Origin of the sequence: Pseudomonas sp. 8209 (assembly GCF_028682105.1) — a bacterium.
Classification (GTDB): Bacteria; Pseudomonadota; Gammaproteobacteria; order Pseudomonadales; family Pseudomonadaceae; genus Aquipseudomonas; species Aquipseudomonas palmensis.
Window position 1 is genome coordinate 224,781 of sequence record NZ_JANIAH010000001.1, and the last position, 115,343, is coordinate 340,123.

At 63.9% G+C, this 115,343-nt stretch carries 85 protein-coding genes and 5 pseudogenes (2 of these 90 cut by a window edge); 37 read left to right on the forward strand and 53 right to left on the reverse strand.

Translation table 11 applies throughout. From position 1 onward, the window contains the following. The 4 genes in view from NP552_RS01025 to qhpG are tightly spaced (at most 5 nt apart) and all read left to right on the forward strand, a layout consistent with a single transcriptional unit that may run on beyond the window. Nucleotides 1-592 carry the 3' end of a sigma-54-dependent Fis family transcriptional regulator gene (locus NP552_RS01025; RefSeq protein WP_088515045.1) on the forward strand. 1,322 nt of this gene lie to the left of the window's left edge, so only the last 592 of its 1,914 coding nucleotides appear in the window; its start codon lies beyond the left edge, outside the window; it ends in the stop codon at nt 590-592. A 5-nt stretch (nt 593-597) separates the two neighbouring features. Beyond that, on the forward strand, nt 598-2,331 hold the full coding sequence (locus NP552_RS01030; RefSeq protein ID WP_116055342.1) for an ABC transporter ATP-binding protein: 1,734 nt from the start codon (nt 598-600) through the stop codon (nt 2,329-2,331). Beyond that, on the forward strand, nt 2,321-3,001 hold the full coding sequence (qhpE, locus tag NP552_RS01035; protein ID WP_274096295.1) for a subtilisin-like serine protease QhpE: 681 nt from the start codon (nt 2,321-2,323) through the stop codon (nt 2,999-3,001). The genes NP552_RS01030 and qhpE overlap by 11 nt, the downstream gene beginning before the upstream one ends. After that, complete coding sequence (qhpG, locus tag NP552_RS01040) at nt 2,994-4,298, forward strand: flavin-dependent monooxygenase QhpG (RefSeq protein ID WP_213607427.1); 1,305 nt, start codon at nt 2,994-2,996, stop codon at nt 4,296-4,298. Before qhpE ends, qhpG begins: the two co-directional genes overlap by 8 nt. A gap of 4 nt (nt 4,299-4,302) precedes the next feature. Here qhpG and NP552_RS01045 read toward each other — a convergent pair whose 3' ends face one another. Further along, a complete protein-coding gene (locus NP552_RS01045; RefSeq protein WP_054914478.1) occupies nt 4,303-5,622 on the reverse strand; it encodes a hypothetical protein in 1,320 nt (439 codons plus the stop codon). Between the two features lie 303 nt (nt 5,623-5,925). Here NP552_RS01045 and ccsA point away from each other — a divergent pair, with 303 nt between their 5' ends. From ccsA to NP552_RS01075, 6 genes are all read left to right on the forward strand, one after another. Further along, the gene (gene ccsA / locus NP552_RS01050) at nt 5,926-8,112 is read left to right on the forward strand and encodes a cytochrome c biogenesis protein CcsA (protein ID WP_274096296.1); all 2,187 of its coding nucleotides are present in this window, start codon (nt 5,926-5,928) and stop codon (nt 8,110-8,112) included. A 192-nt stretch (nt 8,113-8,304) separates the two neighbouring features. Beyond that, nucleotides 8,305-9,870 carry a quinohemoprotein amine dehydrogenase subunit alpha gene (gene peaA, locus NP552_RS01055; protein ID WP_274096297.1) on the forward strand — a complete coding sequence of 522 codons (1,566 nt, stop codon included), beginning with the start codon at nt 8,305-8,307 and terminating at the stop codon, nt 9,868-9,870. 72 nt (nt 9,871-9,942) lie between these two features. Further along, nucleotides 9,943-11,373, forward strand: coding sequence for a quinohemoprotein amine dehydrogenase maturation protein (gene peaB / locus NP552_RS01060; RefSeq protein ID WP_274096298.1), 1,431 nt, complete (start codon nt 9,943-9,945; stop codon nt 11,371-11,373). Between the two features lies 1 nt (nt 11,374). Continuing rightward, the gene (gene qhpC / locus NP552_RS01065) at nt 11,375-11,698 is read left to right on the forward strand and encodes a quinohemoprotein amine dehydrogenase subunit gamma (protein ID WP_054914481.1); all 324 of its coding nucleotides are present in this window, start codon (nt 11,375-11,377) and stop codon (nt 11,696-11,698) included. 31 nt (nt 11,699-11,729) lie between these two features. Continuing rightward, nucleotides 11,730-12,887 carry a quinohemoprotein amine dehydrogenase subunit beta gene (gene peaD, locus NP552_RS01070; protein WP_274096299.1) on the forward strand — a complete coding sequence of 386 codons (1,158 nt, stop codon included), beginning with the start codon at nt 11,730-11,732 and terminating at the stop codon, nt 12,885-12,887. Nucleotides 12,888-12,943: 56 nt separating this feature from the next. Further along, nucleotides 12,944-14,644, forward strand: a complete 1,701-nt coding sequence (locus NP552_RS01075; protein ID WP_100632739.1) for an AMP-binding protein — start codon at nt 12,944-12,946, stop codon at nt 14,642-14,644. Nucleotides 14,645-14,700: 56 nt separating this feature from the next. Here NP552_RS01075 and NP552_RS01080 read toward each other — a convergent pair whose 3' ends face one another. The 8 genes and pseudogenes from NP552_RS01080 to NP552_RS01110 all read right to left on the reverse strand — a co-directional run bounded on the left by NP552_RS01080 (nt 14,701) and on the right by NP552_RS01110 (nt 24,487). Then, nucleotides 14,701-16,698: a peptidase U32 family protein gene (locus NP552_RS01080; RefSeq protein WP_043861235.1), complete on the reverse strand. Its 1,998-nt coding sequence runs from the start codon at nt 16,696-16,698 to the stop codon at nt 14,701-14,703. A 139-nt stretch (nt 16,699-16,837) separates the two neighbouring features. After that, on the reverse strand, nt 16,838-20,695 hold the full coding sequence (locus tag NP552_RS01085) for a putative Ig domain-containing protein (protein ID WP_274096300.1): 3,858 nt from the start codon (nt 20,693-20,695) through the stop codon (nt 16,838-16,840). Between the two features lie 42 nt (nt 20,696-20,737). Then, nucleotides 20,738-20,953, reverse strand: a pseudogene (locus tag NP552_RS25970) (Ig-like domain-containing protein); the annotation flags it as partial. Between the two features lie 46 nt (nt 20,954-20,999). Further along, a pseudogene (locus tag NP552_RS01090) lies at nt 21,000-22,112 on the reverse strand (IPT/TIG domain-containing protein); the annotation flags it as partial. A 120-nt stretch (nt 22,113-22,232) separates the two neighbouring features. After that, on the reverse strand, nt 22,233-22,778 hold the full coding sequence (locus NP552_RS01095) for a GNAT family N-acetyltransferase (RefSeq protein ID WP_058540207.1): 546 nt from the start codon (nt 22,776-22,778) through the stop codon (nt 22,233-22,235). Continuing rightward, nucleotides 22,771-23,310 carry a phage tail protein gene (locus NP552_RS01100; protein ID WP_043861237.1) on the reverse strand — a complete coding sequence of 180 codons (540 nt, stop codon included), beginning with the start codon at nt 23,308-23,310 and terminating at the stop codon, nt 22,771-22,773. Before NP552_RS01100 ends, NP552_RS01095 begins: the two co-directional genes overlap by 8 nt. Before the next feature lie 35 nt (nt 23,311-23,345). Beyond that, the gene (locus NP552_RS01105) at nt 23,346-23,903 is read right to left on the reverse strand and encodes a phage tail protein (RefSeq protein ID WP_058540206.1); all 558 of its coding nucleotides are present in this window, start codon (nt 23,901-23,903) and stop codon (nt 23,346-23,348) included. Nucleotides 23,904-23,932: 29 nt separating this feature from the next. Beyond that, nucleotides 23,933-24,487, reverse strand: coding sequence for a phage tail protein (locus NP552_RS01110; protein WP_054914486.1), 555 nt, complete (start codon nt 24,485-24,487; stop codon nt 23,933-23,935). 433 nt (nt 24,488-24,920) lie between these two features. On the opposite strand from NP552_RS01110, the gene NP552_RS01115 reads away from it, so the two are divergent. Continuing rightward, nucleotides 24,921-25,694, forward strand: a complete 774-nt coding sequence (locus tag NP552_RS01115; protein WP_274096302.1) for an ABC transporter ATP-binding protein — start codon at nt 24,921-24,923, stop codon at nt 25,692-25,694. Between the two features lie 30 nt (nt 25,695-25,724). On the opposite strand, the gene NP552_RS01120 is transcribed toward NP552_RS01115, so the two are convergent. Then, nucleotides 25,725-26,651 carry a class I SAM-dependent methyltransferase gene (locus NP552_RS01120; RefSeq protein WP_231390587.1) on the reverse strand — a complete coding sequence of 309 codons (927 nt, stop codon included), beginning with the start codon at nt 26,649-26,651 and terminating at the stop codon, nt 25,725-25,727. A 258-nt stretch (nt 26,652-26,909) separates the two neighbouring features. Here NP552_RS01120 and NP552_RS01125 point away from each other — a divergent pair, with 258 nt between their 5' ends. From NP552_RS01125 to betI, 8 genes are all read left to right on the forward strand, one after another. After that, nucleotides 26,910-28,250, forward strand: coding sequence for a diguanylate cyclase (locus tag NP552_RS01125; RefSeq protein WP_173925049.1), 1,341 nt, complete (start codon nt 26,910-26,912; stop codon nt 28,248-28,250). Nucleotides 28,251-28,308: 58 nt separating this feature from the next. Next, a complete protein-coding gene (locus NP552_RS01130) occupies nt 28,309-29,385 on the forward strand; it encodes a hypothetical protein (protein ID WP_196932212.1) in 1,077 nt (358 codons plus the stop codon). 188 nt (nt 29,386-29,573) lie between these two features. Next, the gene (locus NP552_RS01135) at nt 29,574-30,473 is read left to right on the forward strand and encodes a proline iminopeptidase-family hydrolase (protein WP_054914489.1); all 900 of its coding nucleotides are present in this window, start codon (nt 29,574-29,576) and stop codon (nt 30,471-30,473) included. Between the two features lie 269 nt (nt 30,474-30,742). After that, the gene (locus NP552_RS01140; protein ID WP_043861243.1) at nt 30,743-32,110 is read left to right on the forward strand and encodes an APC family permease; all 1,368 of its coding nucleotides are present in this window, start codon (nt 30,743-30,745) and stop codon (nt 32,108-32,110) included. A 157-nt stretch (nt 32,111-32,267) separates the two neighbouring features. After that, nucleotides 32,268-33,764: an aldehyde dehydrogenase family protein gene (locus NP552_RS01145; protein ID WP_274096303.1), complete on the forward strand. Its 1,497-nt coding sequence runs from the start codon at nt 32,268-32,270 to the stop codon at nt 33,762-33,764. Nucleotides 33,765-33,774: 10 nt separating this feature from the next. After that, on the forward strand, nt 33,775-34,959 hold the full coding sequence (locus NP552_RS01150; RefSeq protein WP_054914492.1) for an iron-containing alcohol dehydrogenase: 1,185 nt from the start codon (nt 33,775-33,777) through the stop codon (nt 34,957-34,959). 60 nt (nt 34,960-35,019) lie between these two features. Continuing rightward, a complete protein-coding gene (locus NP552_RS01155; protein ID WP_043861246.1) occupies nt 35,020-36,462 on the forward strand; it encodes a purine-cytosine permease family protein in 1,443 nt (480 codons plus the stop codon). A 166-nt stretch (nt 36,463-36,628) separates the two neighbouring features. Next, nucleotides 36,629-37,276, forward strand: coding sequence for a transcriptional regulator BetI (gene betI, locus NP552_RS01160; RefSeq protein ID WP_052504246.1), 648 nt, complete (start codon nt 36,629-36,631; stop codon nt 37,274-37,276). A gap of 4 nt (nt 37,277-37,280) precedes the next feature. On the opposite strand, the gene NP552_RS01165 is transcribed toward betI, so the two are convergent. The 3 genes from NP552_RS01165 to NP552_RS01175 all read right to left on the reverse strand — a co-directional run bounded on the left by NP552_RS01165 (nt 37,281) and on the right by NP552_RS01175 (nt 39,068). Further along, complete coding sequence (locus tag NP552_RS01165; RefSeq protein WP_173925048.1) at nt 37,281-37,451, reverse strand: hypothetical protein; 171 nt, start codon at nt 37,449-37,451, stop codon at nt 37,281-37,283. Nucleotides 37,452-37,591: 140 nt separating this feature from the next. Next, complete coding sequence (locus NP552_RS01170) at nt 37,592-38,278, reverse strand: hypothetical protein (protein ID WP_274096304.1); 687 nt, start codon at nt 38,276-38,278, stop codon at nt 37,592-37,594. Between the two features lie 67 nt (nt 38,279-38,345). Then, nucleotides 38,346-39,068 carry a DMP19 family protein gene (locus tag NP552_RS01175; RefSeq protein WP_274096305.1) on the reverse strand — a complete coding sequence of 241 codons (723 nt, stop codon included), beginning with the start codon at nt 39,066-39,068 and terminating at the stop codon, nt 38,346-38,348. Between the two features lie 88 nt (nt 39,069-39,156). Here NP552_RS01175 and NP552_RS01180 point away from each other — a divergent pair, with 88 nt between their 5' ends. Continuing rightward, entirely contained in the window at nt 39,157-39,789 is a 633-nt protein-coding gene (locus NP552_RS01180; RefSeq protein ID WP_274096306.1) for a dTMP kinase, read from the forward strand. Between the two features lie 25 nt (nt 39,790-39,814). Here NP552_RS01180 and NP552_RS01185 read toward each other — a convergent pair whose 3' ends face one another. After that, nucleotides 39,815-40,030, reverse strand: a complete 216-nt coding sequence (locus tag NP552_RS01185; protein WP_054914496.1) for a TIGR02450 family Trp-rich protein — start codon at nt 40,028-40,030, stop codon at nt 39,815-39,817. Between the two features lie 133 nt (nt 40,031-40,163). Then, nucleotides 40,164-41,474 (reverse strand): MFS transporter, encoded by a 1,311-nt coding sequence (locus NP552_RS01190; protein WP_104572466.1) that lies wholly within the window; start codon nt 41,472-41,474, stop codon nt 40,164-40,166. Between the two features lie 260 nt (nt 41,475-41,734). Between NP552_RS01190 and NP552_RS01195 the strand changes: the two are divergent. Next, a pseudogene (locus NP552_RS01195) lies at nt 41,735-42,698 on the forward strand (GNAT family N-acetyltransferase). Nucleotides 42,699-42,724: 26 nt separating this feature from the next. Here the strand turns inward: NP552_RS01195 and NP552_RS01200 are convergent. Next, entirely contained in the window at nt 42,725-43,045 is a 321-nt protein-coding gene (locus tag NP552_RS01200) for a hypothetical protein (protein ID WP_274096441.1), read from the reverse strand. Here NP552_RS01200 and NP552_RS01205 point away from each other — a divergent pair. Both NP552_RS01205 and NP552_RS01210 read left to right on the forward strand, forming a co-directional pair. Then, the gene (locus NP552_RS01205; RefSeq protein WP_443201020.1) at nt 43,027-43,236 is read left to right on the forward strand and encodes an oxidoreductase; all 210 of its coding nucleotides are present in this window, start codon (nt 43,027-43,029) and stop codon (nt 43,234-43,236) included. The genes NP552_RS01200 and NP552_RS01205 overlap by 19 nt on opposite strands. Nucleotides 43,237-44,130: 894 nt before the next feature. Further along, nucleotides 44,131-44,298, forward strand: a complete 168-nt coding sequence (locus NP552_RS01210; protein ID WP_274096307.1) for a hypothetical protein — start codon at nt 44,131-44,133, stop codon at nt 44,296-44,298. 727 nt (nt 44,299-45,025) lie between these two features. Here NP552_RS01210 and NP552_RS01215 read toward each other — a convergent pair. The 3 genes from NP552_RS01215 to NP552_RS01225 all read right to left on the reverse strand — a co-directional run bounded on the left by NP552_RS01215 (nt 45,026) and on the right by NP552_RS01225 (nt 50,029). Next, complete coding sequence (locus NP552_RS01215; protein WP_274096436.1) at nt 45,026-46,072, reverse strand: hypothetical protein; 1,047 nt, start codon at nt 46,070-46,072, stop codon at nt 45,026-45,028. Nucleotides 46,073-46,409: 337 nt separating this feature from the next. Then, nucleotides 46,410-48,272 (reverse strand): chemotaxis protein, encoded by a 1,863-nt coding sequence (locus tag NP552_RS01220; protein ID WP_274096308.1) that lies wholly within the window; start codon nt 48,270-48,272, stop codon nt 46,410-46,412. Next, nucleotides 48,269-50,029, reverse strand: coding sequence for a hypothetical protein (locus tag NP552_RS01225; RefSeq protein WP_274096309.1), 1,761 nt, complete (start codon nt 50,027-50,029; stop codon nt 48,269-48,271). Before NP552_RS01225 ends, NP552_RS01220 begins: the two co-directional genes overlap by 4 nt. 448 nt (nt 50,030-50,477) lie before the next feature. Between NP552_RS01225 and NP552_RS01230 the strand changes: the two genes are divergently transcribed. Next, a complete protein-coding gene (locus NP552_RS01230; RefSeq protein ID WP_274096310.1) occupies nt 50,478-51,221 on the forward strand; it encodes a hypothetical protein in 744 nt (247 codons plus the stop codon). Between the two features lie 33 nt (nt 51,222-51,254). Here NP552_RS01230 and NP552_RS01235 read toward each other — a convergent pair whose 3' ends face one another. After that, on the reverse strand, nt 51,255-51,824 hold the full coding sequence (locus tag NP552_RS01235) for a hypothetical protein (protein WP_274096311.1): 570 nt from the start codon (nt 51,822-51,824) through the stop codon (nt 51,255-51,257). Nucleotides 51,825-51,929: 105 nt separating this feature from the next. On the opposite strand from NP552_RS01235, the gene NP552_RS01240 reads away from it, so the two are divergent. After that, nucleotides 51,930-52,400: a hypothetical protein gene (locus NP552_RS01240; RefSeq protein ID WP_274096312.1), complete on the forward strand. Its 471-nt coding sequence runs from the start codon at nt 51,930-51,932 to the stop codon at nt 52,398-52,400. 221 nt (nt 52,401-52,621) lie between these two features. Here NP552_RS01240 and NP552_RS01245 read toward each other — a convergent pair whose 3' ends face one another. Next, nucleotides 52,622-56,587: a DUF4365 domain-containing protein gene (locus NP552_RS01245; protein ID WP_274096313.1), complete on the reverse strand. Its 3,966-nt coding sequence runs from the start codon at nt 56,585-56,587 to the stop codon at nt 52,622-52,624. Between the two features lie 275 nt (nt 56,588-56,862). Between NP552_RS01245 and NP552_RS01250 the strand changes: the two are divergent. Next, nucleotides 56,863-57,177: pseudogene (locus tag NP552_RS01250) on the forward strand (AAA family ATPase); the annotation flags it as partial. Here the strand turns inward: NP552_RS01250 and NP552_RS25915 are convergent. Further along, nucleotides 57,178-57,396: pseudogene (locus tag NP552_RS25915) on the reverse strand (site-specific integrase); the annotation flags it as partial. Nucleotides 57,397-57,683: 287 nt separating this feature from the next. Here NP552_RS25915 and NP552_RS01255 point away from each other — a divergent pair. Beyond that, complete coding sequence (locus NP552_RS01255; RefSeq protein ID WP_210014428.1) at nt 57,684-58,115, forward strand: N-acetyltransferase; 432 nt, start codon at nt 57,684-57,686, stop codon at nt 58,113-58,115. 53 nt (nt 58,116-58,168) lie between these two features. Then, nucleotides 58,169-58,669: a DUF4019 domain-containing protein gene (locus NP552_RS01260; protein ID WP_058540192.1), complete on the forward strand. Its 501-nt coding sequence runs from the start codon at nt 58,169-58,171 to the stop codon at nt 58,667-58,669. A gap of 174 nt (nt 58,670-58,843) precedes the next feature. Here the strand turns inward: NP552_RS01260 and NP552_RS01265 are convergent, their stop codons facing one another. From NP552_RS01265 to ydiJ, 3 genes are all read right to left on the reverse strand, one after another. Continuing rightward, nucleotides 58,844-59,248: a DUF2251 domain-containing protein gene (locus NP552_RS01265; protein WP_274096315.1), complete on the reverse strand. Its 405-nt coding sequence runs from the start codon at nt 59,246-59,248 to the stop codon at nt 58,844-58,846. A gap of 78 nt (nt 59,249-59,326) precedes the next feature. Further along, nucleotides 59,327-60,046: a TraX family protein gene (locus tag NP552_RS01270; RefSeq protein ID WP_054914505.1), complete on the reverse strand. Its 720-nt coding sequence runs from the start codon at nt 60,044-60,046 to the stop codon at nt 59,327-59,329. A gap of 37 nt (nt 60,047-60,083) precedes the next feature. Beyond that, complete coding sequence (ydiJ, locus tag NP552_RS01275) at nt 60,084-63,122, reverse strand: D-2-hydroxyglutarate dehydrogenase YdiJ (RefSeq protein ID WP_274096316.1); 3,039 nt, start codon at nt 63,120-63,122, stop codon at nt 60,084-60,086. A 159-nt stretch (nt 63,123-63,281) separates the two neighbouring features. Here ydiJ and NP552_RS01280 point away from each other — a divergent pair, with 159 nt between their 5' ends. From NP552_RS01280 to NP552_RS01290, 3 genes are all read left to right on the forward strand, one after another. Continuing rightward, complete coding sequence (locus tag NP552_RS01280) at nt 63,282-64,178, forward strand: LysR substrate-binding domain-containing protein (protein WP_078480977.1); 897 nt, start codon at nt 63,282-63,284, stop codon at nt 64,176-64,178. 212 nt (nt 64,179-64,390) lie between these two features. Further along, nucleotides 64,391-72,982, forward strand: coding sequence for a glycoside hydrolase family 94 protein (locus tag NP552_RS01285; RefSeq protein ID WP_274096317.1), 8,592 nt, complete (start codon nt 64,391-64,393; stop codon nt 72,980-72,982). A 26-nt stretch (nt 72,983-73,008) separates the two neighbouring features. Further along, nucleotides 73,009-73,731: a Crp/Fnr family transcriptional regulator gene (locus NP552_RS01290; protein WP_043862791.1), complete on the forward strand. Its 723-nt coding sequence runs from the start codon at nt 73,009-73,011 to the stop codon at nt 73,729-73,731. 18 nt (nt 73,732-73,749) lie between these two features. Here NP552_RS01290 and NP552_RS01295 read toward each other — a convergent pair whose 3' ends face one another. The 3 genes from NP552_RS01295 to NP552_RS01305 are packed head-to-tail and all read right to left on the reverse strand — an operon-like array spanning nt 73,750 to nt 81,390. Continuing rightward, nucleotides 73,750-78,822: an RHS repeat-associated core domain-containing protein gene (locus NP552_RS01295; protein WP_274096318.1), complete on the reverse strand. Its 5,073-nt coding sequence runs from the start codon at nt 78,820-78,822 to the stop codon at nt 73,750-73,752. Beyond that, nucleotides 78,809-80,854 carry a hypothetical protein gene (locus tag NP552_RS01300; protein ID WP_123752682.1) on the reverse strand — a complete coding sequence of 682 codons (2,046 nt, stop codon included), beginning with the start codon at nt 80,852-80,854 and terminating at the stop codon, nt 78,809-78,811. The genes NP552_RS01295 and NP552_RS01300 overlap by 14 nt, the downstream gene beginning before the upstream one ends. A 47-nt stretch (nt 80,855-80,901) precedes the next feature. After that, nucleotides 80,902-81,390, reverse strand: coding sequence for a hypothetical protein (locus NP552_RS01305; RefSeq protein ID WP_146095014.1), 489 nt, complete (start codon nt 81,388-81,390; stop codon nt 80,902-80,904). Nucleotides 81,391-81,948: 558 nt separating this feature from the next. On the opposite strand from NP552_RS01305, the gene NP552_RS01310 reads away from it, so the two are divergent. Continuing rightward, nucleotides 81,949-82,656, forward strand: coding sequence for an MgtC/SapB family protein (locus tag NP552_RS01310; protein ID WP_043862787.1), 708 nt, complete (start codon nt 81,949-81,951; stop codon nt 82,654-82,656). Between the two features lie 6 nt (nt 82,657-82,662). Here NP552_RS01310 and NP552_RS01315 read toward each other — a convergent pair whose 3' ends face one another. The 4 genes from NP552_RS01315 to NP552_RS01330 all read right to left on the reverse strand — a co-directional run bounded on the left by NP552_RS01315 (nt 82,663) and on the right by NP552_RS01330 (nt 84,917). Then, nucleotides 82,663-83,580 (reverse strand): pyridoxal-phosphate dependent enzyme, encoded by a 918-nt coding sequence (locus tag NP552_RS01315; RefSeq protein ID WP_054914512.1) that lies wholly within the window; start codon nt 83,578-83,580, stop codon nt 82,663-82,665. A 52-nt stretch (nt 83,581-83,632) separates the two neighbouring features. Further along, entirely contained in the window at nt 83,633-84,319 is a 687-nt protein-coding gene (locus NP552_RS01320) for a helix-turn-helix transcriptional regulator (protein WP_054914513.1), read from the reverse strand. Between the two features lie 95 nt (nt 84,320-84,414). Beyond that, nucleotides 84,415-84,684 carry a hypothetical protein gene (locus tag NP552_RS01325; RefSeq protein WP_043862785.1) on the reverse strand — a complete coding sequence of 90 codons (270 nt, stop codon included), beginning with the start codon at nt 84,682-84,684 and terminating at the stop codon, nt 84,415-84,417. A 23-nt stretch (nt 84,685-84,707) separates the two neighbouring features. Beyond that, nucleotides 84,708-84,917: a hypothetical protein gene (locus NP552_RS01330; RefSeq protein ID WP_210015177.1), complete on the reverse strand. Its 210-nt coding sequence runs from the start codon at nt 84,915-84,917 to the stop codon at nt 84,708-84,710. A gap of 220 nt (nt 84,918-85,137) precedes the next feature. Between NP552_RS01330 and NP552_RS01335 the strand changes: the two genes are divergently transcribed. After that, a complete protein-coding gene (locus tag NP552_RS01335) occupies nt 85,138-86,049 on the forward strand; it encodes a LysR substrate-binding domain-containing protein (protein ID WP_043862783.1) in 912 nt (303 codons plus the stop codon). A gap of 102 nt (nt 86,050-86,151) precedes the next feature. Here NP552_RS01335 and NP552_RS01340 read toward each other — a convergent pair whose 3' ends face one another. The 7 genes from NP552_RS01340 to NP552_RS01370 all read right to left on the reverse strand — a co-directional run bounded on the left by NP552_RS01340 (nt 86,152) and on the right by NP552_RS01370 (nt 92,991). Then, nucleotides 86,152-87,423, reverse strand: a complete 1,272-nt coding sequence (locus NP552_RS01340; RefSeq protein WP_123752679.1) for a DUF2599 domain-containing protein — start codon at nt 87,421-87,423, stop codon at nt 86,152-86,154. 36 nt (nt 87,424-87,459) lie between these two features. Beyond that, nucleotides 87,460-87,954: a DUF2599 domain-containing protein gene (locus NP552_RS01345; protein WP_123752678.1), complete on the reverse strand. Its 495-nt coding sequence runs from the start codon at nt 87,952-87,954 to the stop codon at nt 87,460-87,462. A 283-nt stretch (nt 87,955-88,237) separates the two neighbouring features. Continuing rightward, nucleotides 88,238-89,278 (reverse strand): ABC transporter substrate-binding protein, encoded by a 1,041-nt coding sequence (locus NP552_RS01350; RefSeq protein WP_043862780.1) that lies wholly within the window; start codon nt 89,276-89,278, stop codon nt 88,238-88,240. Nucleotides 89,279-89,411: 133 nt separating this feature from the next. Next, on the reverse strand, nt 89,412-90,572 hold the full coding sequence (gene argE / locus NP552_RS01355) for an acetylornithine deacetylase (protein WP_210015176.1): 1,161 nt from the start codon (nt 90,570-90,572) through the stop codon (nt 89,412-89,414). Beyond that, entirely contained in the window at nt 90,565-91,239 is a 675-nt protein-coding gene (locus tag NP552_RS01360; RefSeq protein WP_210015175.1) for a DUF1028 domain-containing protein, read from the reverse strand. Before NP552_RS01360 ends, argE begins: the two co-directional genes overlap by 8 nt. Before the next feature lie 10 nt (nt 91,240-91,249). Next, nucleotides 91,250-91,660 carry a RidA family protein gene (locus NP552_RS01365; protein WP_003182257.1) on the reverse strand — a complete coding sequence of 137 codons (411 nt, stop codon included), beginning with the start codon at nt 91,658-91,660 and terminating at the stop codon, nt 91,250-91,252. Next, entirely contained in the window at nt 91,660-92,991 is a 1,332-nt protein-coding gene (locus tag NP552_RS01370; RefSeq protein ID WP_236066318.1) for a flavin-containing monooxygenase, read from the reverse strand. Before NP552_RS01370 ends, NP552_RS01365 begins: the two co-directional genes overlap by 1 nt. A gap of 166 nt (nt 92,992-93,157) precedes the next feature. Between NP552_RS01370 and NP552_RS01375 the strand changes: the two genes are divergently transcribed. Continuing rightward, nucleotides 93,158-93,673 (forward strand): GNAT family N-acetyltransferase, encoded by a 516-nt coding sequence (locus tag NP552_RS01375; RefSeq protein ID WP_210015174.1) that lies wholly within the window; start codon nt 93,158-93,160, stop codon nt 93,671-93,673. A 61-nt stretch (nt 93,674-93,734) separates the two neighbouring features. Here the strand turns inward: NP552_RS01375 and NP552_RS01380 are convergent, their stop codons facing one another. Then, nucleotides 93,735-94,757, reverse strand: coding sequence for a DNA-binding protein (locus NP552_RS01380; RefSeq protein ID WP_116054003.1), 1,023 nt, complete (start codon nt 94,755-94,757; stop codon nt 93,735-93,737). A 177-nt stretch (nt 94,758-94,934) separates the two neighbouring features. Between NP552_RS01380 and NP552_RS01385 the strand changes: the two genes are divergently transcribed. Continuing rightward, nucleotides 94,935-95,885 (forward strand): site-specific integrase, encoded by a 951-nt coding sequence (locus tag NP552_RS01385; protein ID WP_116054006.1) that lies wholly within the window; start codon nt 94,935-94,937, stop codon nt 95,883-95,885. A gap of 43 nt (nt 95,886-95,928) precedes the next feature. Here the strand turns inward: NP552_RS01385 and NP552_RS01390 are convergent, their stop codons facing one another. After that, nucleotides 95,929-96,144, reverse strand: a complete 216-nt coding sequence (locus NP552_RS01390) for a TOBE domain-containing protein (RefSeq protein WP_043862773.1) — start codon at nt 96,142-96,144, stop codon at nt 95,929-95,931. Between the two features lie 241 nt (nt 96,145-96,385). Between NP552_RS01390 and NP552_RS01395 the strand changes: the two genes are divergently transcribed. Both NP552_RS01395 and NP552_RS01400 read left to right on the forward strand, forming a co-directional pair. Further along, nucleotides 96,386-97,561, forward strand: coding sequence for an acyl-CoA dehydrogenase family protein (locus tag NP552_RS01395; protein WP_213086009.1), 1,176 nt, complete (start codon nt 96,386-96,388; stop codon nt 97,559-97,561). Nucleotides 97,562-97,571: 10 nt separating this feature from the next. After that, on the forward strand, nt 97,572-98,672 hold the full coding sequence (locus NP552_RS01400) for a sigma-54 interaction domain-containing protein (RefSeq protein WP_274096319.1): 1,101 nt from the start codon (nt 97,572-97,574) through the stop codon (nt 98,670-98,672). Here the strand turns inward: NP552_RS01400 and NP552_RS01405 are convergent, their stop codons facing one another. The 12 genes from NP552_RS01405 to NP552_RS01460 all read right to left on the reverse strand — a co-directional run. Continuing rightward, entirely contained in the window at nt 98,673-100,082 is a 1,410-nt protein-coding gene (locus NP552_RS01405) for an MFS transporter (protein ID WP_236066317.1), read from the reverse strand. A 6-nt stretch (nt 100,083-100,088) separates the two neighbouring features. After that, complete coding sequence (locus NP552_RS01410; RefSeq protein ID WP_274096320.1) at nt 100,089-101,309, reverse strand: acyl-CoA dehydrogenase family protein; 1,221 nt, start codon at nt 101,307-101,309, stop codon at nt 100,089-100,091. Between the two features lie 28 nt (nt 101,310-101,337). Beyond that, nucleotides 101,338-103,176, reverse strand: coding sequence for an ABC transporter ATP-binding protein (locus tag NP552_RS01415; protein ID WP_210015173.1), 1,839 nt, complete (start codon nt 103,174-103,176; stop codon nt 101,338-101,340). A 3-nt stretch (nt 103,177-103,179) separates the two neighbouring features. Further along, a complete protein-coding gene (locus tag NP552_RS01420) occupies nt 103,180-104,829 on the reverse strand; it encodes a dipeptide ABC transporter ATP-binding protein (RefSeq protein WP_274096321.1) in 1,650 nt (549 codons plus the stop codon). Further along, nucleotides 104,826-105,716: an ABC transporter permease gene (locus NP552_RS01425; protein WP_063611979.1), complete on the reverse strand. Its 891-nt coding sequence runs from the start codon at nt 105,714-105,716 to the stop codon at nt 104,826-104,828. Before NP552_RS01425 ends, NP552_RS01420 begins: the two co-directional genes overlap by 4 nt. A gap of 29 nt (nt 105,717-105,745) precedes the next feature. Beyond that, nucleotides 105,746-106,798 carry an NADP(H)-dependent aldo-keto reductase gene (locus NP552_RS01430; protein WP_210015171.1) on the reverse strand — a complete coding sequence of 351 codons (1,053 nt, stop codon included), beginning with the start codon at nt 106,796-106,798 and terminating at the stop codon, nt 105,746-105,748. Between the two features lie 22 nt (nt 106,799-106,820). Beyond that, nucleotides 106,821-108,164 carry an LLM class flavin-dependent oxidoreductase gene (locus NP552_RS01435; RefSeq protein ID WP_054914522.1) on the reverse strand — a complete coding sequence of 448 codons (1,344 nt, stop codon included), beginning with the start codon at nt 108,162-108,164 and terminating at the stop codon, nt 106,821-106,823. Nucleotides 108,165-108,189: 25 nt separating this feature from the next. Next, nucleotides 108,190-109,425, reverse strand: a complete 1,236-nt coding sequence (locus tag NP552_RS01440; protein ID WP_058540179.1) for an acyl-CoA dehydrogenase family protein — start codon at nt 109,423-109,425, stop codon at nt 108,190-108,192. Nucleotides 109,426-109,450: 25 nt separating this feature from the next. Next, nucleotides 109,451-110,383: an ABC transporter permease gene (locus NP552_RS01445; RefSeq protein ID WP_054914524.1), complete on the reverse strand. Its 933-nt coding sequence runs from the start codon at nt 110,381-110,383 to the stop codon at nt 109,451-109,453. Next, the gene (locus tag NP552_RS01450) at nt 110,380-112,095 is read right to left on the reverse strand and encodes an ABC transporter substrate-binding protein (RefSeq protein WP_058540178.1); all 1,716 of its coding nucleotides are present in this window, start codon (nt 112,093-112,095) and stop codon (nt 110,380-110,382) included. The genes NP552_RS01445 and NP552_RS01450 overlap by 4 nt, the downstream gene beginning before the upstream one ends. 55 nt (nt 112,096-112,150) lie before the next feature. Next, nucleotides 112,151-114,280 (reverse strand): TonB-dependent receptor family protein, encoded by a 2,130-nt coding sequence (locus NP552_RS01455; protein WP_229590261.1) that lies wholly within the window; start codon nt 114,278-114,280, stop codon nt 112,151-112,153. A gap of 297 nt (nt 114,281-114,577) precedes the next feature. Then, nucleotides 114,578-115,343: the 3' portion of a glycerate kinase gene (locus tag NP552_RS01460; RefSeq protein WP_054914526.1), read on the reverse strand. It continues 374 nt past the right edge of the window; only the last 766 of its 1,140 coding nucleotides appear in the window; its start codon lies off the right edge, out of view; it ends in the stop codon at nt 114,578-114,580.

Consider the following 115,343-nt stretch of genomic DNA (forward strand, 5'->3'; position numbering starts at 1 on the left):
CGACATGCCGCTGGCCCTGCAGGCACGCCTGCTGCGGGTATTGCAGGAGCGCCGGGTGGCGCCGCTGGGCGCCGGCGAAGAGCAGGACATCGACGTGGCGGTGATCTGCGCCACCCACCGCGACCTCAAGCGCCACGTGCTTGAGCAGCAGTTTCGCGAAGACCTCTACTACCGAATCAACGGCGTGAGTCTGCGCCTGCCGGCACTGCGCGAGCGCGACGACCTGGGCACCCTGATCGACAGCCTGCTGCACAAGTTCGGCGCCCACGGCGTGCGCCTGAGCAAGGAGCTGGCCGCGTTGCTGAACAACTACGACTGGCCCGGCAACATCCGCCAGCTGGAGATGGTGCTGCGCTCGGCGGTGGCCATGCGCGAGCCGGGCGAGCCACTGCTGGGCCTGGAACACCTGACCGACTGCCTGCTTGAAGACCTCAGGGGCAGCACCCAGCAGCCGGGCAGCATCCGCGAAAACGAGGAGGAGCTGATCCGTGGCGCCCTGGCGCGTCATCACGGCAACATCACCGCGGCAGCCGATGCCCTGGGCATCAGCCGCGCCACGCTGTACCGCAAGATCAAGCAGCTGCGCAGTTGAACCGCCTGGGTCGAGTGCTGCTGCGCCTGGTCAATACCGACGACCCGCAGCTGATGCGCCGGGCGCTGGCCTGGCTGTACGGCTTCGTGCGGCCCCACGGGCGGGCGATCGGCGTGCTGCTGGGGTTGTCGCTGGGCGCCTCGCTGCTGGTGCTGGCCCAGCCCTGGCTGGTCAAGACCCTGATCGACGAGGGCCTGCTGGCCAAGGACTTCGAGGTGCTGTGGCACATGGCGGCGATCATGGTTGGCGTGGGGCTGGCGAGCACCGTGCTGTCGGGGGTCAACCGCTACCTGCACACGCGCCTGTCGGGGCGCATCCTGTTCGCCCTGCGCGACGACCTGTATGGCCACCTGCAGCAGCTGTCGCCCAGCTTCTACGGGCGCAAGCGGCTGGGCGACATCCTTTCGCGGCTCGATGGCGACGTCGCGGAAATCCAGCGTTTTGCGGTGGATTCGCTGTTTTCGGCGGTTTCCAGCCTGATCGGCCTGGTGGGCGCAGTGAGCCTGATGCTGATGCTGTCGTGGCAGCTGACCCTGCTGCTGGCGGTGCTGATTCCCATCGAGGTGCTGTGGCTGCGCTGGATGCGGCGCAAGGTCGAGCGCGAGGTGCGCCAGCTGCGCGAACGCTCGGCCGATGTCTCGTCGTTTCTGGTCGAGACCCTGCCGGCGATGAAGTTCATCCAGGCCGCGGGCCAGCAGCAGCGCGAAGCCGGGCGCCTGGGGCGACTGGGCCAGGGCTACATGGGGCAACTGCTCAAGGTGCAGGTGACCGAGTTCCTGACCCAGGCGGTGCCGGGCACCCTGACCTCGCTGTGCCGCGCCGCGGCGTTTCTGGTGGGCGGCTATTGGGTGATCCAGGGCACCTGGCAACTGGGCGCGCTGATCGCCTTTTCCACTTATCTGGGCATGGCGGTGGGGCCGGTGCAGAGCCTGTTGGGCCTGTACGTGGCGGTCCAGCGCATGGCCGTGAGCCTGGGCCGGGTGATGGAGTTGCAGCAGGAGCCGGTCAGCGTGACCCAGCCGGCCGCGCCGCAGCCGATGCGTGACGGCGGCGGCGAGCTGCGCCTTGAAGGAGTGTGCTTTGCCCATGAGCAGCGTCGTGGCGCGGTGCTGCAGGATGCCCGGGTGTGCATCGGCGCCGGGCTCAAGGTTGCCATCAGCGGCGCTTCGGGGGTTGGCAAGTCGACCCTGATCGACCTGCTGCAACGCTTCTACGACCCGGACCAGGGGCGCATCCTGCTCGACGGCCAGGACCTGCGCGACCTCGATCTGCTGGCACTGCGCCGGCGCATTGCGGTGGTCAGCCAGGACATCGTGCTGTTTCGCGGCACCCTGGCGCAGAACCTGGCCTACTGCCGGCCCGACGCGAGCCGTGCAGAACTGGAACAGGTGGTGGGCCTGGCGCGCCTGGACAGCCTGGTGCACAGCCTGCCCCTGGGCCTGGACGGGCCGCTGGGTGAACGTGGGCAGCAGTTGTCCGGTGGGCAGAAACAACGCATCGCGATTGCCCGCGCCCTGTTGCAGCAGCCATCGATCCTGGTGCTCGACGAAGCCACCTCGGCGGTCGACGAGGCCACCGAGCGCGAGGTGATCGCGGCCATCGACCAGCTGTTCGCCGGGCGCACGCGCATCCTGATCAGCCACCGGCCGTCCACCCTGGACGGCGCGGACCTTCACCTGCACCTCGAGGACGGGCAACTGCGCTGTGTACAGCCGCAGCCCGTGCGGCATGGGCACTAGCCTGCGTGTCGGGGTGATCGACAGCGGGTGCTCGGCGCATCAGGCCGGGCCTATCGCCGGTGGCCGGCGTTTCTGGCTGGAGCACGGCGAGTTGCGCGAGGGGCAGGTGCAGGCCGATGTCCTGGGGCATGGCAGCCGGGTACTCGACTGCCTGCTGGCCCAGGGCGGTGCCGGCGAGGTGCTGGTGGCGCAGGTGTTCGACCGCCACTGGCAGACCTCGGCATTGCAGGTGGCGGCGGCGCTGCTGTGGCTGGTGGAGCAGGGCGCGATGCTGGTCAACCTGAGCCTGGGCCTGCAGCAGGACCGCAATGTACTGCGTGCGGCCTGCGCCGTGGCCGTCGAGGCCGGGGTGCTGCTGTGCGCATCGAGCCCGGCGCGCGGTGCGCCGGTGTACCCGGCGCGTTATCCGGGGGTGATTCGGGTAACCGGCGATGCCCGCTGCGCGCCGGGCCAATGGTCGTGGCTCGACACGCCCCAGGCCGATTTCGGCGCTGCGGTCGATCCGGCTAGCGGCGTGGCGGGGGCGAGCCTGGCCAGTGCGGCGCTGTGCGGCCAGGTGCGCGCACTGTTGACGGCGCAGCCGAACGCGGGTCGCGAACAGGTACTGGCCCATCTGCGCCAACAGGCCGCCTTCATTGGCGCAGAACGCCGTGGGGGCGTGCATGGCTGAGCCGCGCATCCTGATACTGGGCGCCGGGCCCGCAGGCGCGGCGTGCGCCATGGGGTTGCAGCGCCTGGGCTACACGGTCGAGCTGGTGTGTGACTGGCGCCGGTTCGAGGCGGTGGAGGGTGTGTCCCAACGGGTGCTCGACGGCCTGCGCCATGCCGGCCTAGGCAGCGCACTGGAACAGGCAGCCATGCCCGCGCGCCGCCAGGTGCACTGGAATGGCCAGCAGCAATGGCTGAACCAGGAATGCCTGCTGGACCGCCGCCGTTTCGATGCCGCCCTGCGCGATGACCTGCGCCGGGCCGGCGTGGGCTTGATCGAAGCACGGGTGAGCAAGCTGCACAGCACGGCGCACGCGCACCAGGTGCAGCTTAACGATGGCCGGGTGCTGCATGCCGATTTTCTGGTGGAGGCACGCGGGCGCCAGGCCCCGTTGACGGCGAGCCGCCTGCGCGGCCCCGAAAGTGTCAGCCTGCTCAGTGTGTGGCAGGGCGCGCCGGCCGAGCCGGTGTCGGCGGTGCAGAGCCTGGCCGACGGCTGGGCCTGGATGGCGCGCCTGGCCGATGGCCGCTGCTATTGGCAGATCAGCCTGGACAGCAGCGCCGGCGGTCTGCCGGGCAAGGCGCACCTGCCTGAGTACTGTGCCCGGCGTCGGGGCGAATCGGCACTGGTGGCCGAGGTATTCGGCGCGGCGGCCGGGCAGGCGGTGCCGGTGCATGCGCGCAGCAGCACGGCGATCCTGGCAGGCGCATGCGCGGGGCACAACTGGCTGCGCATCGGCGACGCCGCCATGGCGGTGGACCCGCTGTCGGGCAACGGCATCTTCCAGTCGCTTTCCTCGGCCCTGCAGGCGCCCGCAGTGATCAACACCCTGCTGCGCCGCCCCGGGCAGCAGGCGCTGGCCCTGCGCTTTCATCAGGAACGTATCGAGCAGCTGTTCCTGCGCTTCGCCCGCATTGGCCGGGATTTCTATGCCCAGGAGGCAGACAAGGCCGGGCAAGCGTTCTGGGGCCCGCGCCAGGTGTGGCCGGATGCGCAACCACTGCACCTGGCCGGGGACTTCCGCCAATGGCAGGTGCAGCAGCGCCCGGTGGTGAGCCACGGCTTCATCGAACAGGCCGAGGTGGTGGTGGGGCCCGACCAGCCGCTGGGTATCTGGCACCTCGACGGCGTGCCGCTGGCCCCGTTGGTACGTGGGGTTCAGGCCGGTCAGCCATTGCAGTGGCTGCTGCACGGCAGGCCGGCGCCGGAACAGGCCAGGCTGCGCGGCTGGCTGGCCGCGCAGGGGTATCCAGTGTGACACCTCAGAAAAAGGTGCCCACCAGCAGTTGCAGGTAGGTGCTGGTGTCGCTGCTGCCCAGCTGCAGGCCGCCGTTGTCGGCACTGCGATCAGGCTTGTAGAAACCCAGCAGCGGGCTGATCAGCAGGTGCTCGTTGACCATCCACTCCACGTACAGGTCCAGCTCGCGGCCACCCAGGTTGCCACGCGCCTTGTCCAGGGTATCGAAGTCGAAGTACAGCGCGCCAAGGGTCAGGTTCTCCCGTGGCGTGGCCTTGAGGCCCACGTGATGCACCTGGCTGTTGCTGTTGAACGGGCCGGCATAGTTGGCCGCGACCTCGCCCTGGAACCAGGTGCCGTAGCCGCGGCTGGCCCCGTAGAACAGCGGGTCGAAGGCATTCGAGAAGCGGCTGTAGCGGTAGGTGGCGGTCGGGCTCCAGGGCACCTCGGAGAAGGTCCAGGCGCCTTCCAGGTACCAGGCGTTCTCGCGCCCGCTGCGCTTGTCCTGGGTCACGTATTCGGCGGCCACCTCCAGGTCCTTGACCCCCAGGCTGCCGCGCCCACGCAGGCTGACAGTATCCATGCCATCGCGCTCCTGCAGGCCCAGGATCGACGCATAGCGCCGGTCGACATCCAGGCCGCGAATCCATGAAATGCCCAGGGTGCCGGCTTCGCCCACCTGTTCTAGGTTGGCGATGGCAAGCTCGGTATCGGCCTGGTAATGGTTGTCCGACTTCAGCCACATCAGGTCGCCGCGCAGGCCCTCGCTGCCGCCCAGGCGCAGTACGGCCGTGCGGTCGAAGGCCTTGCGCGCGGCCAGGTAATAGGCGCCGCCGCGGTTGAAGTTCGCGCCCAGGTCGACCTTGCCAAGGTTGACCGGATCACCCTGGATCAGAAAGCCGTCGCCCAGGGTCAGCGTCTGGCGGCCGGCGGAAACGTCCACGCCGTCCTTGCCCAGCGCCGGGAACAGGTCGCCGGAGCGCCAGCCCAGGTAGGCATCCTCGACGCCGGTGCGCCGTTCGCTGCCCAGGGTCAGGCCGGCGGCGTCGCCGTCGCCCCAGGTACCGGAGCTGACCAGGTTGAACGCGCCGTAGGCCGTGCCCGCGGCGCCCAGTGCCTGGCTCGCACTCAGCCCATACTTGATATAGCCCTCGCGCCAGGCACTGCTGCCGGGCTGACGGTTGCCGCCCACCGCGTAGCTTTCGTCACTGTGAAATACGCCGAACAGGGCCTCGAGGTCGGCGTTCAGCACGCGGCCCTCGTTGTTGTACAGCTCGTGGGCCTGGGCGCTGCAGGCCATGAGGGCAAGCGTCAGCGCCAAGGGCGTGCGGGCGGCTCGAATCATCGGTGTGCTCCTTTCTTGTTGTTATCGAAGGTGTGCAGCGAGCTGCACCGGCCCAAGCAACTACTGCGCCATGCCTGCACGACGCGTGCAACCCGATGAAATGTCGGCGATTTGTCTCCCAGCCCGGCGAGATCGAGGCGGGCCGTACTGTCTCAGCCGCCCATCGACTGTCTCAGAACGGCACACACGCACGCACTCCCAGGATGCCTTGAAACCGGCCAAGCTGCTGTTCTGGCAGGTGAAACCTGGCCTGGCGCAGTACTTGTATGGCCGCTTGCACAACAACAAGAAGGAGTGGGCGTCGTGAGCGATCTGCGATGGGATACGTGCTGGCCACCGGCCCTGGGGCTGCTGCTGTGCTGCGCGCTGCTGTGGTGGCTGCCCCAGGTGGGCAACCTGCTGCTGGTGCTGATTGCCGGGCTGGTGGTACTGGGCGCCGTGCGCGCCCGGCTGCGCCAGATACTCTGGCGGCTGGCGCTGGTGGGGCTGTGTGCGGCGTGCCTGAGCCTGGTGATGCACCTGCTGGCCGACCATTTCCAGCTGCGCTACATCTGGCTGTACAGCAGCGCCACGCTGCCGGCCTACCTCAAGGTCGCCAACCTGTGGGGCGGCGATGAAGGCACCGTGCTGCTGCTGGCAACCCTGTGCATGGGCATCGGCGTGCGCAATGCCGCGCTGCCGGGCTGGGCCGGGCGCGCCAATGCGCTGGTGGCGGCCTGGTACACCCTCACTGCCGCCGGGTTGGGGCCGTTCACGGCAACGCCGGCCGACTGGCTGGCGGCCCAGGCGAGCCAGGGCATGAACGCACACCTGCAGACGATCTGGATGGCGTTTCACGCGCCGCTGATTATCGCCGCCTATGCCTGGGCCATCGCCCCGGCCGGTGCTGCGCTGGATGCACTGGCACGTACCGGCGACGCCTACGGTGCGCTGGCATGTACCTACGGCAGGCGCGCCTGGCTGGTACTGACCGCCGGCATCGGCATGGGCATGGTGTGGGCGCTCGAAGACTTCACCTTCGGCCAGCTATGGCACTGGGACCCGGTGCAGACAGCCGCCTTCGCGGTGTGGGCGATGCTCGGCGCGGTACTGCACGGGGCACGGCGCTGGCGGCCGCAGGGCCGCCACTGGCGCGCGCTGCCGCTGTTCAGCCTGCTGACTGCCGCGCTGGCCTGCATCGCCATGTCGGTGACGCGCAGCGAGGTGCTGGCCAGTTCACACCGCTATATCGGTACCACTTCATGGCTGGGGCACCTGGCGCTGGCGGGGGGCATCCTCGGCCTGATGCTGTGGTTTACCTGGCGAGCGTTCAGGCGGCCGGCGGCGAAGGCCCGCCCAGTGCGCCGGTCGGCTTCGGACTGGGGGCTGGACCTGTCGATGTGGCTGTTCGCCGTGGCCGCATTGCTGGCGGTGGGCCAACTGCTCGGCGCTCATGTCGGTCAGTGGCTGGCGCTGGAGAAGGCCTCGGAGCTCAAGCCGTTCTTCGAGACCCTGGCCGTGTGGGCCAGTGCCGAGGAGCTGGCCGGTCTGCGCCGGGCCTTCGATCACTGGGACGTGGACGGCCATGCCCTGGGCAAGTGGCTGATGCCCGTCATCGGCTTGCTCGGGCTGCTCGGCGGGTGGGTGTTCCTGCGGCGCAGCCTGCCGGCGCGCTATGCCGGCCTGATTACCCTGGGCATGGCGCTGTGGGTAGCGCTGACGGCCTGGCGCGGTGCCTGGCTGACCTCGCGCTACACCGGCGAAGGGGTGCTGTCCCAGCGCATCGTGCAGGTGCTGCCGTGGCTGGATGCGGCCCTGCTGGCCGGAATGTTCCTGCTGCTGGCGTGCCTGGCCTGGGGCATGCGGGTACTGTGGCGCAGCCGCCGGCTCGGCACCCTGCGTCATACGGCGCCGTTGGCGCTGATTCACGGTGGGGCGATGGTGGCGCTGGCCGGTGGCCTGCTGGCCACGGCACTCAATACCTACATGCCCATCAATATTGCCCCGGCTTCATCACCGCAGGCGTGGCACCGGGTGGCCGATCAGTTGCAGGTGCGCGTGCTGCCGGTAAGCAGCCAGCAGAACTTCTCGGGCTACCAGGCGGTGGCGCAGGTGCAGTTGCGCAGCGACGACCAGGTCATCGCCGGGCACGCGCTGTTCCAGGACCGGCGCGCATTGCCGCCGGCCTATCAGGGCCCGGTGCGACAGCTGTGCGAAATCCTCGACTACCGTTATGCACGCCATGTGGGCGACCCGGGCTATGTGCTGCACCCCTTCATCGTGCGCGGCTGGGCCCAGGACCTGCAGGTATGGGTACCGGCCTCGCCACGCCTGATGACGGCCGCCGGCACGCTGGACGGTGGCGACGCGATCCAGGGGGTGATCGTGGTACGGCGCTATCCGTTCGTGTCGCTGGTGTGGCTGGGGTTGCTGGCGATGGTGCTGGGTATGCTGGTGCTGCCGGGCCAGGCTCACCCGGCCAGGCAGTGGTCTCAGCTGTCTCAGAGTTAGACAGTCATCGCGAAATTGCACGCCCGGGCAGCGCTTGAATCAATGTTGTTTATCATGAGTATCCAGTAACTAGTTGTTAAACAAGGAATTGATTTTGTTGGCATGCACTCTGCTTGGTGTGAGTCAGATGTGCAGTACAGCCCCTCGCCGGGCGCGGACGATTTATAAAAACAATACCGTGGAGGCCTGACCTTGAAGACAACACGACTCTGGCATTACCTGAGTGCCGGCACCCTGGCCATGCTGGCCTGTGCTGTTCTGCCCCCCGCCGTGGCCGAAGATGGCAAGGCGATTCTCAATGCCAAGTGCATGGCCTGCCATACCCCCGAGGGCAACGACGCCCTGAGCCGCATCAGCCACCAGCGCAAGACACCCGAAGGCTGGCTGATGAGCATTGCGCGCATGCAGTTGATGTACGGCGTGAAGATCAGCGATGAAGACCGTCGCTCGGTGGTCAAGTACCTGGCCGACAGGCAGGGGCTGGCACCCAGCGAAACCGATGGCATGCGCTACGCGATGGAGCGGCGCCTGAACACCGTGGAGAAGTTCGACGAACCCCTCAACCAGATGTGTGCCCGCTGTCACTCCGGCGCGCGGGTGGCGCTGCAGCGTCGGCCGCTGCAGGAATGGGAACGCCTGGTGGAGTTCCACCTGGGGCGCTGGCCGTCGCTGGAATACCAGATGATGTCCCGCGACCGCGACTGGCTGGGGTTGGCGCGCAACGAAGTGGCGCCCCAGCTGGCCAAGGACTACCCGCTTGAGAGTCAGGCCTGGAGCGACTGGCAGAAGAGCAAGCCGGGCGCCGACGCACTGCCGGGGCAGTGGAGCTTCAGCGGCCACATGATGACCAGGGGCGATGTGCGCGGCGTGATGAGCGTGACCCACGACAGCGGCGACACCTTCAACATCGAGGTCAAGGGTCAGTATGCCGACGGCACGCCGTTCAATGGCAGCGGCTCGGCCATCGTATACAACGGCTACGAATGGCGCGGCAACCTGAAGATCGGCGATGTGCGCATGCATCAGGTATTCGCGGCCCTGAACGGCGAGATGAAAGGGCGCATGTTCGAGACCGAGCACGACGAGCGCGGCCTGGACTTCAGCGCGGCCAGGCAGGACAGCCCCCGCCTGCTGGCGGTACAGCCGGCGTTCATCCGCGCCGGCAACGAGGCCGAGCTGACCCTGGTGGGCAGCGGCCTGTCCGGCACCCCGGACCTGGGCGCAGGCGTTGAGGTGGTCAAGGTGCTGGAAAGCACCCCGCAGCTGTTGCGGGTCAAGGTCAAGGCGGCAGCCGATGCCGCGCCGGGGCTGCGCAACGTGGCCCTGGGTGCGCTCAAGGGCGTGGACCTTGCGGTGTACACCGAGGTCGCCGAGGTCAAGGTGGTGCCGGCGTATTCGGTGGCGCGCATCGGCGAGAACGGCGGCACCACGCCCAAGGTGCAGGGCCGCTTCGAGGCCGAGGCGTGGGGCAAGGGCGCCGATGGCCAGCCTTACCGCATCGGCTACCTGCCGGCCAAATGGACGGTGGAGCCGTTCAACGAGCAGGCCAGGGACGACGAGGACGTGAAGTTCGCCGGCACCATGCAGCGCGACGGGGTGTTCCTGCCTGCCGGCGCCGGGCCGAACCCGCAGCGCAGGATGATGGCCAACAACGTCGGCAACCTGAAGGTGATCGCCCAGCTGGAGGAGGGTGGCCTGCAAGGCGAAGGGCAACTGATCGTCACGGTGCAGCGCTGGAACAGCCCGCCGCTGCCCTGACCGCGAAGGCGGTGGGCGAGCGCGTCTCGCCCGGCTTTGCCACGACGAATCGTCACATTTGCGGAGGTCACCATGGGTGCATTATTGAATCTGGTCGAACGCAACCTGCACGAAGTGCGGGTGGACGACGACCGCATGCTGTTCCACATCCCCAGCAGCTCGCTGTTCGCCACCGATGACGTTACCGGCGGCATCATCGACGCCCTGCGCGTGCAGAGCTGCACCAGCGAAGACCTGGTGCTGCGTCTGGCCGGACGCTTCGCCGGGCATGACGTCAACGAGACCCTGCGCGAGCTGATCGCGCTGGAAGTGGTCAACGACGGCTCGCCGCTGACCCCGGAGCTGGGCATCAGCCGGGTCGAGCGCACAGCGCTCAACACCGTGGTGCTGAACGTCAACACCGGCTGCAACCTCAGTTGCACCTACTGCTACAAGGAGGACCTGGACAAACCCTCGGCCGGCAAGAAGATGGGCGCCGACACCGCCGAGGCCTCGGTGGAGATGCTGCTGCGCGAGTCGCCCGACGAGGAGCGCTACAGCGTGGTGTTCTTCGGCGGCGAGCCGTTGTCCAACCGCCCACTGATCGAGCACATGGTCAACTACTGCGAGCGCCGCTTTGCCGAGGCCGGCAAGCAGGTGGAATTCATCATGACCACCAACGCCACGCTGCTCACCGAAGAGATCGTCGACTACCTCAATGCCCATCGCTTCGGGCTGTCGGTGAGCATCGACGGGCCCAAGACCGTGCACGACCGCAACCGCATCACGGTGGGCGGGCAGGGCACCTACGACGTGGTGCGGCGCAAGGTCGACCTGCTGCTGTCGCGTTACCGCAGCCGCCCGGTGGGCGCGCGGGTGACGCTGACCCGTGGCATCACCGACGTGGAGACCATCTGGAACCACCTGTTCAACGAGCTGGGCTTTGCCGAGGTCGGCTTTGCGCCGGTCACCTCGGGCGACATGTCCGACTTCAACCTCACCGGCGACGAACTGGTGGAGGTGTTCGCCAACATGAAGGCCCTGGGCCGGCGCTACCTGGAGGCGGCGCTGGAGCACCGCAACATCGGTTTTTCCAACCTGCACCAGCTGGTCACCGACATCCACGAAGGCCACAAGAAGGCGCTGCCCTGTGGGGCCGGGCTGAAAATGCTGGCGGTCGACCACAAGGGCGAGCTCAACCTGTGCCACCGTTTCACCGGCTCCAGCCTGCCGACCTTCGGCAACGTGCACGGCGAGGTCAAGCAGGCCGAGCTCAACGACTTCCTGTCCCAGCGCCTGGACCGCAGCGGTACCGGCTGCGACACCTGCCACATTCGCAACCTGTGTTCCGGCGGCTGCTACCACGAAAGCTACGCCCGCTATGGCGACCCCACCCATCCCACCTACCACTACTGCGAACTGATGCGCGACTGGGTGGACTTCGGCATCGAGGTCTACAGCCGCATCATGGCCGCCAACCCGGCCTTCATCAGCAGTTACATCACCCCGCGGAAGGCGCACTGACATGAAACATCTGAAGCCGCTGAACAACAAGGCACTGATTCTGGAACAGGCCGCCGCCGAAGACCGTCTCGAGGAAGTGGTGGCAATGAGCAGCGTGGCCGGGTGCACCGCCACCACCGACCCGGGCTGGGAGGTGGACGTGTTCGGGGGGGTGGCGTCGTTGTGCCAGCCGATGGAGGCAGACCTCTATGGCTGCTCCGACCCGTGCTGGTGGCCGGCCCAGGTGCCGGACATGATGAGCACCTTCCCCGACTGGAACAAGGACGCGCAAAGCTCCGACGAGGGCTGGCGCAATCTCACCACCGTGTTCCCGAACGACAAGTGACCTGACGACAAGAATAAAAAAGGATACCGCTATGAAGCTTCAGTTCATCGGCCGCATGGCCGCGACGAGCTTGGGTCTGTTTGCCATCTGCACCGCTGCCGGTGTCGGCCTGGCCTTCGCCGCCAGCGACGTACCCGCCAACGCGTCGGGGCCTGCGCTCAAGCCGGGCAAGGAATACCTGCTGGCCACCAACTACCCCAACAACCTGCACCTGATCGACGTGGCCAGCGACACGCTGTACAAGACCTGCCAGATGCCCGACGCCTTCGGCCCGGGCGCGGCGCAGGTGGCGCCGGACAAGAAGGTCGCCTACGTGCTCAACAACCACTACGGCGATATCTACGGCATCGAGCTGGACACCTGCAAGACGGTGTTCCATGCGCGCCTGGCGTTCAAGCCGGGCGAGCAGGCCAAGTCGATGCTGTCGCTCGCCGTCAGCCCGGACGGCAAGGAACTGTACAGCGTGGCCAACCCCACGCAGATTCTCAACGACCACTATGCGGTGCAGGCGCCGCGCCTGCAGGTGTACGCCACCGACGCCGGGTTGAACGCCCAGCCGCTGCGCACCTTCGAGGTACCGAGGCAGATCTCGATCATGCAGGCCGCGGACGACGGCAGCCTGTACATGGCCGGGCGCGACATCTACAAGCTGGACGTGAAGACCGGCCAGTACAGCGTGGCCTTGCCCACCGGCAGCTGGAAGCGCCCGCAATACAGCCCGCCGGACCTGCTCTACATCTGGTCTCACCAGACCGCCCGACGTGATTTCTCGTTGCTCTACACCGCCGCCAAGTACAAGGACGAGAAACAGGATGCTGACACCGCCGACTTCGTCTACGGCTACGTCAGCGTCGACCTGACCACCGGCAAGACCCAGGTTCAGGACTTTGCCCCGGTCACCGAGGTGTACTTCACCGGCATGCGCTCGCCCAAGGACCCCAACCAGATGTTCGGCGTACTCAACCGCCTGGCCAAGTACGACATCAAGCAGCAGAAGCTGATCAAGGCCGCGAACCTGGCGCATTCGTACTACTGCATCAGCTTCGACAAGGCCGGCAGCAAGCTGTACCTGACCGGCACCTTCAACGACGTGGCGGTGTACGACCCGGACAGCCTGGAGCTGGTGGCGAACATCAAGCTGCCAGGCGGCGACATGGCCACCGGTACCGCACAGGTATTCACCCGCTGACTCAACGCAGGCGGGCAACCGCCTGCGCCGGCCCATAACAATCACAAGGGGCAACCATGAATCAACCGAGCTATACCCAGGGGCGTCAGGACAAGGACCTGCTCGCCATGACCATCGGCGCGGCGTTCGACGCCACCGCGGCCAGGTTCGCCGCGCGTGAAGCGCTGGTGGTGCGCCACCAGGGCCTGCGCTACAGCTGGCAGCAACTGGCCGAGGAGGTCGAGCGCCACGCCCGGGCCCTGCTGGCCCTGGGGCTGCAGCGCGGCGATCGCCTGGGCATCTGGGCGCCCAACTGCGCGCAGTGGTGCATCACCCAGTTCGCCAGCGCCAAGGTCGGCGTGATCCTGGTCAACATCAACCCGGCCTATCGCAGCAGCGAGCTGGAATACGCGCTCAAGCAGTCCGGCTGCAACTGGGTTATCTGCGCCGACGCGTTCAAGACCAGCGACTACCACGCGATGCTCCTCGGCCTGGTGCCGGAGCTGGCCAGCGTCGCCCCCGGCAGCCTGAACTGCCAGCGCCTGCCGGCCCTGCGCGGCGTGGTGAGCCTGGCCGAGCAACCACCCCCAGGCTTTCTGCCCTGGGCGGGCCTGCAAGGCATGGCCGAGGCGGTGACCGTGCAGGCCCTGGCCGAGCGCCAGGCCGGCCTGCACTGGCACGACCCGATCAATATCCAGTACACCTCCGGCACCACGGGTTTCCCCAAGGGGGCGACCCTCAGCCACCACAACATCCTCAACAACGGCTACATGGTCGGCGAGAGCCTGGGCCTGACCGAGCACGACCGGCTGGTGATCCCGGTGCCGCTGTACCACTGCTTCGGCATGGTCATGGGCAACCTGGGCTGCCTGACCCATGGCTCGACCATGATCTACCCCGGGGATGCCTTCGACCCGCTGAGCACCCTGCGCGCCGTTGCCGAGGAGCGCGCCACCGCGCTCTACGGTGTGCCGACCATGTTCATCGCCGAACTGGACCACCCGCAGCGGCATGAATTCGACCTGTCGAGCCTGCGCACCGGGATCATGGCCGGCGCTACCTGCCCGATCGAGGTGATGCGCCGGGTGATCGACGAGATGCACATGAGCGAGGTGCAGATCGCCTATGGCATGACCGAGACCAGCCCGGTGTCGCTGCAGACCGCCGCCGAGGACGACCTGGAGCTGCGCGTCACCTCCGTGGGGCGTACTCAGCCGTGCCTGGAGAGCAAGCTGGTGGACAGCGACGGGCTCACGGTACCCCGCGGGCAGATCGGCGAGCTGTGCACCCGTGGCTACAGTGTCATGCTCGGCTACTGGGAAAACCCCGAGGCCACCACCGCGAGCATCGACCACGAGGGCTGGATGCACACCGGCGACCTGGCGGTGATGGACGAGCAGGGCTATGTGCGCATCGTCGGGCGCAGCAAGGACATGATCATTCGCGGGGGCGAGAACATCTACCCGCGGGAGCTGGAGGAGTTCTTCTTCACCCACCCGGCCATCGCCGACGTACAGGTGATCGGCATTCCGTGCAGCCGTTATGGCGAGGAGATCGTGGCCTGGGTCAAGTTCCACCCCGGACACAGTGCCAGCGAAGACGAACTGCGCGAATGGGCCAGGGCGCAGATCGCCCACTTCAAGGTGCCGCGGCACTTTCGCCTGGTGGACGAGTTCCCCATGACGGTCACCGGCAAGGTGCAGAAGTTTCGCATGCGCGAGATCAGCATCGAGGAACTGACCCTGGCCAGGCAAGGCCAGCTGGCGGCCAGGGGGTAGGCCTGCGCCGCCGGGTGCGGGCGGTCATGCAGGGCGCATGACCGCCCGGGCGGCACTCAGTGCGTGCCGCGCGGCACGGTCTTGAGCAGGTCTTCGGGGCTGATATGGCCCACGATGTGCTTCACGCTGCCCGGTTGCGGCAGGTCGAGGATGTGCCCCTTCATCTTGCCGATCACGTGCATCTCGCACGGCTTGCAGTCGAACTTCAGGGTCAGTACCTCGTCACCGTGAATCAGCTGCATGGGCGCAACCTTGGTGCGCACGCCGGTGACGCCCTTGGCCTGTTTGGGGCACAGGTTGAACGAGAAGCGCAGGCAGTGCTTGGTGATCATCACCGGCACTTCGCCGGGCTCTTCGTGGGCCTCGTAGGCCGCATCGATCAGCTTGACCCCGTGGCGGTGGTAGAAGTCGCGGGCCTTCTGGTTGTACACGTTGGCCAGGAACGACAGGTGCGACTCGGGGTATACCGGCGCCGGCACCGTCTCGGCCTTGCGGCTGCCGCGCGGGTGCGCGGCAACGCGGGCGGCGGTGAGGCTCTCGATCACGTCGCGGCGCAGCGCCTTGAGCTGGGAGTTGGGAATGAAGTACGCCTGCGGCGCATCCAGGCGAATGCCGGTGGCGTGGTACTGGGTGGTGCCCAGCTGGCCGAGCAGGTCGTGCAGTTGCTCCAGCGCCTGCTCCGGCTTGTTGGCCGGGCCGAACGGGCCGGGCAGGGTGGCACTGGCGCTGATGCCTTCCTCGCTGGTGGCGGTCAGCTCAAGGCCGTGTTCACGCAACTGCGCGACCCAGCCCAGGCCGATACGGCGTTCGGCCGACGTCTTCTGCAGCGCCTGCTGCCAGTTGTGGTCCAGGTTGCGGCTCAGCGGATGGTTGGGGCGCAGCTGGTGCAGGCCCTTGGGCATCTCGTTGGGCTCTACGCGGTAGCGGTAGCGCTTTTCGCCGTCTTCGTCGAACTCGCCCCTGGCCTCGGCGATGTTGGCACGAAAGCCGACCACCTCACGCTTGACCAGCACGTTGAGGCCGTCGCCGTTGGACAGCGGTGCATGGGTGACCACCTGCAGGTCGCGCTTGCCGACCTTTTCCACCACACCCACCGGCAGGCCGGTGAAGGTGGGCGAATCGAACGCGCCGATGTCGATCTTGCGCTCGCTCACGAAGTAGTCGGTGCTGCCGCGGTGGAAGGTCTTGTCCGGGTCGGGCACGAAGAAGTGCGCGGTATGGCCGCTGGAGGCGCGGGCCAGGTCGGTGCGGTCTTCGAGCACTTCGTCCAGGCGCTGGCGGTAGTAGGCGGTGATGTTCTTCACGTAGCCCATGTCCTTGTAGCGGCCCTCGATCTTGAACGAACGCACGCCAGCCTCTACCAGGGCGCGGATGTTGGCGCTCTGGTTGTTGTCCTTCATCGACAGCAGGTGCTTCTCGTAGGCGATCACGCCGCCTTTTTCGTCCTTGAGGGTGTAGGGCAGGCGACAGGCCTGGGAACAGTCGCCACGGTTGGCACTGCGTCCGGTCTGGGCGTGGGAGATGTTGCACTGCCCGGAGAACGCCACGCACAGCGCGCCATGAATGAAGAACTCGATGGCCGCGTCGGTTTCGTCGGCGATGGCGCGGATTTCCTGCAGGTTCAGCTCGCGGGCCAGCACCAGCTGCGAGAAGCCGGCCTGGTCGAGGAATTTGGCCCGTGCCAGGGTGCGGATGTCGGTCTGGGTGCTGGCGTGCAGCTCGATGGGCGGAATGTCCAGCTCCATCACCCCCAGGTCCTGCACGATCAGCGCGTCGACGCCGGCGTCGTACAGCTGGTGGATCAGCTTGCGCGCCGGCTCCAGCTCGTTGTCGTGCAGGATGGTGTTGATGGTGGTGAACACCCGCGCGTGGTAGCGGTGGGCAAACTCCACCAGCCCGGCGATATCGCTCACCTCGTTGCAGGCGTTGTGGCGGGCACCGAAGCTCGGGCCACCCAGGTACACCGCATCGGCGCCATGCAGGATCGCCTCGCGGGCAATCGCCACGTCGCGGGCGGGGCTGAGCAATTCCAGGTGATGCTTGGGTAGGGACATGTCTTTTTAGTCTGGCTGGTCACGGTAGCCGCGCATTGTAGCCGCGCAACGCGCTGTCGGCACCTTTGCCGACAGGCGTCATGCAGATTGACCAGCCCCCTTCGCCGGTGAGGCCGGCAAAGGGGCGCCAGGGCAGGGGTCAGAAGCGCCCGTCCAGGCCGATGCGGAACATCTCGTTGCGCTCGTCGGTGGCCAGCGCGGTCTTGTACGAGAAGCCCAGGCGCCAGCTCTGGCTGAGGCTGAAGTCCAGGCCCAGGTCCAGGTCGACGAAGTTGCTGTCCATCGGGTCGGGTGACAGGCGATACAGCACGCCGTCGTTGGTCTGGTCGGTGTAGCGCATGCGGTAGTCGTCGCTGTGGCTGAAGTTGTGACCCCACGCCAGCCCGACCCGCGGCGTGAGCACGCCGGCGCCGGTCTGGATGTCGTAGCCGCTGCGCACGCCCAGGAACGAGGTGAAGGTCCGCTGGCGCTGTTGTTCGTACGACAGCCCGTAGATACCGCCGCCCCGTTCGCTGAAGTCGTCCAGCTTGGTGAAGCTGGCGTTCAGCCGTGTGTACGGCGCCAGCGACAGGGCGCCTTCGCGGTACTCGTAGCTGGCGGTCAGCGAGGCGAACAGCTGGTCGGCGTCGCGCGAGCCATGGGCATAGCCGTTGGACGGGTCGGCAGTGACGTAGCGGCGCGAGTCGAAGCGGATGCGGTTGTAGCCCAGCAGTGCATCGATGTAGATCTCCGACAGCGGGTTGACGCTCAGGTACGCCGCCAGGCCCAGGGCGTCGGCCTCGCTGCGGGTGTCCTGCTCGCCGATGTCGGCGCGGTCGTTGCCGTAGCCAAAACCGATGCCCACCACGGCCCTTGGCGACAGGCGATAGTCGACGCCGGCGCTCAGTCCGTAGGTGACGAAGCTGTTGTCCTTGGCGCCGCGTGCGCGGTTGGAACCGGTGTTGATGAAGCCATCGGTCCAGTAGGCCACGGCCTCTTCGACGCACTCGCCGGAGGTGGCGCGGGCGGTGTCGCGCTGTTTGCGACGGGTGTCGTCCGCGTCCTCGTCGTCATTGCCCTTGCCGTTGCCTTCGAGCTCGTCGCGCAGCGCCTTGCCCAGGCTGCCCAGGCCGAGGTTGTCGCGGCCATGTTGAACGTTGGCGTTGAACGCGTTGCGGTCACAGGTAGGGCGGTGCAGTTGCTCCAGGCGCCGGTTGAAGTTGTCCATCTGGGTGCTGGCAAAACGATCCGCTGCGCGCGATTGCGCGTTGAGCAGGCCGATCACTTCGGCGTCCTTGCTGGGGTCGGGACGTGCCTGCACGCTGAAGGTCACGGTGCCGGTCGCGCTGGCACCGCTGGTGCTCTCCAGGCTGAAGGTGACCACTGCTGTGCCGGCAAAGGCAGCGGCAGGCACGAAGCGCAGGTTGAAACCGGACAGGGCGGCACGCGCTGCTCGCGCAGGGGCCACCGATGTCAGGCTGGCATGCCCGGCTGACGCAGGGCTCAACGACAGCACGCGGGCGCGCAGGAACGGCCCTCCGGTGGCCCCACGGGTAAGGTCGACGCTGGCGACAGCACCGGGGCTGAGCGCCTCGCTGGATGACACCACGGTGACCACCTGGGCGGCGATCGCCAGGGTAATGCTGCGGCTGCCGGTGGCGCCGTTGGCGTCGGTGGCGGTAACGGTCAGCGTGGCGTTGGCGGCCTCGGTCGGCGTGCCGCTGATCACCCCGGTCGCCGGGTCGAGCTGCAGGCCATTGGGCAGGCTGCCGGCGCCGATGGCGTAGCTGTACGGCGCCATCCCGCCGCTGGCACCCAGGCCGAAGCTGTAGGCGCTGCCCACGGTGCCTGGCGGCAGTGGGCCGGAGGCCGGGCTCATTACCAGCGTCGGTGGGGTGATGGTGAGGCTCACCGTGGCGGCTGCCGAGGTGCCGCCCGGGCCGGTGGCGGTGTAGGTGAAGCTGTCAATGCCCGAGTAACCGGCAGTCGGGGTGTAGCTGATGCGGGTGCCACTGACCTGCGCAGTACCGTGCTGTGGGTTGCTGGCCACGGCCACGCTTGTGACCGGGGCACTGCCCAGGCTCAGGGTCAGCGGGTTGTTGCGGCTGTTGGCGGCCACACTGGCCGACACGTTGCCGACCACGGGCGCCTGTGCCACGACTGTCAGGCTCAGCGTACGGCTGCCGGTGGCACCGTTGGCATCGGTGGCGGTAACGGTCAGCGTGGCGTTGGCGGCCTCGGTCGGCGTGCCGCTGATCACCCCGGTCGAGGTGTTGAGTGTCAACCCATTGGGCAGACTGCCGCCGATGGCATAGCTGTACGGCGCCATCCCGCCGCTGGCACCCAGGCCGAAGCTGTAGGCGGTGCCCACGGTGCCTGGCGGCAGCGAGCCTGACGCTGGGCTTAGCACCAGGGTTGGCGGGGTAACGGTAACGTTCACCGTGGCAGGTGCCGAGGTGCCGCCCGGGCCGGTGGCGGTGTAGGTGAAGCTGTCAATGCCCGAGTAACCGGCAGTCGGGGTGTAGGTGATGCTGGTGCCACTGACCTGCGCAGTACCGTGCTGTGGGTTGCTGGCCACGGCCACGCTGGTGACCGGGGCACTGCCCAGGTTCAGGGTCAGCGGGTTGTTGCTGGTGTTGGCGGCCACACTGGCCGACACGTTGCCGACCACGGGCGCCTGCGCCACGACTGTCAGGCTCAGCGCCTGGCTTGCCTGGAAATTCTGGCTGTCAGTCACCCTGACGGTAAAGCTGCTGGTGCCGGGTGCGGTTGGCGTACCGGCCAGGCTGCCGGTCGGGGCCAGGGTCATGCCGGACGGCAGGGCGCCCGAAACGATGGTGTAGCTGTACGGCGCGGTTCCGCCACTGGCACTGATACTGGCCGTGTAGGGCACGTTCTGGGTGGCGTTGGCCAGTGTGGTCGTGCCGATAACCACGGTGGGTGGCGTGATGGCGAGGTTGACGGTGGCAGGCGCCGAAGTCCCTCCCGGGCCGGTGGCGGTATAGGTAAAGCTGTCGACGCCGGCATAGCCTGGGGTCGGGGTATAGGTGAAACCCGTGGCCCCGGTGATGTTGACGGTGCCATGTGCAGGGGGTGTCACCACGGCCAGGCTGGTGGTCGGCCCCCCGCTGAGGCTTGCGCTGATCGTGCTGGCGCCGCTGTTGGCTGCGAGGGTTTGGTTGATATTGGCGGCTACCGGCGCTTGCTGGCCAACCACGAAGGAATAGGGACGCACTCCGGTGAATCTGTTGGTATCACTGGCCCGCACCCCGAAAGTGAACGTACCGGCGGTAGTTGGTGTGCCACTCAGGGTGCCTGTGCTGGTAAGGCTCATTCCTGCAGGCAGCGCGCCGAAGGCGATACCGTAGTCGAAGGGTGCAACCCCACCGCTGGCGCTGATCGACGTGCTGTACCCCGTGCCCACCGTAGCTGCGGGCAAGGTAATCGGCGTGATGTCTATGAAGGGCGTGGCAATGGTGAGGGTATAGGTCTGACTGACGCTGGTGAGGTTGCTGGAGCTGTCGACCGCCGTGACGCTGAAGGTGTAAGTACCGGCTTTGGAGGGGCTTCCGGTCAGGGTACCGGTACTGGAAAGGGCGATTCCGGTCGGTAGGCTGCCACCGTTGATGCTGAAGGTGTAGGGCGCGACACCCCCACTGACGGTGAGCTGTTGGCTGTAGCTGCTGCTGTAAATGGGGGCCGGCAATGTCGCCGGGGTGATGGCCATGCTGCCGGCAACGATGGTCAGTGTATAGCTGCGCGTGCCGGTGTAGCTGAACGCGTCGGTGACCTTGGCCGTGAAGCTGAAGTTGCCGCTGCTGGTCGGCGTGCCGCTGAGCGTGCCGTTGGATGCCAGGGTCAGGCCGCTGGGCAAGGCTCCAGATGCAAGCGAAAAGGCGTAGGGCGCGTTACCCCCGCTGGCAGCCAGCGAGGTGGTGCTGTAGGCGATACCGGCAGTACCCGCAGGCAGTGATGCAGGGGCGATGCTGATGGTCGGGGAACCGACGGTAACGGTCACGGTCGCCGGGGCAGAGGTGCCTGCACTGTTGGTGGCGGTATAGGTGAAGCTGTCCGTGCCTGCATAACCGACCGTGGGTGTGTAGGTGACGCTGGTGCCGCTGGCCGTTACTGTGCCGTGGCTTGCTGAGGTACTGATGGCCACGCTGCTGGCGACGCCCCCCCGAGAGGCTGAGTGTGACAGGGTTCGCGCTGCTGTTGTGGCCGACAGAGGCGCTGACCGGGCCGGCAACCGGCGGTGCAATGTAGGTGAAGGCATTGGTCAACGACGCCGAGCCGGCGGCAGTGGTGACACTCACGTTGACCACGCCGGCGTTGCCGGCCGGGATTGTGGCGGTGATCTGGGTGGGGCTGTTGATGGTCCAGCCGGTTGCCGATACTCCGCCAAAGGTGACGCTGCTGGCGCCGGTCAGGCCGGTGCCCGTGAGGGTCACGCTGGTGCCACCGCCGATGGGGCCTGAGTTGGGGGTGACGGTGTTCAGGGTCGGCACGGCGAGGTAGGTATAGGCATTGACCGAAGTGGCACTGCCCCCCGGCGTGGTGGCCACGACATTGACGGGCCCGGCGGCATGCGCGGGCGCAATGGCGGTGATCGATGTCGAACTGTTGACGGTGAAGCTGCTTGCCGGTGTGCCGCCAAAGGTGAGGCTGGTGGTGCCGGTCAGGCCTGTGCCTGAGATAAACACTTGATTGCCGCCGGTGGTGGCGCCGGAATTGGGCGTAGCGATGGTCAGGGTCGGTACGGCGAGGTAGGTGAAACCATTGGTCAGCGTGCTCGTACCGCTTGCCGTTGTGACCGTCACGTTGACCGGGCCTGCCGTGTAGGCGGGGACGGTGGCGGTTATCGAGGTCGGGGAAACGACGATGATGTTGGTAGCGGGCACACCAGCGAATGTCACGTCGGTGACGCCGACAAAATTGGTGCCGGTCAGGGTCACAGAGGTGCCGCCGATGGCGGGGCCGCTGCCGGGCGATACGGCGGTCAGGGTCAGGGGCGGTGTTGCGCCTGTGACCTTGAGGGTGTAACGGGCCTTGCCCACGACGTCGTTGCTGTCAAGGGCCGAAATCCAGAAATCGTAGTTGCCGATGGCTGTGGGGGTGCCATGCAGGGTGGTGGTCGCACTTCCAGGCGACGTTTCCAGAACCAGACCGGGCGGCAGGCAGTTGGTCGGCATGCTGGTGTCATCCTGGTCACATTCGTACCACTCGAAGATCGGCATGGCGCCGCCGGTGGCGGTGATAGTGAAAGTGTCTATCGGTGTGTTGACCGCCACATCCGGCAGGGCGGTGCCACTGGCGGGGGAAAGGGTCGGGGCGGCACTGGCCTGGCCGCACAGCAGCAGCGAGACGAGCATCAGGCCCAGCAATGCAATGCTGCGGGCCATGCGGTGACGAAGGTCAATCAGGGATCTGTTCATGGGGCTTCCTGCCAGGTAGCGGTATTACTCGCTTGCGGCGCGGGTCAAGAGTCATCGGAACAACCCGTATGCCGTGACTGGCAGTGCGGGTTTTGCAGCGTGGAGGTAACGGCGGCGTGGTCAGGGTTCCATGGGGGCACCCTCGGCACAGGTCTGCGTCAGTGGCCGTTGCATCTGCAGGTACAAGCCCTGCTCGCTAACTACCTCGAAGCCCAGGCGCGCATACAGCCGGCGCGCCGGGTTGAACGGCTCCACACTCAGGGCACAGCGCGTGTGCTGGCCGTCGGCCAGCGCGAGCACCGCAGCCAGCAGGGTGCTGCCCAGCCCCTTGCCCTGCCAGGCAGGCAGCAAGGCGATATCGACCACCCGCACTTCGCTGGCGTCCACCTGCAGGCACAACCTGCCGATCGGTTGCCCCTGGTGCTCCAGCAACAGGAATTCGGCCGAGCGATAGTGCAGGGCGTAGTGGCGTTGCTGCAGCTCGGCTTGGGCGTGCAGAAACGCGACCCGCTGCGCGTCGGTCCACCCTGGTGCGGCACGCACCTCTTCCCAGCGGCGCGTCACGAACAGCGCCCGCAGAAACCCGTCATCCGCCTCGGCCTGCAGGCGCAGGCCGGGAACGAACGACGATGGCAGCAGGCGGGCCAGGCGCTCGAGGCTAGTCATTGCGGATCGGGTACTCCCCTTCGACGCAGATGCAGTACGCCAGCGCCAGGTAGGGTTGCATCAGGTTGCGCTCGATGTTGCCGTTGCCAGTGCCGGCGTCAGTCATGCTGCCTTCGGCCAGCGTCTGCGTGGTGCCCACAGTGTTGTACAGGTTGATGTTGCGTGGCTGGGCCAGGTAGGTGGTGGTGCTCGGGATGTCGACCCTCTGGTCCGGCTCGGTACCATCGCGCGCGGTGAACCCATGGTTGTGTGGCGGGTAGTTCAAGGAATTGAGCGCTACCTTGTCGGCGCCAGCGGTACTGGCGAAGGCTGCGTTTGGCAACCCGGTACCCTGGCCGGCTCCCATCACCACACGACCATTGAGATTGGGCAGCATGAACGTGGTCTTGCCATCGCCGCCGAATCGGTTGCCGATCACCGAAAACAGCACGCTGTACTGCTGGATCAACAACGAACGCCCGTCGCAGGGAAGAAAATTCTGCGGCACGAAACTGTAGGGCAGAAGCCTGATTTCACCATAGAAAGCGTCCATGGAATGCTCTTTCCTTGATTCAGAGAGGGGTGGGCTTACTGCTGCGACGGGTAGATCCCGGCCAGCGCGATGATGTAGTTGAGCGCCATGCTGCCCATCAGGTTGGCATGTGGTTGCCCGCCGCCTGGCGCCACCGACACTGCCGCGGAGTTCAGTGTGACGTTGGGGTTGGTGCCGCCGTTGCTGTACAGCCCCTTGGTCGAGCTTTGCGCGGTGAACACCCCGAGTGTGCGCGAGGCCGGTGCCTGGGTGTCGACCGGCGAGGCGGCATCGGCCAACTGCGTGCTGGCGTAAAAGGTATGCGAGTGAGCGGGCATGTGTTGCACGCCAATGGTGGTCTGTGCACTGCCCATTGCCTGGCCCAGGTTGCGCTGCGTGAGGCCGGGGCCTGCGCCGGCGCCTACCGGTACCCGGCCGCGCAGGTCGGGCAGGGCGAAGGTGTTGACCCCATCACCGCCATAGGTGGTGCCCAACAGCGTGAACAACACCTGGTTCTGCTGGATCGACAACAGCTGGCCATTGCACAGTGCCCAGTCCTGTGGCTCGTAGTTGCCTGCGAACAGACGGATTTCCCCGATAAAGGCTTCAGACATGGTTCATTCCTTGATGTGAAGGAGCGTGTTCACGGGCGCGGTGGGTAAACGCCAACACTGGCGATGCAGTACTGCAGCACCAGCGAAGGCTGCATGTTGTCCAGGGGCTGTTGGGGTGGCGTGGGCTGAATCGTTGCCGGGTTGAGCGCTTGCTGCTTGCTACTGTCGAACTTGACGTAGGTGCTGCGCGAAGCGACCGGTGGGGTTGCCAGGTTGGCACTGGTGGCCGGGAACGCACCGGCCGGCCCGCTGTTGCCCAGGGCATCGGATACATAGACCTCATGGGTATGCTGGGCGAGTGCGGCGGCGGGCAGTGTTTCTTTCTCGGTGCCGGCTGACTGGCCCTGGGTATGATTGCTCAGGCCGGGGTCAGGGGTGCCGGTGCTGTTCCGGGCCAGCGCGGTGCGCCCGCGCAGGTCAGGCAGGGCAAACAGGTTGTTGCCGGAGCTGCCGAACTGGGTGCCGAGCAAGGAAAACAGTGCAGCGTTGGTTTGCGTGGATAACAGGCGTCCGTCGCACGGCAGCCAACCCTTGGGCACGAAGTTGTACGGGAACAGGCGGATTTCACCCACGAAAGGTTCCATATGAACAAACCTCCATCATGTTTCTCAGGCAACAAAAAAAACCCACTTGCAGGCAAGTGAGTGACAATCACGGCAGAGCTGACTAGCTAGGTAAGGCGGTTATCGATCACGGCTTGTGGCCGTTCCAGCTTCCATCTGCGCTTCTTCATGAGCGTTCCTTCCATGGTTGCGATAACAGGCAGAGGGTCCGGCGAAGCGGCCCTCGGGAGGTGGGTTGATGCTAGGCGAGGTAGTGACGCATTGCCATCACTGAAAATGGGTATTTCGACGATTTTTTTCAAACGATTGTTTGACGCGGGGCGGCTGTCGGTAATCTGGCGCCAGACACACGTCGCGCCCGGCATTCATGGGCACCTGGCCGTGCCCTGTAGCCAGTGGCTGCGTGCTGTGGAAAGATCCGGGTTCTTTTCCGTGCCGCACTGACGAGCAAGCCATGATCGATTTCCACAATGTCACCGCCTACCAGCAGCACAACCGTGTGCTGGACGGTTTCTCCCTGCACATCGGTGCCGGCGAGAAGGTCGCCATCCTGGGCCCCAACGGGGCCGGCAAAAGCACCCTGCTCAAGCTGATCACCCGCGAGCTGTACCCGGTGGAGCGCGAAGGCAGCCACCTGAAGCTGTTCGGCAGCGACACCGTCAACCTGTGGGCACTGCGCAGTCGCCTGGGGTTCGTGTCCCAGGACCTGCAGGAAGACTACACCCCGCACACCCAGGCGCTGGATGTGGTGGCGTCGGGCTTTTTCGGCGCCATCGGTGCCCATGGCCATCTGCAGCCCGATGACGAGCAACTGGCGCAGGCGCGTGCGCTGCTGGCCGAGGTGGAAATGGCCGGGTACGAAAGCACCATGTTCCAGCGCCTGTCCACCGGGCAGAAGCGCCGCCTGCTGCTGGCCCGCGCGCTGGTTCACCGGCCCAGTGCGCTGATTCTCGACGAGCCGGCCAACGGCCTGGACATGGGGGCGAGCCTGGGCATGCTGAGGTTGCTGCGCAGCTTCTGCGCCGAGGAGCACGCCATGATCATCACCACCCACCATATCGACGAGATCATCCCGGAAATCGAGCGTGTGGTGCTGCTTAGCCAGGGGTGCATCGTGGCCGACGGGCCCAAGGCCGAGGTGCTGACCAGCGCGGCACTGTCGCAGCTGTACCAGACGCAGCTGCGCATCAGCGAACAGGATGGCTGGTACCGCTGCTGGCACGCCTGAACCGGCCTGCGTGCGGCCGGCTCGGCGGGGTCAGGGCACAGGGTTGATGAACGGGCCGCCGGTGAACTGCACGAACAGCTGGCGGTACTCTTCGTTTTCCGGGTCGATGATCAGTGCCTGACGCAGGAACTCCAGCCCCTCGCGAGCGTTGTCCAGTTGGCAGCTGAGGGCAAAGGCCAGGTACAGGTGATAGGCGTTGAAGAAGTCGAACGACAGCGCCACCTTCACCAGGTGCAGGGCGCCGGTCAGGTCCTGGGCCCGCAGGCGCGTGCCGATCTCGTGATTCAACTGGGCGCCATCCTTGATCATCAGGTTCGCCAGGCCGACCTGCTTGCGCAGTACAACCGTATGGCCGTTGCCGACCTTGGAGTCGGTCTGCTCGACGCTTTCGACCAGCCAGTGCCCCAGCCCGACGTTGTTGATCAGGTTGACGGCCCGCAGCATGCTCTGCAGGGAGAACACCAGGTGATGGCCACGCCACAGGTGCGCGTCGATCGTGCTCATGTCGACGCGCTTTTCGTAGGCGTCGATCATCTGTTCCAGGGTGGTCAGCGCGCGGATGCGGTCGGTGGGCTCGGCGTTGCGGTTGGGGAAGATGCAGAAGAACACGCCACCGTCCTTCACCACCCGGGATGACTCCACGTAGGCCGCCAGCAGGTTGGGCACATGCTCGATGACGTGGGAAGTGATCAGGTAGTCGAAGGTCTGGTCGGCAAAGGGGATATCCAGGAAGTCGCCCAGCGCGTCGACCCTGGCGGGCTCGGCGTGGTAGTTGGCCTGTTCCTGCTTGTAGTGCGTGTAGTCTTCCAGGTCCTGCGGGTACAGGAATGCCTCGCCATCGCAGGGGGCCAGGTTGATGCAGTCCGGCAGGTAGAACGCATTATGCGCGGCGGCACCGATCTCCAGGCCGCGGCCCTGACAGTATTTGCTGGCCAAGGCCATGCCTTTATGGTTCATCGACGCTTGCTTCCTCTGAAAAATGCCTTGCGCAGGCTATCGGCAGGGCCGCGCAAGTATTGAGCCGGGTATGCAGCGCTCGCGTTCAAAGACTTCCCGCGCAGCGTGCAATAGAATACCCGGCGGGCGAACCCGGTTGGTTCGTCCAGTGCCGAAGCCTCTTGTGATTCGTGTAGGCATCAGGCTTCTTGCTGAATTGAAAATAGGCCACACATGCCAAGCGTTTCCCCGGAAGTACAAGCCAAAGAATGGCACAGCATGGTTTCCCAGTACCCATGCACGCTGACCCAATCGTTGCAGGGCCTTGTCGAGCGCAACAAGGTCATGCTGGCCGCGCGGTTCTATGAACACATGCTGGCCGACCCCAATGCTTCGCTGATCCTGTCCCACGACGAGGTCAAGAGCCGCCTGGGCAGTTCGATGCAGGCCTGGCTGGTGCGGGTCTATTCGGTGTCGCCCACCGATGACTGCATGCCGCTGGTTGCCCTGCAGAAGCAGGTGGGAGAAGTGCATGCGCGCATCGACGTGCCGCTGCACCTGGTGCTCAGTGGTGCGCGGCACCTGAAGAAGTTGCTGTTCCAGCTGATTCTCGAACAGCAGTGGGCCAGCGAGGCGCAGGCATTGCGCCTGGCCAGCGAAACCATGGACCTGGCCATGGAAATCATGAGCCACGCCTATTCGCGGTCCCATGACCGCAACTCGCGCAACGAGGAAGGCTACCGGCTGTTCTCGGTGCTGCAGAACATCAGCACCGAGCGCGAGCGTCAGCGCGGCGCCTTGCTGGACTGGGAAAACAGCCTGATGTTCGACCTGGCCATGGGCTCCAACGGCGTGAACCTGCCCAGGCTCGCGGCCTCTGATTTCGGCCTGTGGTTCCGTCACAAGGGCGCCTACGCCTTCCAGAACACCAGCGAAAGCGATCAGATCCTGAAGATCATCCGTCACATGGATGACGTGTTGCTGCCCATGTTTCTTGCCTCGATGCACGAGCAGGAGACGCGCATGCGCCTGCTGCGCGACATTCGCGACCAGACCAAGAGCCTGATGTTCAACCTCGACAACCTGTTCAACACTGCCAACGAGCTGGAAAGCGGCCGCGACGTGCTCACACGCATGCTCAACCGCAAGTTCCTGCCGGTGGTGATCGGCAACGAGATCGCCATCGCGCAGAAGACCGGGCAGACGTTTTCGGTGTTCTCGGTGGATATCGACAACTTCAAGTCGATCAACGACAACTTCGGTCACGAAGCCGGCGACGCGATTCTGCAGCAGATCGCCGAGATCCTCAGCAGCCACAGCCGCGCGGGGGACTACGTGTTCCGCATGGGGGGCGAGGAGTTCCTGATGATCCTGGTGGACATCGACAGCGCCAACGCCATGAAGGTGGCGCAGAAGTTGCGGCGCAAGGTCGAAGCGGAAAAGCTGCAACTGACCGAAGGCCGCAGGCACCAGGTCACCGTGAGCATCGGCATGGCCACCTACAACGGCCACCCCGACTACCAGCACCTGCTGCGACAGGCCGACCAGGCCATGTACCAGGCCAAGCAGGGCGGCCGGAACCGGGTGGTGGCGTACGGGGAACTGACCTCGCCGGAGTGACAGGCCAAGCCTGATGGAGGCGACGATGCACACGCCAAGGCGCCTCTGGCGCAGCGTTATGTGGTTGACAGTGCTGTGGCTGACGGCCAGTGGCGCGCTCGCCGCCGAGCGCGGCCACTGCGGGCGCCAGGCCGGCCCGCAGTGCCTGCACAGCTTCGCGTTGCCGGCAGGTGCAGGCCAGATGCATTACTACGCATCGCGCGCGCCAAGGCCCGGCGACCCCCACGGCCCGCAGACGGCACTGCTGATACTGCACGGGCATCCGCGCGATGTCGGGCGCAGCTTCGAGGCCGGCTTGCAAGCGGCACGTGCTGCGGGCCGGTTGCCGCGTACCCTGGTGGTGGCGCCGCTGTATCAGGTGGCGCCGGCGCAGGCCGGGCGTTGCAGCATGCCGGACACGCCCGGCGCTCAACCGGGCGACGCGCTGTGGAGCTGTGCCGGCTGGCTGGCGGGGGCTCCCTCGCTGGGCGCCCATCCGCTTGGCGCCTTTGCGGCACTGGACGCCTTGCTGGGCGAACTGGCCCGGCAGTGGCCGAGCCTGCGCAGTGTGACCCTGGTGGGATTTTCGGCCGGTGCGCAGATGCTCCAGCACAGCATCGGTTTTGCCGCCGACCCGCCGGCGGGTGTGGCGCTGCGCTATGTGATCGCCGACCCGGGCAGCTGGCTGTACTTCGACCCGGTTCGCCCCGTGCCCCTGCGGGGCGAGCGAACGGTGCCGTGGGAGGCCTGTGGTACGGGGGGCTGCACCTGGCGCTTCGACGTGCCGGCGACGTCCCCGGCCTGTGCCTATGACCACTGGAAGTACGGCACCCAGTCGCTGCCTGGCTATCTGCCGCGTACCGGCGCGCAGGCCCGCGCACACTATGCGGCGGCCCAGGTCGATTACCTGGAAGGTGCCCTCGACAGCAGTGCCGACAAGGGTACGTTCTACCCGATTCTCGACAAATCCTGCGCGGCCATGTTGCAGGGGCCTTTCCGATTGCAGCGAGGGCTGGCGTATGCCGCCTATGAACAGGCCGTGCTCAAGCCGCGCACGCCCAGGCGCATGGTCATCGTGCCAGGTTGCGCGCATGACGTGGCCTGTGTACTGGGCGCCGATGCAGCGCGGCCCGTGCTGTTCGCGCCGCCGCCCTGAGCGTGCCGCAGCGCCACGGCAGGTCAGGAAAATAATTCAGGACCAGCCCATTTTTTTTCGCTTGTGCCAGCCCCTTCGTGCCCTAAGACTCGAGCAGGGCGACGACCGCCTGTTCCCGCGTCAGTACCGGGCTTGCGGGTTCGGGGGCGTGCGCCAACAGAATAAAAATCACAAGGTTGGAGGTGCTCGTGAGTGACTACGCTGCTGTGCCAGATGAAAGCGGCCATATCGATGTGCCGGGTGGGAAGGTCTGGTACCGGCTCAACCGCTCGGCCAACAGCGGTGCCGTACCGCTGATCGTGCTGCATGGCGGCCCCGGCAACTCCCATGACTACCTGCTGCCGCTGCTCGAACTGGTGCCTGACCGCAGCGTGGTGCTGTACGACCAGCTCGATTGCGGACGCTCGCAGCGGGTGGGCGACACACGCAACTGGACGCTGGAGCGTTTTACCGACGAGATAGATGCCGTTCGCGAGCACCTGGGCCTGGGACAGGTGCATCTGTTTGCCAGCTCGTGGGGCTGCAGCATCGCCATCAACTATGCGGCCCGGCAGCCGGCCGGGCTGTGCTCGCTGGCGCTGTCGGGGCCGTTGGTCGATGCCAAGCGCTGGATGGCGGACTGCGAGCGATTGAAGGCGCAGTTGCCCGACCACCTGCAGGCGGTGATGCGCCGGTGCGAGGCGCAGCGCGACTTCACCAGCCCCGAGTACCTGGAGGCGGTCAACGCGTTCTATGTGCGTCACCTGTGCCGCGTGCAGCCCTGGCCGCAGATCGTGGTCGACACGATGGACAATTGCGCGACCGAACTGTACGGCTACATGTGGGGCCCCACCGAGTTCTTCGGCACCGGCACACTGGCGGACCTGGACCTGACCCCGAAGCTGGCGTCGATCGAGGTGCCCACGCTGTTCATGTGCGGGGCCCACGACGAAGGCACCCCCGAATCGGGCCGGGCCTTCGCGGCGATGGTCAGGGGCGCCGAGTTCTGCTGCATACCCGAGGCCTCCCACATGCCGCATATCGAAAACCCCGAACCCTTCTTCAGGCACCTGCGCGCCTTCATTGCCAAGGCGACCCCGCGCACCTGAATGCCGTCGGGTCGATGCACAGCCAGGGCGGCACCGCTGGGGATCATTCCGCCGACGACTGATTGCATGCGCAATGGTCGCTTGTTCGCCTGGTGGCCCACTTTGATACTTGCCCCTTGCAGGAAGCAGCCCCGGTACAGCGCACGCAGCCCCGCGCGCGCTGTACCGACCCTTGAAGTCATGGATAAAACTATAAAAAACAAGTCGACCCAGGCCCCTGGCGAAGCAGGGGGTTGCGCCTCGACGATCTATTGCTTCGGAGATTGCCCATGTCGATTGCCAATGCGTCAGATACCCCCAGTACACAAGACCCGGAGCAGGCAGGGCTCAAACGGGTACTGAGCTTTTCCGATGTGCTCGCCTACGGCCTGCTGTATTTCGTGCCCATCGCCCCGGTCAGCGTGTTCGGGCTTATCTACAACACCTCCGCCGGCATGGTGGCGCTGGTGTACCTGGTGGCCGCCGTCGCGATGATCTTCAGCGCCATCAGCTACAGCCAGATGGCCAGGAAGATCCCCCTGGCCGGCTCGGTCTATTCCTATGTCACCCACGGCACCAACAGCAGCCTGGGCTTCGTGGCCGGCTGGGCGATTCTGCTCGATTACCTGCTGCTGCCGGCACTGCTGGCGGTGCTGGGGGCGGCGGCGCTGTCGGCGCAGTTCCCGCAGGTGCCGACCACGGTGTGGCTGGTCACCTTCGTTGCGGTGCCCACGGCGGTCAACCTGATGGGCATCGAGATGAATGCCAGGTTGAGCAAGGTGCTGCTGCTGATCCAGCTGGTGGTGCTGTTTCTGTTCGCCGCCTTTGCCACCTCTCGCATCATCGAACTCAAGCCGACCCTGGAGCACTTCATCGCGCCGTTCTACAACCGCTCCGACTTCTCCATGGCCATGGTGTTCGCCGCCGTACCGATTGCAGCCCTCAGCTACATCGGATTCGACGCGGTGTCGACCCTGAACGAAGAGGCCAAGGGGGGCGGGGAGACGGTCTCCAGGGCCACGATGATGCTGCTGGTGCTGGTCACGGTGCTGTTCGTGGGGCAGGTGTACCTGGCGGCAGTGTTCGTGCCGCTGGGCACGGTGTACCAGGGCGCCGCTGCCGACACTGCGTTCTATACCCTCAGTGCCGAGATCGTCGGGGCCTGGTTTCTGCCGGTGATCACCCTGACCAGCGGCATCATCGCGCTGATGGCCAACACCCTGGTGTCCCAGGCGACCACGGCGCGGGTGCTGTTCAGCATGTCGCGGGACAAGCGCCTGCCCGCGTACCTGAGCCGCATCAGTGCCCGCACCAACGTGCCTGCCAACGCCATCGTCACGGTTGCGCTGGTTTCGTTCGTGGTGGCGTTCGCCGGGGCCGGCTACCTGGATGTGATGGTGACCCTGGTCACGTTCGGCGCGCTGACCGCCTACATCCTGTTGCACGTGTCGGTGATGATCTACTTCAGGAAGATCGGCCAGGCGCAGCTGTTCAGCCATGGGGTGTCCCCGGTGCTGGGCGTGCTGCTGTTGAGCTATGCGCTGTGGAGCACCAACGTGCACGCCAAGGTGCTGGGCGCCGCCTGGATGCTCGGCGGCCTGCTGATTGCCTGGGTGATGCGCCGGCGGGGGGCGCCCTCGCTGACCTGGACGGACTGACTGCACGCTGCTGCCCATGCATCGCCTGGAACAATGCCCGCTCATGCGGGCATTTTTATTGAAAATAAATTCAGTAACGGCCTTGATCGTTATTGAAGATATTTTCAGTATCGCCTAGGATTGCCCCAGCCTGACAAGAACAAGACGGGGTATTGCAGTGACACGACTCAAAGACAGGGCCTATTGGCTCGACAAGGCAGCAACGTTGCCGCTGGAGGGCAGGGCATTCATCGACGGGCGCTATGTGGACGCGCAAGACGGGGCGACCTTCTGCACCCGCAGCCCGGTTGACGACGCCGTGCTCGCGGCGGTGGCCCAGTGCGCGAAGGCCGATGTGAACCTGGCCGTGGCTGCTGCGCGGCGCAGCTTCGAGGCCGGCGTGTGGAGCGAGCTGGCGGCCCGCGAGCGCAAGGCGGTGCTGCTGAGGTGGGCCGCACTGCTCGAGGCGCATACCGACGAGCTGGCGCTGCTGGAGACCCTGGACAGCGGCAAGCCGATTGCCGATACCATCGGTGCCGACCTGCCGGGCACGATCTACTGCCTGCGCTGGTTTGCCGAACTGATCGACAAGGTGCACGGCGAGGTGCCGGCCACCGACCCGCAATTCTTCGGCACCGTGACCCAGCAGCCGCTGGGCGTGGTGGCGGCGGTGGTGCCCTGGAACTACCCGCTGCTGATGGCCGCCTGGAAGTTCGCCCCGGCCCTGGCAGCCGGCAACAGCGTGCTGCTCAAGCCGTCGGAGAAAACCCCGTTGAGCGCCTTGCGCATCGCCGCCCTGGCGATGGAAGCGGGTGTGCCGGCGGGGGTATTCAACGTGCTCCCCGGTGATGGCGCGGTGGGGCGCGAGCTGAGCCTGCATGGCGACGTCGACTGTATCGCCTTCACCGGCTCCGGCGCGGTGGGGCGGCAGATCGCGCAGAACGCCGCCGCCTCCAATCTCAAGCGTGTATGGCTGGAGCTGGGCGGCAAGTCGGCCAACATCGTCATGGCCGATTGCGCGGATATCACCCAGGCCGCGCAATCGGCAGCGGCGGCGATCTTCGCCAACATGGGCCAGGTGTGCAGCGCCGGGTCGCGTCTGCTGGTGCAGCGCTCGGTGATCGAGCCGCTGCTGCGCGAACTGCTCGTGGCCACCGACAGCTACTACCCGGGGCACCCCCTGGACCCGGCCAGCGTCACGGGCGCGATCATCGACGCGGTGCAGTTCGAGCGCGTCCAGCGCTACATCGAAACAGGCCGGCACGAGGCGCAGTTGCTCAAGGGCGGCCAGGCGCTCTCGCCGGTGGGGGCAGGCGCCTACCTGGAGCCGACGATCTTCCTTGCCCCGGACGCAACCGCGCGTATCGCCAACGAGGAAATCTTCGGCCCGGTGCTGGTGGTGATTCCCTTCGACACCCTCGATGAGGCGATCGCCATCGCCAACCAGACCGAGTTCGGCCTGGCGGCGGCGGTGTGGTCATCCGACCTTGGGACCATTCACCGCGCCACCCGCCAGCTCAGGGCCGGCACGGTGTGGGTCAACTGCTATGACGAACTGGTGGACATGAACTTCCCGTTTGGCGGGTTCAAGGAGTCCGGCAATGGCCGGGACAATTCGGCCCATGCGCTGGGCAAGTACACCGAATTGAAATCCACCATCCTGCGCTGCCGTTGAGGTCAACCCCATGCAAAACACGCTTTCAGCCTTGAACCCGCAACAATGGACCGTGCCACTGCCCATCGAGTACGGCCCGGGTGCGCGTCATCACCTGGCCAGGCTGTGCCGGGACTTCAACATCAGCCGACCGATCATCATCACCGATCAGGGCTCGCTGCGCCTGCCCTTCGTGGATGAACTGCAGCGCAGCCTGACCGAGGCGGGGCTTGCCTGCGGCCTGTACGGCGGCATCGAGCCCAACCCCACCGACCAGTCGGTACTGGCCGGTGCCGCAGCCTATCGGGCCTGGGGCGCCGACGGCATCATCGCGCTGGGGGGCGGCAGTGGCCTAGACGGCGGCAAGGCGGTGGCCCTGGTCGCCCGTCAGCAGCGCAGCGAGCTGTGGGCCTTCGACTTCGACAAGCCGGTGCCGGCAGGTTTCAGTGCGGCGGACTTTGCGCCGGTGATCGCGATTCCCACCACCGCCGGCACCGGCGCCGAAACCGAGAGCACCGCGATGCTCACCGACACCGGGCGCGGCATCAAGGGCTGCGTGTGGCACCCACGGGCGCGCCCGGCGGCGGTGATCCTGGACCCGGAGCTGACCCAGAGCCTGCCGGCCAACCTGACCGCATGGACCGGGTGCGATGCGATCATCCATGCCCTGGAAGCCTACTTCGTGCCCAGCTTCAACCCGCTCAGCGATGGCGCCGCGTTGCAGGCATTGACGCTGCTGTGGGGCTCGATCGACACCGCCGTCGAACGCGGTCACGACCTGGAGGCGCGGGGCAACATGCTGATCGGCTCGTGCCTGGCCGGCGTGGCGTTTCTCAAGGGCCTGGGGCTGGTGCACGCACTGAGCCATATGGTGGGCGCCACCTACAACACCCACCATGGGTTGACCAACGCGGTCATCCTGCCGGTGGTGCTGCGCTACAACCAGGCGCAGATCACCCCGCGCCTGATGCCGGTGGCGCAGGCCCTGGGCTTGCCGGACGCCGAGTTCGAGACCTTCTACAACGCCGTGTGCGCCTTGCTCGACCGCCTGGAGATTCCCAGGTCGCTGGCCGAGCTCGGGGTCCGCCAGGCCGATGTCGGCGCCGTGGCACGCAAGGCCATGGGCGACCCGGCGCGGCTGACCAACCCGCGCGACAGCACCCAGGCGCAACTGGAGGCGCTGTTGACCCAGGCGATCAACCACGCCCGCGATTGATGAACTCGCTGTTTTCCGCTTAGCCGTGCAACCAGACCAATAAAAAAAGGTGCAACTGCCATGTCTGCCTCCCACTCGGCGTCCAAGGGACGCCTGAACCTTGAAACACGCTCCATCGATTACGTCCCGCTCGCAGAGCGCCACGGCAAGGCGTGGCACCTGTGGCCCATCTGGTTCTGCGGGGAAGCGCACCTGACCACCCTGGCGGTGGGCATCATCGGGGTCGGCATGGGCGCCAACCTGTTCTGGTCGGCGGTGGCGATCTTCCTGGGCTGCGCCTTCGGCACGCTGTTCATGGCCGGCCATTCCACCCAGGGCCCGCAGATGGGCCTGCCGCAACTGATCCAGTCGCGCCCGCAATTCGGCTACCTGGGCGCGTTGCTGGTGTATGTGGTGGCCATCGCCACCTACGTGGGCTACAACGCCTTCAACCAGTTGCTGGTGGGCCAGACGCTGCACGAACTGTTCGACGTTCCTGAAAACGGCTCGGCCATCGCCTTCTCGCTGCTGGCGATCGTCATGGCGATTGCCGGCTACAACACCTTCCACAAGGTGCAGCGGCTGCTGGCGTTCGTGCTGATCGCGGTGATGCTGGTGTTCACCGTGGGGCTGTTCTTCTTCGTCAAGCTGCCAGCCGATCAGCTGAGCGTCTCGGACTTCAAGGCAACGCCGTTCCTGGCGCAGTTCTTCGTGGCCGCCGCGTATCAACTGAGCTGGGCGATCTACGTGTCGGACTACTCGCGCTACCTGCCGGCCAACGTCAGCGTGCGCTCGTCGTTCTGGTGGACCTACATGGGCGCGATGATCGGCGGGGTGTGGATGATGCTGATCGGCGCCTTGGCCGCGGCACTGAGCCCGGGGCAGAACCTGGCCAAGGGCCTGGTGATGCTGGGCAACACACTGTTCGGCGGCTTCGGTGAATGCCTGCTGATCCTGGCGGTGCTGAGCCTGGTGACCAGCGCGGCGCAGAACTTCTACGGCGCCTCGATCACCTTGCTGAGTATCGCCGACACGGTGAAGACCCAGACCTCCACCTTGTTCAAGCGCATCGTTTCGATGTTGCTGGTGGGCGGGACCGCGATCGCCATCGCGATGACCGCCTCGGACAACTTCGTGAAGGACTTCGGCGACTTCCTGGCCATCCTGCTGTACCTGTTCACTCCGTGGACGGCGATCAACCTGGTGGACTTCTACAAGGTACGCCACGGCAAGTTTTCGATTACCGAGATCTTCAAGCCCAACGGGATCTACGGGCGCTGGAACTGGCGCGGCATCGGCGCCTACGTGGCAGGCTTCGTGGCCATGCTGCCGTTCTCCAGCACCGGGCTGTATACCGGCTACGTGACCACGCTGCTCGATGGCGCCGACATCAGCATGCTGGTGGGCCTGGTGGTGTCGGCGCTGGTCTATGGGTGGCTGTGCCGCACCCAGGACATCGCGGCGGAGCTGTCGCGCATCGATGAACTGGACAAGGACCTGGAGCGCGGCCTGAGCGCCAACTGAGCCTGTCGACGATTGCCCCGGCGTGCGCAACGCACGCCGGGGCAATCGCCATTTCCTGTCACTTGCCCGGGCAAAAGTTGCTAAATTGTCGCCTCGCTTGGCGACTGAGATGTAGCCGCTGTCCGGAGACCGGGGCCATGCCCCGCAGTGCACAGGTTGTTGACGTATGAGCAGTGAGCCCGAAGTAACCCAACCCAGGAAGCGTCGAACCCGCATCGACCCCGAGACGCGCCGCAAGGCCATCATCGAGGCGACGATGCAGTGCATCACCCGCTATGGCCACAGTGGCAGTACCCTGGAGCGCATCTGCGCGCAGGCCGGGGTGTCCATCGGGCTGATCGGCCATCACTTTTCCAGCAAGGAAGAGCTGATGCTGTCGACCTACCAGGAACTCACCGACCAGCTGCGCGAAGAAACCCGCAAGTACCTGGCGGTGCAGGGCGGCACCCCCGAGGACCGTCTGCTGGCGATCATCCGCTCCTCGTTTCGCGGGCAGATCTTCAACGAGTTCATCCTCACCACCTGGCTGGGGTTCTGGGGGGCGGCGGTATCGTCGGAGCAGCTGCGCGCCTTGAACAAGAAGCTCTATGCCGACTATCGCAAGGAACTGGAGTCGGTGTTCAAGGCCATCGGCAAGGCACAGGGCACGCAGATAGACGCCAAAAGCGCGGCGTTGACCATCACCGCGCTGATCGACGGCTTCTGGCTGGAATGGGCGCTCGACCACAAGGCCTTCAGTTCGAAGAAGGCCGAGAAGTGCTGCATTGTCACGGCGCAGATGTTCGTCAAGGGCGCCGAACCGCTGCAGCCTTGAACGGCTAGGCGAGAAACTCCGGCTCGGCGGGGGGCGCCTGCGGGGTGTCCTCGCGGATGCTGATGTACAGCGCCGCACCGCACACGCCCACCAGCCCCACGCTGGCGATCACGATCTCGCCCAGCAGCATTCCCACGATCAGCAACAGCAGGCTAAGCCGGCAGAACAGGGTCATGGCTGTCTCCTTGGCAGTTGGATTGTTGTGCGGCCTACCTTATACGTTCGCCATGGCTGCATGCAGCACCGGCGCGTTGCCATGGCATTGCTTCCCTGTGCTTTGGCCGAATTACCACCTGCGCCCAGGCCGGGCGAGGGCTACTTCGGGGTTGATGGGCAAGACGTGGCCGGGGTGCTAGCCGTGACCGGGCAGTGGCTCAGAAACGCCTGCAGACCTTGCTGATAGTCCTGCGCCGGCATCAGCTCGCTGTGCCTGGCAATCAGGCAGGCCATGCCCTTGGCGCGCATGTCTGCGCTCGCCACGTGGTAGAAGTCCGGCGTTTCCAGCAGGTGTACGACTTGCTCCCAGGCCAGGACCGTCTTGCCGCCCCGGGTCTTGTCCAGCGTGAAGCCCTGATCATCGAAGCTCAGCTTGTACGTGTCCTGGGCCGATTTCAGGGGTGCCCGAAGCCTGGCCTCGATCAGGCGCTGGTTGAGCCCGCGTACCGGTGCCCGGGGCTTGGCGTGGTTGGCGGCGATCCGCGCTTGCAGGTGGCCGAGCCAGCGCCCGGAAAAGCGCCACCACAGCGGGATGAACACCAGTGTGAACAGCAGCAGGGCGATGGCTTTCTCCGGGGTGATGCGTCGCTCCGGGAGATACACCGCCAGCAGGGCGCCGATCAGGCACAGGGCGAACATCAGCGGGCCGATCAGGCGGCTCTGCCACCTGGCGAAGGTGGCCAGGGCGCGGGCCTGTTGCGCGTCCTGCTTGAGCAGTTCCTGCTTCAGCGGTTCGGCGATCCAGGACTGGAGGTGGTCGGGGGTGATGCGGTAGTGCAGTTCCATGAGGGGGAATCCGAGGTCCGTCGGGGAGGGCGGCAGTCTACCGGCTTGCGCGCTGCAGGGGCGCGGCTCAGGCGGGAAACTGCGCCATGTGCCGCTCCACCCACGCGTACAGCTGCTCGTCGAGCTGCGTGCGCTGCTGGTTGAAGCGGGTTTGGCAGGCGTCGAAGAGCGGGTCCTGCTGAGTCCGTATGGCCAGCTCGACGTGGCGTTCATCGGCATGGGCCTGGCGCAGGTGCTGCTGGCGCTGATCGGCCTGCTCCAGTGTGTGCGCCAGGGCATCGAGCTGCAGGTGCCTGAGTTGGGCGATGGCCTGGGGCAGGTGAAAGTGCAGGGCACTGTCAAAGCCTTCCCATTGCTCGAAGGCCAGCCATTCGTGGATCACCATGAAGCAGCGCAGCGCCGGGGGCAGTTGATCCAGGCGCTCGAAATCCAGCCAGTACTGGCGGGGCAGCTGTTCGGCGGTTTCGATGGCCTGGGCGATCAGGTCCAGGGCGCGTGGCTTGTCCTGGTGATGGTGGCGCAGAATGCGCTGGGTCAGGGTGAAACGCGCTTCGTCCAGGGCGGTCAAGGCGCGGCTCAGGTCGTAGCCCGCACTGTGCAGGTACTGGCGGGCCTGGTGGTGTGGAAGACCGGATTTTTCCATCAGCACCTGCAGCAGTTCGGCCTTGTACAGCTCGGCGGCCTGCTGCGGGTTGCCGGCGCAGCGTTGCAGCAGGGCCCGGGCGTGGCGCAGGCCGATGGGCAGGGCGCGGCGCAGTTGCGCAAGGGCCTGGGTGAGTGTCGGGTCCATTGACGGAGGTGCCTCGGTGTCTGCTGGGGAGCGGGTGTGCAAGAATGCCGGCTCATGACTGATGGACACAACCAGAGGCGCAACAACAATGAACCGTCCGCTTTTCGTTTCTCTGGATGGCCCCAAGGGAACCGGCAAGACCACGCTGCTGGAAGCCGTGACCCAGGCACTGCGGGCGGACGGCAGAAAGGTGGTCCGGCTGTCCGAGAAAAACAGCGACCCCGGCCGGGGCGAGACGATGGCGCTCGTCAACGCACTGGTCAGAAACCCCAGCCGGTCGCTGGAGTGGGCGGTTTGCGAACGCCTTGCCGAGAGCCGGGCCTGGATTTCCCGGCAGGTGCTGACCAGGCAGCCGCCCAACAGCATCATCCTGATCGACCGCTGGTATCCATCGGATGCGGCGTTTCGCCGGATAGTGCCGTTTGCCGAGATTCTGCGGTTGAACCTCGAGCGCGAGGTGAGTGTGCCGGACCTGCACGTAGGGGTGGTTACCAGCCCGCAGATTTCGTGGGCGAGGGCGGCGGCCAGAACCCGAGGGCTGGGCAGTACCGTGATGTTCAGCCTGGAGGAGCAGGTTGCTGCCACGCAGGCATTCGAGCAGGCGGTTGCGGATAACGGGTGGGTGCTGTGCCGTAATGAAGGCACGATTGAGGAGGCGGTGAGGCAACTGGTTTGCGAGATCCATGCTGCCAGTCAAAGGATTCACAAGGCGATCGGTTGATCGTCCCATACCCAGAATGTGCCGTTCAGCACCATCCGATTTTCCAGCGCTGGCTATCCCTGAGTTCCTGCCAGTCGAGCAGTTGTTTTCGCCCGCTGTGCACGGCCTGCAGTTCGATCTGCAGGGGTGTGCCGTGCTCATCGCAAATCAACTCGGTGACCAGGAAGTGCTTTTCACGGTTGACCGGCTGGCAGGCGGTCCACTTTGACAGCCCAAGCTTTCGTGGATTGAAACGGTTCATGCGTCCTCCGGCAGTTTCGAGCAGATTGCGAGTTGCCCAAGAGGCTGTCGACTGCTGAAGCAGTGCCTCTCGACCCAAGGTGAACGCTCGATCAACGCGTTCGGGGTCTCGGGACGCTCCACTGTAGCCTCTTTCAACCAGGCTCGCAGTGTGGCGCGGGCTTGGGGGCGGCCTGGCCGTTGACCGCATCGGGCATCGGCGGGTGATCCTGCACGGCCTGCATCAGGTCTTCTGTCAGGCGCAACTCGGCACCGGTAGGCGAAAAGGTTGCCGAGGCCGTGAACGGCGCAGGATTGACCGGTACCGGGCGCTTGCCGCGACGCCAGACGAAAAACGTCACCATGCTCAGGTTGACCACCGCGAAGGCCCAGAACAGCCCGTTTTCGCCCAGCGATGTCATGACCGGCGAGATCATCAGCGGGCTCATGGCAGAGCCCAGCGAGTTGATCAGCAGCAGGCCCTGAATCATGGGTACCAGCGCCTCGGGCGACGCGCGGTCTGCTGCATGGCTGACCGCTACCGGGTAGAGCGCGAACACGCCGCCGCCCAGCAGGAACAGCAGTGCGGCCAGCAGCGTCGCGGACAGCGGCAGCAGTACCACGGCCAGCGACAGCACGCTGCATACCCCCGCCAGCACGGTCAGCACTTCCAGGCGGTCCCTGCGGTCGGACCAGCGCCCTACGGGATACTGCAGCAGCATTGCCCCGAGAATCGTCCAGGCCATCAGGCTGCCGACTTCGCCGATATCGTGGCCGATACGCTGCAGGTACAGCGGAAGCAACGAATACACGGCGGCAATGGCCACCCCTGAGCCAAAGCAACCCACCAAGCCGGTAGGCGTCACCCCCAGCAGCTGTCGTGGTTTGAGCGGCTCGACCTGGTCGAGCAGCGGCGACACCCGCGGCAGGATCACGATCGGCAGCACCGACAAGGACGCGAGCATGCCGGCGACCATGAATGGCGCCGTGTCGCCCCAACCGGTGATCTCGCCCAGGGTTGCCTGGCCCAGCACGCCAGCGCCGTACAGGGCGATCATGTAGAGCGCTAGCAGGCGCCCGCGGATCTTTGCGTCACCGGCCAGCAGCAGCCAGCTTTCAATGACCAGAAACACGCCGACGGTGGCCCAGCCGTTGATCAGGCGCAGCACGAACCAGCCCCAGGTGTCATAGAACATGCCCTGCAGCAGGATGGTGACGCCAATCAGCGAGGCGAAGCTGCTGTAGGCACGGATATGGCCGATCCGCAGGATCAGCCGGTCGTTGAACAGGGCGCCTAGCGTAAGGCCGATGAAGTAGGCCGAGGCGACGATACCGATCATCGTGGCCGATTCCCCGGCTTCGCCCAGGCGCAACGTGGTCAAGGACGACAAGGCACCATTGCCCAGGGCGATGATGAACAGGCCCAGCAGGGGCGCCAGCGCCATGGCCAGCAAACGCGGAGACATAAAAACCTCGAGTGACCTGCTGCACGGCGCCTTCGGGCAGTACGCGCGATGTATCGAACGGCAGGAAAGGGCCAGCCAGGGCAGGGCGATGCCCCCTGCAGACTGTAGAAAAGGAGGCGAGATTTTAAGCATTGCGCGGCATTTGCCAAGTCACTTTGCTGCGACGTTGGGACGCAGGCGGTGAGGGGGGAGGAAAGTGCGCAAACTGTTCGCCATTCTGGCGTTATGTCTTAAGATGGCCGGTTGCCGAAAGAACCGTCATGGCAATCGCCATGAAGGGCTTTCATCCTTTGCATATCAAGTGTGGTGAAGATGAACAGGCCTTTCATTTCGCTGTGCCCTGAAATTACCCGGGCACATGCGCTGACGTTGATGGACTGGTTGGAAGACGAACGTGTTACCTGCTATCTGAGTGATTCGCGTGATGTTTCTCGCTCCATCGAACAAGCCATCGATCGGACTCAATTGCCGATCCTGACCCATCTATTCAATCGGGGCGGCCGATTCTTCATGGCCTATGACCGGCATGACGCCCCCGTCGGCTTTGTCCGCCTCGTCAAGACTGGCTCCAACTGCGAGATCGTCCTGGTCATCGGAGACAGCGACAAGTGGGGCCGAAACCTTGGCGCCCGTACGATTCGCGAAGGCATGAAACTGGCCTTCCTCGACATGCGGGCCAAGAAGCTCATCGCCAAGATCCACCCGGACAACACGCGCTCGCTGAAAGCCTTTGTACGCAGCGGCTTTGTGCTGGAGAGCGAAACGCCGACATTGAAGTCATTTGCCATGACGATGGGGCGCTACCTCACGCTCTTGCGCGAAGGTGCCGTGGGCGACTCCACCGGGATCTACATCACAGAAATCGACAAGGCCAGGCTCGAGGGCCTGATCGCGCTAGAGGAAGGCCCGACCGTGGTGGAACTCGAGCATGAGCTCGAGCGGGCCATCGTCGTGAAGCCGCAGCAGGTGGCGCGCAATGTCGTCACGATGAACTCCAGGGCCTTGTTGCAGCTGGACGACGAGGAGATCGAAGTGGCGTTGGTCTACCCCGAAGACGCGGACAGCAGCACCGGCAAGCATTCGGTGTGTTCCGACATCGGCGCCGCCATCCTGGGCTATCAGGAGGGGGACGCCATCGACTGGCGAATCGCTGATCGAACCCGCCGGATCGAGATCCGGAAGGTGCTCTATCAGCCCGAGGCTGCGGGGCATTTCCACCTGTAGCTGCGCTTTGGGCTCGGTGTTCGCTATCACGCACGAAGATCCCCAAGCAGCGGGGCCGTGTTGATGCCGGCGCCCAGGGTAGGTTTGCGGGCCGACCACTGTAACGCTTTACAACGCGCCTCCATGTGGGGCGCATGCAGCCATAACTTTTGAATGAAATTCCATAATGTTTGGAATTTTATAGCGATTATTGGAAAAAAAAGACCAGGTATATTGGCTTTTTTCGGCGCTTCGAGGCGCTCAACTTCAGAGACCTTTATGAGTATTCTTTTTTTGTCCCAATACGCTTGCCGGTTTAACGTTGAGAAATCGTGTCGTGATGGCACCCATGACGCGTGATCGAGCATTGAACGATATTCCTGACGATCTGACTGCCCTTTATTACCGCCAGCGTGCGAGCGCCGGCCTTATCGTTAGTGAAGGCGTTCCTGTTTCTATTCAGGGCCGTGGCTACCTTTTTAATCCTGGGCTGTACAACCAAGAACAGGTTGAGGGATGGAAGCACTTACGTAAATTTTCAGTACAAAGGCAGGTATGACGTAGCGATTGCTGTAAAGAAGGTCAGCTGTTTATTCAGTAACACAGTCATTTGGACTATTGCGTCTGGTGGTTGTCTTGAAGGGTGTGTATCGCACCTTAGCCGTAGATTCGGACGCGAGGCGGTAGGGGTCTGTGAATCTACGAAGCTGCGATTCAGCTAGCTGCCATCGTGGATCCAAGCTGTGTAAGCGGACGCTAGGTTCTGCGGGATAGTCGGTAAATCTTGCTCAATTTCGGTCAAGCCTGCCGGATTCCTCACCCACTCAGTGACCCACGCAACAAGTCGCATCCTGGATGCAGGGCATGGAGCCACCTGAAGCTCAAGTTCGTCAGCTATGCGCGAAAGTCTCTCGATGCTGTCGTCCAGTACGGAAATTTGATCCATTCGTTCCACTCCTTTGAGCATTGCCATCATACCTGAGGTGCTTCGCTAGCTGATTGCCAATCATTCGGCTAAGCGGCGGTGATTGACCAAGAGGACAAGCCGACTGTTTGGGCAGAGGAGTCAAAAACCTAGCTTCGCAGATTCGACTCCCAACCATGAGCCTTTTCGATGAAGTGCAATACCGCGCTTGAACGCTCATCAATTCGCGAAATAAGGACAGCTCACTCATCATTTACGGTTGAGCCAGCGGTACGATTTTGATTCTAGGCATGGTCAACCGCGTCATGGTTTCAGGCATCGGCATTGATCCGTACGCACGCGGCGAAGCGAAACTGCTCCGATTGTAACGGGAAAGCGCAGTCGTCAGCATTTTAACGAAGCATTCAACCGAGTGCTTGCCGGCGGGCAGGTCTGGCCGCCGCGATCACTGAATCGGTGCCCGATCCATGAGACGCCTTCAAACGGCCAGCGCCAGGCCGGGCGCATGAGACACAGAGGGTAGGGCGGATGTCCCACAAGGGCACCGGCATCAAGCGGTTTCAGGAGACCTGGGAGAAAGTGCTCGAAGTTGAGTTGCAATCAAAACAGCTTAAGGGCATTGATACACCACCGTTCATCAGTGAGGTACAACAATGCGTGGTAGTTACAGCAGCAGTTCGTCTGCCGGGGTCTTGATCTGTTTGGCCGTGGTTTTGTGTTTCTGTGCCGTGGTCACCTTGGCTGCCCAAGTACATCTGGACATCGCCACGACCGGCGTTGTCCTGGGGAGGCTGGGTCTGGCCTGGCTCTTCGGATACTGCCTGGGCCGAGGGCTACTGGGCGTGGGCCTCAGCTACAGCTGGCCAGTGTGCCTTGGGCTCTCCTGGATCGCACTCATGCCTGCGTTCAGCCTTTGGCTTGACGAGGATACCTACGCCTGGCTCGATCCTTTTTGGTCTCAATGTATAGGTGTGGTAGCAGTAGCGCTTCTCGCGTTTCGCATCAGAATATTCGTAGCGTAGGTCGGATCGGGGCGTGACCACGAAAAACTCAGTGGCGCTTGTAGCGGAGCGCTGCTGTCGCTCACCTGTTTGAGGGCTTGAGGGTGTTGGAGGGGGACTCTCCACTCAAAACGCGATTGGTGCAAGCGCGCATCAATCTAGGTTGGAGTAAGTGGAATTGGACAACTGAGGGTTGGCATTAAGTTCAACAGATGATTTAACAAGTGGGTGATGTCATATGTTCATAAGCAGCTCAAGAGCCTGATATAGCTGATTCAATGTTCTCGAGATTAACACCTTTGTTCATCGATTGCTGTTCATATAGCGAAGTGCCCCACCCGCCTTAACTTCGCAGCCCCAACCGCTGAAGGTCCCAATTCAGGGGACTCGGGACCGCACCCGAGTGAAGGCCGGAACAGGACTTAAAGCTCGACCTCAGCCTGCTTCCTATTTCGATTTTGGAACAGTTGAGTGATTTCTTGAGTGGTTGGCGGTGCAGCCACTGTCATAGGTTTCAACCTGGATTCAATGGGGGCGCCCATGACGATTTCATTGACGAACATTCGGCGCTCATCGCAGGGCTCATCAGCTTTCTCCCAAGCATTGTGGAAGGCGGTTTGCACGGTATAGCTATAGGTCACTTTGCAAGATGCTCGGTAAGAGCGCTCCTGCTCCTTCCAAAAATCGGATTTCTGAAGGCTGCGGACGTCCGATGGTGTCCAACCTTCCTGGGTCGTCCGCTCAGCCCAGTATTCGCTAACGCAATTCTGGATATTGCCTTCGCTGGCCTGCATGGCCGACTGAAATGCTGACTGCCAGTCGGCATATGCCGGTGTAGGGCATATCAGCTCATCGGCATGTTTGGCCAAGCCCTCTTGGTAGTTTCGCGCCAGTAACGTATCCACGGCGGCGCTGGGAGCCCGGGCTTGCTTGGTGGCCTCAGCCTTCAGTTGGGATAGCGTGGTCTTTGCCAGATCGATCGGTTGCAGCTCCAAGGACTTCAGTTTTTTTGCTATGGAGTTTGCTTCTGCTTCTTCGAAGACTTTCAGGGTGTAGGTGCTACCCGACCTATCCAGGATTTGAACGATGCTGCTGGGCAGTGCCAGATCGCCCAGTAGGCTCTGTAGCTTCAGTCCATAGTGCTGAGTTTGAAGCGCGGAGAGGGCAGACTCTGCCGTTTTGGCCTCGGCAATTGCCTTCCCGGCTCGACGCGTCGCATCGAGCGCCGACTTCTCAGCATCTACGACCTTATGGTTAAGCGTCGCGACTTGAGCCTCGATGGCTGATCTCTGATCGGCCAATTCTTTATTTCTTGCTTCCCCCGCAGCCAAGGTTTCGGTCTGCTTATCCATCTGCTGTTGAAGTTTCCGTTGCTCGATCTGCAGGCGGGCTAGATCCTCGGAGACAAGCTCTTTCTGGAAGACGGGGCGGACGGTATAGATGTACCCATAAACAACGACCACCAACATGAGCACTTGGGATACGTTTGCGACAATCCCTGTATACGACAGGGATTTCTCAAGCCTTGAGGAACTGCCAGTGGGAGTGGGCTGTGCAGGCTGCGTCACGTTAGCGCTGGAGGCCTGTTTTTCGAGAAATCGTACGTATCGACTACGAGCTGCCACTCTGATTCCTAATGGGTGAACATGATTGATGGTCGGCGCTTACGCGCGGCGGACAAGTGGTACGAAAAATCGTGACACTAAGCTGATGTTTTGGTGTGGCACAGTGATGTCAGCCTGCGCTCCGCATCGCCAGCTTTTGGTGGGCTGCATCGGGCGTATCGGACTGGATCACGAGGGGATGTTACTCCGAGGTACCGCTTTCCCATTTTGGTAATGAAACGAAGTGAATCGTTTTGTCCCCGTCTGACCTCAGATCTGCGCTGGCCCGGCGCGAAAACCAGTACACCGAGTGAGCCTGGAGAGCGGCTACGGTAGGTTGCCAGGTATCTGCAACAGGGCTTTGAGCAGGCTCCTCCCTCATAATCAGTGGGAACCAAAGCTGCGGCGGCAGTGGAAGCCGACTATGACGGCAGGCCATCACAAAGACCGGCCAATGGCCTAGGCGTACAGTAGACAGGTCAGCGTAGTGCCCCTCCTCAGAACATTCCCTCACCAGAATATTTCTGGCTGCAGCGCCGTCAGCTGTGATGGGTACGTCACACAGCGCTAAGCCGTGCGAGGGATGACCGCGATACAGAACAGCCTCAGTGTCAGGCCCGGGCATCCAGAGCTGCTGATTGCAATGTTTCATTTCGCTTCGTACGAATCGAGCGAAGTGTTCGCTAGCCTCCGTTTCGCCACCCAAAGTGGCCCAAAGCAGCATGATCGGAATGAGAGCGCTGCCCTTTGTATGCTGTACCCGATACTCTTCAGTCCTGGCCTGGGGATGCCTTATCAGCTCCTGGTAGCTGCTGTGGATGGTCGGATACCGGTGGTGCTTGGTGAAGTTGAAGTGGTAATAGTTCAGAAGCTCACCGCAGTATTCCTGCGCATGGCTGCGCCAGTCACTCATCATCGACAGGAACATCAAAGCGCAACTGATCTCGATGACTTGCTCGTCGACTATTGGCGAGAACAGCGTCCGATTGTTATTGATGAGTTCGACGATGTGCCGCGCGAGTCTGGACGCTTCCTCCGGCACATCGGAGGCCTCAAGCACTCGTAGCCCATCAGTCTCCAAGTGAGGCCAGAGAACCCACAGCCCCCTAACCGCGATACGTCCCAGGGCCTCAAACAGCTTGAGGTTGATATCCACAGCACTGTGGGAGTTTACGGAGCTGGCTAGCGCATCTCGCTTGGCCGTCAGCGGCAGGATTTTAACTTCCATCAGTTCAGCCCAGATCTTGGTGTGCAAATCCAGCAGCTCACTGAAGGTTAGCCCAATATGCTTGTGTCCGATCGATGCTGCCTCGATGTCCCCTTTGACCAGCTCCCATGCACGCAGAATGACCAGCTCACTGGCTCGATAGGGGGCTTCGAGGTTCTCCTGCGTGCGTGCCCAAACGAACAGCACCGAGAGACAGATATACATTTGTCGCAGTGTTGCGAGCCGCTGGGAGGCTTCCAGGTTGTCGGCCTTCACGAGCCCTTCAATCAACGCGGTGAAATGGTGAACTGAGACATCAGGCTCATCGAGCATCGCGATGGACTTCTGGAACCGCGACTGCAGGGTCTTGCTCACGTGCTGGTGCTGGAGCAATCCATCAGCGAGCAAGCCCGCCATGTAATCGCCATTCCACTCCTCAAAGGAAATTCGGTCATTGGTAAGCCTGCCGATCAAGCCTGTCAGGTTGTCCCTCACAGCCTCTTTCACACTGCCCCCGAAGCACAGGCAGATGACGATCTTCAATGACTCGTACTGAGTAGAAATACGCTTGGGGATGTATACGTCGATGATGTCGTTGATTGAAGTTCGTACCCCTTGGGGTACTGCATCCCACTCTGCTCGGGTCAGGTCTCCCTGTTTGATTGTAAACAGGTAAAGCTTCTGCTCGCAGTCCACCCCTGGGCTTACAGCGGCAACGTCGACGCCAAATTGACGTGGGCCCGTCGATGGACGCGAGATCACGTTGAAGCCAAGCTCGCTCAACAGATCGGGCAAAACGACGTCCAGCTCATTGCGTTCGCGGAGCGAAGCGAGGTTCTCACGGAAGACGAGTTTCATTGCGATCGCTTCTCGTACAGAAAGTTGAGGATCTGAAGCTCCAGTGTGGAGGGCTCTAGAACCGAATGTCGTGGTAACTGGAATGAGTGTTGAATAGTGGTGAGCGATTGTTCCATACGGCGCATTGGCCCCGTCTCGCCTTCGGCTATGCCCTGTGGTGGTTGGAATTCTGGTACCCAGCTGGCCATGCCAGTGCCGTAAAGCAGTATTTTTTCACTTGCCAGACTCGCCATGATTGAAGATTTGCGGGCCTCCACCATCTGACTTTGCATTTCCTCATTACGGCGATAATGTTCCAACTGACGCTCACGCTCCGAGGGCTGCAGCTCGCGGATGTACGCGTTGCCGAGGTCTTCCAGGTAATTCTGCAATTGCTGCAATGCTTGCTGGACTGCCTTTGAAGCGGGATCCGCGGTACTGGCCGCAATTTCGTCTAGGTAATCTGATCGCAGACCGGAATAGTTGATCAGAACAGGATCGAACAGAAGGCTCTGCAGCGCACCCATGGTCGCATCCGTGGCGTTACGCATCAGGCTGACTATCAGGGAGGCAATGAAAACGGGCTTCGAGAAAAAGATGCCAAGCGCTTTGCGTGCAATGAACAGGTAATCGCTTTCCGGCACATCCAACGCTTGGCGGAAATCAAACGTGAACACTCGACCCTCACTGGCTGCAAACAGGCTGCGCCTGAGCGCCGCAGATAAGCGCACTGACTCAGACCGAAGCCAAGTCACCGCCCACTCGTCCAAGACTGAATCGTCCCCGCTCTCAAGTTGATGTAGCACAGAGCCGAAACGAGTGAATGGGACGCCGGGATCACTGAGAATGAACTTCTCGATCACCTCGCGAGCCTCCGACACGTCACCATTCCTGATGAGCCCAGCCAAGACGACGTCCAGCAACTGGACGATTTCATCCTGTGGCTGATCTGACGCCACAAGCGCAAGAAGATCGTGGCGGACTTGGGCGGTGTATGGGTTTGAGTTGCTCAGTAGCTCACGAGCGATCGTTTGTTTTGCCGTCAAAGTGATAGGGGTGGCGGCCCGCCTGATCAGTTCGTAAGTGGATCGCTCAAGTTCTGTCGGGGCATCCTTTTGCCATGCAAGTGCCAAGGCGAGCAGCGCGTCTCTCGCTGTAGATTCGGTCTCACGCTCGACCACGGCGAGTACGGTTTCGACCAGACCAACATTTGAGGCTCTTTCCCCAGCAGACAAATTACAAAGGGCTCTGGCTGCCTGGGTGCGCTGCGAGGCGTCACCGTTGTTGAGAAACCCAATCGCCTGGCCCAAGTAGAACTTAGCATCCGCCTTCAGGCCGGCACTTATGCATGCCTGGACGCAATGGAATCGCTCAGAAAACGGCGCGCCTGATTTGATTCGTTGCAGAAGCTCGGTGAGGCACTCTGGGGAAGCTTGACACCACTTCAATATCTCAGCGTACGCTGAATGGCTGAGCATGGTGTCATCGTGAGGGATTGCCCCAGCCATCAGTTCAAGCAAATCCTCACAGCTAGTTGCAATGGAGCCGAATGCCGGCACGAGAAGCCCCATACCCAGGTGCAATTCGTTGTTCGAAAAGCGGGACGGATCAGGCAGAGGGAGCAGGGCACGCAGATCGACATCCTTTGATTGATGAGCATCGATCAAAGCTCGAGAAAAGGGCGCGCTATCGTGCCGCCAGCTATCCTTAAATATCAGATCAAGCAATCTGCCTTCTGCAAAGGCTCTAACGATTTCATCTCGCGATGAGGTAGTCATCTCAGTTCCTTCCCAGCAATCCATTGCTCAGGCGTGGCCGAGCTCGGTCATGCACCAGATGTTACGACCTTTGTAGCCAAGAGGCGAGTGGCCAGCATGCGCGGCGAATCTTATTTCGGGCAGGTTTCCCCAAAGAGATTGCGAGCACTCGTACGAGTGACAGCAACTGGTCTGACGAACTGAACTGACTGACGAGGCCTGAAGGAGGCTGGCTGTGTTGGCAGTCGAACGCTGCTTGGTCGTTGGAGCCCTTCGACTGGAGCGCTGGGGACAGCCTGACCTGACCTCGAGGTGGTAATATTTTGCTATGCAGGGGTGCTCAATCGCCAGCGAATTTCATTGATACCCGTCTCGCCTGGACGAATTACCATCTGAACAACTTGCCCTCACTAAGGGGAGCCAAAGAGGACTGAATCTAGTGGCAGATACTGACCCGCCTCAGCGGGACATGGAGCATAATGTTACTCTTCGCTTTTCCCGGGCTTTTGAAGCAAGATTTCCTACTTCAGAACCTAATGGATTGATCCCCGGGTGGGCGAATACATCGCTCGGAGGCCAGGACAATGTTTTTGCAGATCATCTGTTGGCCGCCAACGCTCGCTTTGCGCTCATTGAGTTCAAGGCAAATTTTTTAGCCATTCGCACGGAAGCGAAGAAGCCTCTTCGACAAAAACTGTTTCACCTACTCGCGATGCGGAGCGATTTTCTACGTCGTTGCCTAGATTTTCATTTTGTCTGCTGGGGGGCTACTCATCGACATCAACCACCCGGCTTCGCGATCCCAATCGTGGAGGAGATTGATCTGCTGAACCGTTATGCGGTGCATGTCTCCCCCTTTATGGACGCAGTTTTAGAAATGAGCGACTCCGCTGACATCAGCACACAGGCCTTTCTAGATACCTTTCTTGGATCCCGGTTGATGGGCGGAACCTATGAGCGTTTCAAGCGTTATATAGATGAATTAGGGCAGCTTGCAGGTCAGGGAAAGGGCAATGCCTCCACCATTGAAGGGATGGTGTGCGTATACTTGCCGGGAGATGGTCGAAATCCGGCACGATACGCTCATAGCCGATTTATGGGGCTTGACGCTCTCCAGTTGATGTTGGAGCCGAGGGTCAGAGATAAAGCCTATGAGCATAAGCGCACTCAAGGCCTCACCCGAGAGCCGCGTGATGGGCCGATCCTCGGCTAATTGCCATAACCATCGCTCATCGAAAATCGGTTTCTATTCGGGGGTGCGCAGCAGCAGCTTTCGCAGCCTGACCTGCTCTTGCTTATTGGCGTTGTTCCAGATCAATTCAAAGCGCGCCGCATTCAGGCTCGTTTCAAGATCGGTAGGGGAAGGTCGGATGCTGGCCAAATATACGGCGGCAAAGATGGCCAAGCCACTAAATATTACGAACGCGCCGCCCAACCACATGATCGAATTTCGTGTTTGAGTGAACGAGCGGCTTAGTAGAGCAGCAGCCCTATTATTTGCTTGGACCGACCGAGCTAGCTCTTCTGTAACGGTGTTTAACGATGATTTAACACCCTCAAACGCCGACAGATAAGCAACCTTAGCCGCCTGGGCCGCAATGTCGTCTGCCTTTGACCACGCTGCCTGAGCCTGCTCGACCTGCCCGCTAATCTGCTTGCTGATCGCGTCGACATGTTCTGTATATTTACCTGCTTGGTCAAGCATTGCTTTGCTGGCACGCATTTGGCGTTCAAACCTGTCCAACTCCTCAGTGAGCCGGTCAGAGCATGCTAGGAAATCTTCGTATCTTGCTGTCCAGTTGTCTGCTGTCTTCATATCTTCGCCATGTTTTTGATGATCATACTCTGTAGATATCGAGCTTATTGCTTAAAATCGATGTCCGGGATCAGTTGACTGATACAGGCCTTCTAAGGAGCTGCAATGCGCAAAGGTGAAATACCGACCGAGCTATCATTGCTCGCGTTTGACTTCTTCTACCGCTTCTCTCGATTTGAGTTCTGTCTCAAAGAGAACGGCTACCTCAAATCCGAAATTACCGGGCAAAAAGCTGAGCCAGGTTGGGATAAATTTGTAGAGCGCCATGCTGATACCTACGTGCTAGCAGCTGAGGCGACAGAGCTCCTCGCTGCGCCACCTGATCGGCAAGTGGTTGGGGATGGGTTGGTTCTGGAGTGGGTGCCAGTTGGATTTCACGACTGTAGGTCTGATCTCGCAAAGGTTATCCGAGCATTGAAAACCGTCCGCAACAATCTCTTTCATGGAGGGAAGCATGGCGCCGCTGGATGGGACAGTCCTGAGCGTACACATTCTCTCATCACATGGAGTACAGCTGTACTGGAAAGTTTGGTGGAGACCGGTGACTTCCGATGTGATTACGAAAGGTTTTATTGAATCGCCCTTGGTTTCGGAGACACCTCCAAGCTGAATGGCTGAATGCTAAATAGACGCGACGCAGTTCCAAGGTCGCAGTTCGCAATACTCTCCTGGGATCGTGTAGCAGGCTCACATCGTCAGAACTGCTTCCGGACACGTCTTCTTCGAGAAACGGTGCCCCTCAGCCTCGACCACACCGAAGCCGCGTAGCGCAGCGTCCAGCGCTTGCGGCGCCGCACTCATCCTCCGAATTTGGGTCTTTGCGCCGCTATTCGTGCTGTGGTGTAGGCGTTGGCGAACTCGGACTGGTCAATCGTGCCCCTCGTTAGGCTCTCATTGAGCTCGGTATAGATTCGCAACCCTTCGCTAGCCGCTACGGATTCCAGCTGAGCACATTTCGAACCCAGCAACCGGATAGCAACCCTCTCAAGACACTCGTCCATCTGGTCACCATGATGAGATTCGACTAACAGCCTGTAAACCGCCCAGAGTCCTTTAGCGCTGGCCTTTGGCAAATGCCCTCTGAGTGCGGAGGCGATGATCAAAATGACAATGGTCTCAAGGGCCTGATCAGGGGCATCACTTTTCATGGCTGCTTTGACATGCCAGTGTCGCATCAGCGCTGCTAGCCCAATCTCAGGAAGCAAAGCCTGATCCACCAGAATACGTAGCACCGATGCTGCATGCTCCAACACTTTCTCAAAGGTCGCGCGGTAATCCCAGAGCGCCGAGATTACTGAGATGAACCTGGGTTCTGCGTCAAGGATTTCTACGGCTTGACGTACGGTTCGTGCAGTAAAGGCAGCCGGGGGAAGCAGCCGCACAATCTCGGACAGCTGCACGATTACGCTGACCCTCCATTCGCACAGCTGCGCAATTTTGCCGGCTTTCTCAATGGGGGAGAGCTGCCCAACCTCTGTCATTGCGGCCAGGACATCAAGGGTACAGAAACCGTCGACCTCGGAACCTGCAGCACAAAATATCCGCAGCGATTCGTCATCAGAATAGAGCCGGTACCGTCCCGGCTCTTTGCCAAGTATCTCCACGATTTCACTGTTGCTGCGCCCAATGACTCTGGCGGGCGATGCCTCGCTTGCCACCTCTGGAGGGGAGGGCTGAAGTATCGAGGCGAGATGGGGTTTCAAAGCGTTCTGTAGCTCCAAGCATTTGCTTCGCTTTGGGCTTCCAAACACGGGGTTCGTGAACTCGGCAAGCTCCTCCATCGTGGCCTTGGCTACCGCAATTTGACCGAAGAAAGTGATGACGGCGTCGATCAGCCCCAAGTCGTTAAGGACTAACAGTGCTGTCCAATCCAGCAAAGGTACTCGCTTGCGCAGGTCATCGGCACCGGTCGGCTGCCAACCTGTATCGTTGACCATTGCCAAGTGATACTGGCGATCATCCCGGCTGGACACCTTGGCAATTTCCCACAGGTGCACGATATCGCAAACGTAAGACAGCACCAGTCGTGGGCGCCACGAGAAAGGAACGGTATTCAATCCCTGCTGTAGGGAGCGCTCTAGCCGCTTCTGAAAGGCCTCTCTGTCGGGCGTCATTCCAGTCAGTGCTTTCAGGCTTTCCACCAACTCCGTGCCAGAGGCGCCCTCTCGGATTTCGCCTCTCCAGAGCATCTGGGAATTCGGGAAATTCCTGAAGAATGCATCAGCGCGTGTGCGGAACTGCTCTCTATCCCTGGCAAGGTCGATGTCACTGCGTCCACCCAGAGTGCCGCTCAGGTGCATCATCAAGTAGGTGCCTTCCTGGCTCTCTACACTTTGATCCACCAGTTCGCCAGCTCGCAGGGCCAGCTCCAGTAGCCGTTCGCTCGTTGGGTCGGAAAACTGAATGAGAAAGAACAGTAACTTAACAAACTCCAACCGTTCCCCTTTGGATCTCGCAGTTTCGAGCGCTCTTTCCGCTGCCTCCACGGCGTCATCGACGTAGCCGCAACGCGTGGCAATCGTCGCATAGGTGTTCAGTGCCAGTGGATCGTCAGATCCTGTGGCTACAATTTTCAACAACCGATCGCGGGCCTTTTCCGTTTCGCCTAGGTGATCAAGTGCCAATGCCTCGAAGGCTCCCATTCGATCACCAGCCTCAACGCGGACTCGATTGCTTTGACACAGCTCTACGATGCCTTGCCAATCTCTCAAGGTCACCAAGGCCAACCCAAGCCGCGCAGCCACCGCAGGCGAGAGGACATAGTGCTCAGTGATCCTTTTGGAGAGTCGAACACACGCCTGCGCGCTCTGCGGGTCGGTAGGGTCAAGCTCGTGGAGGAGGGTGAGTGCAATACTGACGGGCCGATCCAGTTCTTCATACCTGGCCTGCAGCGTCCTCAACGCCTCATCCTTGGCCAACCTGCTCATCTCCAACTGGAGATAAAATTGTGCGAGGGCAGCTTCGGGGGCCAGAGCAGGATCTGCTTCGAGCATCCCCAGCCACTGGTTCACGAGGCCGGTCTGAACTGATTTGTGCGCCGAAATAGACGCTGCGGTGACAGCCGACCCAAACAGGGGGTGACTGCGATCCACGTCACCGACGTATGCGCCAAAGCCTTGATAGCACGCCCGAAATTTACGGGTTTCATAGAGCAGAAGCGTGCCCCAGAGCTGCTTGTCAGGTGAGTCGGGCAACTGGTCATTTGCCGACAATGCGAGGGTGAAGTCCGCCAATTGACCCGCAATGCCCCGCAAGACCTCATGGATATGGGGCAAGTCCGGGCGCTTCTGCGCTGCATCCTTCAGGTCTGCAAGTATCGACTCTGCCTTGCCAAGGGCCGACGCTGTGGCCCCCCAGATGTCGACGAGCTGCTCTATGTTGAAGCCCCAGCCAGATACCTTTATGGATAGGACAGCATCGTTAATCGCAACCCAAGCTTCCTCAAGCTTTTGAAGGTCTACACCCGGAAGACCTGCGGGTGGGATAGATTCACGTCGCGGCGTAGTGGCGGTGGCCACTGCGAGGGAAAATTTGGCTCGGGCCCTAAGCAACAGCAACAGTTCACGAATGTCATCGGACGCATCACAGGCTTCAAGGCCCGCCTCGCAGTCCGTCAGGGCATTTGCCGGTTCTTCAGACAGCCAATGTGCAAACGCTCTGGCGAAAGACCGTTGAGGTTCCGCGAGCAAATTCGCCTGCTCAACGGCCAACTCGTAATGCCCTTGCACGGCATGCAGCCGGGAGCGAATGGCAATGATGGCTGGATCTTCACCCTCCAGTAAATCATGTAGCTCTGCAAGTGAGTCGCTATCGTTCTCGAATCGGATGCGGATCTCCGCTTCCACCTGGGCTGCTCGGAACTTGGGGAGCGGCGTTACCTCGTACGCGTTCTGGTAGGAAGAGACTGCCGCTTTGTTATCTCCCGTTTGAGCCTGCCAGTTGCCACGTAGGCGCCAATATTCTGCGCGCTCAAGGGTGGCCGACCCTTCGAGTTTTGGCTCTGCCTCATCGAGCTGGATCTTCGCTCGATCCAGCGCGGTGACCTGTAGATCTGCCTTGGCCTGAGTCAAGTTCCAGGCAAGCGTGCCGCGAGCTGGGTTGACCCAGTAGTCTTCCGTTGGGCCTGCCAAGGCGTTCATCAGTGCGGAGCCTCGTGCAGCCACGCCTTTTACCACGCCCTGAACCAGGGTTAAGCGGTCATCTGCTTGCATCCCTGGGTGTGTTTGCTCTGCGCGCTCACTCAGGATATGCCCCATGCGAGACAGTTCGTTCTGGTGACGAATGTCCTCCGAGAGATCCGTAGCTATTTTTAGTACGTTCTTTGTGGGCGCACGAAGGGTGACGGATTTGCGTTCAGCGGACAGATCGTCGACCGAGATGCGATTCAGCTCATCCCTGAGCCAAACATAATAAAGGGGGCAGTCGACAGGATCTTCGTTCACCGATAGGTCGCAGATCACCAGAAGTACCGGTTCTACGGCTCGGGCGTAATAGCGGACAGTGGTGGCTTTCAGAGACACCGAAATGTATTCGCCATCCGCCGTCAGGTTCGGAGAGCGGGTGCCCTTAAGCTGGATACGGAAAATATCCGTCGCTTGTTGATTCGGCGTGGTCTGCACTTGGAAGTCATAGCCATAGTCGTCAGTCCCTTCTAGGCTTTGCACTCGCCAATTCTTGGGATGTCGAGCCATCAGGCAACGTGTTGCATCGGCATTGATGTCGTGCTGATCACCCGTCCCAGGTAGAGGCCCGTCAACTGGCATGGTGCTTCCTCGGTATTATCAAAAATGGGTGCTGGAGGCTTGAACGGCGTTTTGATGCAGCACTATTTGTGCTGAGTATACCGGGCGTCAAACCGGGTTTGGGATCAGACTATGGGATCAATATCTCTGTAACTGGGGCTGCGAGTCAGGTTGGGTGCATCCCCATGTTGTACGAGACTGCCCAAGTTTTCCGAACTGTGGCCCATTCACAACGCTCGGTAATGGCTTCCTGATGCCAGTCCGGTTACGCTGATGCGTATCAGGGAGGAGGCGCAATGAGTCAGTACCTTTTAAGTTTTGCCAGGCAGAACCTTGAGGGGCGCACTGATGCGTACCTGGTGCTTCTTTGGTGTATGTACCAGGCCAACCAAAGCAAGGGCCGCTACTCCGACCACATCAAGTCACACATCACTACGGCGTCGGATCAATTGCTGGGTCGCAACTACCAGCGTGTCGCTGCTCGCTTCAAGAAAGTGCTCGATAAAAGGCCTGAACTGGATCGGATACCACCCTCGGGCTTGGGGGCGTTGGATTACCTGCGCGTCAGGAATTTCCGGGGCTTTGGCGAGTTTGGTGCTGACGAAAAAGGGCAGGATGGCCTCATCGATATCCAGATCTCGGCTTTTGGCATAGAAGTAGAAAGCCTGGATAGCACGTAGATGCGCTGCGGCTGTGTTGTATGCACGATGTCTGAGCTTGAGCTGGACGTAGATGAATGGAACGAGCTTGGGGAATGGCGCCGCCTGACCATCCTGCACAAGTAGCGGAACGCGCTGACCGGAAGAGAAACGGCACTGAATCAGTTTCATCGGCAGCCACCTCATTCAATGACTCGCCATGAACACGGAGTACATGGCCCGTTGAGAGAGTGGACGTCAGAAGCGGGTTTGTCGAATCAGCGACTTAGGCAGCTCATGAACATCTATGACATGACCTGTCGTTTAACATAATATACATTATGCGTACTATCGTATCATCCGCTCAAGACTACGCCAGGCCAGATTTCAACCCTGAGCCCCCCGTGCTTTCCCACCACGAATCGCTTTGCGGCATACTCACAAGCTTTGTACCGCTTGCACGCACTTCAAGGGACGACATGGTAAGAACATTTGAACCGCAAGACATGGAACGCGTCCTCGACATCTGGTTGCGCGCTTCGATCAAGGCCCATGACTTTATCGACGCGTCGTATTGGCAATCCAATGTCGTGGCAATGCGCGAACTCTACATCCCTGCATCACAGACAATTGTCATCGAAGACAAATCGGCGGTTCAGGGATTTTGCTCGTTGCTGGACAACCAACTGGCGGCACTGTTCGTGGACCCTGACCAGCAAGGCCGTGGGCTGGGTCGTCAATTGCTCGAACACGTCAAATCGTTGCGCACCGAATTGAGCCTGGGGGTTTACAAGGAGAATTCACGCAGCATCGCTTTTTACCAGTCCCAGGGTTTTACAGTGGTCAAAGAGCAGATCGATCCGCAGACAGGCCATGCCGAGTACCTGATGAGCTACAAGAGCCACCTTTAAACGTCTGGACGCCACATTCGTCCGTTGGACCCCTCAACCTTCGAGGTTTTTGCATGAAGCAATGTTTCGCCGTTCTAAGCAGCCTGTTACTGATTGCCGGTTGCGATGTTTCATTCAACACAAACGCCAGCGGTACACAGGCGTCCGCAGTCGTAGTATCCGATCCAGGCTCTGCGCAACAGCAACGCCTGGTGGTCGATACCGCTGTGCAGTTCCTGATGTTGCTCGATGCCGGAAGAACCGACATGACCTGGGCCACAGCGGGCTCCGCGCTCAAGGCAACCACGACCGAGTCGAACTGGGTAAAAGGCATCGGGACGTTGCGCATGGGCCTGGGCGAGCTGAAGCAACGTGATCGAGCACAGATCACCTTCACCAAACAGCTGCCTGATGCGCCGCCTGGGCATTACGCTGCAGTTCAGACCCAATCGGCCTTTTCGAACCTCACCGTCACCGAGGCTGTGCTGCTGGCTGAAGAAAACGAACAGTGGCGCGTTGTCGGCTACAACCTCAGTAAAACCGTCGAAGTTGCTGCAAAAATGCGGCTCTTCTAGTTGCGTTGGTGAGGTTGGATTCGCAGCGGATCAAGGATGCCCCTGCTCCCCGCTAAACTAGCCTTTTCTTATAACTCAACTAAAGGACTATTTAGTTGAGTTATATTGAAATGTGGAAAGCAGCTGGTCCCGCCTACCTGTACCCTGCCCCCTCCTGGTCAATTTGCTGCCTCATCAGGCAAACAATTTCAGCGCATCATCATTCCACTCATGGCCCTGCTCCGACCAGCCGTTACCCACAGGTGTTGGAAATGCGGTATGGCAATAGCCCTGCTTGCCCGTGAAATCAAACACGGCATGAGGGCGATCGTTGATCAGCAATACCGCCTTGCTATGGTCCATGGACCAGCCGACCTTCACTGTCGAAGGCTTTTGCCGATCAGTTACCTCGTCCACGTTGTAGATGTGCAACGCATCCTGAATCGGGTTATCGGTAGCGGTGGTGTCAAGTGCATAGAAGTAGCCGGTCTCCTCGTCGTCCTCGAACACCACAACAAAGGCCCCCTCCTGTGCGGGCGCCTCGATTACAGTGGCTTGGCCTACGATGAGTTCCTGCTCTGCTGCGAGGTAGATGGGCATGCGAACGGTCCTTGTCACCGAATAAAAAGAAGGCGCGAATGATGCCTAGCCTTGCGTAGTGCTCGCAAGGCCCGGCACTCACATAAGTTTGCGTATGACCTGCAGCGCGCCAAGATGCACCGGGTAGAACCAGTACGCCCAATGGCGTACCGGCCAGATGCCGGTGGTGAGAGGCATGCGTAACAGCCACAGGCCGAACAGCGGTGCAAGGAACGCGGTGCCGAGTACCGCCAGTGAGTAGGCGTCCACTTCCATCGCCCTCGCCCACAAACTGCTGCGGGTGTTGACCGCCACGCTGAGCAAGGCCGGCACCAGCCATACCGGCCCCGGCCGCTTGATGGCCAACAGCAGGGCCGCCGGCAGCAGGCAGCCGAGAAATCCGTACATCAGCCGCTCGTCCAGCCAGGCGGCCGCGACAGCGGCGCCCACGGCCAAGGCAGCACTGAGCGTGTTGCGATGCTGAAAGCCCCAGGCAATCAGCAGCCCTAGGGTCAGGGTGAACATCACATTGAGGGCGCCCAGCGCACTGATGGGGCGGTAAACCCCTTCGGATATCACGCTGAACACCAGCATCCAGCCCAGGTAGCGCGTGTTGCTTTGGCTGAGCAACTGGCCAGGGCGCGAACGCGCGACGTTGGCGGCGATCGCCAGGCAGAACAGCGGGAACGCCAGCCGTCCGGGTATGAACAGGGCGTGGGCGTCGGGCCACAACAGGCGCAGATGATCCAACAGCATGGTCAGCATGGCCAGCCACTTGATCAGGTCCAGCGGGATATCGCGCCGTGTCGCTACAGTCATGGCTCCTCGTTTGGGTCAATGGAAGGCCAGGCCATCATCACACTTGCCGGGCTACCCGCGCCAGCAACACCTCAAGCGGGTGCTGCAACCCCTGCCCCTCCTGGCGCTTGACCTGGCTGCGGCACGAATAACCATCGGCCAGCAGCCGGCCACCCTGCCCATGCCGGGCCACGATCGGTTGCCAGGACTGCTGGTAGATGATCGCGGAGGTGGCCACGTTGCGGGTCTCGTGACCATAGGTACCGGACATCCCGCAGCAACCGCTCGCAAGCACCTGAAGCTTGAGCCCCATGCGTTCGAACACCTTCTGCCACAGTGCGATCGCCGCCGGCTCGTTGGTCTTTTCGGTGCAGTGCGGCAGGAACTGGTAGACCTCTTCGTCGACCACCGCTGCCGATTCTGGCAGCACCGACACCAGCCACTCCTGCGGCAAGGCCACGGTCGGGGCACCGTCGTTGCCCAGGGTCTTGCGGTATTCCTGGCGATACACCAGGGTCATCGCCGGGTCCAGGCCCACCAGGGGTACGCCCGAGGCCTGCAACAGCAGCAGCGACTTGGCGTTGAACTGCGCAGCCTTGGCGAACGCCCCCAGAAAGCCCTGCACCTGCAACGGCTTGCCATTGGGTGCAAACGGTGCCAGGTACACCTGGTAGCCGAGGCGGCTTATCAGTTCCAGCCACTGGGCTGCCAGAGGCGTTTCGAAGAAGCGGGTGAACGCGTCCTGCACCAGGATCACGCTGCGCTTGCGCTGTTCGTCGGACAACGCGGCCAGGGCGCCCACACTTGCCTGCTTGACGTTCCAGCGCTTGCACTCGGCTTCGAAGTCATGGGTGCTCAACAGCGGGCTGTCGACCATGCCGGCCATGTGCTGCAGCGCGTAGCGCACCGGTGTGGCGGCCATGATCGCGTTGTACAGTCGCGGCAAGCGCGCCAGGTGCGGGATGCTGAACTCCAGCGAGCCGATCAGGTAGTCCTTCATCGGGCGCAGGTAACGACTGTGGTACAGCTCCAGAAAGCGCGAGCGAAATTCCGGTACGTTGACCTTGATCGGGCATTGCCCTGCGCACGACTTGCACGCCAGGCAACCGGACATCGCCTCGTACACCTCATGGGAGAAGTCCTTGCGCCCAACCAGGCGCGCCAGGGAGTTCCAGGTGCGCTGCGCTACACCGGTTACCCTGCCCGCTCCCGCCAGGTTCAGCACGTCCACCCCCGCCTCGCCCTGGCGGCGCAGCCATTCGCGAATCAGCGAGGCACGGCCCTTGGGCGAGTGGATGCGGTTGCACGTGGCCTTCCACGACGGGCACATGGCGTCGTTGGGGTCGAAGTTGTAGCACGCGCCGTTGCCGTTGCAGTGCACGGCGCTTTCATAGTGTTGCCACACGCGCTCGTCGATGGTGCGGTCCAGGTCGCCGCGCAAGGTAACCGCGTCCACCTCGGTCAGGCGCGCCGCCGGCACGCTCGACGGGGTGGCGATCTTGCCAGGGTTGAGCTGGTTGAACGGGTCGAACGCGGCCTTGAGGTCCTGCAGCGCCGGGTACAGCTCACCGAAGAAGTCCGGCACGTACTGCGAGCGCAGGCCCTTGCCGTGCTCGCCCCACAGCAGGCCCCCGTACTTGTACGTAAGCGCCGCGACCGCGTCGGAAATCGGCCGGATCAGTTGGGCCTGGGCTGGGTCCTTCATGTCCAGGATCGGCCGCACGTGCAGCACGCCGGCATCCACATGGCCGAACATGCCGTACTGCAGGCCGTGGCTGTCGAGCAAGGCGCGAAACTCGAAGATGTAGTCGGCAAGGTTCTCCGGCGGCACAGCGGTGTCTTCTACAAAGGGCTGCGGGCGTGCCTCGCCCTGCACGTTGCCCAGCAGACCGACCGAGCGCTTGCGCATGGTGTACACCTGGTTCACCGCCTGGGCACCCACCGCCAGGGTATGGCCCAGGCGCACCACCGAGGTGTCGCGCTGCAGGTGCTGGATGAAGGCGTCGACGGTCTGTTCAAGGGCATCCAGGTCGTCGCCGCTGAACTCGATCAGGTTGATGCCCAGGGTCTGGGTGTCGGGGTGCGGCGGGAAGTACTGGGCCACGCCGTGCCACACGATGTCCTTCATCGCCAGCATCAATACCTTGGAGTCCACCGTCTCGATCGACAGCGGGCTGTGCGCCATCAGCGCCTTGGCGTCGCGCAGTGCATCCATGAACGCGGCGTACTGCACGTTGACCAGGATCGAGTGTTTTGGAATCGGCAGCACATTGAGCCTGGCTTCGACGATGAAGCCCAGCGAGCCTTCCGAACCGCACAGCACGCTGTTGAGGTTGAAGCTGTCGGGGGTTTCGCGCAGGTGCGCCAGGTCGTAGCCGGTCAGGCAGCGGTTGAGCTTGGGAAAGATCGCCTCGATCAGCGCCGCCTTGTCGTCGGCAATGGCCTGGGCGCAGCGATAGACTTCGCCGACCTTGTCGGTACGGGCGGTACAGGCCTGCAACTGCGGGTTGTCGATCGGTGCGGTGTCCAGGCGAGCGCCGCCCAGCAGCACGGTGCTCAGTTCGAGCACGTGGTCGCGGGTCTTGCCATAGGTGCAACTGCCCTGCCCGCTGGCATCGGTGTTGATCATGCCGCCCACGGTGGCACGGTTGGAGGTGGACAGTTCCGGTGCGAAGAACAGGCCGTGGGGCTTGAGCGCGGCGTTCAGCTGGTCCTTGACCACCCCGCTCTGCACCCGCACCCAGCGCTGCTCGACGTTGATCTCGAGGATGTTGTTCATGTGCCGCGACAGGTCGACGATGATCCCGTCGGTCAACGACTGGCCATTGGTACCGGTACCGCCGCCACGCGGCGTGAGCACCACCGAGCGATGCTGCGGCTGGGCGACCAGGCGTGCCAGCAACTCGACATCCTGCGCGTCACGGGGGAACACGGCCGCCTGGGGCAGGCGCTGGTAGATGGAGTTGTCGGTGGCCAGCACGGTACGCAGGCCCATGTCGCGCGCGACCTCGCCCCTGAAGCCCTCGCTCTGCAGTGCATCGAGAAAACGCTGGTAATGGCTGGCGGGGACACGGTCGGGGGCAAGCAGAGCAATCATGACAAGGGATCCTGAGGCGATATATGACGCAGCGTCACATTCAAAACACGTATGCTTGGCAGCCAGGCAAGGTCTGCCGCATGCTTTATGGGGCTATGTTCCCGTGTGCGGCGCGGGCCTACAACTGAATTTCGTGTGACTTTTGCATGAGCTTTATGAATGAATCCAAGACGACTCACCCCTTCCATGTCGGTGCTTATCGCGTTTGAGGCCTCGGCGCGCCATGGCAGCTTCACCAAGGCGGCCGAAGAACTGGCACTGACCCAGAGTGCGGTCAGTCGCCAGGTGCAGGCGCTGGAGGCGCAACTGGAGGTGGCGTTGTTCAGCCGCGTGGGCCGGCATATCGAGCTCACCGCCGCCGGCGCCCTGTATCACCACGAGCTGGCCGCGGCCCTGGCCCGCATTCGCAACGCGACGCTGCAGACCATCGCCCACAAGGCCGGCGACGGGCCGCTGCACCTGGCGGTGCTGCCCACGTTCGGCTCCAAGTGGCTGCTGCCGCGCATGAATGACTTCTACCGCCGCCACCCCGGCGTGCTGGTGCACATGCATTCGCGCATTGCCCCGGCCGAGCAGGACAAGGATCAGATGCACGCCTTCATAAGTGTCGGCACCGGGCATTGGCCCGGTCATGTGGCGCATCGGCTGCTGTCCGAGACGCTGGTGGTGGTGGCCAGCCCTGGCGCCCTGCCCGGCTACGCCAGCCTGACGCCGGCGGACATCTCGCAGCAGGCTCTGCTAAGCGTGGTGTCACGCCCCCATGCCTGGGCCGACTGGTTCGAACAGAACGGCCTGCAGCACCGGGCCATGCGCATGGGGCCGGGCTTCGAGCTGACTGCCCACCTGATCCAGGCGGCGGTGGCCGGTATCGGCATCGGGCTGGTGCCACGCATCCTGGTGCAGGACGAGATCGCCAGCGGTGAGCTGGTGGCCTTGTTCGAGCCGGTGGACAGCGGGCGTGGCTACTACCTCACCTACGCCACGCGCTATCAGCAGTTGCCAGCGCTGCAGGCGTTCACCCAGTGGCTGCTGTCGGTCGAGTTTCCCGACAGCTGAGCGGCGTTACCGGCGCCATGTAGGAGCCGGCCTTGCCGGCGAAGGCACCGACGCCGTTGCCGCAAGGTGCGCGCTGCCCCCTTCGCTGGCATGGCCAGCACCTACCGGTTGCAGGGCACAAAGCCCACTGTGTTCGCTAGCGAACAGACGCCTGCGCCATGCGTCGCCACACTGGGGGCCAGACCCCGCGACGCGAGCACCTACAGGCCTTTATGGATAATTACTGGAGCCGTGCACGCGCCAGCCTGCGCAACGCAGGCCTTTGGCGCACCACCCCCCGCAAGTTCGAATACGAAGCCATCCTGCGCTCCGAACTGTTCAGCGCCGAGCAGATGGCCGCCCACGGCACCTTTCTGGCCCAGCACCACGCCCTCAGCCCCCGCAGCGGCAAGGACACCCTGCTGGCACGGCTGGCCGACAACGAACGGACCCTGGCCAGCAGCTGCGCGGTGCTGATCGCCGAACAGCCCACCGCGCGACGGGTCACGCCGGCGGCCGAATGGCTGCTGGACAACTACTACCTGGTCGAAGAGCACATCCGCATCGCCAAGACCCACTTGCCCAAAGGCTACAGCCGCGAGCTGCCACGCCTGGCCAACGGCGTGTCCAGCGGGCTGCCGCGGGTGTATGACATCGCCCTGGAAACCATCGCCCATGGCGATGGGCGCGTCGACGTGGACAGCCTGAGCCACTTCGTCGAGGCCTACCAGAGCGTCACCTCCCTGGCGCTGGGCGAGCTGTGGGCCATTCCGATCATGCTGCGCCTGGCGCTGATCGAAAACCTGCGCCGGGTCGCCTCGCGGGTCATGGCCAGCTGGGCCGACCGCAACCTGGCCAACGACTGGGCCGACCGCCTGCGCGAGACCGCCGGGCGCGACGCCAAGAGCGTGGTGCTGGTGCTGGCCGACATGGCGCGCTCGCAGCCGCCGATGACCGCCGCCTTCGTCGCCGAGCTCGCACGCCGCCTGCAAGGCCAGAGCGCCGCGCTGATCCAGCCGCTGACCTGGGTGGAGCAGATGCTCGCCGAATCCGGCCTGAGCATCGAGCGTCAGGTGCAGCTCGATGCCCAGCAGCAGGCAGCCGACCAGGTCTCGGTCAGCAACAGCATTGCCAGCCTGCGCCTGCTCGCCACCAGCGACTGGCGCGAATTCGTCGAGCACATGAGCCACGTCGAACGGGTGCTGCGCAGCGATCCTGCCGGCATCTACCCAGCCATGGACTTCGCCAGCCGCGATCATTACCGGCATGTCATCGAGCGCCTGTCCCGGCACAGCGCACAGTCGCAGGCGGCAATCGCCCGCGCCGCCGTCGAACTGGCCGCCGGTGCGCCCAGCCCGCTGCCACACGCCAGCGCCACCACCCATGTGGGGTTCTACCTGGTCGGCGCCGGGCGAGCGCAGCTCGAGCGCCGCGTGCACGCCGGCGTGGCGCTGGGTGAACGTTGGCGGCGCCTGCTGCATCGCGCGCCACTCACGTTCTTCCTCGGCCCGGTGGCGCTGCTCACGCTGGGCCTGAGCGCACCGCTGCTGTACACCACGCTGCGCGATGGCTGGCCACTGGCAGTGCTGCTTGCGCTGGCCCTGCCCACGCTGGTGATGACCAGCCGCCTGGCCATCGACCTGGTCAACTGGCTGGTGACCCTGAGCGTGACGCCCCGCCTGCTGCCGCGCCTGGATTTCAGCGAGGGCCTGCCCGCTGAGGCGCGTACTTTGGTGGTGGTGCCCACGCTGATGGCCAATGCCGCCGATATCGAGGAGTTGGCAGAGGGGCTGGAAGTGCGCTTTCTGGCCAATCGTGACGATTACCTGCACTTTGCCCTGCTGACCGATTTTCTCGATGCGCCCAGCGAAACCCTGCCTGAAGACGCCGCGCTGATGGCCCTGGCCGCCAGCCTGATCGAGGGCCTGAACCACAAGTACCCGAACGATGCGCGCTTCGTGCTGCTGCACCGTCCGCGGCGCTGGAACCCCGCCGAGCAGGTGTGGATGGGCGTGGAACGCAAGCGTGGCAAGCTGGCCGATCTCAATGCACTGCTGCGCGGGCATGGTGAGGGGCGCTTCATGTTGCAGGTGGGGGATGTCCAGGTGCTGGAGGCGGTACGTTACGTCATCACCCTGGACACCGACACCCAGCTGCCGCGCAATGCGGCCCGCCAGTTCGTCGGGGCCATGCAGCACCCGCTCAACCGCGCCCAGGCCGGCAGCGGTTACGCCATCCTGCAACCGCGGGTCGGCATCAGCCTGCCCAGCGCGGCGCGCTCGCTGTATGCGCGACTGTTCGGCAGCGACGCCGGCGTCGACCCGTACACCCGCGCAGTGTCGGACGTGTACCAGGACCTGTTCGAACAAGGCTCGTTCATCGGCAAGGGTATCTACGACGTGGATGCGTTCGAGCAGGCGCTGCAAGGCTGCCTGCCGGACAACCGCATCCTCAGCCATGACCTGATCGAGGGCTGCTACGCCCGCAGCGGGTTGCTCAGCGATGTTCAGGTGTTCGAAGAGTACCCGGCCCGCTACAGCGCCGACGTCAAGCGCCGCCACCGCTGGATTCGCGGGGACTGGCAACTGCTGCCGTGGGTGCTGCCCTGGGCGCCCACCGCTGGCGGCACCTATGCGCGCAACCGGCTGGATGCCCTGGCCCGCTGGAAGCTGTTCGACAACCTGCGCCGCAGCCTGGAGCCCGGTGCATTGCTGTGCCTGTTGCTGTGGGGCTGGCTGGCCTCGGGCCGGCCCGGGCTGTGGACCCTTGCCGCGCTGTTGCTGGTATTGACCCACGCGGTGCTCGGCACCCTGCTGGAGATGCTGCGCAAGCCTGTCGACGTACCCCTAGCGCAGCACCTGTGGGCGGCGCTGCGCGGCTGCGCCCTGCATTTCGCGCGCGCCGGCCTGCACCTGGCCTGGTTGCCGTATGAGGCCTACTACAGCCTTGACGCTATCGTGCGTACGCTGTGGCGCATGCTGGTCAGCAAGCAGCGCCTGTTGCAATGGAGCCCGTCACGGGAAGTCGAACGCACCAGTGTCAATCGTCTGGGGGCTCTGTACCGCAGCATGTGCAGCGCCCCGATACTGGCCCTGGTCGTGGGCCTGTGCCTGCTGCCAAGCCCCATGACCCTGGCCCTGGCGGCGCCCTTGCTGCTGGCGTGGCTGGCCAGCCCGGCACTGGCCTGGTGGATCAGCCGCCCCTCCCCGCGCGCGCACTTCGACCCCACTGCCGAAGACCTGCGCTTTCTGCACAACCTTGCGCGCCAGACCTGGGCGTTTTTCGAGCAATACGTCGGCCCCGACGACCACTGGCTGCCCCCCGACAACGTGCAGGAACTGCCGGTTGCCCGCATTGCCCACCGCACCTCGCCCACCAACATGGGCATGGCCTTGCTGGCCCACCTGGCCGCCCACGATTTCGGCTACCTGGGCGGCGGGCGGCTGCTCGAACGCCTGCAGTCCATGCTCGACAGCATGGACGGGCTGGAGCGTCACCAGCGCCACTTCTACAACTGGTACGACACCCTCACCCTGAAACCCCTGCCACCGCTGTACGTCTCCACGGTGGATAGCGGCAATCTCGCCGGTCTGCTGCTGACCTTGAAGCCCGGCCTGCTGGGCCTGGCCGACACACCGCTGGATGACCCGCGCCAGGCCCAGGGGTTGCTCGATACCCTGGACGTCTTCGGCCAGGCCTTGACCAGTGCCGGCCTGCCCGCCAACGAGGTACAGGCGTTATGCCGGCGTCTGCAGGCACCTCAGCCACACGATCTGGTGCAACTGCTGCAGGACGCACTCGACCTGCCGGCGCCCGCTGACGATCCGGATGCGCGCTTCTGGTTCGACAGCCTGCAACGTCAGTGCACCGAGCAGCGCGACGAACTGCTGCGTTTTGCCCTGCCTGCCACCAACGAACCGGGCACGCGGCCGCCGACCGGTTGCTGGCGCGACCTGGCGCGGCTGGACGCCGAGCAGTGGTGCGCTGCCGATCGCCCGCAGGTGCTGCAGGTACGGGCCCTGGCCCGCCAGCGCATGCAGCAGGCGGCCCAGCTTGCCCAGCGCGTCGAGGCCATGGCCGACATGGACTTCGGCTTTCTCTACGATGCCCGCCGCGAGTTGTTCGTGATCGGCTACAACGTCGATGAGCGACGCCTGGACAGCGCCTTCTACGACCTGCTGGCGTCCGAAGTTCGCCTGACCAGTTTCGTGGTCGTCGCCCAGGGCCAGGTGCCGCAGGAAAGCTGGTTTGCCCTGGGGCGCCTGCTGACCAGCAATGCCGGGGTGCCGGTGCTGCTGTCGTGGTCCGGCTCGATGTTCGAGTACCTGATGCCGATGCTGGTGATGCCCAGCTACGAAGGCACCCTGCTCGACCAGACCTGCCAGGCGGCCGTCACCCGCCAGATCGAGCATGCCAGCCAGCTGGGCACGCCCTGGGGCGTTTCGGAGTCCGGCTACAACACCGTCGATGCGCACTTGAACTACCAGTACCGCGCCTTCGGCGTGCCGGGGCTGGGCCTCAAGCGTGGCCTGGGCGAGGACAACGTGGTCGCGCCCTACGCCAGTGCCCTGGCACTGATGGTCGCGCCCGCGGCCGCCTGCCACAACCTGCGGCGCCTGGCCAGGCAGGGGGTGGCCGGGCGGTTCGGGCTGTACGAGGCGGTCGACTACACCCCGGCACGCCTGCCCCCTGGCTCCGATGCCGCCGTGGTGCGCTCGTTCATGGCACACCACCAGGGCATGAGCCTGCTGGCCCTGACCTCGCTGCTGCTGGGTCAGCCCATGCAGCGGCGCTTTGCCGCCGAGCCGGCCTTCCAGGCCTGTGCCCTGCTGCTGCAGGAGCGCGTGCCCAAACGCGCCACGCAATACCTGCATGCAGCCCAGGCGCCTACCGTCGACGATGCCAGCCAGGGCAATGAAACCAAGCTGCGCGTGTTCACCGACCCGGACCGTCGTCGGCCGGCCGTGCAACTGCTGTCCAACGGGCGCTACCACGTCATGGTCAGCAATGCCGGTGGCGGCTACAGCCGCTGCAACGACATGGCGGTAACGCGCTGGCGCGAAGACATCGCCAGCGACAGCCTTGGCACCTTCTGTTACCTGCGCGACGTGGCCAGCGGGCATTTCTGGTCCACGACCTACCAGCCCACCCAGCATCGCGCGCACAGCCAGGAAACCGTGTTCACCGATGCCCGCGCCGAGTTTCGCGTGCGCGAGTTCAACTTCGACTGCCACACCGAGATCGTGGTGTCCCCCGAGGACGATATCGAGCTGCGTCGCCTGCACCTGACCAACCGCGCCCGTACCCGGCGCACCCTGGAGCTGACCAGCTACGCCGAAGTGGTGCTGGCCTCGGCCATCAGCGATGCGCTGCACCCGGCGTTCAGCAAGCTGTTCGTGCAAACCGAGCTGGTGCGACCGCTGCAGGCGATCCTGTGCAGCCGGCGTCCGCGTGCCAGTGACGAAGCCGTGCCGTGGATGTGCCACCTGCTGGCAGCCCACGGGGCGGACATCGAGCAGATCTCCTACGAAACCGACCGTGCCCGCTTCATCGGCCGCGGCCGCACCCTGCAGGCGCCGGCCGCGCTGACGGACACCTGCGAGCAGCTGTCCGGCACTGCCGGCGCGGTGCTCGACCCGGTCGTGGCCATCCGCTGCCGTATCAGCCTGGAGCCTGGCCAAAGCGCCACCATCGACCTGGTCACCGGGGTGGCCGACAGCCGCGAGGCCTGCCTGCACCTGATCGACAAATACCGCGACCGGCATCTGGCCGACCGGGTGTTCGACCTGGCCTGGACCCACAGCCAGGTGCTGTTGCGCCAGCTCAACACCTCGATGGCCGATGCCAGGCTGTTCGAGCAGATGGCGGCCTCGGTGCTGTATGCCAACCCTGCATTGCGCGCCGAAAGCGCCGTGCTGGCCAGCAATCGGCGCAGCCAGTCGGGGCTGTGGGGCCAGGCGATCTCCGGGGACCTGCCCATCGTGCTGGTGCAGATCGCCGACCCGGCCAACATCGAGCTGGTGCAGCAGATGGTCCAGGCCCATGCCTACTGGCGCCAGAAAGGCCTGGTGGTGGACCTGGTGATCTGGAACGAAGACCAGGCCGGCTACCGCCAGCAACTGCAGGACCTGATCATGGGCCTGGTGACCTCCGGGGTCGAAGCGGCCCTGCTGGACCGCCCGGGCGGCATCTTCGTGCGTCCTGCGCAGCAGCTGTCCAGCGAAGACCGCACGCTGATGCGCTCGGTGGCACGCCTGATACTCAACGACAGCCATGGCAGCCTGGCCGAGCAGGTCCACCGGCGGCGCATCGAGCCGGCCCTGGCGCCGTTCACCCCCAGCCTGCTGCAAGGGCCGCAGAGTGCCGGCTACACGCTGCAGCCGCTGGCCATGGCGCCCACGCTGGGCAACGCCTACGGCGGCTTCAGCGCCGACGGCAGCGAATACATCATCAATCATCGCCCGGGCCAGCCGACCCCGGCGCCCTGGGTCAACGTGCTGGCCAACCCCGGGTTCGGCAGCATCGTCTCGGAAACCGGCGGTGCCTACAGCTGGTACGAAAACGCCCACGAGTACCGTTTGAGCCCCTGGCACAATGACCCGGTCAGCGACCCCAGCGGCGAAGTGCTGTACCTGCGCGACGAAGATTCCGGGCAGGTCTGGTCGCCGACCCCGGCGCCCTGCCCGGGCAGCGGCGCCTACCGAACCCGCCACGGCTTTGGCTACAGCGTGTTCGAGCATGTGCAGGACGCCATACACAGTGAGCTGTGGGTGTTCGTGGCGCTGGATGCGCCGGTCAAATTCTCGCGCCTGGTGCTGCGCAACACCGGCGATCGTGCGCGACGCCTGTCAGCGACCTGCTACGTGGAATGGGTGCTGGGGGACTTGCGCAGCAAGTCGGCCATGCACGTCGTCACCGAAGCCGACCCGTTCAGTGGGGCGCTGTTTGCGCGCAACGCCTACTCCATCGAATTCTCGGGGCGCGTGGGGTTTCTGGACTGCGACTGGCCCCAGGCCGGCCTCAGTGGTGACCGGGTCGAGTTTCTGGGGCGCAACGGTACCCTGGCCGACCCGGCAGCCCTGCGCCGGGCGCGCCTTTCGGGGCGCCTCGGCGGCGGCATGGACCCCTGTGGTGCGCTGCAGGTAAGCGTCGAGCTGGCCCCTGGTGAAAGCCGCGAAGTGGTGTTCCGCCTGGGCGCCGAGCAGGACGCCAAGGCCGCCACCCGGCGGGTGCAGCAGTACCGCGGCGTACGCGCCGCCAACGTCGAACTGGCGCGGGTCACGCAGCACTGGCGCACCACCCTGGGCAGCCTGCGCATCCACACCCCGGAGCCTGCGCTGGACGTGCTGGTCAACGGCTGGCTGATGTACCAGGTGATTGCCTGTCGCTTCCATGCCCGCAGCGGCTATTACCAGTCCGGCGGTGCATTTGGCTTCAGGGACCAGTTGCAGGACAGCATGGCCATGGTGCACGCCGACCCTGCCAGCAGCCGCGCCCACCTGCTGCTGTGTGCCCGCCACCAGTACGTGCAGGGCGACGTGCAGCACTGGTGGCACCCGCCGATGGATCGCGGCGTGCGAACACGTTGCAGCGACGACATGCTCTGGCTGGCCCTGGCCACCAGCCGCTATGTGCAGATCACTGGCGACACTGCGGTGCTGAACGAGCCCGTCGGCTATCTGGACGGTCGCGCACTCAACAACGGCGAGGAGTCCTACTACGACCTGCCCGGTCATTCGCCCCTGCAAGAGCCCCTCTACCAGCATTGCCAGCGCGCGCTGGAGCACGGCCTTTGCGTCGGGGCCCACGGCTTGCCGTTGATGGGCAGCGGCGACTGGAACGACGGCATGAACAAGGTGGGCGAGCACGGCATCGGCGAAAGCGTATGGCTGGGCTTTTTCGCCCACGAGGTGCTGCGTCGGTTCGCCGAAACGGCGCAGTTGCATGGCGATGCCCGCTTTGCCCAGCGCTGCGGCGAGCAGGCGCGGCGGCTGCGCAGCAACCTGCAGGCCCATGCCTGGGACGGCGCCTGGTACCGGCGTGCGTACTTCGACAATGGCCAGCCCCTGGGGTCGGCCAGCAACCAGGAGTGCCGCATCGATTCCATCGCCCAGAGCTGGTCGGTGCTGTCGGGCGCCGCGCCCCTGGATCACTGCCGCAGTGCCATGGCGTCGCTGGACCGCCACCTGGTGCGGCGTGATATCGGCATCGTGCTGCTGCTGGACCCGCCGTTCGACAAGGGCACGCTCGACCCCGGCTACATCAAGGGCTATGTACCGGGGGTTCGTGAAAACGGTGGCCAGTACACCCACGCCGCCGTGTGGGCGAGCATGGCGTTCGCCCGCCTGGGCGACGGCGCCCGCGCCTGGGAACTGATGCGCATGATCAGCCCCCAGAGCCAGGGCCATGCCACCCGCATCGAAACCTACAAGGTGGAGCCCTACGTGATGGCGGCGGATGTCTACGGTGTGGCGCCCCATGCCGGGCGCGGCGGCTGGAGCTGGTACACCGGTGCGGCCGGATGGATGTACCGGCTGATCGTCGAATCGCTGCTGGGGGTGGAGCGCCAGGGCAACACCCTGCTGCTGCAACCGCTGCTGCCGCCAGGATGGTCGGGCTTCAGCCTGCAGTACCGGTATGGCGCCAGCGTTTATCACATCGATGTGCACCACGGCACACAGGCCGTACAGGTGCTGAGCCTGGATGGCGGGGTGATCGACGGCACAAGCCTGTCGCTGGTCGATGATGGCGCCGAGCATCAGGTCACCTTGCTGTGCGCTGCATCGGCAACCGCGACGTTACCCTTGCTAAAGGGAGTACCCTAGGGCCTTACCCTATGGATGCCGGCCCCATGTCCCATGATCCAGCCAGCGGGCAGAACCATCTGCTCGCCGCCCTGCCCGACCCGGTACGCGAGCGGCTGCTGCCGCACCTTGAGCAGGTTGCCTTGCCGCTGGGCAAGGTGATCTACGAGCCGGGCGACAGGCTGACGCATGTGTACTTTCCCACCGATGCCATCGTTTCGCTGCTGTATGTCATGGAAAACGGCGCCTCGGCGGAGATCTGCGTGGTGGGCAATGAGGGGCTGGTGGGCATTGCGGTGTTCATGGGCGGCGAAAGCACCTCCAACCGTGCCGTGGTGCAAAGTGCCGGGCTTGCCTGGCGCTTGCCGGGCCAGCGGCTCAAGGACGAGTTCGACCGCCATGGCGAGCTGTTGCTGCTGATGTTGCGCTACACCCAGTCGCTGATCACCCAGATGGCACAGACCGCCGTGTGCAATCGCCACCACTCGATCGATCAGCAGTTGTGCCGCTGGCTGCTGCTGTCGCTGGACCGCCTGACCGGTAACGAGCTGAACATGACCCAGGAGCTGATCGCCAACATGCTGGGCGTGCGCCGCGAAGGCGTCACCGATGCGGCCGGCAAGTTGCAGCGCCTGGGGGTGATCGAGTACAGCCGCGGGCACATCAAGGTGCTCGATCGGCCGCAGCTGGAACGGCTGAGTTGTGAATGCTATGCGGTGGTGCGCAGTGAAACCCAACGCCTGTTGCCCTATTTGCCGTTACGTACCTAGTTTTCCATACCCAGCACCCTACGGTACGTAACTCGTCACCGGTGCCAGGTTCTTGTAGAACCTCAATGCCTGATCATTTATTCCAAAGCAAAAGCCGAGAATCACATGGCTGTCGTTATTGTTCAGGTAGCGGCCAAACTCCACCTCCGTCATTCCCTTGAGGTCGACTACCCTCACTCTTCCTCCCACTGCGCCACCATGGGTCGCCGTATCCGATAGGAAAAAATCTGAATTGATCAAGGTTGATCTGCGGATGCCATTACTGGCCCAGTTGGCTCCATCGGGTGCGCCGTGAGAGCCCGAAAAAATCAAGATCTCCCGTGGAACGGCATTCACACTCGTTCTACGGCGGAAATAATTCAGGGGCGTATTGAAGTTTTTTCCTGCAACGGGGCGGTTGCTACCGAAGATGATTTTATCCTGCCCCGTCGAAAAGCTTTTCCAGGCCCCCTTCGGTGCCGAACTCAGGGGTTGCGTGGTCACAGTCGGCAGGCTGGAAAACTTCGAAGCGCTTCTTTTCAGCAGTTGACCATTGCGCAGGCCACCCACTAGGCGATTGGCCTTCGCGGCAACTTTTGGCGCAGACGACCCAATCGACATACCTAACGAAGCCAGGCCTGTTCCGAACGATATCCAGCCCAGAATGCCCGCAGCCTTTTCGTTGCCACTGGCCTCAAGCGCCATCGACGCAGCTCCGCTACCCAGGGCAATGGCTTCCACCGCTACCGCTGCCACCGATACGGCTCCTGCAATGGATGTGGTGGCCACCGCCGCGACAGCGCCTGCCGCAGCACCTGCAGTACTCGCACCGGCACCGAGCAAAGCTGTGTACGCCGCACCTACCGCAGGCGCTGCGGTGCCGGCAGTCACGACCACTGCAATCGCCCCCATCACCAGCCCGATACCAGCCACGACCCAGTTCCACCACGCATGCCCGTCCGGGTCAACGCGGTTGACCGGGTCGCCGCTGCAATACGCATAGCGGTTCAAGCCGCCCGCACCATCGGGGCTTGCACTGTCGGGGCTGAGGAACATGAACAGGCACGGGTCGTAAGGGCGGTTGCTGCCGGGCATGTACAACAGACTGTCGGTTTCGCGCACTTCACCGGCGTAGCCCACCCGGCTTTGCGCGGTGCCGTTGTCCAGGCCATGTGCGCTGTAACCCACAAAGCAATTGCTGTCGCCGGTTTCAATCTGCACGCTGCCTTGCCCATCGCTGGCGCCGATCACAACCGTGCGTACCGCCTGGCTCAGCAGGGTCTGGGCGAACACGGTGCTGCCGGCACGCATCAAGGTCAACCAGCCCTGGTCGCTCTTCTCGTTGACCATACGCTGGCCGTCATAAAAACGGTGGCTCGTGGTGCCATTGACGCGGGTCTCGATCAGACGGCCCAGCGGGTCATACGCATAGTCGCAGGTACTGGTGCCGTCCTCCCGGCGCGTCAGGTGCCCCTGGCTGTCCCAGGACAATGCCCGCCACAGTTGTCCGTCATGCCGCTCCCTTGTCAGTTGACCAGCGGCGTCGTATTCAAGGTCGATGATCAGAGCCTGCGGCCAGCTGTGGGTGATCTGAACCGGACGATCTGCAGCCACATCGCTGTCGTAGGCGAACCTCATGTGGTTGCATTGACCATTCTCGTACTCGGTGTCGATCTGTTCATAACCGTCGAGCGCATTGAAACAGAACGTCTGGCGACGAATGCGCTGCCCGGTGCGGGGGTCGGTGACCAGATGAGGCCCTTGCGTGGTGGCTTCGACCAGGCGATTGCGCACGTCGTAGCGGTAGTGCTCTTCGCTCAACAAGGTAGCCTGCTCCGCCTCCAGCGATTCCCACGTGCGTGTCGCTAACTGATCCTGCTGGGTCCAGCTCAAGCGCTGGCGAAAGCGCTGCATACCCGAGATACCATGGCACACCCATGTCCGGGTGTACTCACGGCCCAGGAGGTCGTAGGTCAGGGTCTGCTGCTGTGACTGGCCGTGCTGGCCGTCGGTGGTGAGGGTCTGCGCCAACCGACCGAATGCGTCGTAGCCCAGTTGCAAGGCCAGCGGGCCGCAGTGCTGGCCACTGATACGCCCCACGGCATCGTAGGTGCAGTAAGTCATCTGGCCGTGTACATCGGCAAACGACAGCACGCGACCGTTCAACGAATACTGCCAGCCGCAGGTATGGGGCTGTCCTGCATGGTGCCAGTGCTCGGCACTGGTCACACCCGAGGCGGTGAAATCCCAAGCTATCTGCCCCAGCCCGCCGGTGGCCCGGGTAAGGCGACCGTGGGGCGGGCTGTAGGTGAAGGTACTTTCACTGTTTTCGCTCGGCCGCGCGATGCGCTTGAGCTGATAATCCAGCTCGGGTTCATAGCCGAAGTGCGTGACACTGCCGTTGGAGCGTGTGAGTGCTTCGGGAGGAATCTGCCCCGACACATACGCCAGGGTTTCCTGCTGCCCGCCGCAATCGCGCGTCAGGGGGCGATCCAGGCCATCGAACGTCTGCTTGAGCAGCAGCGTCTCTCGGGTTGCGGTGCATAGTGAAAGGGTTGCAATGGCATCGCCATCGCTGTGGGGGGCGAAGCGCCATTTCACGCGGCTGTGGTCTTGCAGGGTACGCTGCGCGACCCGGCCGTCACGGTCGTAGACGGTGGACGTGGTGCGCTGCTCGCCATCGGGCGTTTCTATCGTATGGGCTACCGGACGCTGAAGCGCGTCGAGTGTCCAGCGCTCCCGGCGCAACAACGGGCCACCCCCAGGCTCATGCAGCTCCACACGTTCGACACTGCCGCTTGCATTCAGGTACAGCGTGGTGCGAGGCCCTTGCTCCCCGGTGGCGCTCTGTTGCCAGGACACTTGGGTACGCTGGATGGGGTCGTGCTTTGTATGGTCCACCGTGCCGTCTGCATGCTGCACCCGGCATGCGGAGCCCCAGTCATCGTAGGCGGTGAGCACCGTACTGCTACAAAACGGGGTGTTCTGGGCGGCAGCCCAGTCCTGCGAGGTCTCACTGGTGACATTGCCCTGTACGTCGTAGGTCACTCGGCGCACTTCACGCAGGGGGGCACCGGGGCTGTCCAGAAACTCGAGCAGTTCGCGCACCGGGCGTCCCTGGCCATCCAGCTCCACACGCAGGCGCTGGCCGTTGCTGTCGGTCTGCTCGACGTACACCGTTCGATCACGCTGCAGGCCAACCAGCTGGTAGGTACAGCGGGTGCTGGTCGCATACGGCGTGTTCGCGCTTTCTATGCGGCGTATGGTGCGGCCCAGTGCGTCGTGGTCAAAACGGGTCACGGTACCGTGTTCGTTGCGTTCTTCGATGGTCAGGCCCGTCAGCACGTGGCGCAGGGTCGATGAGCTGATTACCAGGTGGTCATGGCTGATCCGTTGCTGGGTTTCGCACAGCAACGGGCCTTCGAAGGTGCGCAGGAAATTCGTGGTGGCGGCGTAGCCGTTGTAGAGCGTGACACTGGATATCGGTAGGCCATGGAACGGGCTGTCGGCTGCCTGCTCGACACGCTGCAGGATTCTGGCCGTTTCAACTTCCCCGCTATCAATCGCTTCCCGAGCCACTTCGCTGTCCAGCACCAGGTGCTGTCGATCCTCTGCCTGGCGCTTGTGCAGCCTGACGTAGGCATAGTCGGTGTGCGCCACATGACCCGCTGACCGTGCATCGGGTGCCGGGGCAGTAGTGGTGAAGCGCTTGAGCCAGCGCACGAACCTTCCCCCGTCATCCGGGCAGCCCTGCGCGCCACCCAGCGGATAGTATTCGCGGCTTTCGCTGCGCCCATCGGCGAATCGCTGGTTCAGTACATTGCCATAGGCATCGTATTCGCACGTGTCGCGTTCCTCCCTGAACCGGTTGCCGGTTTCATAGCGGGTAATGCGGGCAATCGGCAGCTGACACCAGGCCGGCTGGTCGTCCCAACCCACTGCAGGGTCGTCTGCGTACACGCTCTGCTGGCAAACCCTGCACTCGCCGCGCACGGTCAACTTCTGCGTCTGCAGGTGATAGTGATTCCAGGTGTATTCGACACTTTGCACCTTGCGCCCCTGTTCGTCGTGCAGGGTTTGCAGGCATCCATAGTCATAACGTGGCAGAAGATAGAGGTTGTCCTTGCCGTCTGCCCATTCACCTGCCGAGACACCCCCGTAGCCAAAGCAGTTGTTGGAGCCGATCAGGGCGTAGGTGGTGTAGGCCACCGGCTGGGCCGCACCGGGGTCGTGCCGATGTGTGGACACCCTGGGCAAAGCGGTCAGCGGCGCGCCCTGTGGCAGCCGAAGCCCATTGTTCCCCGTGGCGTAATCGACTTCGTCCGTGCTGCCCAGCGGCCCCAGCACCTTGCTCGGGAACAGCAATCGGCTTTGCGGATCCTGCCAATAAGTGAAGGCCCAGCGGTTGCCGCCATCAGGCAGGATCAGCTCATTGAGCCGGTCACTTCGCAGCAGCGTGACGACTGTGGTGCTGTCAGAACCCGGAAACATCACGAAGCGGGTTTCATCCCTATCATGCTGGACGTCCAGCAACAGACGTTGCTCGTCGCGGATGGTCCACAGCAGGTAGGGGCCACTGCCTGCAAGCCATTCAAGGTACGCGCGGCGCCCCTGGGCAGAAACGATCTGCTTGAGCATGGCCATGCCGCTGTTGTCCTGGACCTCGAGGTACTCGCAGACGCCATCCTTGTAGTCGATGCGAAAGCAGCGAGCCCTGTCGTCAACGGTGAACACCTCGAACGAACACAGCTTCTGGTCTTCGAACACCAGTTGCCCGCCCTTGCTCAAATCCGAACGGTCGCTATCGAACTTGAACGTGTCGCCCGAATTGATCCGTAGCTGACCGGTGTTGAAATCGAGCATGGACAACCCGAGCGTCCAGCCGAGGCCATACCCGCTGTCGGTGTGCGAGCCCAGTGGGCTGAAATGCAGCGCAGGTTGAATGACCGGCCCGGCAAGGTGGTTGGCGTGCAGTGCCGGCAGCCCGCAAGCCAGCGTGAACTGGCTGGTTCTGGGGTCCACGCCGGTGCTTACATGGCTCAGAAAATTACTCGCCTGGGTGTAGAGCGCGCCGGCGCGCAGGCGCCGAGTAACGTCGTCAGGCCTCGTCATCCGTGGCGCTCCGGCTTTCGGCACCCGTTGCCAGCGACAGCCGCAGGCTGCGTGAGCCGGACGCAGAGGTATCGGCGTAATGGATCATCAAGGTGTGGTCGTTGCCATACGCGTCAACGAACAACAGCGGGCGCGGGCCACCTTGCTCTCGGGAGGACTGGCTATGAAACGGTATGTTGTTGCCCCCCTGAAGTACCACGACGACGCTCTGCGGGCGTATCCTTGACACGCTGGGCACTGGCCTGAAGTCGACGCCCAGCTCGATCAGAGGGTTGTAGGACACCTCGCTGTGGCCCGGGGCGGCGTAGCCGACGTGGGAGGCCCGGGTGTCACTGGGCGAACGCACGGCCCACTGGATCATCCCGAAACCCGTAGGTTCCACGGCACGCAAGGCCACCCAGGTGCTCAGCACATATTCCCAGATGAAAAGATCGGAATTTCCCTCACCGCCTACCAGTTCCCGCTCAAAGCTGTAGTCGTCAAGGCCGAACACAGGGATGGGCTTTGTGCTGATATCGACGTGCTCGTCGAAACTGGTTTCGCTGCCGTCCGTGACGTAGAAGTACTCTTCAGCGCCCTGTATGCGGGTGATGCCCGCCCAAAGGGTGACATTGGTGCCCGCAAGGGCACGGGAATGCACGTAGAACCGGCGGGTGTAGACGGCAAGTGCTTCGCCCTCTGAAACTGCATGCGCGCTGGCCTGTGCTGACGTGGCTGGGTAGTAGTCGTAGGCGTTGCGTACCGTCCTGTAGAACCATTGGGCTTGCCCGTTATCCTCGCACTGCAGCGCAGTGTAGGTACCGTCATCGTTGCGTAGCAGCAGGCACACGCTGTCGAGCTCTTGCTGGGAGACGTCCTGATTGGTGCGTGGCTGTATTTCCACTACAACTTCCACCTGCTGGCGCAGATTCGGGTAAAGGTGTCCCGTTGGCGAGCCTAGTCTCATACGTATCTGCGACAGCCAACTCCCCAATGGTGGCGCAGCTCGCGAAGATGCAAGCGCCTCGAATGATCGGGGAGGCACCCCTTCAACGGTCAAGGTATACCCCCACGGTGCCTGGTTGCTTGCATTCGGGTCTTCGGAATGCAGGTGCACCGACAGATCGAAGCGGTTGCCATAGACATCCATGCCGTAGGTGTAGCTTTGCTGGAGTCTCTTCAGAACGACGTTGAAGTAGGCGATCATGCCCACCGCAATACAGATTGCGTCACGCGGTGATCTCAGGGGGCTGAGAAGGTCGTAGTAGGCCATCATCATTTCGGTTGAGCCCACGATCGTGGGGGTCGATGCCGTGCTGTTGGGGGCTCCGATGCAGGTTGCCTTGTTCAAGTGGAGCGACGATCCATAGGCGGGTTGTTGCATGCTGTGGATCTTCACGACATTGGCGGTTCGTGGGTTCTGCAATGTAACGTAGGTATTTTCGACACGTGCCGCACGCCCTCCGGCCTCTGAGGAGGCGCCCTGGAACACCACCACAGGCCTGGATACGACCAACCCGTGCCCTACCCTGTATTGCGTTGGTTCTACAGCCTCTATCTGAACGCTGCTATTGAAACGCCCTCCTTCGCCTTGGCCACCATACGGGACATCAAGATTGTTGGTCGTCCAGACTCTGCTTTGCACTCTGATCCTGGCTGCAAACTTGAACACCGTGCGCGCATCAACACTGGGGTCCAAATGCAGGTAGCGTACAAAGGTCTGATAGTCATTGCTGTCAGTATGTTTTTTTTTTGAAGTCTTGCCACTTCTGACGGTGCCTTCATCATAAGGCAGTATCCCGGTTTCGGGCGGCTGCGTCCCAGAAACCCACCCCCCGGGCGCGGTGATGTACGGAATTATCTCGAGGCCGCCAACTGGTAACAGTACCACTTCGCCATACGAGTTACGGGCTTGTAAGGTTATGATCACTTTTGATTTTTGACGACCATTCGCGAACAGATGTGCTTTGGCATTCTGTTGTCCTCTGAACGCATCTGCCTCGATCAGAAAATAACTCAAGGTTGCAACTGCAGTGTCTGTAACGTGGGCCATGATGTCGCTTCCTGCGGTTGAGTGGAACGGGTTGCCGGGAGTGTGCTTTATCCATCGGCTGATACATAGACGCAGGACACCTTGCCCTCCAGCTTCCCATCCTTGAAGCCCTCGGAGATGATGCCCCGGGTTACCTCCTGGCCAATAGCGACATAATGGGCCTTTGAAACACTTATTTTTGCAGTCATCTGACCATAGATCGGATTGACGATTTTATAGTGCGAATAGGACTCATCCGAATTGCAGTGCCCGGCATTGTAAATGCCGAACCTTACGCCATCCCGAGGGTTTTCAACGGCGAAGTTATACATCTCGTCATTGTCGCAATCATTGTTGGCAAAGCGATGCATGCCGACGGTCATCTGGATAGTGCATCCCCCGCTGTTTTTCTTGTACAAATGCAACACTGAAATACCCTGTGGTGCAGGAGGAGGCGTTGTGGACTTATTCATGAAAAGGATGATGACCAGCGAGAGCACAATCATTATCACGAAAAGCGTGAAAGCAATAAGGGTGCGCGAAAAATGGAGGTTCATGAGGATGCCCTTTATCTGGCAGCGTGGCATTCAGAGTGTAAGATCACTGCCCTCCCGGTCAAGTTGCTAGTTAAACAAGTTCATGCTGAGCACCTGTGTTTTCAGACTGGTAATATTGCCAGTTGCAAGGCATGAAACGTGTATGGCAACACTGGGCACATCGATTGAAAGTTACGCGTGCTGAACCCTCTGCCCAGGCTGGCACACTCATTCACTTGCAACAAAAGCCTTGACCGGCCCGCACCATGGCGTTACGTTCTCGCCCGCATTTTTGCAAGCCTGCACAGGAGTCCTGCATTGGACAGTTGCCCTAGTCGATTGCGACAGGTACAGCCGGCGAGCTAGTCCAGCAGACCCTTCTGCCACTGCTCGCCGAACACGGTGGTCAGTGGCGATCCGCATCCCTGGCGGGATGACGCATCTTCATTTCCCCTCCCCGCTTGACGCCCCCTCATCGTGACGAGGTGTGTCGGCTGCTCGTACCCGTTGCCATCCCCGAAATCTTTACGCGCACAAGTGCGCTGACGCCGGCTGTCTGCCGGTGCCTTGAGGTGGTTCATGGATTGGAAAGTATTCTTGCTGCGCGTGGCTGTCGCGCTGGTACTGGGGGCGCTGATCGGCGCTGAACGTCAACTGCGTCAGCGCCTCACCGGGCTGCGCACCAATGCGCTGGTGAGCACCGGCGCCTGCCTGTTCGTGCTGGTGACCCAGGCCGTACCGGGCATGCTCCCGGCCGACGCTTCGCGGGTGGCGGCCTATGTGGTGTCGGGCATCGGTTTTCTGGGCGGCGGCGTAATCATGCGCGACGGCATGAACGTGCGCGGCCTGAACACCGCTGCCACGCTGTGGTGTACCGCCGCCGTCGGTGTGCTGTGCAGCCTGGGGTTACTGCTTGAGGCGAGCCTGGGCAGCCTGATGGTTCTATGCGCCAACATCCTGCTGCGTGACATCGCCCAGCGGCTGAACCAGCAGGATGTGTTACCGGCCAGCGAGGCCGAGCAGCGTTACGAGGTGCGCATCGTATGCCGCGCCGAAGACGAGATCCAGGTACGCAGCCTGATGCTGCACAGCTTTGGTAGCAGCGGCCTGCGCCTGCAATCACTGCACAGTGAAGACCTGCCCAACCCGGCCAAGCTGGAGGTGCGGGCCGAGTTGATGGGCGACCCGCAGGCGCCCTCGCAGCTCGAGCACCTGGCCAGCCGGGTGAGCCTTGAGAAAGGCGTCAGTTCGGTACGCTGGCAGGTATTCGAGCTGGCGTCGGACTGACCCGCTTCAGCAACTGGCGCGCCACTCGCGGATCTGTTCGTGGGTGGCCGTCACCCCGCCGCACACCACCACCAGCACCGACTGATATGCCTTGAGTGCCTCACTCGGTGCATAGGCCAGCGCCAGCGCTGCACCACAGGCCGGCTCCACCAGGATACGGTGGTCGAGCAGAAAACGTTCGCAGGCATCCAGCGCCTGAGCGTCAGTCACCACATGGCTGTGAATCGGCCGTTGCTGGCTGAGTTCGAAGGCCTGCTGGCATACCTGCTTGGCCCCCAGCGAGGTCGCCACGCTGGTCACTGCGGGCAGGGCCGTCGGGGCCTTGCTGGCCATCGCGGCAGCCAGCGAGGCGGCGCCGTCGGTCTCCACGGCAAATACCGGCACGTCAGCCCAGTCGTTACGCGCCAACCCCTCGCACACCCCGGCCAACAGGCCGCCCCCGCCCACCGAGAGCACGATCGCATCGGGCTTGAACCCACTGATGACCACCTCGTCGATCAGGCTGGCATGGCCTTGCCATAGCAGCGGATCGTCGAAGGGGTGGATGAAGGCCGCGTCGTCGGTGAGCAGCGATTGCGCATAGGCATTGGCCTCGTGCCAGGCGCTGCCGTGCACGATGACCTCGGCGTCCTCCTGGCGAATCAGCTGCCTGGCGCGTTCGGTGGTGGTTTGCGGCACCACCACGGTCACCGGCAAGCCCAGGCAGCGGCCCGCATAGGCCACCGCAATACCGGCGTTGCCCCCCGACGAGGACACGAAGCGGCGCTTGCCTTGCCTGGCATAGGCCTGGCAAGCCAGGCCCACGCCACGCAGCTTGAACGAGCCACAGGGCTGCAGGGCGTCGAGCTTGAGCCACACGTCCTGGCCGCTGGCCAGGCTGAGCGGGCGCGAAGGTACCAAAGGGGTTTCGAGATGCAGGGACATACCAGGCTCCAGGTCAGGCCAGTTCGACGATCGATTGAATTTCAACGCTTGCTCAGCGGTTGCGGATTTCATCGAGGTAGTTGTAGATGGTGTAGCGTGTCACCCCGAGTGCGGCGGCAGCTTTCTCGACGGCGCCCTTGACGATGAACAGTCCGCCATCGTGCATCTGGCGCACCGCCTCGAGCTTCTGCGCCTTGGCGATACGCCGGCCCTGGCTGCGTGCGTCGTGCAGGGCCGCATCAATGATCTGCGCCATCAACTGCTCGAGGTCGGGTTGGTTCTCGGTGGGCTCGCCGGGGGCTGCCCCGGTGCCGGGCAGCAGCTGTTCCAGGCACGCCTGGGCGGCGGCGATGCCACTGAAGTCGGTGTTCACGCACAGGCTGGCATAGGGCTCGCCCAAGGCGTCGCGGAACACCGCAGTGGCACTGCGCAGGGTCTTGCCGTCGCGGCCCAGGCTCGGGTAGTTGCCCACCACCACCGGGGTATGGCTGCCCTTGTCGCGCAGGGCCTGCAGCACCGCATTGAACCCCTGGTCTTCACGAGGCCCGGCCAGTACCGGGCTGCCGATCTGACGCCCACTGACATGCCCGTTGGCAATGGCAATCACCGAATGTTCCGGCCGGGTCAGGTCGTGCAGGACCACCTCGGTGGTGCGTCCCAGCACAGTGCCAAGCATCTGCACCGTTGCGTGCAGTACGCCCAGCACCAGCTGGCGTTCAGGGGTTGTATCGAGGGCCATCGAGCGCACCACAAGAAAAAACGAACCGAGAAAATATCAACATAAAGTTTAATTTTCAACGGTTCGTTAAAATAATCGCAGCACAAAATCGCGTGCTAGCCACCATCGGTATCGATATCGGCATCAGTGCGCGGCTTGCGCTCACGTTGTGGCTTGAAGTCAGGGCTGTAGGGGTTTTCCTTGTGAGGTTCGGGTGTATTGCTCTGCTCCTGCCCTCCTTCGTCCGGGCGTCCGGCATCCTGCAACGGCACCTCCACATCGCGTTCAGGCAGGCTCTTGCCATCGTCCGGGCGTTTCCAGGTTTGCGGCAGCGGTTGTGGCTGGTCTTCAGCAACGGGCTCGCGGTTGCGCGGGTCATGAATCATGCTTGGCGTCCTCCAGTACAGGTTCAGCGTCGTTCATCCGACAGTGGCGTCGGCTCGTCAGGTTCGGGCACTGACGGGTTGGTGTCGGGAATGCCCTCGACGTTGTTAGGGTGTTCGCGGCGATCGTCGTCGCCACGCACGTTCGGGTCAGTCACCGGGTCGTGTTCGCGTCGCGGGTCGTTGAGCGGGTCCTTCCACAGGGGGTCATCCTGCGGGCGTGGATCGATAGCCATGGCGGTCACCTCAGGTCGTGGTCCGACAAATGCGGGCCCTGCAGTTTTTCGAGGCCCCTGGACGTGGTAGGTGCCAGCCAGCCGATCAATGGTCAGGGGCCGCGTACCCGCCAGCGAAGGAAAAATATGCTCTGTGCCCCGCAAAATCCGCTGCAACCTGCGGGGCACGCAAGGCCAGCACGCGGTAAGGTAGGCAAAAACTACAACCTGAGGTGTTTGCGTGGCGTCCTATACCCTGCGTCAGCTTAGATATTTCGTCACCACGGTCGAATGCGGCAGCGTGGCCGAAGCCTCGCGCAAGCTGTACATCGCACAGCCATCGATATCCACGGCCATCAAGGGGCTCGAAGACGGGTTCGGCGTACAGTTGCTGATTCGGCATCATGCCCAGGGGGTTTCACTGACCCCGGGCGGTGCGCGGTTCTACCGCAAGGCTCAGGAACTGCTGCGCATGGCCCATGAGTTCGAGCAGAACGCCCTGGCGGACAACGACGTGGTGAGTGGGCAGATCGACATCGGCTGTTTCGAAACCGTCGCCCCACTCTATCTGCCGCGGCTGATCGCCGGGTTTCGCCAACGCTTTCCGGGCGTGGAAATTCGCCTGCGCGATGGCGAGCAGCAAGAGCTGGTACAAGGGCTGACGGCCGGCCGCTTCGACCTGGCGATCTTCTACCAGCATGACCTGGACAGCACCATCGAAACCGAGCCGCTGACCGCGCCGCAAAGGCCCTACGCCCTGCTGCCTGCTGGCCATCGCTTCGCCGGTCAAGCCCAGGTCTCGCTGCGCGACCTGGTACTTGAGCCGATGATACTGCTGGACGTGCAACCCAGCCGTACCTATTTCGTGAGCATTTTCGAGGAACTGGGCCTGAACCCGAACATCGTGTTCGGCTCGCCCTCTATCGAGATGGTGCGCGGCATGGTCGGCCAGGGTTTCGGTTTCGCACTGCTGGTGACGCGGCCACGTTCCACCATCAGCTATGACGGCCAGCCACTGGTGTGCGTGGATATCGCCGAAGACGTGACCGGTTCGGCACTGGTGGCCGCCTGGCTCAAACGTGCGCAGCTGACCAAGCCTGCGCAGTTGTTCGTGGATTACTGCAAGGAGCAGTTCAGGCTGTGGCTGGCGTGAAAGCGGGCCGATCACTGCACGCTGTATAGTTTCAGCAGGTATCAATAAAGCGACAACTCACGACCTGTGCTCGGCCGCAATAAAGTGCGGGCCTGCAGCAATCTAGGGGTTGCAGTTGGCCTTGACCGCCGCCTCGTGGGACACATAAGGGCGATGCGGCTCGATGAACCAGGATGCTTTGGTTCGGTACGTGGTCAGCAGGCAGACGAACTGGCGACGCATGCTGTTGGTGTTGCTCCACTGCCGGTCACTGCCGGCCTTGTTCAGCAGCTCCTGGAACGCCAGGTCGGTCTGGTCTGCGGCGATAGTGCGGGTACAGGCGGAAGGCTTGATTTCCAGGCTCCACTGGTTGCCATTGATCGCGCCCCATTTCACCGAGTCTATGTAGCGCGGGCAGCGGCCTGGCACCGGTTTCGGAGGCACGACCCCGGTCGAACCTGTTTCGGCTTGATCGGCAACGATAAAGTCGAAGCGAAAGTGATCATTGATGTTGGCAGGTGGCGTCAGCCGCACAATGGGCACGATGATGCCGGTGTCGGCCCGAAACTCCTTCTGGTTGAGCCTGGCAGCGGCCAGCCCGTTCGGTACCCCTGCCGGCCAGTGGGCAGGCACACCCACTGGCATATAGAAGAATGCCTGGATGGGCAGGGTTCTGGCACGACCCGCCGGCCATGTCGTAACAACAAGTTCGTTCTGCTCGCTGAACCCTTCTGCGGCCAGTATGTTTTTCATCTGCAGCATGAGCATGAAGTAACCGGCACTGTTGGCAACGCCCCTGCGCATGTCGAAGCCGCATTGATTCAGCGGGCGGTACTTGGCGGGCTGGTACCAGATCCCGAGCCATTGTTGAGGCGTGGTGACGCCCTGGCTCTGGCATGGCCGGCTGTGTGGGTAAACAACTCCCTCGTAGACCATGGTGCCGCAGGGTGTGTTCCTGAACCAGTTCCAGCCATCCATGCTGTAGGCGCACTGCACCATCAGCAGGTCCTTGCCCGCTGGCCTGCGGTCCTGGGGATACATGATCAGACCGTCGTTGAATCCCCACGCCACTGACCTGAACCTTGCGTCGTAACGTATGTAGGAGAACGACGTTCCGCCACTTCTCGCCGAGGTCGGGCTAGGGTCCCAGATGCGAAATGCCCCGGGGTTCTGCGGCCGCTGGGTGACGCGCATCAGGACACCGCTGCATAGAAACGGCGGTTTGCCTGAATCACCGCAATGCGAGTTGCCTGCGCTGTAGTTGTACCTGAGGTCGGCTACGGTGGCGTTGCCGTCCTCCAGCGAGCTGCGTGGTGAGCCAGGCGCCCACTGTGCCAACCCCGGCGCACTGGCTGCGACGCACCCCAGAAACATCAACACCTTTAACCTGTTCATGGTCCACTCCTTGTGCTGCAGTGCTGAAACTGCCTGTCAACGTGGCGTCGGATTGCAACCGGCAGCCACCGATACGCGATGAGACACATCGGGTCGAAAAGGCTCCAGGTTCCAGGTTTTCTTGTAGCGGGCGGTGGCCAGGTGGCACACCAACTGACGACGCATGCCGCCCCCGTTGTCGAGGCGCCAGCGCCAGTCACTGCCGTAGCGCTTGTACAGCTCCGTGTAGGCGGCGTTGGTTTCGTCCTGGTGGATGCGTCGCCCGCAATAGGTAGGCGTGAGCTCCAGGGTCCAGGCGTTCTTGCGGATGCCTGGGTCGTAGCGGTAGCTCCACTGCCCCGACTCGAAGTAGCGCGTGCAACGTGCGCGCGCAGCGGCTTCGCCAGGCGAAGCGTCGACGGAGGAAAGCTCGCTGCTCGACGCCTGGGTGCCTGGCGCATGAGGCGTCGACTGCTGGCTCGGATGGATGCAGCCAGTCAGCAGTACTGCTGCCAGCAAACAACAAGCTCTGGTGGCAAGATGGATGGGCATCACCGGCTCCTTTGGCAGGATTGCCCATGTCGATCACACTTCAGGGGTTGCCGTTGGCTGCCATTGCGGGCTGGTGACGCGCATACGGGCGGCGCGTCTCGATGTTCCAGGGGGGCTTGTTCGGTACGGACAGGCCGGGCCAGCGTATGTCGCAAGGTGTTCATATCGCTCTCCCACTGTCTGCCCAACGGCAAGGCAAACAGTAACGGTGAGCAACACCAGCCCGCTACTGACAGAAGTATCAGTAGCGGGGGCTAAGGCCTGGGTGGGATATTGGCTCGAATCAGCGCGCCGCCCAGGCATTGAAGCGTTGTTCCAGCTCCTCGCCATGGTCAACCCAGAACGCCGCATCCACTGCTCGCGCCTGGGCCAGGTTGGCTTCGGCAGTGGGCAGCTGCTTCTGTACTTCGGCTGGCAGCAAACCCAGGGTCTGCTTGTTTACCGGGCCATACGGAATGTTTTCCGAGAACACCTTCTGCGCCTGTGGCTGGCTGGCGAACGCAATGAAATCCTCGGCCAGTTTCTTGTTCGGCGTACCCTTCACCACCGCCCAGTATTCAGGGTCGAACAGGCTCTGCGGCCATACGATGCTCAGCTTCATGCCCTCCTTCTGCGCAGCCGCGATGCGCCCGTTGTACGCCGCGCTCATCACCACATCGCCGGCAATCAACCACTGCGCAGGTTGCGCCCCGGCTTCCCACCACTGGATGTTGGACTTGATCTGGTCCAGCTTGGCGAACGCGCGGCTCACCCCTTCAGGGGTGCCGAGCACCTTGTACAACTCATCGGGCTTGACGCCGTCGGCGAGCAAGGCGATCTCCAGGGTGTACTTGGCGCCCTTGCGCAGGCCGCGCTTGCCGGGGAAGTCCTTCACGTTCCAGAAGTCCGCCCATGAGGTCGGCCCCTTGGCCAGCTTGGCATGGTCGTAGGCCATCACCATCGACCATACATAGGTGGCCACGCCGCACTCGGTGAAGGTGCCGGGCACAAAATTGGCCTGGTCACCGAAACGTTGCGGGTCGAGTTTCTCGAACAGGCCTTCATCACAGCCGCGCAACAGCTCGGGGCTTTCGACCTCGACCACATCCCAGCTGGTGTGGCCGACGTCGACCATGGCCTTGATTTTCGACAGCTCGCCGTTGTACTCGCCTGCCACCACGGTGCCCGCACCGCTGGCATTGAATGGCTGGAAGTAGGCCTTTTCCTGTGCCTGCTTGGTGGCGCCGCCAAACGAGATGACGGTCAGGTTCTGCGGGGCGGCAAACACGGCACTGCTCAACAGGGCCAGGGCAAACGGAACGCTGCAACGCAAGGATCGGGTCATGGCTCACTTCCTCGACTAGGCCGGCACGCTCGTGCGCGCCGGCGGGGTTTTGTTAGGCGACCGCGGGTACGGTCGTCCTGCTCTACGGCAGTAAAAGGTGCAACGTTGGCCGGCTCGTATGCCGATCTGTGTGTTATGTCTCGCTCAAAAACGCCGCCAGACGCTCCATCAGCCGGTCACAACCAGCCAGCTGTTCGACGCTGACGTATTCGTCCGGCTTGTGTCCCTGGTCCATGCTGCCCGGCCCGCAGACCACCGCCGGTATCCCCGCCTGGTCGAACAGCCCGCCTTCGGTGCCAAAGGCCACCGTGCTGAAGGCATCGCTGCCGCACAGCCGGGCAATCAGCTGCGCCGCCGCGCTGTCCGGTGGCGTGGCAAGCCCCGGGTAGCTCGACAGTGCTTCGAAACGAATGCCGCTGTCGGCATTGACCGCCTGCATCGCCGGCACTACTTCGCGCGCGGCAAACGCCTGCAATTCATCGGCCACCGCTTGCGGGGCGAACGCCGGCAGCGCCCGCACCTCGAAATCGAAACGGCAATCGGCCGGCACGATGTTCAGCGCCGTGCCGCCCTGGATCGTGCCCACCTGCACGGTCGAAAATGCCGGGTCAAATCGTTCGTCGTGAAGCTCCGGCGCCGCCAGACGCTTACCGATTGCCCCCAGCTGGCCGATCAGCCGCGCCGCCTGCTCGATGGCGTTGACGCCATAGGGCGCGTAGGCCGAATGACAGGCCGCGCCGTGCACATGGCAGCGCATGGCCAGCTTGCCCTTGTGCCCGAGCACCGGCTTGAGTTCGGTGGGTTCGCCGATCAGGCACAGCGCCGGCATCGGGATACGCCGTGGCAACACCTCGAGCAGGCTGCGTACCCCCAGGCAACCCACCTCTTCGTCATACGAAAACGCCAGGTGTACCGGGCGGCGCAACGGGCTTGCCAGAAACAGCGGCACCGCCGCCAGCACCGAGGCCAGGTAGCCTTTCATGTCGGCAGTGCCCCGGCCGTACAGCTTGCCGTCCTGCTCGCTCAGGTCGAACGGCGGCACCGTCCAGGCCTGGCCGTCCACCGGTACCACATCGGTGTGTCCGGACAGCACCACGCCACCCTCCACACCCGGGCCGATGCTGGCCAGCAGGTTGGCCTTGGTGCGTTCGGCGTTGTAGATCAGCTCGCAGTCCACCCCCAGATCGTCCAGGTAATCGCGCACGAACTCGATCAGCGCCAGGTTCGAATCCCGACTCACCGTGGCGAAGCCGACCAGCTGCGCCAGCAGGGTGCGGCTGCGCCATTCACTCATCGCCGGGCACTCCGTAGCTGGGCGCCTGCGTCGGGTCCAGGGCGCGGGTCAGGTAGTCCTGCAACTGGGGTTCATAGGCGGTCCACAGTTTGTGCAGTTCGCCGATGGGATTCTCGTCGGCCCAGTCCACCCGCAGGTCGACGATCGGCCAGGTCAGGTCGCCGACCACCGACAGTGCCGCCGAGTGCACCCCCCCGGCCTCGCCGCCTGCGGCCTGCCCCGCCTGCAATGCCGTGAGCAACCGGGCGGCCAGGCAGCCCTCGCTGCGCTCGAAGGCCTCGACCATGCGTTCGATCACCGCGCTGCTGGCCAGCAGGTTGCCGGCGGCCACGCATTGATCGCCTGCCACTGCATTGTGGGTGCCCAGTGCGTGGCTGCCACTGAAGAGTGCGGTGCGCCCCTGGGCATCCACCACCGCTACCTGACGGTACTGGCCATAGCCATTGCTCGACAGCGCCTGGTCCAGGGCCGTGGCGGGGGCCAGCCCGTCGGCCAGGCCATCGAGTATCTGCGGGCCCAGCGCCGGCAACGTGATGTTCTGGCTCGACACCGCGCCCACGCCGGCGCGCAGCCAGGGGCAACGCGCGCCCACGGCGATGCTCGACGAGCTGATGGCGATACCCAGCTGGCCGGTTTCGGCGCAGCGTCCGACGATAGAAAAAGTCATGTGCCGCTCCTTATTCGGGGATCACCGCGATCACGTCGATTTCCATCAGCCATTGCGGTTGGCCCAGGGCACTGACCACCAGCCCGGTGGAAATCGGAAACACGCCCTTGAGCCATTTGCCGACCTCCTGGTACACCGGCTCGCGGTAGCGCGGGTCGATCAGGTAGGTGGTGGTCTTGACGATGTGGCTCAGGTCGCTGCCGGCTTCTTCGAGCAGTTGCTTGACGTTGCGCATGGCCTGCTCGGCCTGGGCCCGTGGGTCGCCAAGGCCGACCAGTTGACCGTCGAAATCGGTGCCCACCTGGCCACGCACGTAGACCGTGTTGCCGGCACGCACGGCCTGGCACAGGTCGTTGTCCAGGGTCTGGTTGGGGTAGGTATCCTTGGTGTTGAACATGCGGATGCGGGTATGGGTAGGCATCAACGTACTCCCAGTTTCTGGACGTTGGAATCACAGTGGGCGGCAGCCTCGCGTTGCGCGGCGTCGCGGTAGTCGAAATAGGTGCGCTGTTTCACGATGTGCTCGGCGATGTGCCGGGCGTCGTGCCACACGCCCCAGATAAAGGCGGAGCCACGGCGCGACAGCCACGGCAGGCCGACGAAATAGATCCCCGGTTCGCGGGACACACCGCGCTGATGCTGTGGCTTGCCGTCGGGCTTGAAGGCATCGACCTTCAGCCAGCTGTAGTCGGTCGAGTAGCCGGTGGCCCAGATGATCGAGGTGACACCGGCCTTGGCCAGGTCCAGCTCAAGAATCGGTTGGGTCAGGCACTGCGGGTCGGGCAGCATGTGGCGTGCTTCGGGTTCTTCGGGCAGGTCCAGGCCGTTGCGTGCAATGTAGTCGTCGGCGGCATCGAGCAGCGCCAGGTAGTTCTCGTCGCCGCGGGCGATGTTCTCGGCCAGGTTGGCCTCGAAGCTGACCACACCTTGATCGAATGCGCGGGTCAGGCCCACCAGCGTGATGCCCTGGTGGGCCAGCTTGCGAAAGTCCACGGTATGTCCGCCACGGGCACCGCTGACCGCGATGGTCACGTGCTCCTTGCCGGGCTGCACGCCTTCGGCGTCCCACAGGCCGAGCACCCCCAGCCACCAGCAGAAGTCGCGATTGCGGTAGGCGCGTGGCGGGCGATCGTGCGCGCCCACCGACAGGTACACCTGCTTGCCGGCGCGCTGCAGTTCATCGGCGATCTGCACACCCGAGGAGCCCGCGCCCACCACCAGCACCGCGCCTTCGGGCAATTGCCGGGGGTTGTGGTAGTCGGCCGAATGCAGCTGGGTGATGCCGGGAAGCTGCGGGGCGATGGGCGGGATCACCGGGCGCTGGAACGGCCCGGTGGCCACCACCACCTGGTTGGCCTCGATCAGGCCCGTGGAGGTCTGCACCGTAAAGCCCGGGCGACCTTCGTTGCGTTCGACCTTGAGCACTTCGACACCGGTACGAATGGGCGCGTCGATCTTCTTGGCATAGGTCTCGAAGTAGGCCGCCACCTGATCCTTGCCGGCGAAGGCATCGGCATCCAGGCCTTCGAATTCCAGGCCCGGGAAGCGGTCGTGCCAGGCCGGGCCGTTGGCCACCAGCGAGTCCCAGCGACCGGTGCGCCAGGCTTCGGCGATGCGGTTGCGTTCCAGCACCAGGTGCTGCACCCCGAGGCGGCCCAGGTGCTCACTCATGGCCACGCCGGCCTGACCGGCGCCTACTACAAGCGTATCAATTCGGGTTTTTTCAACGGTCATGGCTGTGCGCTTCTGCATGAGGGGGTTGCCCGCATTCTGTGCGCCGCCGGGTATTAGCGAAATTATGATTTATGTCGCCACTGGCAAGGAAAAAGCGTGCCCCCGTATTGCCCATGCCAGGGGCGCTTGCACAACCCTGGTGCTTTGCACAGACTGCGTGGGTTCCCATTGCAGAGCGTGCCCGATGTCCTTTTCCATTCGCCTGGCCACCCCTACCGATGCTCCCCTGCTGCCTGCCATAGAGCGCTCTGCGGCCCAGGCCTTTGTGCAAGTGCCGGCACTGGCGTGGATTGCCGAGCACACGGTGCTCAGCAGCGTCGAGCACCTGGAGTTCGTGGCTGCCGGGCTCGAGTGGGTGGTGGTGGATGGGCGGGATCGCCCGATTGGCTTCGTGTGTGCCAGCGTGTTCGATGAGTCGCTGCACATCGAAGAGCTGGCGGTGGATCATGCGCAGCAAGGCCAGGGCCTGGGTCGGCGATTGATTGCGGCCGTGCGCGCGCATGCCGAGGCCCAGGGCTTCGCGGCCCTGACCCTCACCACCTTTGTGGCGGTGCCGTGGAATGCACCGTTTTATGCACGGTTGGGTTTCGAGAGGCTGGAAGAGGCGTCGTTAAGCGGTATGTTGCGCCGGCAGATGGCGTACGAGGCTTCGCGAGGGTTGCAGGGGCGGTGTGCGATGCGCTTGTCATTGCGCGACTAGCTGGCGCCCCAAGACGCCGGCAAGGCCGGCTCCTAGATTCGCTGCAACGCACCCTGCCCTGTCAGGGGTGAGTCGGCAGCCCTGTCTGCTCGGCTTCAGCTTGGTCTGAGGCTTGCTCCTTTGCCTTCAAGGCCTCCAGCTCTGCATCGCGCTGCTCGACCTGCGCCTGCAATTGCTCAATCACCTGCTGTTGCTGGCGTTGTTCACCCGCCCCCTGCTCCACCTGCTGCCCCAGCACCTGGTTCTGCCGCAACAGCTCCTCCCGCGCACCCAGCGACTGCGCCAGGCTGGCCATCAAGGTCTTGATCTCCTGTGCCTGTTGCGCCTGCTGGTCCTGCAGCGCCTGCCGCTCACGCTGCACCTGCCGCGCCTCCACCAGCAAGCGCTCGTTGTCGCGGTTGAGCCGCGTCAGTTCGTCCTGCTTGACGATCAGGCTCTGCTGCAACTGACGCACCTCGACCTGCAACTGCTGTACCTGCGCCTCATGCCGGCGCTGATCCTGCTCGCGCTGCTCACGGGTGGCGGTGCGGTAATGCTCCAGCGCATCGCGGGCATGCTGGTGCTTGTCTTCCAGCGACTGGATCTGCTCGTCCTTGTCGTTCAGGCGCAGGTTCAACTCACCTACCGCCTGATTCAAGGTGGCATTGCGCGTCTGCTCGGTCTGCAGGGTACTGCGGGTCGTGGCCAGCTGCGCCGACTCACCCGCCAGCGCCTCGGCCTGAATCTGGTGTTGCTGCTGCAGGGTCGCCAGCGCCTGCTGGATCGCCTGCAGTTCGCCCTGCAAGGCCGCCTTTTCATGGTCGAACACGTTCTGCGCCGCTTCGATACGCGCGTCGCCCTCCTCCACCAGTTGCTGGGCCAGCTGACTGACCAGGTTGGCCAGGGCTTCGCTCATGCCCGGCTTGTCCGCTGCCAGTGTCGGTTGCTGCGCGTCCAGCTCCTTGAGGTAGCGGTGAATCGTGGTCTTGGACCCGGTGTTGCCCAGCTCGATGCGTACGGCATCGATACTGGGGTGTTCGCCACGGGCCAATAGCGCCTGACGCGCCTTCTGCACGATTGCCTTGTTGATACCGCCACGGGCCATGGGTGCTCCTACTATTTCGTAATGTGGTACGTACTATGTAGATACATACTAAATGAAATTGAAAAAATGCCTATAGAAATCAGAATAAAAGATGAAATAATCAAGGCTTATCACATGTGATAGGCAAAAAACGCCCGGTTGCAGTCGCTCAGCCATACACCGATGGAGAACCTGCCGATGAACAAGCTCGATCGCTACCTGGACGCAGCCGTAAGGGACAACACGCGGCGCAGCTACCGCGCGGCCGTGGAGCATTTCGAGGTGAGCTGGGGTGGCTTTCTACCGGCCACGGCCGACAGCATCGCGCGCTACCTGGCCGATTACGCCGAGCAGCACTCGATCAACACCTTGCGCCAGCGCCTGGCCGCGCTGGGCCAGTGGCACACCAGCCAGGGCTTTCCCGACCCCACCAAGGCGCCGCTGGTGCGCCAGATGCTCAAGGGCATACGCGCGGTGCACCCGGCGCAGGAGCGCCAGGCAGCCGCCCTGACCCTGGAACACCTGCAGCGCACGGTCGACGCACTGCACACCAAGGCCGCACAGGCGCAACAGGCGCACTGCCTGCCCGAGCTGCTGCGCGCACGGCGCGATGTCGCCCTGCTGCTGATCGGGTTCTGGCGAGGGTTCAGGGGCGATGAACTGGCGCGCCTGCGCGTGGAGCACATTCAGGCCCAGGCGGGCGTGGGCATGCAGCTGTACCTGGCGCAAAGCAAAGGGGACCGGCAGGGCCGCGGGGTCAGTCATCGCACCCCTGCCCTGAAGAGCCTGTGCCCGGTACAGGCCTACATCGACTGGATCAGCGTGGCGGGCATCGCCCGCGGGCCGGTGTTTCGCAAGCTCGATCGCTGGGGCAACCTGGGCGAGCAGGCGCTCAACAGTGGCAGCCTGATCGTGCTGCTGAGGCGGATTTTTGCAGATGCCGGGCTACCCGCCAGCCTCTACAGCAGCCACTCGCTGCGTCGTGGCTTTGCCACCTGGGCCAGTGGCAATGGCTGGGACATGAAAGCGCTGATGGCCCACGTGGGCTGGCGCGACGTGAAATCGGCGCTGCGCTACGTGGATGCGTCGGTGTCGTTCGGGGAGCTGGAAGTGTTGCCGGCCAGAAGGGACGTGCTGACAGCCGACTGAGCATTGCGGTGAGGGCCACCCGGCGCTCACCGTCACACCCCTCTCACAGCTTCGCGATCGACACCTCGGTCGATTTCACGAACGCGATCACCTCGCTGCCAATCCTCAGTTCCAGCTCATGCACCGACCGCGTGGTGATCACCGAGGTGACGATGCCGGCCTGGGTCTGCACGTCGATTTCCGAGACCACCGGCCCCTCGATGATCTCCTTGATGGTGCCCTTGAACTGGTTACGTACGTTGATCGCCTTGATGGTCATGGTGTGGCTCCTTAGCAGTTGGGAGCACCGACGTTGCAGTGCGTGAATGCAGAGTGCACCGCAAAGATAAAAATCAAAAAGAATAAATAACGACAAATATAGATCTGTTTGGAATATGAAAAGCTGTATATCAACATTCCTAAACGTTATTTATTTAAGGTTTTTTAGATCATTTAGCATCGACAGGGCCCGGCCTTGAGGCCCGAACCTTTTTGCACAGGTAACCCGCGTGAGCGCCACGTTGCATACCCCTCGATCGACCCCGCTGCAGATTGCCCGCGACCTGGCCCAGACATTCAGCCGCAGCGTGGTAGAGCGCGACCGCAAGGGCGGCACGCCCAAGGCCGAGCGCGATGCCCTGCGTGCCAGCGGCCTGCTGGCCCTGAGCATCCCCCGCGAGTTCGGCGGGCTGAACGCCACCTGGAGCCAGACCTTCGATGTGGTGCGCGAATTCGCCCGGGTCGACAGCTCCATTGCCCATGTGTTCGGCTTTCACCACCTGATGCTGGCCACCGTGCGTCTGTTCGGCGCACCTTCGCAATGGCAGCCCTGGTACGAGCTGACGGCGCGCAAGAACTGGTTCTGGGGCAATGCCCTCAACCCCCTCGACACCCGCACCATCGTCAAGCACCACGGCAGCTGGCGTGAATTCTCCGGCAAGAAGAGCTTCTGCTCGGGCGCCAGCGATTCACAAATGCTGATTGCCTCGGCCGTGGACGAGGCTGCCGGGGGCAAGCTGCTGATTGCCGCGATACCCAGCGGTCGCACCGGCATCACCCTGCACGACGACTGGCACAACATGGGCCAGCGCCAGACCGACAGCGGCAGCGCCACCTTCGAACGGGTGCGCGTGGAAGAAGGCGACCTGCTGCTCGACCCCGGCCCGCTGAGCACGCCGTTCGCCTGCCTGCGGCCGCTGATCGCCCAGCTGCATTTCGCCAACATCTGCCTGGGCATCGCCGAAGGCGCGTTCGAAGAAGCGCGCCAGTACACCCTCAACGAGACCCGGCCCTGGTTCAAGTCCACGGCCCTTGATAGCCGCGACGATCCTTATGTACTGGGCCACTTCGGCGACTTCTGGGTACGCCTGCAAGGCGCCCGGCTGCTGCTCGACAACGCCGCCGGCGAACTCGACCGGGCCTGGGCCAAGGGCGCCGCGCTCGGCGCAGACCAGCGCGGCCGCGTGGCGGTGGCCATCGCCACCGCCAAGGTGGCGGCCAGCCGCGACGGCCTGGAGCTGTGCAGCAAGGTCTTCGAGGTCACCGGCGCCCGCGCCACGCAGGCCTCGGTGGGGCTCGACCGGCACTGGCGCAATCTGCGCACCCAGAGCCTGCACGACCCGCTGGATTACAAACTCCACGAACTGGGCGACTGGGCCTTGAACCAGCGCCTGCCGATTCCGACGTTCTATTCATAGTGTGACTGCCATGCAATTGTTGACCCTACCGCCCTCGCCCGCGTTGGCCACCTCGATCCGCGCCACCGCGCAGGTGTTCGAAGACCCCAAGTCACGTGCGCTGCTGGCGCACCTGCAACAGGTGGCGCCCAGCGAAGCCAGCGTGCTGATCATCGGCGAGACCGGTACCGGCAAAGAGCTGGTGGCGCGCCACATTCACAACCTGAGCGGGCGACGTGACAAGCCGTTCGTGGCCGTCAACTGCGGCGCGTTTTCCGAATCGCTGGTCGAGGCCGAGCTGTTCGGCCACGAGAAAGGCGCCTTCACCGGCGCCCTGGCGGCCAAGGCCGGCTGGTTCGAAGAGGCCAACGGCGGCACCCTGTTCCTCGACGAGATCGGCGACCTGCCGATGCCGATCCAGGTCAAGCTGCTGCGCGTGCTGCAGGAGCGCGAAGTGGTGCGCCTGGGCTCGCGCAAGAGCATTCCCATCGATGTGCGGGTACTGGCCGCCACCAACGTGCAGCTGGAAAAGGCGATCAATGCCGGGCACTTTCGCGAAGACCTCTATTACCGTCTGGACGTGGTCAGCCTGGAGCTGGTGCCGCTGCGCGAACGCCCCGGCGACATCCTGCCGCTGACCCGCCACTTCATCGATGCCTACAGCCAGCGCCTGGGCTACGGCCAGGTGCGCCTGAGCGCCCAGGCCGAGCACAAGCTGCGCACCTACGGCTGGCCGGGCAACATCCGCGAGCTGGAAAACGTCATCCACCACACCCTGCTGATCTGCCGCGACGGCCTGATCGAGCACGACGACCTGCGCCTGTCGAACATGCGCATCGAACGCCAGGACGACAGCCCCAGCCAGGACGACTCGGCCCAGGCGCTGCTCGAACGGGCCTTCCAGAAACTCTTCGAGGAACAGGCCGGCGCGTTGCACGAACAGGTCGAGGACGCGCTGTTGCGCGCGGCCTACCGTTTCAGCCACTACAACCAGGTGCACACCGCCAACGTGCTGGGCCTGACCCGCAATGTCACGCGTACCCGCCTGATCAAGATCGGCGAACTGGCGGTCAATCGCCGCCGGCCCACTGGCGCCACCCAGGGCGAGCGGGTGCTCAACCTGTCGATCTGATCAGCCACGCGCGGCATACACCGCATTGCCGGCGTCCGCTGCCAGGCGCCGGAACACCAGTGCCGAGGCCATGCACGCCAGCCCGCACAGCAGCATCACCCAGGCCACGTCGCTGGTGACGGGGGTGGCGTGCCCGCGCAGGTTCATCAGCACCCCCAGCAGCGAGGCGGCCAGCCCCACCGACAGGCTCATGCTCAACTGCACCGTCATCGCCGACAGGCTGCTGGCCCGGCTGCTCAGCGCCGCCGGTACATCCGCATAGGTCAGCGCGCCCAGGGTGCTGAACTGCAGCGAACGGATCACTGCGCTGGCGAACAGCATCAGCACGATCACCCCGTACGGCGTATCGCTGGTAAAGCTGGCACAGGCCCCCAGGGTCAGCCCGGTGAGCAGCGCATTGCCGGTGAGCGTGCGACGGATGCCGAAGCGGCGCACCACGCGCACTGCCAGCAGCTTCATCAGAAACGCCCCCGCGCCACCCGCCAGGGTCAGCAGCCCCGCATGCAGCGGGCTCAGGCCAAAGCACAGCTGAAACATCAGCACCAGCAGGAACGGGCCAGACGAGGTGCCCAGGCGCAGCAGGTTGCCGCCCCAGAAGCTGATGCGGTAGCTGGGAATGCGCAGCAGCGACAAGTCCAGCAGCGGTTCGGCGCAGCGCCGTGCATGGCGGATGTACCACGCGCCGCACAGCAGCCCCGCCCCGATCATCACCGCCACCCACGCTCGCGGCAGCAGGCCGTGGCCCAGCGCCTCGAAACCGAACACCAGCGCTCCTAGCGCGGTGCCGCTGAGCAGCAGCCCGCGCACATCCAGCGCCCGCGCACGAACCCCGGGATAATGCGGTACATGGCGCAGCACCAGCACGATGCCCACCAGGCCGATGGGCAGGTTGATCAGGAAGATCCAGTGCCACGACACGAACGTCACCATCAGCCCGCCCAGCGGCGGCCCGATCATGGGCCCGATCAGCGCCGGAATGGTCAGGTACGACAGGTTGCGCATCAGGTCTTCGCGCGGCGACCAGCGCAGCAGGATCACCTGCCCCACCGGCACCATCATCGCCCCCGCCGCGCCCTGCAGCATGCGCGCCAGGCACAGCTGCAGCAGCGAGGTGGAGGCCGCGCAGGCCAGCGACGACACGATGAACAGCACGATCGCCACCACGAACAGCCGTCGTGGGCCGAAGCGGTCTGCGGCCCAGCCACTGACCGGCACGCACAGCGCGGCGGCCAGCATGTACAGCGACACCACCAGGTTCATGCGCACGCTCGGCGCGCCGAAGTCGCTGGCCATCTGCGGCAAGGCCGTCATCACCACGGTGGAGTCGATCAGTTCCATGCACAGCGCGCAGCCGATGATCATCGGCACCTTGCGCGAAACCGGCCGCAAGGCCGGCAGGGGTTCGGCCATGGTCACTCAGAACAGCCCCGAGGTCGGCGGCGGCGTGCCCTTGAGGTACCAGGTGCCGACCGCCGAGGCCTTCCAGTGGCGCGGGTTGTGGTTGGCCACCGTACGCGCGTTGCGCCAGTGCCGGTCGAGGTTGTGGCTGCGCCCGGTGGTGGACGCACCGCCCACATCGAACAGCAGCTCGGCAGCCCGCAGCGCCGATTCGGCGGCAATGTACTGGGCCTGCGCCACGTCGATGGCGGCCTGATCCACCGCCTGCGGGTCCAGTTGCAGGGCCCAGGCGCGGTCGATCACCGCTGCAGCCTTGAGCACCACCGCTTCGGCGGTGAAGGCGCGCGCGGCCACTTCGCCCACGCTCAGTTGCACATAGGGGTCGTCCACCGACTGGCTGGCGCTGCTGTGCTTGATCGGTCGCGCATGCTCGCGGGCAAAGCGCACTGCATCCTCCTGGGCATTGCGCGCGATGCCGGCCTCCACGGTGGCGAGGAACAACTGCAGAAACGGGGTGACGATGGTGCGCTTGCCCTCTTCCACGGTGCGCGGACGGATCTCGCTGGCCAGCACCTGCACATCGTTCAGGCGCGTGGTGCCACTGGCGGTCAGGCGCTGGCCCATGGCGTCGAAGTCGTCCACCAGCTCCAGGCCCAGGCGATCGCGCGGCAGCACGAACGACACCGGCCTGTCCTGTTCGTCCAGCGCCACGGCGCTGACCCAGTCGGCGTACAGCGCGCCCGTGCTGTAGTACTTGCTGCCGCTGACGCGAAAGTGCTCGCCATCGGGCACGATGCGTGCGCTGATCGCGCCATTGGCGCCGCCCACCTCCCAGCCTGCGTTGCCCAGCACGGCGCCGTCCAGGTAGCGCGCGAACCAGCGCTGGCGTTCCTGCTCTGCACCGCTATGGTCGGCGGCCAGCAGCCCTTCGACGAAGGCAAAGCCCGGGCGCAGGGCCTGGGCCACATTGGAGTCCACCGAGGCCACCCGCAGCAGCAGGCCGATCACGTCGCTCACCGATCCGCCGGGGCCACCGTAGGCGAGCGGGATGCGCACGGTATAGAGCCCTGCGGCGGCCAGCTGGCGTATGGCGTCATACGGCAGCTGGCGCTCACGTTCACGCTCGGCTGCACCGGCCGCAATCTCGGGAAGCAAGGCATCCAGGCGTTGATGCAGGCGCGCAACGCTGGTCAGTGCGTGTTGGGGGGCGTGTTTGGGGACTTCGGACAAATGCGGCATGGGCGCCTCCTTGGGCGTTTGAAAACTCTCAGGCAGATTCGGTAGCGGGTGTTTCGTCGACCTGGCCAGCGGCCTGGCGACTCCACAACCGGTGGTACTGGCCGCGCTGGCGCAGCAGTTGTGCATGGCTGCCGTCCTCGATCAGGCGGCCCTTGTCGAACACCAGGATGCGGTCCAGGTGCGCCACCGTGGACAAGCGGTGGGCGACCACCAGCACGGTCTTGCCGTGCATGATTTCGTCGAGTTTTTCCTGGATGAAACGCTCGGTGAGCGAGTCCAGACTGGAGGTGGCTTCGTCCATCACCAGAATCGGGGCGTTCTTGAGCAGCACCCGGGCAATCGCGATGCGCTGGCGCTGGCCACCCGACAACTTGACCCCGCGCTCGCCCACCAGCGAGTCGTAGCCGTGTTCCATGCTGTCGATGAAGTCGTCGGCGCCGGCGCGGCGGCTGGCATGCACCACGTCTTCGAAGCTGGCCTCCAGGCGCCCGTAGTGGATGTTCTCGCCGATGCTGCGGTGGAACAGGCCAGGTTCCTGGGGGATCAGGCCGATCTGCTGGTGCAGCGAATGCTGGGTCACTTCGCGCACATCGCGTCCATCCACCAGCACCTGGCCGCTGTTGACGTCGTACAGGCGCAGCAGCAGGTTGAGCAGGCTCGACTTGCCCGAGCCCGAGGTGCCCACCAGGCCCACGGTCTGCCCCGCCGGGATCACCAGGTTCAGGTGCTGGAAGATCGGCTTGTCGGGCGCATAGCCGAAGCTCACGTCGCGAAACTCGATGTCGCCGCGCACTGGCGGCAGCGCCCGTGCGCCGGGAAGGTCCACCACCTCGTGGGGCCGCACCAGGGTGCGCACGCCGTTGGCGATGTTGCCGGTGGCCTCGAAGAACTCCAGAAAGCGCCGCGACAGGTTGCTCACGTCATTGATGATCAGCAGCGACAGGCTGGTGGCCATGACGAAGGTGGCGATGTCGATGCGCCCCACGTACCACTGCTGCAGCGCAAGCCCCAGCATGCCCAGCTTGAGGGCCACGCCGCCGGCCGACTGGAACCAGCGGATCTTCTCCATGTACCAGAACGAGCGGTAGGCCGCGTCCACCTCGCGGTCAAGGTAGTGCCCCAGGTAGCCGTGCTCGAACGGCTGGCGGGCGAACAGGCGGATGTTGGTGAGGTTGCTCACCGCGTCCACCACCTTGCCGTTGCTGGTGCTGCGCGCCGCCGAATACTGCTGTGCCAGCGGGTGGCTGCGCCGCGCCAGGACATAGCAAATGCCAATGAACAGCAGCGACCAGCCGAGCATGAACGCGGCCAGCAGGCCCGAGGCGCTCCACAGCAAGGCGGTGGCCAGGCTCAGGGTCAGCGCCAGGCCGAGCATGTCGAACAGCAGGATGCCCAGGGTCTGGTTGACCCCCAGCGCCACCTCGGCGATGCGGTGCGCCAGCGCCCCGGCGAACTCGCTGCTGACAAAGCGCTGGGAGTGGCGTTGCAGGTAGGCGAACAAGGCATGGGTCACGGTGCGCCGTTGCAGCGGCAGCACCTTGATGTGGCAGGCGGCGGCGCTGCGGGCGCTCAGCAGTTCCAGCACCAGCAGCGTGCCGAACAGGCTCAGGGGCGCCACCAGCCCCGGCAGCGCGGCATGCACCGAGGCGGCCTCGGTCACCTGCCGGGTGATCAGGCCCAGCGCCCAGGGGATCAGCACCGCGCTGACAACGGCGATGCACTGCAACAGCAGGATGCTTGAGTACCAGATCTTGTAATTGCCGATGCACAGGCGCACGAAGGCCAGCGGCGTGTCCGGCAGGTGGTCGATCTTCCAGTGGTGCAGCCGTCGTCGCGGCGTGTGGCGGGTCGAGAAATGCAGGCTCATGGTTCAGATCGCCAACTTGAGGAATTCGAACGAGGTACGACGGCCGCTTTCCAGGTGCGGAATGGCCTCCAGCAAGGCCAGGGTGTAGGGATGCTGCGGGTGGTCGAACACGTCGCGCACCGCCCCGCTCTCCACCGCCACGCCGTCCTTCATCACCAGTACCTCGTCGCTGACCTGGTTGATCACCCCCAGGTCGTGGGAGATGAACAGGCACGCCAGGCCCAGGCGCTGCTTGAGGTCGTCGAGCAGTTCGAGGATCTGCGCCTGTACCGACACGTCCAGCGCCGACACCGGCTCGTCGCACACCAGAATCTGCGGCCCGGCGGCCAGCGCACGGGCAATCGCGATGCGCTGGCGCTGCCCGCCCGACAGCTCGATGGGGCGCCGGTCGAGCAGCGCCGCGTCCAGGCGTACCAGGCCCAGCAGTTCTTCGGCTCGCCTGCGCCAGTCGGCGCGCTTGTGCCCGGCCACCTCCAGCGCCTCGAACAGCACGCGCTGCACGTTGTAGCGTGGGTCGAAGGAGCTCAGCGGGTCCTGGAACACCACCTGGATGCTGCGCCGCAACTGACGCTTGTGCGCCTCGGAAAGCTTCAGCCAGGGCTGGCCCTTGATCTGGATATCGCCGCTGTCGGGGGTTTCCAGGCCAAGGATCATGCGCGTCAGGGTGGTCTTGCCCGAGCCCGACTCGCCGACGATGCCCAGGGTCTTGCCGCGGCGCAGTTGCAGCGACACCTGGTTGACCACGGTGCGCAGCTGCCCGTCCGGGCCCTTGAACGCCTTGCTCAGCTGGCGCACCTGCAACAGCGGTGGCTCCTGGGGCGGCGCCACGATGGCCAACGGCGTTCGTGCTGCCCCCGGCGTGCGCCGAAAGTGCACCGCCCGGCCGGCACGCAGCAGAAACTGCGTGTAGGGGTGCTGCGGGTCGTGCAGCACCGCCTCGACGCTGCCCTGCTCGACGATCACGCCGTTGTGCATCACCGCCACGCGGTTGGCCAGGCGCGACACCACCGCCAGGTCGTGGCTCACGATCAGCATCGCGGTGTTCTCGCCGCGCAGCGATTCGAGCAGGCTCAGCACCTGCGCCTGTACCGTGGCGTCCAGCGCGGTGGTCGGCTCGTCGGCAATCAACAGGCGCGGGTTGCAGGCGATGGCCGAGGCGATCAGCGCCCGCTGGCGCAGCCCGCCCGACAGTTGATACGGGTACTGGCGGGCGCGCAGTTCCGGCTGCGGCACGCCGACGGCGCGCAGCAGCTCGATCACCCTGGCCTGGCGCTGCGCGCGGTCGAGCCCGGTATGCAGCTGCAGCGGCTCGGCGATCTCCTTGCCCACCGGGCGCAAGGGGTCCAGCGCGCCCAGGGCATCCTGCATCACGAAGCCGATCTGCGCGCCGCGCACCTGGCGCCAGGTGCGCTCGTCGAACTCGCGCAGGTCGTGCCCGGCAAAGTCCAGGCGGCTGGCCTGCACCTGGGCATGGGCGCCGGTCAGCCCGGCCAGCGTGCGTGAGGTGACACTCTTGCCCGAGCCCGACTCGCCCACCAGCGCCAGGCACTCGCCCTGGTGCAACTGGAAGCTGATGCCCTTGAGGGTGGGCACGGCCTGGGCGCCAAAGCGCACGTGCAGGTCCTGTACATCGATAAGCGGTGCGCGACTCATGGGCGTTTACCTTCGCTGCGGCGCAGCAGTTCGCGGCCGATCGTACTGATCGAGACCACGGTCAATGTGATTGCCAGGGCGGGCCAGGCCACCAGCCACCAGGCGTTGGCCAGGTAGTTGCGGCCCACGGCGAGCATGCCGCCCCACTCCGGCTCCGGCGGCGGCGCGCCAAAGCCCAGAAAGCTCAGGGCCGCGCCCGAGACGATGTTGCCGCCGATGCCGATGGTGGCCAGGATCAGGATCGGCTTGATCGCATTGGGCAGTACATGGCGCAGGATCACCGCGTGCCGGCCCAGGCCCAGGGTGGTGGCGGCCTCGACGTAGCCGGCACCGCGCACCACCAGGGCCTGTGCGCGCACCAGGCGTGCATAGCGCGGCACGCTGGCGATGCCCACGGCAATGATGGTGTTCAACTGGCCCTGGCCGAAGAAGGTGATGATCACCAGGGCCAGCAGCAGGTCGGGGAATGCCAGCAGCACATCCACCCCGCGCATCACCGCACCGTCCAGCCAGCGCGGGCCGAGCCCCGCCGCCAGGCCGAACAGGGTGCCCAGCAGCAGGCCGATGGCGGTGGCCGACAGGCCCAGCACCAGCGACGGGCGCACCGCGTACACCAGCCGGGTGAGGATGTCGCGGCCGTTTTCGTCGGTACCCAGCCAGTACAGGCTGTCGGGGGCACGAAACGCCTGGCGCGCACTGGCCTCCAGCGGGTCGCCCGCCACCAGCCAGTGCGGCTGGATGGCCGCAATCACCAGCAGCAGCACGAACAGCCCGGCCAGCACCAGGCCCGGGCGGATGGCCCAGCGCCGCACCTTGCGCCGCCGGGCCACGAACAGCGGCTCGGCGGCAATCAGGCCGACGCTCGCGCTTTGATTGATGGGCGCCATGGGCACCTCCACAGGCTAGGGGTTGCGGCTCAGGGCGCCGGGTTCGGGGTGTGCGCGTGGATCTGCTCGATGCGCGCCAGGGTCTCGCCGCTCAGTTGCAGCTCAAGCGCGCCGATGTTCTCGCGCAGTTGCGCCAGGCTCGTCTGCCCGGTCAGGGCGCTGCTGACGAACCGCTTGCCGATCACCGCAGCCAGGGCCAGTTGCGCGGGGCTCACGTCCAGCTCGCGGGCCAGTGCCACGTAGGCGGCAATGGCCTGCTGCGCCGACGCGCTGTCGTAGCGGTTGAAGGTGCGGTACACCGACGACAGGCGCGAACCTTCGGGCCGTGCGCCGCCCAGGTACTTGCCGGTGAGCGCGCCGAAGGCCAGCGGCGAATAGGCCAGCAGGCCCACCCCTTCGCGGTGGCTGAATTCCGACAGGCCGCCTTCGTACAGGCGGTTGAGCAGGCTGTAGGGGTTCTGGATGCTGACGATGCGCGGCAGCCCCAGCACCTCGGCCTGGCGCAGGAACTGCCCTACCCCCCACGGGGTTTCGTTGGACACGCCGATATGGCGGACCTTGCCCGCCTGCACCTGCTCGGCCAGCACCTGCAGGGTTTCGCCGATGGCAATGGCCTGCGGGTCGTCGACATACGGGTACTCGCGCTGGCCGAAGAAGTTGGTGCTGCGGTCGGGCCAGTGCAGCTGGTACAGGTCCAGGTGGTCGGTCTGCAGGCGCTTGAGGCTGCCGTCCAGCGCGGCGACGATGTTGGCGCGGTCGTGGCGGCTGAGGCCATCGCGGATATGCGTGCCGCTGCTGGGGTTGCGCGTGGGGCCGACGATCTTGCTGGCCAGCACGATATCGCTGCGCCGGCCGGTCCGGGCCAGCCAGGTGCCGATGAAGCGCTCGGTGCTGCCCCAGGTGTCGGCATGGGTCGGGGTCGGGTACATCTCGGCGGTGTCGACCAGGTTGACACCGTGGTCCAGCGCCAGGTCCAGCTGCTGGTGGGCGTCCTGCTCGCTGTTCTGGTGGCCCCAGGTCATGGTGCCCAGGCCGATGACGCTGACCTTGATGTCGCTGTTGCCCAGTGTGCGGTAGTTCATGGGGTGTGCCTCGCTAATCGGTTCAGACGGCCTCTGCCGCACGTTGGTACTGGCTGGCCGGGTACGGCAGGCCGAGGTGGTCGCGCAGGGTGCTGCCGGTGTATTCACGGCGGAACACCCCGCGCTGCTGCAGCAGCGGCACCACCTGGTCGACGAACACCTCGACCCCCGAGGGGAACATGTCGGGCATGATGTTGAAGCCATCGGCTGCGCCGGCGCGGAACCAGTGCTCCAGAGTGTCGGCGACCTGTTCCGGGGTGCCCACCAGCAGGCGGTGGCCCACCAGGATGCGCCGCGACAGTTCGCGGATGGTCAGGTTCTCGCGCCGTGCCAGGTTCAACTGGGCTTCGAGAAAACCGTGCGAGCCGCGCTCGAATTCGCTGACCGGGCCAATACGCTCCCACGGCAGCGGCGCGTCCAGGTCCAGCTCGTCGGGGGGCAGGCCGATGCGAAACGCCAGTTGCTGCACCAGCCCCGCCTCGCCGCTGTAGGCGTTCAGTTCATCGAAGCGCGCACGGGCTTCGGCCTCGGTGCTGGCGATCACGGTGGACAGCCCCGGCATGATCTTCAGGTGGTCGGGGTTGCGGCCCCACTGGCGTGCGCGCTGTTTCATCTCCTGATAGAACGCCTGGCCGTCGGGCAAGGTGGTCTGGGTGGTGAAGATCGCGTCGGCATAGCGCGAGCCCAGGGCCTTGCCGCCCTCGGACGAGCCGGCCTGTACCAGCACCGGCCGGCCTTGCGGCGAGCGCGGCAGGTTGAGCGGCCCCTTGACCGAAAAATGCTCGCCCACGAAATCGATGCTGTGCACCTTGTGCGGGTCGGCGAACTGGCCGCTGGCGGCGTTGCCGATGATCGCGTCGTCCTCCCAGCTGTCCCACAGCTTGAGGGTCACGTCGATGAACTCGTCGGCCCGCGCATAGCGGTCCACATGGCGCGGCGCACCGGCCAGGCCGAAGTTCTGCGCGGCGGCGTCGCCGGCGTTGGTCACCACGTTCCAGGCCGCCCGGCCGCCACTGATGTGGTCCAGCGAGCTGAAGCGCCGCGCCAGGTTGAACGGGTCGTTGTAGCTGCTGGACGCGGTGGCGATCACCCCGATGTGCCGGGTGGCCAGGGCCACGGCCGTCAGCAGCACGGTCGGTTCCAGGCGTCCGGCCGGGTGCTGGGCGATGTCGCCCGCCAGCGCCGGGCCGTCGGCGAGGAAGATCGCGTCCAGGCACCCCCGCTCGGAAATGCGCGCGATGTTGCGGTAGTACTCGACGTCGAGGTAGGCGTTGGCCGGTACTTCGGCCTTGCGCCAGGCGCTGGCATGCGCGCCGAAGCCGAGGATGTTCATGCCGATGCTCATCTGTCTTGCGGTCTGGCTCATGGCTGCTGCTCCTGAATGAAGGCGGTTACACCGCGCTGGCTTCGTCGCGCACGGTGGTGCCGTCCTGGGCATGCAGCGCACGCCAGGCAGCACCGGGGCTGACGCCGTTGAGGTAGTAGTTGCCCAGCGCGCGCTCGCGGTAGATCGCCGGGTTGTGCGAGGCCAGGGTGCGCGCATTGCGCCAGTGCCGGTCCAGGCGCCGGGCCTGGCTGGTGGCCGACGCGCCGCCCACCTCGAACAGCAGGGTGGTGACTTCCAGCACCTGCTCCAGCACGATCTGCTGGGCCTGGAAGGTGCGGATATCGGCCTCGACGTAGTCGGCTTCCTGGGCGCTGTCGTTCAGCTCGGCCTGGTGTACCCGCTCGAGTACCTCGGCGGCAGCCAGCACCAGGGTTTCGCTGGCATAGGCCAGGCTCGACAGGCGTCCGATCACCCGCTGCACCAGCGGGTCGTCCTTGGGGCTGGACTGGCCCGGCACGCCGAAGGCGCGGGTGCGGCCCTGGACGAAGGCGGTGGCATCGCGCAGCGCGGCGCGGGCGATGCCGGCCAGGGTGGCGAGGTGGAACAGCTGATAGAACGCCGAGATGTACGACTCGGCGCGCAGCTCGCCGGGCTTGAAGCGGCGCAGCACATGCTGCTCGGGCACCGCCACCTGCTCGAAGCGTGTGGTGCCGCTGCCGCTCAGGCGCTGGCCGAAACCGTCCCAGTCGTCTTCACGGGTCACGCCGGGGGCGTCCACTGCCACCACCACGCTGACGAAATCCTTGTCGTGCATGGCCACGGCCGCCACCCAGTCGGCGTAGATAGTGCCGGTGCAGTAGTACTTCTCGCCGTTCAGGCGCCAGCCCTCCTCGGCGGCCTCCAGGCTGACCGAGTTGGTGCTGCTGTCGCTGCGCTCGGCCATTGCCGCGCCCCACAGCTGCCCGGCCACCACCTTGGCGAACCAGTAGTCCTGGGACGCCGGTTCGCGGGCCGAGAGCCGCCCTTCGACGAAACCGAAGTGCGCGCGCACGATCTGCGGCAGGTTGGAGTCGGCCTCGGCCAGGTCGATCAGCAGGCCAAACAGCACCGGCAGGCTGATGCCGGCCCCCCCATGCGCCTGGGGCACGCGCAGCGCCGTGAAGCCGGCATCGCGCAGCAACGCCACGGCCTCGAAGGCCAGTTCGCGCTGCTGCTCTCGCGCCACCGCACCCTCGCCGATCTGTGCGAACAGCGGCTTGAAGCGCGCCTGCAGCGCAGTGTAGGAATTGGATTGGGTCATGACAGGTCCTTGCTTGGGGGTGGCATCACACGGCCTTGGCACGCGGGTCCACCCAGTGATTGATCAGGTCGACGAGAAAGTTCACGACCACGTAGATCGCCGCCGCCAGCAGGGTGATGCCCAGCAGCAGCGGCACGTCCTTGGATGTTGCGGCGTCGAGCATCAGCCGGCCGATGCCCTGGCGCGAGAACAGCAGCTCGATCACCACCGCACCGCCGAGCAGGCTGGCGAACACGAAGCCGGACAGGGTCACCAGCGACACCAGCGCATGGCGCAGCGCGTGTTTGAGGCGCACGCCGGTTTCGGACATGCCGCGGGCGCGCGCCATGGCGATGAAGGGTTGTTCGAGAATGTCTTCCAGTTCCTGGCGCAGTACCTGGCTGAGCACCGCCGCCACCGGCAAGGCCAGCGCCACGCTCGGCAGTATCAGCGCCTGCCAGCCGCTGGAGCCGGACGGCGGCAGCAGGTGCCAGCCGAATGCGAACACCAGCAGCAGGCCCAGGCCGATCACGAACGAGGGCGCCGACGACAGCACCAGCTCCGTGCCCGACACCAGCGAGCGCAGCCATGGCGCGCGATTGGCGGTGAGCACGGCGACCAGCACGGCCAGCAGCACCGCCAGTACCGCCGCGGCCAGCGACAGTTGCACGGTGGCGCCCAGTTGCCCGGCGATGATCTGCCCCACCGGGATGCGCAGGCGGTACGACTCGCCCAGGTCGCCCTGGGCCAGGCGCCCCAGGTAATGGCCGTACTGCACGATCAACGGCTGGTCCAGGCCGTATTCGGCGCGCACCTGGGCGATCAGCTCGGCACTGGGCATCGCCTCCGGCCCGCCGAGGATGGCCAGTGCCGGGTCGCCGGCGCTCAGGTTCAAGGCCAGGAAGGTCAGGGTCGCCGCGCCCCAGAGCACGCCGATGCCGGCCAGCAGCCGACGGAGTATCAGGCGCAGGGTGTTCATCGGGCCTCCTGGTCGAGCCATATGCTGGTGAAGAACGGGGTGTTGTGCGAGGTATCGAAGATCACGCCCTTGACCGCCTTGCGGTAGGCCACCAGTACATGGCTCTCGTACACCGGTACGGCCGGCACGGTTTCCACCAGGCGTTGCTGCGCGGTGCGGTACAGCGCGGCGAGCTCCACCGGGTCGGTGGAACGGCGCGCCGCCGACAGCGCCGCATCGAGGGCGTCATCGCGAAAGCGCCCGGCGTTCTGGCCGATGAGCTTGGGCGTGCTGATCGCATTGCTGTGGTAGAGGATGTACAGCCCGTCGGGGGTGTTGGTGTGCCAGTAGCCGCCGGCGATTGCCTGAAAGTTGCTGGCATAGCGACGCTCGGTGACCTGGGCCAGGGGCAGCAGATCGATGGCCAGCTCGAAACCGACCTTCTTGAGGTCGGCCTGGATGGCCACTGCCACGCTACCGGGGAAGGCGCCGGTCTCGTACATCAGCAGGCGCGCCGACAGGCGCTGGCCGTCCTTGACCCGGTAGCCCCTGGCGTCACGTTCACCCCAGCCGGCCTGGTCGAGAATGCGGTTGGCCTCGGCCACGTCATAAGCCAGCACATCCTTGAACGCGGGGTCGTAGTAACGGGTGTTGGCGGCCAGGAAATCGCCCTTGGGCTGGTACTCGCCAAAGCCGGTGATCCAGGCCAGGCCGTCGCGATCGATGGCCTTGGCCACGGCGCGGCGCACCTGCACGTCCTGGAACGGGAACTGCTCGACGTTGAAGGTCAGGCTGCGAAACGGGTTGGCCTTGCGGATGCGGCTGCTCATCTGCAGGTCAGGGTTGCTGCGGATGGCCCTGGCGTTCTGCGCCGGCGCGTCCACGGTGAAGTCCGACTGGCCGGACTCGAGCGCGCTGAAGCGGATCATCGGCTCGGGCACGATGCTCAGTTCCAGGCGGTCCAGGTAGGCCTCGCCGTTGTGCCGGGTCACCGGGGGCGCCCAGTTGTAGCCCTTGCGCCTGACAAAGGTGGCGCCCTGGTCGCGGGTGTAGCTTTCCAGCACGAAGGGCCCCGAACCGATGGCGTGCTCGGCGATGGACTTGGGCGCCTCGAGGATCTGGCGCGGCGAGATCATGCTCAGCCAGGACTGCGCCAGCACGTCCAGGAACGGCGAATAGGGTTCGCGCAGATGCGCCTCGAAGGTGTACTCGTCGACGATGCGCCCGTTCACGTAGGGCGCGATGTACGCGGCGGCCAGCGGCGACTTGGTGGCCGGGTCGCGCATGTGCTCCAGGTTGATCTGCACGGCGCGGGCGTTGAATTTCTCGCCGTCGCTGAAGGTCACGTCATCGCGCAGGTGGAAGGTGTAGGTCTTGCCGTCCGGCGAGATGTCCCACGACTTGGCCAGCCACGGCGAGATGTTGCCCTGCTCGTCCTGGTACAGCAGGCAGTCGAACAGGATGCGCCCCAGCCACTGCACGTTGCCGTGGGAAATCGAATGCACGTCCAGGGTGGTGGTGTCGGACGCCGTGGAAATGCGCAGCGTGCCGCCCGGCTTGCCCGGCGCGGCTTCGCGGTAGTCCTCGGCGGCGTAGCTCAGGCTGCCGTCGCGCAGCACGCCGTCGGCGCTCGATACGCTGTTGCGCGGCGCTTCGCTGGCCGGCTTGCAGGCGCCCAGCGCCACCACGCTGGCGAGTACGGCCAGGCGTGCGAGCCTTGTGATCAGGGTCATGTGCTTCCTCCGCCAGCACCGCGTGCAGGTGCACGTCGGTGCTGGCCGCGCTGGCTTAGAAGTTGTAGGTCACGCCGGTGAAGGCGCCGAAGCCGTCGCCCGGGTACAGCGACGCGACGTCCCTGCCCTGGGAGTTGTAGGTCGGCAGTACGGCGGTCACGTAGTCCTGGTCGGTGATGTTCTTCAGGTCCAGGTACACCTGCCAGGTCTTGCCCGGGTCGTCGTAACCCAGGCGCGCACCCCACAGCGTGTAGGACGGCGCGTAGAAGCTGTTGGCGTAGTCCACCGACGTCTTGGACGCGGTGCGCACGTTGACCCCGGCGTAGAAACCGCTGGCCCACTGGTACTGCAGCTCGCCCTGATACACGTGCTTGGGCAGGCCCGGCAGTTCGTTCTTCTTGAACAGCGGGTCGTTCTCGTAGTGGAAGTCGTTGAGGGTGTAGGCCTGGCGCCAGGTCAGGCTGTCACCGTTGGCGCCTTCCCACAGGCGGGTGCTCAGGCCGGCCTCGATGCCCTGGTGGATGGTGGGCGTGGCATTGGAGGTGGACACCACCGCAGCAGAGGTGGCAGTGGCCGGCAGCACTTCGACGTTGAGCAGCTCGTTCTTGACCCAGGATTTGTAGAACGCCAGGCTGCCGTCGAAGATCCCCGACTTGCCCTTGATGCCGAACTCCACGGTGTTGGCCGCTTGCGGCACCAGTGGCTTGGCGTAGTTGCTGGTGACCCCGGAGCCGGAGCTGGACCAGGAGCTTGGCGGGTCGATGGTGCGGCTGGCGTTGGCGAACAGCTGCACGTCCGGGGCGATGTAGTAGCGCAGGCCGATACGCGGGGCCAGCTTCCACTCGTCGTACTTGTAGTGGCTGGGCAGGCCGCTGGTGTTGGGGCGGTCGCTGTAGGTGACGTTGATGTCACGCTTGATCTCGATCGCCGACACGCCGGTGGCCAGGTACAGGTTGTCGGTCAGGCCCAGGTCGTTGCCCAGGGTGAACACATGGTCGAACGAGCCGTCGTACTCGACCTGCTTCTGCAGAATGCCCAGGTCCTTGTCGCCCTTGTAGGTGCGTGCGCCGGAACGGATGTGCTGGGTGCTGCTCCAGCCCGCGGTGGTGGTGCTGGGCAGGCCGAACAGCTGGTCGGTGCGGCTGTACTTGAGCGAGTAGTTGATGTCGCGCCAGTCCCAGTAGTTGGGGTTGACGGTGCTCTTGCGGCTGAGGATCTGCGGGTAGTTGTGGTACACCAGCCCGGCTTCGAGGGTGGCATCGTCATCGAAGGTGTAGGTGGTCTTGCTGCCGACCCAGGTCGAGCCGCGCTTGGTGGAGTCGCCACGGGTGGCGTAGGTGGCGGCGTTGGTCTGTTTGGAGTTCTTTTTGAGCTGCGCCAGGGTCAGGGTGCCCGAGTTCTCGTGGTATTCCTCGCGGTAGCGGATGTACAGACGGGTTTCGAGCTTGGGGTTGAAGCGGTAGCCGAAGTTGCTGACCACCCCCTTGGCCTTGGTGAAGGTGAAGTCCTGGTAGCCGTCGCGGCGAGCGTTGTCGACGCTGACGTAGTAGTCGGCATTGCCGGCCACGCCGCCGGTGCTCAGGGTCTGCTTCTGCCAGCCGAAACTGCCGCCTTCGAGCTTGATGCGGTTGCCCGGTGCGGTCAGCCCGGAGTTGGTCACGAAGTTGATCGCGCCCCCCAGTGAAAGTGCGCCGTATTCGAAGGCGTTGGCACCGCGCAGTACTTCGGTGTAGTTCAGGCCCTGGGTATCCAGAAGTTCATAGGGCGTGCCACCGGCGCCGGTCAGTGCAAGGCCGTCGAAGAGAAACTTGGTGCCTTCGCGGAAATAGCCGGGCGAGGTATTGGCGCCGGAGCCGCGAATGGAAATCTTGATGGCATCGTTGCCACCGGCAGCTTGGGCGTAGACGCCGGGCTGGTACGCCAGGGTGTCCTCCAGGGTGGCCGAGCGGCCCTTTTCGACTTCAGCCTGGGTGACCAGGCTGGTACCGCCGGCGACCTCGTCGAGTTTGCTCTGCGCCGCCTGCACAGGGCTCTGTTTGGCGGCCTGCACGGTGACCGTACCCAGGCGCTTGTCGCCGCTGGTGTCGGTGTCGGCAGCCGAGGCCAACGGGATGAAGGTTAATAGTGCGCTGCTTACAGCGAACAGGGATGAATGTCGCAATACTGCCGAAGTTGCCCAATGCACGCGTTTCAAGGTCTTGCTCCCCACCTGATTAAAATTAGGCGAGTTTCTATTGGTATAGTCAATCTCACAGGGACTATTGCAGCGAGCGTGCCAACTGGCGAAGTGCCTTGTTTAAAGGGGTTTGGTTATAAAGCGGCAAGTAATCGAGTGTTGTATTCGAGGGCTAGTGTCGGGAGGGTGTTGCCAGGCGAACAGTTGCCAGTTGCTGATCTATGTATATAACCGGCAAGGCCGGCGCCTACAGGTTGGCCGCTGTCTGTAGGCGCCGGCCTTGCCGGCGAAGCAGTAGTGGGCTTGTTACAGACCCTGGTGCAAGGCCCACAGCCGCGCGATGTCCCGCGCCCTGTCGCGCAGCAGTGGCGCTGCCTGCTCGCACGCCTGCTGAAGGCTCATCGGCCCGCTGGTCAACGCAAATGCCGCATCGATGCCATGCTCATACAGCGCCTGGTAGCCCTCGCCCAGGGTGCCGGCAATCACCACCACCGGCACGCCGTGACGCCTGGCTATGCGCGCCACACCGAACGGAGTCTTGCCGCGCAGAGTCTGTGCATCGAAGCGCCCCTCCCCGGTGATCACCAGGTCGGCACCGCGTACCGCCGCCTCCAGCCCGGCCAGCTCGGCCACCACTTCGACCCCAGCACGAAACTGCGCGCCCATGAAGGCCTTGGCCGCAAAGCCCATGCCGCCCGCTGCGCCACAGCCCGGAAACGCCCGAACGTCTTCCTCCAGCAGGCCGGCGCAATGGTCGGCAAAGTGCCCCAGTGCATGGTCGAGCAAGGCGACCTGGGCGGGGCTCGCCCCCTTTTGCGGGCCGAAGATCGCCGAGGCACCATTGGCCCCGCACAGTGGGTTGTCGACGTCTGCGGCCACTTCCACCTGCACGTCGAGCAGGCGCGGGTCCAGCCCGCTGCTGTCCAGCCGGGCCAGGTGCGCCAGGGCCAGGCCGCCCGGTGCCAGTTCAGCGCCCTGGGCATCGAACAGCCGCAGCCCCAGCGCTCGCAGCATCCCACTGCCGGCATCGTTGGTGGCACTGCCGCCGATGGCCAGGATGATGCGCTGTGCC

Bases quoted from the DNA above. Each gene is read 5' to 3' on its own strand.
- NP552_RS01370 (WP_236066318.1), bottom strand. From the start codon at position 92,991: ATGCAGAAGCGCACAGCCATGACCGTTGAAAAAACCCGAATTGATACG.
- NP552_RS01200 (WP_274096441.1), bottom strand. From the start codon at position 43,045: ATGCTCGATCACGCGTCATGGGTGCCATCACGACACGATTTCTCAACG.
- NP552_RS01130 (WP_196932212.1), top strand. From the start codon at position 28,309: ATGTGGTTGACAGTGCTGTGGCTGACGGCCAGTGGCGCGCTCGCCGCC.
- NP552_RS01265 (WP_274096315.1), bottom strand. From the start codon at position 59,248: ATGCCCATCTACCTCGCAGCAGAGCAGGAACTCATCGTAGGCCAAGCC.
- NP552_RS01430 (WP_210015171.1), bottom strand. From the start codon at position 106,798: ATGAACTACCGCACACTGGGCAACAGCGACATCAAGGTCAGCGTCATC.
- NP552_RS01325 (WP_043862785.1), bottom strand. From the start codon at position 84,684: ATGATTCATGACCCGCGCAACCGCGAGCCCGTTGCTGAAGACCAGCCA.
- NP552_RS01340 (WP_123752679.1), bottom strand. From the start codon at position 87,423: ATGAACAGGTTAAAGGTGTTGATGTTTCTGGGGTGCGTCGCAGCCAGT.
- NP552_RS01115 (WP_274096302.1), top strand. From the start codon at position 24,921: ATGATCGATTTCCACAATGTCACCGCCTACCAGCAGCACAACCGTGTG.
- NP552_RS01140 (WP_043861243.1), top strand. From the start codon at position 30,743: ATGTCGATTGCCAATGCGTCAGATACCCCCAGTACACAAGACCCGGAG.
- NP552_RS01150 (WP_054914492.1), top strand. From the start codon at position 33,775: ATGCAAAACACGCTTTCAGCCTTGAACCCGCAACAATGGACCGTGCCA.
- NP552_RS01350 (WP_043862780.1), bottom strand. From the start codon at position 89,278: ATGACCCGATCCTTGCGTTGCAGCGTTCCGTTTGCCCTGGCCCTGTTG.
- NP552_RS01295 (WP_274096318.1), bottom strand. From the start codon at position 78,822: ATGACGAGGCCTGACGACGTTACTCGGCGCCTGCGCGCCGGCGCGCTC.
- NP552_RS01320 (WP_054914513.1), bottom strand. From the start codon at position 84,319: ATGGCCCTCGATACAACCCCTGAACGCCAGCTGGTGCTGGGCGTACTG.
- NP552_RS01400 (WP_274096319.1), top strand. From the start codon at position 97,572: ATGCAATTGTTGACCCTACCGCCCTCGCCCGCGTTGGCCACCTCGATC.
- NP552_RS01380 (WP_116054003.1), bottom strand. From the start codon at position 94,757: ATGGCCCGTGGCGGTATCAACAAGGCAATCGTGCAGAAGGCGCGTCAG.
- NP552_RS01225 (WP_274096309.1), bottom strand. From the start codon at position 50,029: ATGACTACCTCATCGCGAGATGAAATCGTTAGAGCCTTTGCAGAAGGC.
- NP552_RS01075 (WP_100632739.1), top strand. From the start codon at position 12,944: ATGAATCAACCGAGCTATACCCAGGGGCGTCAGGACAAGGACCTGCTC.
- NP552_RS01125 (WP_173925049.1), top strand. From the start codon at position 26,910: ATGGTTTCCCAGTACCCATGCACGCTGACCCAATCGTTGCAGGGCCTT.
- NP552_RS01365 (WP_003182257.1), bottom strand. From the start codon at position 91,660: ATGCCTACCCATACCCGCATCCGCATGTTCAACACCAAGGATACCTAC.
- NP552_RS01450 (WP_058540178.1), bottom strand. From the start codon at position 112,095: ATGACCCTGATCACAAGGCTCGCACGCCTGGCCGTACTCGCCAGCGTG.
- NP552_RS01420 (WP_274096321.1), bottom strand. From the start codon at position 104,829: ATGAGTCGCGCACCGCTTATCGATGTACAGGACCTGCACGTGCGCTTT.
- NP552_RS01425 (WP_063611979.1), bottom strand. From the start codon at position 105,716: ATGGCGCCCATCAATCAAAGCGCGAGCGTCGGCCTGATTGCCGCCGAG.
- NP552_RS01170 (WP_274096304.1), bottom strand. From the start codon at position 38,278: ATGGAACTGCACTACCGCATCACCCCCGACCACCTCCAGTCCTGGATC.
- NP552_RS01445 (WP_054914524.1), bottom strand. From the start codon at position 110,383: ATGAACACCCTGCGCCTGATACTCCGTCGGCTGCTGGCCGGCATCGGC.
- NP552_RS01205 (WP_443201020.1), top strand. From the start codon at position 43,027: ATGACGCGTGATCGAGCATTGAACGATATTCCTGACGATCTGACTGCC.
- NP552_RS01375 (WP_210015174.1), top strand. From the start codon at position 93,158: ATGTCCTTTTCCATTCGCCTGGCCACCCCTACCGATGCTCCCCTGCTG.
- NP552_RS01280 (WP_078480977.1), top strand. From the start codon at position 63,282: ATGAATCCAAGACGACTCACCCCTTCCATGTCGGTGCTTATCGCGTTT.
- NP552_RS01120 (WP_231390587.1), bottom strand. From the start codon at position 26,651: ATGAACCATAAAGGCATGGCCTTGGCCAGCAAATACTGTCAGGGCCGC.
- NP552_RS01270 (WP_054914505.1), bottom strand. From the start codon at position 60,046: ATGACTGTAGCGACACGGCGCGATATCCCGCTGGACCTGATCAAGTGG.
- NP552_RS01190 (WP_104572466.1), bottom strand. From the start codon at position 41,474: ATGTCTCCGCGTTTGCTGGCCATGGCGCTGGCGCCCCTGCTGGGCCTG.
- NP552_RS01215 (WP_274096436.1), bottom strand. From the start codon at position 46,072: ATGTTGGTGGTCGTTGTTTATGGGTACATCTATACCGTCCGCCCCGTC.
- NP552_RS01435 (WP_054914522.1), bottom strand. From the start codon at position 108,164: ATGAGCCAGACCGCAAGACAGATGAGCATCGGCATGAACATCCTCGGC.
- peaD (WP_274096299.1), top strand. From the start codon at position 11,730: ATGAAGCTTCAGTTCATCGGCCGCATGGCCGCGACGAGCTTGGGTCTG.
- qhpE (WP_274096295.1), top strand. From the start codon at position 2,321: ATGGGCACTAGCCTGCGTGTCGGGGTGATCGACAGCGGGTGCTCGGCG.
- NP552_RS01345 (WP_123752678.1), bottom strand. From the start codon at position 87,954: ATGCCCATCCATCTTGCCACCAGAGCTTGTTGTTTGCTGGCAGCAGTA.
- NP552_RS01245 (WP_274096313.1), bottom strand. From the start codon at position 56,587: ATGCCAGTTGACGGGCCTCTACCTGGGACGGGTGATCAGCACGACATC.
- NP552_RS01105 (WP_058540206.1), bottom strand. From the start codon at position 23,903: ATGTCTGAAGCCTTTATCGGGGAAATCCGTCTGTTCGCAGGCAACTAC.
- NP552_RS01300 (WP_123752682.1), bottom strand. From the start codon at position 80,854: ATGGCCCACGTTACAGACACTGCAGTTGCAACCTTGAGTTATTTTCTG.
- NP552_RS01185 (WP_054914496.1), bottom strand. From the start codon at position 40,030: ATGAACCGTTTCAATCCACGAAAGCTTGGGCTGTCAAAGTGGACCGCC.
- qhpG (WP_213607427.1), top strand. From the start codon at position 2,994: ATGGCTGAGCCGCGCATCCTGATACTGGGCGCCGGGCCCGCAGGCGCG.
- NP552_RS01260 (WP_058540192.1), top strand. From the start codon at position 58,169: ATGAAGCAATGTTTCGCCGTTCTAAGCAGCCTGTTACTGATTGCCGGT.
- NP552_RS01360 (WP_210015175.1), bottom strand. From the start codon at position 91,239: ATGACTTTTTCTATCGTCGGACGCTGCGCCGAAACCGGCCAGCTGGGT.
- qhpC (WP_054914481.1), top strand. From the start codon at position 11,375: ATGAAACATCTGAAGCCGCTGAACAACAAGGCACTGATTCTGGAACAG.
- NP552_RS01390 (WP_043862773.1), bottom strand. From the start codon at position 96,144: ATGACCATCAAGGCGATCAACGTACGTAACCAGTTCAAGGGCACCATC.
- NP552_RS01285 (WP_274096317.1), top strand. From the start codon at position 64,391: ATGGATAATTACTGGAGCCGTGCACGCGCCAGCCTGCGCAACGCAGGC.
- argE (WP_210015176.1), bottom strand. From the start codon at position 90,572: ATGAGTGAATGGCGCAGCCGCACCCTGCTGGCGCAGCTGGTCGGCTTC.
- NP552_RS01290 (WP_043862791.1), top strand. From the start codon at position 73,009: ATGTCCCATGATCCAGCCAGCGGGCAGAACCATCTGCTCGCCGCCCTG.
- NP552_RS01095 (WP_058540207.1), bottom strand. From the start codon at position 22,778: ATGACTAGCCTCGAGCGCCTGGCCCGCCTGCTGCCATCGTCGTTCGTT.
- NP552_RS01220 (WP_274096308.1), bottom strand. From the start codon at position 48,272: ATGAAACTCGTCTTCCGTGAGAACCTCGCTTCGCTCCGCGAACGCAAT.
- NP552_RS01305 (WP_146095014.1), bottom strand. From the start codon at position 81,390: ATGAACCTCCATTTTTCGCGCACCCTTATTGCTTTCACGCTTTTCGTG.
- NP552_RS01155 (WP_043861246.1), top strand. From the start codon at position 35,020: ATGTCTGCCTCCCACTCGGCGTCCAAGGGACGCCTGAACCTTGAAACA.
- NP552_RS01045 (WP_054914478.1), bottom strand. From the start codon at position 5,622: ATGATTCGAGCCGCCCGCACGCCCTTGGCGCTGACGCTTGCCCTCATG.
- NP552_RS01210 (WP_274096307.1), top strand. From the start codon at position 44,131: ATGTCCCACAAGGGCACCGGCATCAAGCGGTTTCAGGAGACCTGGGAG.
- NP552_RS01180 (WP_274096306.1), top strand. From the start codon at position 39,157: ATGAACCGTCCGCTTTTCGTTTCTCTGGATGGCCCCAAGGGAACCGGC.
- NP552_RS01385 (WP_116054006.1), top strand. From the start codon at position 94,935: ATGAACAAGCTCGATCGCTACCTGGACGCAGCCGTAAGGGACAACACG.
- NP552_RS01175 (WP_274096305.1), bottom strand. From the start codon at position 39,068: ATGGACCCGACACTCACCCAGGCCCTTGCGCAACTGCGCCGCGCCCTG.
- NP552_RS01165 (WP_173925048.1), bottom strand. From the start codon at position 37,451: ATGACCCTGTTCTGCCGGCTTAGCCTGCTGTTGCTGATCGTGGGAATG.
- NP552_RS01415 (WP_210015173.1), bottom strand. From the start codon at position 103,176: ATGAGCCTGCATTTCTCGACCCGCCACACGCCGCGACGACGGCTGCAC.
- NP552_RS01310 (WP_043862787.1), top strand. From the start codon at position 81,949: ATGGATTGGAAAGTATTCTTGCTGCGCGTGGCTGTCGCGCTGGTACTG.
- ydiJ (WP_274096316.1), bottom strand. From the start codon at position 63,122: ATGATTGCTCTGCTTGCCCCCGACCGTGTCCCCGCCAGCCATTACCAG.
- NP552_RS01235 (WP_274096311.1), bottom strand. From the start codon at position 51,824: ATGAAGACAGCAGACAACTGGACAGCAAGATACGAAGATTTCCTAGCA.
- NP552_RS01100 (WP_043861237.1), bottom strand. From the start codon at position 23,310: ATGGACGCTTTCTATGGTGAAATCAGGCTTCTGCCCTACAGTTTCGTG.
- NP552_RS01410 (WP_274096320.1), bottom strand. From the start codon at position 101,309: ATGCCGCATTTGTCCGAAGTCCCCAAACACGCCCCCCAACACGCACTG.
- NP552_RS01330 (WP_210015177.1), bottom strand. From the start codon at position 84,917: ATGGCTATCGATCCACGCCCGCAGGATGACCCCCTGTGGAAGGACCCG.
- NP552_RS01240 (WP_274096312.1), top strand. From the start codon at position 51,930: ATGCGCAAAGGTGAAATACCGACCGAGCTATCATTGCTCGCGTTTGAC.
- NP552_RS01230 (WP_274096310.1), top strand. From the start codon at position 50,478: ATGGAGCATAATGTTACTCTTCGCTTTTCCCGGGCTTTTGAAGCAAGA.
- NP552_RS01315 (WP_054914512.1), bottom strand. From the start codon at position 83,580: ATGTCCCTGCATCTCGAAACCCCTTTGGTACCTTCGCGCCCGCTCAGC.
- NP552_RS01110 (WP_054914486.1), bottom strand. From the start codon at position 24,487: ATGGAACCTTTCGTGGGTGAAATCCGCCTGTTCCCGTACAACTTCGTG.
- peaB (WP_274096298.1), top strand. From the start codon at position 9,943: ATGGGTGCATTATTGAATCTGGTCGAACGCAACCTGCACGAAGTGCGG.
- NP552_RS01405 (WP_236066317.1), bottom strand. From the start codon at position 100,082: ATGGCCGAACCCCTGCCGGCCTTGCGGCCGGTTTCGCGCAAGGTGCCG.
- NP552_RS01255 (WP_210014428.1), top strand. From the start codon at position 57,684: ATGGTAAGAACATTTGAACCGCAAGACATGGAACGCGTCCTCGACATC.
- NP552_RS01080 (WP_043861235.1), bottom strand. From the start codon at position 16,698: ATGTCCCTACCCAAGCATCACCTGGAATTGCTCAGCCCCGCCCGCGAC.
- NP552_RS01440 (WP_058540179.1), bottom strand. From the start codon at position 109,425: ATGACCCAATCCAATTCCTACACTGCGCTGCAGGCGCGCTTCAAGCCG.
- betI (WP_052504246.1), top strand. From the start codon at position 36,629: ATGAGCAGTGAGCCCGAAGTAACCCAACCCAGGAAGCGTCGAACCCGC.